The following is a 101,604-nucleotide window of genomic DNA, read 5'->3' on the forward strand; positions in this document are numbered from 1 at the left end:
CCATCAGCTAACGATAAGTACTGCAACTCTCGTTCGGGACTTGCACCCTATAGATATAGAACATGCCTGACACACACAAAAAACCTACCCGTTAACTAACAGGCAGGTTTTCAATATACTCAACAATATTAAGTGTTACCTTTTAAGAATTTTAGAAGAATGTTGACCTTCTGAATTTGTAACATTTACGATGTAGGTTCCTTGTTGAAAACCAGCTACATCCACTTTAATTTCATTTTGTCCGTTAGCAGGCGTTGCGCTGTAAATTTTCTTACCTGCCATACTTATAATTTCCAGTTTTGTTACAGCAGAGTAGCTTTTTACATTGATCTGATCTACTACCGGATTTGGGTAAAAATCAACCGAAAGACGGCTATCGCACTGTCCTGCTTCTACGCTGCGGATAGAGCTGTATTCTACTGATCCATCCAGATCAACCTGCTCCAATCTGTAATAGTAAATTTTTGCAGGAGAGTTCTCGACTGAGAATGGGGATTCTGTATAAATGTAGTCGTTGTTTGCTGCTGTGTAATTAAGCTGTCCTACCGAAGTAAATGTTCTTGCATCTGTTGAGCGCTGCACTACAAAGTGTGAGAAGTTACTTGCTTCAGTCACTTTCCATTTAAGCTGCACGTCGCAGTTCACCTTTGTCGCATTGAAACCAGCTATTTTAACGGGAAGAGACACAGATGGAGAGGTGCGGCATGTTGCAGTAGACTGCGGATACGTAATTCCTACTGTTTCAGAAGTACCTACAGTTACACGAATCGTAGCGCCCGGATCAAGTAAGCTGGAGAAAATATCTGTAATCGGTTCCCATTTACCGGCACTGGCCTGGTGCCATCCCGGATATGCACTCGCTACACCATTTGCATCCACCGCAGCTCCCGGAAAAATAATGGTTCCGTTCAGAGGCTGGCTGTTATTGGTGTGAATAACTTTTCCATTAGAGTTGATCCATTCGATTTGAGCAGATTCTCCCGAGGTATTGAAGTTGGCAGTTACATTGTAAGATACATAAGGAACATCTTTAATACATGTAGGTGTTGCCGCTACTGTAAGTTTCGGAGTAACAGGCTCAGCGATTGAAGGCAGGAATGGGAAGAAGTGAATCTCTCCGCCCTGATGAACCAGGCTTTTAGAAATGACCTGTCCATTGATGTTATTCGAACCGTTCTTAATTAAATCAGCTGTTGGAGCGAAAATAGTACCATTAATTTCGGTATTACCTGCCAGCTTTACTGTTCCTTTTGCATCAGGGAAGTTGTATAGTACTAACCCACCCTTATCTGAAGAAATGCCACCGAATTGAGGGAATTTAAGCTCTTCTCCTTTAGAAGCAAACGTATCGTAGTTAACGATATTTACAATCAGACCAAACGGACCATTGTAAGAGGTTGTGCCTTGCTGATATCCTTGCGGCATTCCTTCCACGTTGGAGTTGGATATAATCTGCCAAACTTCAGCGGATACGGTAAGTACGTTTATTTTGTTCGGATCTACCTTGATCTTAGGATTGCTAAGAATATCACTTTTCTTTAGATAGGGACCCATCGGAGCATTCGGATTCACTTTTCCGTTCTGATCCAGGATTGGCAAGTTATCTGCCAAAGCTGCAAGTTGAGTAGACCTGGAAGCAAACTTAGTGAATGCTCCATCTATATCTATTGGGTTAGCTCCCTGCGTAAATACGTTTTCACAAACGGGGTTGGTAATGTTATCTGCATTCAGGTTAAATGTTCCTACGTTAGCATTGATTTTAATCATCGGGTTAGCACCATATTCTTTGCTGGCACCCGTAATATGAATGGTTGAAGTCGCGTTGTTATTGTCCTTGTACCAGACCTTTACTTTATCAGCACCATTGCCGTCAGGCGTACAGTTTCCGATTTTAACATAATTATTACCGTTCACCATCAGCGCACCGCTTCCCAGCTTCACACCACCTCTTACTGCGAGCCCGATAGATAAATCCTTCACCTTATATACACCCAACTTTGATTCGAAGCTGATCTGATATTGGTTCGTTGTAAGGTTACCACCAATAGCAATCGGTCCTTCTGATTCGTGGCTGCTAAGCGTAGCATCGCCTTTTGTAAAAACATTGAAGTTTAAAGCAGCGCTTGTTGGGCTTTGCGCTTGTGTCTTATAGCTTATAACGGCCAAAGACATAAGGAGAGTTAATTTTAACTTATTCATGATACATTGTTGAATTGACTTGATTTCTTTTCAACAAATGTAGAATGCGACTTTTGAAGGGCTATTTTTTTGGGACAACGCCCCCCGGGCTTGGGGTTAAATCGGAATAATTCGTGGTTAAAATTTAAGCAAAATAGAACATTTAGAATATATACTCTGAGAGAAAAATCAAACACTTACAACGTATATCAACAGACTTCTATGGAGAAAAATACGCATTTGAAGCCATAAAGACCATTTATTCTTATTTGCACTACAAATAATTCGACATACCACTAGGTGTATATTTACAGATTGAAATAAATGTATTTTGCACTAATCTAAGCCAGTGCCATAATAAACTTCACCCGAGATTTACTTTTCCCGTGAGTTCCTTGATCTCATTCTGCATATCCTGCAACATTTTAAGAAGCTGCTGCATGTCCGTCTGCGGTTCGGGTAATTGCTTACTATGGAAACTGTAATATTCCCATAATTCGAGAACATCTGTAATCGGAACGGTATAACCGAAGTATTGCTTATTAAATGATTGTAACAAAACCGTTCCGTTTTGATTTATAGTCACCTGCTTAAAAACAAAATCCTGATCTCCTTTTAATATAACAATGCAGGGTGTCTGGGCTTTAATTCGAGTCCAATCCTGTACATAACGCGTGATGATATCTGCTCCTTCGGGAACCGGCAGCATAGAATCTCCTGTAGTCGGGAACATCCTGAAAGTACCGTTGCGTGGAATATTAGGCAGATTGAATTTCGGAAGCGTTGCTAAAAACTCAGGATCACTGAAACCCGAGCGATACCCTGCCTTTGCTTTAATAGGTACATACTCGACATTCTCATTGTCTTCTTTGTCCACTGTTACAGCAAGTACCCTTAAATGTCCTCCCTGCATGAACAACTCACTGCCTGCTTCAAGGTCTTTTAACTTCTGATCAGAGAGCTTACTCAGGTCTATTTTCAACAAACTATCAATACTCATTCTGAAAAATTCAGAAAAATTGATCAGATCCTCGATCGTCGGGTTAGCCGTTCTCCCGCTTTCATGGGCATTTAACTTCACACGGGTAATACCCAGTTTTTCTGCTAAAACTTCCTGACTAAGCTTCTCACGCAGACGAAGAAACTTGATGTTTACTGACCAATACATTTCATGAGTTCTCATAACAAATTGATATTTTTAAAATCAAACATACGATACTTACAATATCAAATGTATGAATCTATTTGATATAATCACAAATAATCTTTGAATTTAATTTTGTTTAACTATTTTTGATAAACGTTAAACAAAAATGAGTAACTATTCTATCAAAGATCTGGAGCGTATCAGCAATCAGAAAGCGCATACGATCAGGATATGGGAACAACGATACGGGCTTTTGCAACCTGCACGTACGGACACCAACATCCGCTATTATGATGATACTCAGTTGAAGAAGTTACTGAACGTTTGCACGCTTGTAGACAGAGGGATGAAGATTTCCCGCGTCAGTAAACTTTCACAAACAGAGATAGCTTCAGAAATTGATAAAATCATATCTGAGTCGTTTCATTCTGATGTTCATATTGAAGCACTGATTAATCAGTTGCTGATAGCCATGGCGACTTTTGATGCTCAGCTGTTTGATCAACTCTTCAACGACGCGGTGAAAAGGCTGGGGATGAAAAAAACCTATATCAATATTGTATATCCATTGCTCGTTCGGACCGGTCTGATGTGGTCGAAGGACGACTTACTTCCATCACAGGAACACTTTTTATCCAATCTGATCAGGCAAAAACTATTTACAGCAATTGACCAGCTTCCATACCCAAAACAACCTGAGCAGACCTGGATTCTTTTTCTGAATGAAGACGAAGACCACGAGATTGGTTTGCTTTTTGCAAATTATCTTATTCGCCAGTATGGAAAAAAGGTGATTTATCTGGGAGCACGGGTTCCTTATAGGGATTTGAAAACGGTCGTAGAGGCTTGTAAGCCTACACATATATATACTTTTTTGGTGAGAACACTTCCTGATAACCAGCTTGAATCGCTTGTTCATCAACTTCACTCCGATTTTGGACAGTATGAGCTACTCATATCCGGAGGCGATCAGTCACTTAAGGCCATCATGACGCAAAACAGAATGACCAACATATCCCACGTGGATCAACTTATAGATACACTCAACTTAACTAATGAATAACATAGACGTTAAACGGCAGCGGTCAAAGGTAGCTGTAATTGGCTCAGGATTTGCCGGTATGGCAGCGGCTTCAGTCCTGGCGAGCAAGGGTGCAGATGTAACTGTATTCGAAAAAAACAGCATGACTGGTGGCAGGGCAAGAACATTTGAGCATGAAGGGTTCACTTTTGATATGGGTCCAAGCTGGTATTGGATGCCGGATGTTTATGAAAAGTTTTATAACCTCTTTGGAAAAACTACTTCGGATTTTTATGAATTGAAAAAACTGGATCCGGGATTCGCTGTCATTTTTCCGGGAGATGAAGTGTGGGATATTCCGGCTGACTTCGACCAGGTTTGTGACTTGTTTGAGGCCGTTGAGCCCGGTGCAGGTTCAAAACTAAGAAAGTTTATAGCCGACGGAGAACATAAATATGAAGTGGGAATGAACAAAATGGTTTATAAACCAGGACATTCCATCACCGAATTTTTCAGTCTGAGTTTATTTCGAGACGCGCTCAACATTGATCTGTTCACCTCGTTCAGCAAATTTGTAAGACAATATTTTAAAGACCCCAGGCTTCTGGCTTTGATCGAGTTTCCGGTACTGTTTCTGGGTGCTATGCCTAAAGACACACCCGCCCTGTACAGTCTGATGAATTTTTCGGGGTTAAAACAGGGGACATTTTACCCCATGGGTGGATTCGGACAGGTGGCAAAAGCATTTGAAAAAATCGCATCAGAAACAGGAGTTGAAATCAAGACCTCAGAAACCGTAGGATTTCTGGAAGTAAGTGGTTCTGCGATACACACGCTCTATTCCAACGGACAGCCTCATTCTGTTGATGCTGTTATTGGCTCAGCTGATTATGAACATATTGAGCGCAGTATGCTTCATGACCAGTATCGCTCCTATCCCGCTTCTTATTGGGAAAGCAGAACTTTTGCTCCCTCCTGCCTGCTTTTTTATCTGGGAATCAACAAAAAAATTAACAGGCTCAGGCATCATAATTTATTCTTTGATGAAAGTTTTGAACTGCACGCTGAAGAGATATACAAAGATAAAAAATGGCCTACCAAGCCGTTGTTCTATGTTTGCTGTCCTTCGCGGACAGATGACTCAATCGCACCGGCTGGGTGCGAAAACCTGTTCGTGCTCATGCCTATTGCTATCGGGCTTGTTGATACGGAAGAGATTAGAAATGAATACTTTGAGAAATTAATGAATCGCCTGGAGCATTTTGCACAGGAAGACATCCGCTCTCATATTCTTTTTAAGAGGAGTTATGCCAAAGAGGATTTTATTGATGATTACAATGCTTATAAGGGAAATGCATATGGGCTTGCCAATACGCTGATGCAGACGGCGATCTTTAAGCCAAAAATGAAAAGTAAGAAAATTAAAAACCTGTTTTATGCCGGACAACTCACGGTGCCCGGCCCGGGCGTTCCACCCTCCATCATATCAGGAAGAATTGCAGCAACGGAATTATTGAAATCCTTAAACGGCTCACTATGAAACTTCTATTCGACAATTTATCTGCCTCCTGCAGCAAGAAAACTACCAAGCTCTACAGCACTTCGTTTTCCTTGGGTATCAACTTTCTTAAAACTGGTTTTCATGCGCCGATCTATGGTATATATGGCTTTGTGAGACTGGCAGATGAAATTGTGGATAGCTTTCATGATTACGACAAGCAGTTTCTGATGGAGAAAATCCGCAAAGACACAGAAGAGGCAATCCGGGACAAAATCAGCATAAATCCGATTCTGAATAGCTTTCAGCATGTTGTACACACGTATAATATAGAATGGGAGCTGATTGATACTTTTCTGAATAGCATGGAGATGGATCTTAAAAAGATCGTCTACAATTCTGATTCGTATGAGCAATACATACTTGGATCCGCGGAGGTCGTCGGACTGATGTGCCTTCGGGTGTTCGCAGAAGGTGATGAGAAGACCTATAATGATTTAAAACCTTTCGCGATGAAACTAGGTGCTGCTTTTCAAAAAGTCAATTTTCTTCGTGACCTCAGAGCCGATTACGTTTTCCTGGGCAGAACCTACTTTCCCGGTGTCAATTTCGAGCAATTTTCACAAAGAGAAAAAGAGGCTATTCAGATGGAAATTGAGGAGGATTTTCGGCAAGCTCTAGCGGGTATAAAAAGACTTCCCCCGGGAGCCCGGCGCGGTGTGTATCTGGCTTATTATTACTACCATAAACTGTTTCTGATCATCAAGAATACGCCTGCGGAAAAAGTCATGAACACACGTATCCGCATAGCGGACCACAATAAAATCGGACTGATGTTTCGTTCCCTTTTACGACACCAGTTTGATCTTTTATAATGTTTTTGGGGTTACAAATAAAGAATCCCAACTAATGATATATACCAATGCTATTAGCTCCTGAAAACTCTGATTTTGACCTTTTGAACTCTCCTGTTGTACTCGTCGACGCTGATGACAAGCAAATCGGCCTGATGCCGAAGCTCGAAGCACACCAGAAAGGCGTGTTACACAGAGCATTTTCTGTATTCATTTTCAATTCCCGGGGTGAAGTATTATTGCAGAGACGCGCATTTGGCAAGTACCATTCTGAAGGGCTTTGGTCCAATACCTGCTGCAGCCATCCACTGCCTGACGAAACCACCCAAGCTGCTGCCCTGAGACGTTTGAAAGAAGAAATGGGGATACAGGCAGAGGTGCATTTTTTGTACTCATTTCTATACAAATCCGAACTGGACAAAGGGCTCATTGAACATGAACTTGATCACGTGTTCTGGGGCGTGAGTGACGAAAAACCGGTTCTGAATCCTCAGGAAGTCGGGGACTTTAAATACATAACACCCTCAGAACTTGCAGTTGCAATTAAAAGTAATCCTGATGATTTTACAGAATGGCTCAAAATATGCTTCCAGGATGTAATTAACAGAATCCCTCAGACCAAACAAAATGGCTCCTAGTAAAAATTAAGGCTTAACTCAACAACATGAATCAGATACTGATCAATACCGGAATTGTGCTGGCCGCCTTTGTAGGCATGGAATGTATTGCCTGGCTCGCTCACAAATACCTCATGCATGGCTTTCTGTGGTTTCTGCATCACGATCATCACCAGCGCGACGACGGCGATTTTTTTGAGAAAAACGACTACTTCTTCATCATTTTCGCCATACCGGGAATTCTTTGTCTATTATTCGGTCTGAATGCCGGCTTCAACTTTCTGTTCTGGATAGGTGCAGGCATTACGCTCTATGGTTTCACCTATTTCGTAGTACACGATGTGTTCATTCATCAGCGTTTCAAGGTACTCCGCAATACTGACTTTGTTTACCTTAAAGCCATCAGACGAGCACATAAGATGCATCACAAACACCTTGGAAAACATCAGGGCGAATGTTTTGGTATGCTGTGGGTTCCACTTAAATATTTCAGAGAAGCACAAAAAACCGCGAAATGAAATATACCTATCTGCTGATTGACGTTGGAGCTATTGCTGTTCCGTTTCTGTTTTCCTTTCATCCCAAAGTACAGTTATACAAAAAATGGTTATTCGTCTGGGCTGCCATTTTCCTGGCGGCATTTCCGTTCGTTCTTTGGGACAGTTACTTTACTGAAATTGGCGTCTGGGGATTCACGGAAAAGTATCTGATCGGAACCAAGTTGTTCGGGTTACCTATTGAAGAACTTTTGTTTTTTGTTTGTATTCCTTATGCCTGTCTTTTCACCTACTACTGCTTTCGAAGCTTGCTGGGAACAGATTTCCGTCTCTCTCACGAGTCAAAAATAACCAATATTATTCTGGCTGTGATTCTATTGCTGGGTGCGTTTTTTTATGACAAATTGTATACTTCGTGGACGGCTGCCGGACTCACGGTTTTTATTCTCATCATGAAATATGTGCTGAAACCCGGCTGGTTGAGTCTGTTCTATTATTCGCATATGTTTTTGCTTATACCATTCATTATCGTAAATGGCATACTTACCGGAACCGGGCTGGATCAACCCGTTGTTTGGTACAACGATTCCGAAAATATGACAATGCGGATATTGACTATACCACTGGAAGACATTTTTTACGGCATGCTGATGCTCATGCTCAACACATTCCTTTTTGAATTCTTCATGCAAAAGGCAGGTGTAGGTCAGCAAAATGAGGTCATAAAAATCAATAGTTTCTGGGATGTGGTCAGGTTCTGAAACGATCAGAAGCTATCACCATGCGTAAGTGAGATCATCCGTGATGTAAGACAGGGGAGTTTATCCAAAACCTTCAAAGAAAGATCGGTAGTCCTGTTCTTGCCAAACAGATATTGCAGATAATACCCGGTCTTAATTCTGGTAGAAAAATGAAGGTTCCAGAGCCGGTCATAGTTTGCCACAGCCTGATCCAGATCCTTATTTCCTGTCAATAATAAAACAAGCTCACCAGCCAGCAAATAAGATGCACGCATGCCCATACTCATGCCATTACCACATAATGGCGTAATAGATCCGGCAGCATCACCGAGCAGGAACATACCTCCGGAATAGGTACTTTTTTTGCTGAATGAAATATTGCTGATGACCTGAGGCTGATCGTAGACAAATTCTGATTGTGTAAAGTACTTTTTCAAATAGGGATTCTCACACAAAACAGCCTCTTCCATGGCTTTGATATTTTTACCATGTGCAAGCAGATTACTGCTTTCCGTCAAATAACACAAGCAATACTGATCGTTGTCTACCCTGGATATTCCGCAATAGCCTTTATTAAAATTATGTAACTCAATGCGATCAGCGGCCAGATCCGTTTTGATATGATATTTAACACCAATATAGTTCAGTCCTGATTTACCGCCAGCTTCCACAAAGGCAGGATTATACTTTCCAAAACTACCACAAACGACCTTGGCTAAAAAATCACCTTTCGCACTTTGAATTGCCTTTAATCCGTTAGCAGCAGGATGAACGTTGTTAACCCGACAGCCATCCAAAACAGTCACTCCTTTGCCAACAGCAAGCTCGCTCAAACGATGATCCAGCGTAAATCTGCTGATCCCAAACCCACCCATATCCAGTTTCTGATTGAGCATAAACCCCTTCTGCGAACTGATTCCTAGCTGCTTAATTTCAGGTAGATTCATTTCCTGAAGGGGAAGTCCCAATTTGTTGAGAAAGCTCCAGCTCTCCATAGAAATATACTCCCCGCAAACTTTGTGAAAGGGATACTGATTTTTTTCAAAAACCACCACTGCAAATCCGGCATCGGCGAGTTGAATGGCCAGACACAAGCCTGCCAATCCACCACCCACTATTGCGCAGTCGAACTGCCTGCTATTTTCGGACATATCTATTTAAGGATAAACAATAACCTGATGGCGGAATGCCCATTTGTTCTGAACGGTATATTTCTGAGCACCTGCCTTTTGCAAAATTCCTAACCATTCTTTCTTTTTAAAACCTCTCAAAACAGAAAGTGGAGCATCATTTTTCACAAGGTAGGAATTAGAAAACAAGCGTGTGAGCCACTTTATGAAATAATAAGCAATAGGATTGCGCTCCAAATCATTGACAACCAAAATACATCCTTTATCCCGGCAAAACCTGACCAGCTCGACGAGTTGTTCACTAGAAAGATGATGACAGAACAGGCACGCATGTATAATATCCGCATGCTCTATATGGTCAAATACATTTCTGTAATCATCGCAAATCAGAGTTACATCACGACCTTCCAGATTTTCTTCAGCATAATTGATGCATACCGATTTTAGATCCACACCGTACAATTTCAAACCGTACTGTTTCCCTTCATTCCACTTTGCTATACGTTTGAGTGTATCGCCTCCCCCGCAGCCAATATCCACCAGATGCATATTTTTATCCTCTTTTAGAACCTTCTTCAAAGCAGAAAATGAAATAGCATAACCGCCCAGCCAATGATTGATAAAATCAAGTTCTCTCAGATTTTGATACAAATCCTGTGCAGGAATATTTTCCTGATCAAGCAATTCCTTTTCTACAGAACGGTAACTAAACATAGGACAGCTGCATGGTTTCGATACTTAAGCCGGGTCCAAAAGCAGCAGAAAAGATACGGTCACCGGCGCTGGCTACAGTATTTTCCAATACTTGTTTTAAGACAAAAAGGATGGTTGGAGACGACATATTACCGTAGTTTCTTAATACGTCATAAGATGCCTGAAGCGCTGTGGAGTCCAGTTTCAGCGCACTTGCAAAATCGTCCAGAATACGTTTTCCTCCGGGATGTATTGCCCAGTGATCAATTGAGTCCGCATCCAGATCAATTGCTTTAAGCATGGCGGCAATATTCCCGCTGATCAGCCCGGGAACATAGGATGACAAGTTCATGATAAATCCTGTTTCTGATAACTGCCATGCCATATCCTGATATCCGTTATGCAATATCAGAGAGTCAAACTTGTTGATTCTGACATGGGGTAATGATTCGATTTGTGCCTCACTATCCACGAGTACAGCCGCCGCACCATCCCCGAACAGCAAGTTGGAGAGCAGATAATCCTCATTGTACCGCCTTTGAAAATGGATCGTACAAAGCTCTGTACAAACAACCAACACGCGCGCATTAGGTCTGCTCCTGCATATGGCATCCGCATTTTTCAGCGCAATAACTGCTGCGTTGCAGCCCATAAAATTCACGCTGCTTCGCTGGACCGAAGGCGCCAGATCCAAAGCGCGAATCAGCTCAATGTCCAGTCCGGGCGCAAATAAACCTGTACAGGTTACAGTGATCAGGTGCGTTATTTCGGTTTTGATTTGATCGAAATTCTTGATTTTCTTCACAGCCTTCAATGAAAGCTCTGTAGCGTAACGCTTGTACCATTCCATTCTCGCCGACAACGTTGGTTCAGGAAGCAAGGAGCTGTCTTTGGAAAAAAAAACGTAATCCTGATAAGGCTTGTCGAAATCACCGATCACAGAATAACGGTGCTCAATACCTGTCTTCGAAGCCACAATCCGTATCTTCCTCTGATCGGAAATATCTGTGGTAGAAGCTGCATAGAATGACGTAAGTTGCTGCTGTGTATAGCAGTAGTCGGGAACGGCTGTCTCAATAGCGGATATATAACTCAACGAAAATGATTAATAAAAATGAGAACGATGAAACAACTATTCATACACATCGCTGCAATCCAGTTCATACGCATCGTATTGCTGAAATTGGCAGCTTCGGTATTCTTACTCACAGCGAAAAACCAATACAGAAAATAGGCGATTATCGGCAAAAAGAACAACTGTACCAGGTAAAAAATCATTCCATTACCAATATTTACGAAATACAGATAATAACAAAAATTACACAAGGCAAACATCGCCGCCGTGAAAACAAATGTGCCTTTGTATCCCAGTTTATAGCTGAGCGTTACCACTCCGTCTTTCAGATCCTGCTCATGCTGATAGATTTGTGTGAGCGGATAAGCTCCCGCTATCTGCAATGTACATCCGCATAGCAGGAAAATATGAGGTACGGTCAGAGCAAGCGGATGCCCGGCCACAGCCCAATACGACAGATAAAAAGTAAATGCTCCCTGAAAAATGGCTACAGTTAAAAAACCTGCATATGGATATTTTTTTAGTCTGATGATTCTGCTGCTGTAGGCGCGGGATGCTGCTATATAAATGATCAGACACAAGGCAAAAGGAACGTGAACCAGTGTGGCCGCCAGAATAATGGCCGATGCATCCATCACCAGTGTTAGGTGAAACAAAGATTTTGTCGGCATAGGTGGCTTTTCCAGTCCACCGATACTCCCTTCGTCCCGATCCACATAACTATTGTAACCGTTACTGGCAGGATATATCAAAAAATGGATGATCAGAAATGCGATATAAACCTGAGGGGATTGAATGTACTCCGCCTGACTCACCGCGAAGAGAAACAACGGCATCAGAAAAATGAAAAATGGAATACGAAGCAGTTTAATCGTGTTTCTGTCGGGCAACATGAAAATAAAAAATGAATCTGGATGAATATTCCCCAATGTATAAAAAGCTTTGCCAGTAATTGTCAAGGTTCGTCATTTTTAAATAACCTGATCCCCAATCCTATGTTCCTCTCCTATCACAATTAGAATTATATTCACCAATCTAACTCACAAATTGAATATTATTCTAAATTTTCATAAAATTGCAGAATGAATAGCGAATCAGAGATTGTTTTAGATAAAACAGACCTTGCAATACTCAGGCTGATGCAGGAGAATGCCCGGATTTCAAATGCGGATCTGGCTCGTGAGGTAGAAATGGCGCCATCTGCTGTACTGGAGCGTGTCAGAAAACTGGAGCAAAAAAATGTACTGCTTCAATATACAACCCGGCTCAATCCTGCTGCAGTCAATCAGAAGTTGCTGGCATTTATAGCGCTTCGTTCGTCGGATGGTATGGGATGCAATACCACTGCTACAGAACTGGCCAAGATTCCGCAGGTTCAGGAAGTGCATCACATCGCAGGAGACGACTGTTACCTGGTGAAGGTTCGGACGGCTGATTCCGCATCTCTGATGGAACTGATGCGTAATTCGTTCAGTAAAATCCCCAATATCCTGTCTACCAGAACCACCATCGTTTTGGAAACTGTGAAAGAAGCACAACAATTAGTAATTCCGGAAAAATAAACAGACATGAACACCCAGCAGGAAAAAGCGCCGTCTACTTTGATGGTAGCTAGTGCATTCGCCATCGTTTACATCGTGTGGGGATCTACCTATTTTTTTATTCACAAAGCACTTGAAGGTCTGCCTCCGTTTTTTATTGGTGCATTTCGTTTCATTATTGCCGGCCTACTCATGATGGCCTGGGCCCTAATTCAGGGTGAAAATGTTTTTAACTTTAAAAATATAAAACCCGCCATCATTACCGGTCTGCTACTACTTTTTGTCGGAAACGGGGTTGTAATCTGGGTGGAACAGTTTCTGCCCAGTGCCATGGTGGCTATCATGATCTCCTCCTCTCCGATTTGGTTTGTGTTGCTCGACAAACCCAAATGGCAGGAAAACTTAAGCAACAGATCAACCATTGTAGGTTTGATCATTGGTTTTGCAGGGGTAATTTTGCTTTTCAGTGAACGTGTAATGAGCACATTCACTAGTCTCAACAGTGGAAGGGATTTGTTCGCGATGCTGCTTGTTATTATTGGCTCCATGACCTGGGCCGGAGGTTCACTGTACTCAAAGTATAATTCAACACAGAATAGCGCTGTTGTAAACAGTACCTGGCAAATGCTGGCGGCCGGGCTTGCCTTTGCTCCATGCAGTTTACTTTCAGGCGAACTGAACCAGCTGGATCTGTCCTCGGTTCCGACGGGTTCCTGGCTGGCTGTGGTTTATCTGATTATTTTTGGCTCTATTATCGGCTTCAGCGCTTATGTATGGTTGTTGAAAGTGCAGCCCGCAACGAAAGTGAGTACATACGCCTACGTCAATCCTGTGGTTGCGGTGTTGTTGGGCATATTCTTCGCAGGTGAATCCATTACTAAAATGCAGATTCTTGGACTCATCATTATCTTATTCAGTGTATTGATGATTAATCTGAGACAATACAGAGCTGCACGTGCAGCCAGCTGAAATGCAATATTTTATAAAAACAAAATTGAGCGGGATACCAACGTCCCGCTCATTTTGCGTATTAACCTCCTGCTACTTTTTAATGAAGCGTCGTGTGGATACACTACCGTCTGTGGCAGTGATCCGAAGAAGATACAGCCCGCTTGCCAAACTGCTGATATCCACCTTTTGGTTTTTTTCTTTACCTGCCAAAACCAGACTACCTTTCTGATTCAGCACTTTCACATTTGCCACTTTGCTCCAGTCTGAAAAAGTAATGTAGTCAGTCGCAGGATTAGGACGAAGTAATGGTTCATTTGTAAAGCTAAAATCCGTACTCAGAATGGAGCTATAGGCATAGGTCCCGTCCAGATCGGTCATTTTCAATCTGTAAAGATTAATTCCGTTTAACGGGGACCTGTCTGTGAATGTATAGCGTTCTGCTTCATTGCTTGTCCCTTTGGCTGCCACGTCACCGATTGCGCTCCAGCTGGCTTTCGGATTCCTGCGTTCGATAATGAAGCGGTCAGCATTACTTTCAGAGCTGGTTTTCCAGGCAAGATTAGTAAGCTCACCTTCCTTTTTTAACTTAAACTCAGTAAGTTTTACAGGTAGCGGGTAGCTGAAACAGGTATTGTTGAAATTGAGTGTTCCTGTCTGATTAATGTCTCGTCCAATCACCACCGGTCCGTTGATAGCACTAGGGCTACCTGTTGCAGACAAATTAGAGTTCGGAGCCAGAATTCCACCTTCCAGTGTGAAGCCATTCATGAGAATAGCAGTGGCATTGGGAAAGTTCAGTAACGTCTTTTCCTTGTGCGTTGCCACCATACCCGTTCCGCCAGAGGCCAGCGACACACTGCTATTAAGTATATTAATCAAAATTCCTGATCCTGCGGGAATGCTCACGAAATTAATACCCGTGATGGTATTGGTACTTAACGTTACATTAAACACATAATTCCGGACTGTATTATCGCCTGTAAGTGTAAGGGTTGAACCAGAGACAATAGGATCAGGAGCAGAGGAAGCTGGTTGAGATTCGTAACCAGCACTTAATCCATCGTAATGAGACCGCATTCCTGTGAAATTCAATCTGCCCGTGAGGTTGGTGACCGTGCCAGGCGAGGTGACAGTGGGCGCGGGCGTCAGAGCCCCAAGAGCTCCATAGAAGAAATTGCCTTTCAAAGAAGCCTCCTGACCTGAAGTATTGGTATAGGTTCCTTCAACGATAAAATTATCGGATGTAGCCGGAGCGTCCGCCCCCACTCCCACTGTAAAGCCCTGATTGGGACTGTTAAGCGTAAAACTACCGCCTACAGCAAGCCTTCCTTCAGAGATACCGGTAACAGCAGCATAATTTCCAAGGACTATGACATTGAAATTCCCGTTTCCGTTGAAACCAGCCCCAAGCAAATTTGAGGGAATTGACAGGTCGTTGGTACATTGCGCGGACACGGATAAACCATGTAACGAAATCAGACCTGCAGCGATAACAATGACGCAACGTTTTAAGAGGTTGTTGTAATTTTTCATAATGATGTTGAGGTTAAGGATGATGCTAAAAGCTTGGGAACGCTTCCCTGTTTCCTATTTTGCAGTCATCGCCAATATGGCATTTCTGCATTTTTGAGTATTTCGAGCCGGTTTTGCCCATCAGGATCCATTGTGTACAGAGATTTTTCCGAGAAACCGTCATTGCTTGTACTTGTGAAAATAATTTTTGCCCCATTCGGTGAGAAGCGCGCATCCAGATCGTTGTTCCCGCGCGTTTTTCCTATAGATATATCAGAGGATATTCCTGTCGCGATGTCAACTGTAAAAATCCGGGAATCCAGCTGGCGGCCTTCTATGTTTTGAAAGTTGGCAACATCAAGTGTGAACACAGCGGTTTTTCCATCCACCGAAAAATCCGGATTGCCCATTTTACCCGGCCGTCCTGTTACCAATTTGGTAAGTACACCCGTTGCAGGATTCACCATATACAGTTCATTATCATAAACGGTACTACCGGTTACCCTCGCGATGATCCTGTTTCCTTGTGAAGTCCAGTCGCAACCAGCGAAGAATCTGCCGGCAGGTGCCTCCGCTACAACACGTAAGCCACTTCCATCTGTGTGCACCGCGTACAGCTTGTCGTAATAAGGATAAAGAATTTCCAGCCCATTGGGTGACCAACAGAATGAAAGATCCATCAGCGCTACACCCGCAATGGGAACCACTGTAACGCGTTTGAGCTCCTTACCCACTCTGTTTGAGACATATATATGAGGATCCGTATTTACATTGGATATAAACGCAACCTTTTCTCTGTTTGGACTCACAACAGGACGCCAGTTTCCTCCTAACGTCGTCAGCTGAATTGTTTCAGTGCCATTTGATGAAAATATCTGGTAGTTCTGATTGACCTGTCTGCTGAACACATACGGATGATCAGGAACAGGCCGGGTTTTGAATGACCAAACTTCACTGTAAACCGGTTTATTGATGCTGTCAGTCGTAATTACCTGCCAGTAATAGGTTGTAGCATATTCGAGATTATTTACAATCAGCGTATCTACATGTAAGCCCGTCACCATAGGGACAGTAGTAGGCTGCCCTTCTTTAAAAAGTATGACACTGTAACGCAAGGAGTCTTTTTCGGGATCCGAGGTTTTCCATGCCAATACTGTTGAAAGCGGTACTTCCTGAGCATTATCTGCAGGTTTTACGATCACAGGCACCAGTGGCGCTTTGTTCTGGTTATTGTCAAGGCTCAGAAAAACGGATACCGTAGTAGTTTTATTGGCTTCAACTTCTACTGACGACAAATCGCTCTTATACTTGTCTACGGTAGTCTGAACACTGTATTTCCCGACCGGCAAACTGTCCACACGAAAATTACCTTCTGCATCGGGCGTAATATTCTTTCCTGAAGGGCTGATACGAACCAATACGTTTTCCAGCGGCTTTTTTCCATCCAAAGTGAGCACCTGACCAGAGACCGACCCATAAAGTTTAGGTTCAACAAATACCTCTTCTGTACAGGCTGTCAGCATGAGGAACAGAAAAGCGATCAGCGAACTGAAACGCAATAGGATTGAAAGAGAGGATAATATTTTCACGACATTTGAGGGATTTAGTAATTGGAATATCACAAGGATTTGGACTTTGATTTTTTCGAGTAGCCGCCGCCAAGGTAAATGGACAGCCCCATCGTAGCCCGCCAGAAAGAATCGTTGAAAGAGCCACTGATGACCGAGTCAAACTCATCTTTTACGAAGTAGTTATACTGACCTGAAATGTTCAGTCCTACTCCACGCCCAAGTGCATATTCAATACCAACTCCGCCGTTGATCATCCTGTCCTTTTTGCCTTTAAATTCGAAGAAGGCGCTGTTCCGCGTTGCTGTTACACCTGCACCGATTTGCAGAAACGGATTCACTTTTTGCAAAGGCAAAGTTCTGTACTGTAAGTTTACTTCGCTGATCGTAACATCACGTGTGAAGTGTTGCTTTGAGGCGAGGGTCGCGGAGGTGACGTGCAGTTGCAGATTCCAGTTTCTGGTAAGTCCCACATTAAGTGCTCCTCCAAAGCCAAACTTATTCACAGGATTGGCATAATCTCCGGCGTATCTGAGCAAAGAAACTTCGGGCATCACGGAAATGCGGGAGCGTTCTACATTATTACGCGCCCCATATACGTCAGTTTCCTTTGCTTCCTTTTGCTCTACCTCATAATCCTTTAATGCAGTAGTCAATTTGTCGCCACTCTTTGCGTCGGCATTCCAGAGTCCGTCACGCACACCTTCTATAATCATCGATTGAACCGATTTTTCAATTGCCTCGGTTACGGCCATTTGCGATGGTTCATTGGTGGTATATCCGGTTTCAGTTTCCATCAATCGTTTAAATCTCACGAACCTGAAAAGACTTGCATTCACCGACTGAGAAAGAATGGTTTTAGAAGTATAAACGGTTTTAAGGATTTTGCCAGTTTTGGTAGCAACTGCGCGCAGATATACCGTCACACGATCCTGCCGGTATTGGGCCGAACCGCCGGCACCGAAGTACTTAAGTCCTGCTCCACCTGTAATCACGTTGGCATCGTAAGACACGATCCCACCTTCAAGGATGATTCCGGCAAATAAAAGGGGTGGCAGGTTCTCATTCTCAGGCTTAAATTGAGCCATACTGGAACGGATGATTTTTCGCTCATTGAGCAAATTGCTAACGTTCTCACGCTCAATGGCTACAAACCAGCCGCTTTCTTCAAGGGCTTTCAACAGGATATTGGTTGCGCCCTGGGTAACTGCCGTTGAATAGTTGATTCCGTTTTCAGAAGGCTTGTATTGTCCTGTCTGGTCGCGGAACTTGTATACCGCTGCCACCAGTTTCTCGGAGGGAGGTGGCAGTGTGCGTAATGTGGGCGTAAGACCTGTGTCCTCGCCAAGGCGGGCTCTTTTTTCTTTCGTTGGCTGATGAAAGTACGAGCTACATCCGTTAAGAATCACCAAAAAGATTCCGGACAAGACATACAGACATTGCCTCTTCATGAGTAATGGCTTCATTTTGTAGAACAGGAAGAGTGAGGGTTTAAAAAGTTTCTCCGGTTGGAGACTACAGTTTCAGTAGAGAGGTTAATTTTAATAGTACGGCACTGTGATAGAGGTTTCCCCTCCTTTTCCATCGGTGATTCTCACAACCAGACCTTCCGAGCCCGGAGAAACATCCACGACAAAGTCACCATACTGATAGGTTCCTTCCTTGATTCCCTCCTCGCCAAACTGGTTTGAAAAAAGCTGACGGGAAAGTGTGCTGAGAAGTTGCCTGTTGAGGCTGCTTGTGAAATCGGTAAGGGCATCGGTTTCTCTGCCCGTTGCTGATGTTTTGGCAGCCAGAGGATCCTTGGTTTTATCCTGAACCTGTGCTGAAGAAAGCAACCAGTTGTAATTGAATGTGTCTCCGCCAAAAGAAGGATTTTGTGGACGATAGACAAATGACTGAGCGAAAGCAGCATGCTGGAGGAGGAAAGCTATAATAAAGCTTATGTAGTATTTTTTCATAACGTTTGATGATAGGGCTTACTTAAAAGATACCCGTCCCCGACTGATCCCGGGTACCGAGCTGATTCTGAATTTCCTGATAACCGATAAAATATTGCAACACATACTGTACGGCCTCTGCCACCTGTGCCTCCATAGCTTCCAAGCGCGGTTGCACAAACTGCTGCCATACAAGCAAATCACCTACTTTGATCGTTACCATGTTACTTAAACCAGGAGAGGGAATTTCTTCCATTTCAATGATAAGCTCTTCGTTGGCCTTCACACTGGATGCGAACTGTGCCTTACCTGTTGAATCGAGCTGCATACCGCCCCACTGTCTGTAAAATTCTTCGTATAAATCGCGGCCGATTTTGGTTTTGGTATTGTCGAGAATAAACATCGTAGAACCGTTTTCGTCGAACGCAGATTCATCCAGCGGATCCATGGAAAACAGCGCAGCGCTTTCAAGCAGTGACTCTTCAGTTTCAGCCTGAGCAAATGTTTGAAAACCGGCAAATACGAAGAGAACTAACAGAAAAAATCTTCTCATGGCCGGCCAATAAGCGCGTTGCTCTCAATGATAATTCGCATACCGCCACTTTGTTCTATTTTCATAGATTCCAGTGGGGTTATCCCGCCTTCAAAAGTCAGATTGTTCTGGCCGTCCTTCTGATTAATTCTGACATCCACTCCGTTGGAAGTAATGTTATTCATCTGAAGTTGATTACCATTACCTTCCTGATTAAGTAAATATTGACTGTTTTTTCCGACGAAATCCATGTTCAGAACATTTCCATCACCCACCTGGCTGGTCATGATATTATTACCGTTGCCTGTGAGGTTGAGATTCAAAACGTTCTGATTTCCTGTCTGTACGGCGTTAGCATTGGATCCCGGCCTGCCTGTACCGCCATAACCTGTAATCACAGTTATTTTAGCAGGCTCCGGTAAGGCGCTGAGTGATTGAGAAATGGATCCGAATGATGCTTCTCCGGGAATCTGCTGTGCATGTAAAGTGCCGAAACATAGGGCTGTTGGTATCAAAACTATCAGAAAATTTTTCATAACGTTTTGTAGAGGTTAAAATCAATAGTTACTCTTCTTTCTTCTTTTCCGGAGACTGGCTCACTTTTACACTATTACCTCCTCCGCTCTGACGGATCACAACATTGTTCCCCGATCCAGATTGACGAACCTTTACATGACTTGTTGAATCAGCATTGTCAGAATGATACACAATACGATTCCCGTTCTGGTCAATAATCGTTGTCCTGGTATTACCTGCGACAGACGTCCTTCCGGCTGACTGATTGATCTCCACATGGTTTGCGCTGCCTGTCTGGGTTACTTTCAAGCCATCTGCAGTCATTTCAACCGTATCTTTAGATTTTTGCTGGTCTGTCATCGGTTTTTCAACTTTATGCTGAGCATATGCCTGCTGTGAGAGAAAAGCAATAACCATTCCAAAAACACTTTTGATATTCAACACTTTAAATGTTTTCATGATCAATAAAGGTTTGAAACCTGAAATTGGGCGCTCTGGTATGCGTATACTTAGAGCGCCCTGGATTCCATTTGGCAATCAGGTTGCCTGTAGTGCGCTGTTACAGACCGTTTGCCTGGATAACAATGCCACTATTTGCACCACCATTTTGCGTAATGTTTGACATGTGACCGTTACCCGATTGTGTTAGATTAGCAACATTACTATTGCCAGTTTGCCATACGATAGAGTTTTGATCAAAGCCAGATTGGATAACGTCCAAACGGTTGCTATTTCCGTTCTGCCATGATTGGCTTAACAAATCATCACCATTTTGTGAAATGACACCGATGTTGTTATTTCCTGTCTGAGCAGCACCGTAGAAATCGCCCACAGGTCCTGATGGAATACCAGTAACCTTGTTGTCGTCACCGGTTTGCGTCACAGTGAAAGAGTTGCTATTTCCATACTGGTGCAATTTTGCCCAGTTGTCATTTCCGGTTTGTGTCAAAGTTGCTCCATTTAAGTTACCAATTTGAGTAACAAACCCTTCGTTGCGGCCAGTTTGAGTTACGACAGCAGTATTGGTGTTACCTTGTTGCCATACTACAGCATCATTACCAGAAAGAGTATGGCCATCCTGATTAACTTTAGCGTTATTACCATCACCCAACTGATCAACATCTGCTTGGTTCAGATTGTCCACCTGGTCTACATCAGAGATATTGCTGTTACCTACCTGATTGACGTCAGCATCATTAAGACGGCCTCTTTGCAATACATCCGAATTGTTCAAATTACCTGTCTGTACCACGTCAGCTTCATTACCGAAGATAATTGCGCCGCTTTGTTTTACTCTGGAAGTGTTATCATCACCTGTTTGAGTTACCTCCGCGCTATTCAGGTTGTCGTCCTGATCAACCCATGATTTGTTTCTGAATCCATCCTGTTCTACGTCAGCCCCATTTCCTGTACCATTTTGGTCTACATCAGAGGTATTGTAGGCACCGAACTGATCCACTATTGCACTATTTCCTCCAAAACCAGTTCCAACCTGACGTACATCAGAAATATTCTCGGTTCCGTCTTGTTTCACATTAGCTGTGCTTCCGGATAAACCCGTATTTCCACCAGATTGTGTAATTCTTGATTCATTGTCGATGTAATCCTGCTCTACGAACGCACGGTTACCGCGATCGCTTTGGGTCACTTCCGACATGTTGTCATATCCATTTTGATCAATCGTTGAACGGTTGTCGCGTCCCGTTTGGTCAATCTCTGAATCATTTCTTTTACCAATTTGTCCCACAGTAGCTCTGTGATCACGACCTGCCTGGTCAATATCCGACCCGTTTTCATCTCCCAAAGAATTAACGGTTGCCTGCTGACCATATCCACGCTGTTTGATTTGCGAATCATTGGTTCCAATAGTGTAGGGGCTTGGGTTAGACTGAGTAACAGTCGCTCTGTTTTCATTCGCCAATGTAGCCGAAGAATTATTATTACCTTGATCCACATTGGAGTTGTGATTTAAGCCAGTCTGTGTCACAGTAGCTTTGTTTATAGCTCCTCCAATAGCATTGGCTTGCGTAACGTTGGATGTACTGCTTTGTGCGAAAAGGTAGGTTCCTGATAGTAGAAGGGCTACCGATAGTGTAAGTTTTTTCATAATTTTAGTAAAGTGAGAAAGGATTGAAAAAGGTGAAAAATATGGAATAATCTACATTGATAGATTCGCTTTTAATGATCGGCCTGGGTTACGCGTGCCATGTTGGTGGTGCCCGACTGAAATACTGTTGATTCGCTCCCGTTACCCGTTTGTGTAACAATCTGCATATTGTTGTTACCAAACTGATCCGAAATGATTTTCAGATCCGAGCCGTCCTGTGCAAAAACTCCTGTATTGTTATTGCCGAGTTGCAAGGCGCCTGAGACGCTGGTGCCTGTAATCGTATTGTCATTCCCTTCCTGACGTATATGAAAGGCGTTATCGTTACCGATCTGGTTCAGAAGAATATTGTTACCATCGCCGCGCTGGGTTGCATTGGAAGAAGGTGTGCCGGCTAAGCCAACCACACTATTGCGATCCCCTAGCTGTGTAGCATCAAATCTGTTATTATCGCCTTCGGTAACAATCCTGGCATTGTTATCTTTACCGCTCTGGGTAATCATGCTAAAATTATCAGCGCTGTTCCATCCGATTATTTGTTGAAACGCACTATTTCCGTCGGATGTCTGCTGTATCCGGGCTTCGTTATCAGAACCTTCAACGCGTTGCGAAGCATCATTAAAATTACCTGATTGCGTAACAATTCCTTTAGAGTCGACTGCCTGATGTGCTACTTGATCGGATGTGTTGGAAATACCACTCTGGTTCAACGATAAAAAGGATACTGTAGAAACAGACCCTTCAATGCGCTGCAAACCAGCATTTTCTGAGCCATATTGTTTTGAGTAGGTCTCGTTATTCTGGTTAAATGCTCCACTTGATCCAATGTAGGCTTCCAATGTATTTTTTCCATCCTGTATCACCGTGGTGGTGTGAGAATGTCCAAATTGCTCAACTTTGGAATCGCTCTCTTTCAGATTGAAAGCGCTAATGTTTTTCTGGGTAACATCTGTTACATTTTCCTGTGTAGATAGAGTAGCATTGCTCGTCTGGAGAACAGATGAAGAATGTTTACCATTCTGGTTAACAGTACCCTTGTTATAGTCACCTAGCTGTGTTACTACAGAAGAGTTATTTTGGGCAAGCACATGAAATCCGCTCAGTAGCGTTGCCACCGTCAAGGTTAGTTTCTTCATATTTTCTTTCGTTGAGGAGAGTTAACAAGCACCCCATTTTGCCGGTGCTACAGCATTAGTCGTTTGAGAATTACAATTCTCCTGTATTATTCCTTAAAAAAATTTAACATATTTTAGATTAAACTGATAATCAAAGAGTTACAAACAATAAAAATCAAACATTATTCATTTTACGTATAGCTATATATCTATATTTAACATGAATATATTCTACCTAAAGCTTCCATTCATCAGTATTCGAATAGAAATTATTTTGCTACTCTAGAATCAGTTTTAATTATTGTTGATATATTTGCCAACATAAACCCAGTTAATTCTTAAATTATTCCAAATCCTCATTTATGAAAAATTCACTATTAACTAAAATTCGACTGCGAGAAAAGATGTACCCCCAACAAATAATACTAACCCCATCCAGCTGATCATTCCCATGTCTGGCCAGCCAGATCAACATTCCCATTTTACAACACCATCCCAGCCATTCAGGCAACACCAATCACTCAACGTTCCTATCTTGATTTGTCAGAACCTCTTTTCGGGATTCTGATGATGCTATTTGCATTCGGGACGATGATGTAGTTGAGACAATGATCTGTAAATCCATTGTACGTAATAGTCAGGCTTAAGTATAATCCATAGTGTCAGGTGACTTTCCTGATATACATGGAAGTCTTGTGCCCTACCTTTCCGTTGAGTGATTTTCCGCCGGCCGAATAATCCTAAAAAAACAGGAAACCATTCGTAACCAAACATGGGAATGCACTATGAATTATTTTCAGAGTAATTATGATGAAACAGCACTGATTCTGGCACTCAAAAACGGTGGTGTCGAAAGAGAAAAGAACATCAGTAAACTGATCAACGGATACAGAGGTTATATCTTCAAAATCCATTCAGAGACCGGACTCAATGAAAGTACATTGGGCGACTTGTACACCGACACAGTAATGCTCGTACTAAAGCATATTGAAAATGAGACATTCAGAGGAGACAGCCGTCTCTCCACTTACTTCTATAAAATTCTGTATTTTAAAACCGTTGATTTTATCAGACAACATGCTTCGAGTAAAATTGACTATACAGACGAAGTTCCCGAACTCGGGGATGAAGCTCAGAATATTACAGGACAAATAGAGGCACAGGAGGAAATGGGGCAGATTATCCGCCTCCTCGACAGAATGTGCTCACCTTGCCGTGAAATTATTATGGACTGGGCTTATTGGGGTTTTAAACCGGAAGAAATTGGCAAAAAAATCGGGGAGACTGACCCCGTTAAGTATTCAAAGTTGAAGTACAATTGCATTGATAAATTCAAGAAATTATGGCTAAAACGCTTTAGTCATCTGAATTAGAGAAAAGGGGTCAATCTGCTATTTTAGCGAATTGACCCCTATTTTTCATGATGCCAAAGGAACCGGAGACTGAAGCGATAACACATCGTCTGCCTGATCCGACTGGTAAATTCTGATAATCGCCTTCACAATATGATCTATCTCTTCGAGCGTATTGAATTTACTGAACGAAAAACGTACAATTTCTTTATCCGGGTTTTTATAAATAGCACTGATTACGTGCGATCCGCCGCTCCGTAGATTGGAACAGGCGCTCCCTCCGGACACCGCAATTCCTAAATGATCCAGCTGGCTCACCAGGCTGCCCGACAATAATGAAGGAAATGCTACGCTTACGATATTTGAGAGACCTTTGGTGGCCGAACGACTTTCGCCGTTAAACGTGATGCCACCGATAGTCAGGTCATCCAGGCTTTCAATAAAGTGTTTTTTTAATGTAGCAACGTGATTCTGAACTACAGCTCTGCTTTTATAAGCTACTTCAAGTGCTCTGGCAAGTCCAACTATCCCTGCAACATTCTCAGTTCCCCCACGCTGTCCATTTTCCTGTCCTCCTCCTACAATGAGTGGTTTAATCTGATTTCGCTTGTTGATATATATGAAACCTACGCCTTTAGGGCCATGAAACTTATGTGCCGAGCCTACCAGAAAATCGACATTGAATTCAGCCACGTTGATCAATAGCTTACCCATGGTCTGTGTGGTATCAGTATGAAATACCGCATTGTATTTTTCAGCCAGTTCTCCCACAGCCACAATATCTGTAATATTACCAATCTCATTGTTTCCATGCATCAGACTAATCAGTGACTGCGGGTTATTATCCAGTAAATTTTCCAGATGCCTCAGGTCCACGTTTCCGAAGTCGTCAAGTTTTACATAACTGACCTCAATATCACCCGCCTTTTCATGTCTCGCCAAATGCTGCAACACAGCTTTATGTTCAATTTTACTGGTAATAACATGACTAATGTCGTTGGAACGAATGGCACCGGTAAGTGCCAGATTATTTGCTTCCGTGGCTCCCGACATGAAGAATATTTCTTCCGGCGAAGCGCCTATAAGGGCAGCTATTTTTTGCCTCGCAGCAGCGATGGCCTCTCGGGCTGCCCGTCCTGCCCAATGTGAAGACGAAGGATTTCCGTAATGATTTGTCAAATAAGGCAATATAGCCTCTATTACCAGGGGATCAAGCGCAGTTGTTGCTGCGTTATCACAGTATATCTCCATGTGCAATCAAAAAATTAAAATACCAAAAATTAAGACAACCACCTCTGACCGTCTCTTACAACTACTTTTGTGGGATACCGAGATTTATCAATAGAATTAGGTTGGGGCACCTTAAAAAGATAATAGGTTGCCAGAAGATCACAGAGCCTAACCTCTCCCTTCATTCTTTATAAATCTACTAAATCGATAGACAAAGAAAATTTATTGTTTTTAGAAAAGCAAACTGTTTTGAAAATTTTATCGGTATATTTTTTTAATAGCTTGTATCTCAAAACCAAATTCTGATCAAATGGATTTATCGAAACAGCAGAATCAATTGTTGGAGTTTGTCAAACAGTGGCATGGAGATCAGCAGCGAAAGTATGAGCTACTCCCCTATTGGCACCATCTTGTTGCGGTTGCGACATTGGTGAGTGAATATGAAAAAACCGAAGGAGCAATTGAGATAGCACTTTGCCACGATCTTCTGGAAGACACAGCCTGTTCTGTCGAGTCACTGAATCACTTTTTGATATCTGCAGGTTACCCAACCACAATGGCAGCATTCATTACCGCGGGAGTAGTGGGTATGACGGATGTATTTACAAAGGACGCCTACACAGACTTGAACAGAAGTGAAAGAAAAAAACGCGAAGCGGATCGACTGGGCAAAACGCAGGCTATCGTTCACACCATTAAATATGCCGACATGATTGACAACTCGCGATCAATCGTAGCTGGTGATCCGGGATTTGCGAAGGTGTATCTTCATGAAATGGTTGCTATTCTGGATAAGATGCGGCTTGGCAATATTCATTTGTTGATCAATTGTTGCGTATCCCTTGATCGCGCCGGACATGAGCTTCAATCCAAAAAAAGCTAAAGATTGCAAAAAAGAATAATTCGGTTACAACCATTTTCTGCCAATTCTGCTCTTCTCTCTGTAAACACTAAAAAATATAAAATTCTTATCCGCCTTATGAAAATTCCTAAAACCGTTTTACAGGCAGTAGCTGCCGCAGTAGTGATCACAACTGTTACTGCATGCAGTGTAAGTGACGTGAACCCGGAAGGAGAAAAAGTCACTAAGAACAAAATTGTAGATTCATGCCCTGGCTGCGGCATGGGTTGATCACAGCAAATGCGCGAAATTTACTCATCCCTGGCATGTAATCTGGATGCCAATATTCTGTTGGCGTCCATTCCTCTTTTCGAACAGGAAAACATTGAGGCAATTGAATGGTCATTTGATGCCTTATACAAATATGATCAGATACCTCCGTGGTTTGCGGATCTCGTCTCTGAGTATGCACGCAACAACCGCCTTGTAGGTCATGGAATCTATTTCTCCATTTTTTCTGGTAAATGGCTGCCAGAGCAGCAACAATGGCTCAACAAGCTGGCTGTATTCTGCAAGGAATTCAGGTTTGACCACATTTCAGAGCATTTCGGTTTTATGACCGGTGCCGACTTCCACAAAGGTGCGCCCATCAGTATACCTTTTACATCCAAAATTGTTGAATTGGGAGCCGACAGGCTGGCGCGGATTCAGGAGATATGCCAGTGCCCGGTAGGTTTGGAAAATCTGGCCTTCGCCTATTCTTTTAATGAAGTCAAAAAGCAGGGAGAATTTCTGGATTGCCTGATAGAAAAGGTAAATGGTTTTCTGATTCTGGACCTACATAATTTGTATTGTCAGCTTCATAACTTCAGCATATCAGCCAGAGAGCTGCTCAAAGCTTACCCTCTGGAAAGGGTTCGGGAGATCCATATCTCGGGAGGAAGTTGGGAGCAGGGACTTGCGTCAGATCGGAAGATACGGCGTGACACGCACGACGATGCAGTGCCCGAAGAAGTATTCGCACTGCTCAATGACACGATTCCATTGTGTCCTAATCTGAAATTTGTTGTGCTGGAACAATTGGGTACTGGCCTCACAACCGATGAAAGCAGAGCACAGTTTCAGACAGATTTTAACAGAATGGATTCCATTGTCAGGTTACACCGCACAAACAATGCTGACTCGCTGGACAATGATTTTATTCCGAAAGTGCCTCTGCACATTAATACTACTCCTGTGGAAGATGTATTGCTGTACCAGCAGCAGCAGGAACTATCCCATATTCTGGAAACGGCGTCAGATTTGAATCACGCACAGCAACTGCTTTTGGCCTCTTCTTTAAATCGTTCGGCATGGCACATTGATCAGTGGACTCCGGAAATGCTGCATACAGCAATTTCAATTGCTCAAAAGTGGAAAAACGGATTTTAGTCTTTCCTTTCTGACTCTTGGTTTTTCTTTATTTTTTCTAATTTTCTTCTCATATCGTCCTGATTCAGAGACAAGAACCTGCGTCCTGTATCTATCTCTGTGCAATTCCGCAAGTGCCACACTTCTTTTATTCTACGTTTTAGCTTAATTACCGAATATAATGCCACCAATTGACCATTGCACCAAAGCTTGACCTAATTTAAGTTAATATCGGTAAAAAAGCCGCTAAATACCACGAAGTTTATGGCGTAACATAACGGTAATTTTACAAATAGATAATAGCAAGAATTTATATGCTATATACCAGCCCTAATCTTTTGTGATCCGTTACACTTTAACAAACCATGACAGTACCAGCAAGTATCCAGATAGAACCATACAGGTAGCAGAAGACGATAAGAACAGAGCATCTGTGTACCTGATGCAACTATTTACCTAAACTCCGGACGTAATGCAGCTTTTGACGAAAGCCGAATCGCCCGACGCAACATAATCAAACCTGACTTTCACAAGAAAAAAACTTTCTCAAAAAGAAAGGCGGGAAAACTATTGCCTGAACAAAACCAAAATTCTCTTATTCTCAATGACATTTTTTACTCAAATCAGAAGAAATTCAATTGCAGGACTCGGTTCACTCTTCGGCTTGCTGAGCGGTGTTGAGAGCATAGCACAAAAGTCGTTGCCATCATATAAACCGAACCAGACAGAACTACTTGCTTCTTACAAAAGAATGGGACTGTCCGACTCACTTTCGAGAGGGAGTGTTTTGCGTGCAAGCGTGTTACCTGGCTGGCAGGCAGACGGTCAGTCATTCTGGTATAAAAATGTACTAAAGGACAGCCTTACAGAATACATATATATAGATGCAGCCCAGGGCAAAAAGACAAAACTTTTCGATAATGAAAAGGTAGCACAAGCACTTGGCAAAGTTGCTGACAGTACTTTTTCAGCCCCAAAACTGATGCTCCAGGACATCAGACTTGATGCCGCACAAAAAACCATTTTTATTCAGGTAAAGGGAAAGTGGTTTGCCTATAACACAGAAACGAACACGGCTTCCAAAGTGGATAAACCATCTGTTGACAAACCAAAAGAACTGGGTTGGACCCGCCAGAGAAGCCGCTGGCAGCGTTTCAGAGCGGACAGTCTTTCGCCTGATAAAAAACAAAAAGCTTTTGTAAGGAACGGCAATATTTATCTGAGTGCTCCGGACGGCAAAAAATCAAGTCAGTTGACATTTGATGGTAATCCGCTAAAGCCGTTTGGTGAGCTAAGCTGGTCGCCGGATGGCAATTATTTGGTCTGCTACCGTATCACTCCTCAGGAGGAGCGACAAATCAGTATCATACTTTCATCACTTCACAACACCACGCGAGGTGAGGTAAAGACGCGCGGTTACGCACAACCCGGTGATGAGTTTACCAGTTATGAAATGCATGTTATCCATGTCAAAACTGGTAAAACAGTAAAAGTTAAATCTGAAGCGATTGACTTTTTCAACGCTCCGGTCATTCGCTGGAGACACAACGACAACACACATTTTACCTACGAAAAAGTAGACCGCGGCCATCAGCGTTTCCGCGTGATAGATGTCGATGCTGCAACCGGCGATACGCGTAATGTGATAGATGAAAAAACGAATACATTCATTTATCAGAACATGATTTACACGCATTATCAGCCTGAGAAAAACGAAATTATCTGGGTTTCTGAAAAAGACGGATGGCGTCATATCTATCTGGTTGACGAGCTTACTGGCAAAGAGAAAAATCAGATTACCAAAGGAGACTGGGTGGTACGTGATATTGACAGTATCGACACTGCCAGGCGTGAAATATGGTTTCGTGCCAGCGGAATGAATGCCGATGAAGATCCTTACCATATCCATTATTACAGAATCAAATTTGACGGAACGGGACTGGTAAAACTAACCAACCACGCCAAAGCGACCCATCAGCTTTCGTTCTCACCCGACAAAACCTTATATATCGATAATTACTCAACGATGACTTCCCCGCCTGTTACCGAGCTCCGTCGCACTGCTGATGGGTCTCTGGTAACCAAGCTGGAAGAAGCAGATATAGCTCCCTACCTGGCACTTGGCTTTAAGCTTCCTGAAATTTTCAAGGCAAAAGGACGCGACGGTAAAACGGATATCTGGGGTATTGTATACCGGCCAAGCAACTATGACCCGAAAAAGAAATACCCGATCATTGAAAACATTTACGCCGGGCCACAGGATTCTTTCGTGCCTAAGGCTTTCCGCCACTATGGCGAGATGCAAAGTATGGCAGAGCTGGGTTTCATTGTGGTGCAGATGGATGGCATGGGCACTTACAACAGATCAAAGGCTTTTCATGATGTATGCTGGCAAAACCTGGCCGACGGTGGTTTCCCCGATCGTATTGCCTGGATGAAAGCCCTGGCCGCCAAGTACCCGCATGTGGATGCTTCCAAAGTAGGCGTTTACGGTACCTCTGCAGGAGGACAAAACTCCCTGGGTGCGCTGCTCTTTCACCCGGAATTTTATGATGCTGCTGTTTCAGCATGTGGCTGTCACGATAACCGTGTAGATAAGCAATGGTGGAACGAGCAATGGATGGGCTATCCGGTTGGAAAGCATTATGATGAACAATCCAATATTACCAATGCTGCCAAACTACAAGGAGATCTGCTTCTGATTGTAGGTGAAGCAGATACCAACGTACCGCCTGAGTCGACCTACCGTGTTGCCGATGCGCTCATCAAATCAGAAAAAGATTTCGAACTGCTGGTAGTTCCTGGCATGGGTCACAGCGACGGAGGCACTTATGGCCGCCGCAAGAAACGCGACTTCTTTGTCAATAAGCTTTTGGAAGTAACTCCACCGAAGCGCAACAAAGGAATCTGACAATCATAATCAATTCAATTCATAGCCAACAGCCGCAAGCTAAACGCTTATTCTCATGAAAAAAATACTGTTTCTGGTAACCAGTTTACTTCTGATCAACAGCTGTACGCAGAAAACGCAAACCGTACAACAATCGGTACAGGCGGGTGAAAAGGTGGAAGGCCGCCTGGAAGGCCGCCGTATTGAACTCCTCTTTCTGGGGCACGACAGCCGTCACCATTTCTCAGAGAAATTTTTCCCAATGCTTTCTCTGCCATTGTTTCAGAAGGGCATCAACATGACCTATACGTCCGATCCGAACTCCCTGAACAAGGAAACGCTGGATAAGTACGACGGAGTAGTTATTTATGCCAATCATAACCTGATCACACCGGCACAGGAAACAGCCTTAAAAGAATTTGTAGAAGGTGGCAAGGCTATGATTCCTTTACATTCGGCTTCTTTCTGTTTCCAGAATTCTGACTGGTACATCAAAGCAACGGGCGGACAGTTTCACACCCATAAATACGGAACTTTCACTGCACCGATCCTGAAAGCAGATCACCCGGTTATGGCAGGCCTGCAGCCCTTTGAAACATGGGACGAAACGTATGTTCATACCAAAGTGAATCCTGATATTACCATTCTTCAGGAACGCGTTGAAGGCGAGCACCATGAGCCATGGACATGGGTTAGAAATCAGGGAAAAGGACGTGTATTTTATACCGCATACGGTCACGACGAGCGTACCTGGAAGCAGAAAGGTTTTCATGATCTGGTTGCAAATGGTATTCTTTGGGCGGTGAATGATGATGCTAAAAAGGCATTATCCAACTTCAAATTCCCCAACGTAGTATTGAAAGATGCAGATGTACCGAATTACGAAAAACGCGATCCGGCTCCTAAGTTCCAGCTTCCGCTTTCTGCTGCCGAATCTCAAAAACTAATTCAGGTTCCTGTTGACTTCGAGCTTCAGCTTTTTGCTTCTGAGCCGGATGTTGTCAAGCCGATTGCCATGGCATGGGATGAAAGAGGCAGACTTTGGGTGATTGAAACGGAAGATTATCCGAACGAAATCCGTAATGAAGAAGGAACCGGAAAAGACAGAATTAAGATATGTGAGGATACAGACGGAGATGGCAAGGCGGATAAGTTTACCGTTTTTGCAGATGGCTTGAATATCCCGACAAGTTTGACTTTTGCGAATGGCGGCGTCATCGTTGCTCAGGCGCCTCATTTCATATTCCTTAAAGATACAAACGGTGATGATAAAGCGGATGTGCGTGAAAACATCATCAGCGGATGGGGCAAAAGTGATACCCACGCAGGGCCTTCCAACCTGAAATACGGTCTGGATAATAAGGTTTGGGGCGTATTGGGCTATGCAGGTTTCCGTGGAGAAGTGAATGGCAAGCCTTCTAATTTCAGTCAGGGTATTTACCGGTTCGATACCAATGGTAAAAATCTGGAATACATCGGACGTACCTCTAACAATACCTGGGGACTTGGGTTCTCTGAAGATTTCGAAGTTTTCATTTCTACAGCCAATGGAAATTACAGCGGTCACTTCGGCCTGCCATTGGAATATGTAAAGCGTTCTGTCGCGGATGGATCGGGAAATACGGTGTATAAGCTGGATTCGCATTACGACATGAACTACCTGACGCCAAGCCTTCGCCAGGTGGATTTCCATGGCGGGTTCACAGCTGCTGCAGGACATAATCTCTACACAGCCCGCAACTACCCGAAATCCTATTGGAACTCGACCGCCTTTGTATGTGAGCCAACAGGTCGTCTGCTATATCAGGCATTGCTGAAACCACAGGGAGCCGGTTATAAAGAGAAAAACGGTTTCAATTTGCTGGCAAGTTCAGACGAATGGTTCTCTCCCGTACATGCAGAAGTGGGTCCTGATGGTGCCGTTTGGGTGGCTGACTGGTACAGCTTCATCATTCAGCATAACCCTACCCCACGCGGATTTGAAAATGGAAAAGGCAATGCTTACATCAACCCGCTTCGTGATAATAAACATGGGCGTATCTACCGTGTGGTATATAAAAATGCCAAGCCATATACTCCTGTTAAACTTGACAAAAACGATCCTGCTACACTGATAGCCGGACTTAAAAATGATAATATGTTCTGGCGTACGACGGCTCAGCGCCTGATAGTGGAACAAAAACACACTTCGCTTGTTCCTGAACTGATCAAACTGGTCAATGATCAGTCTGTTGATGAAATCGGATTGAATCCTGCTGCTGTACATGCATTGTGGACACTCGACGGACTTGGCGCTTTGGATGGAAACAACGAACCTGCTTACCACACGGTTGTCCGCGCTATGCGCCACGCTTCTGCCGGTGTACGTAAAAATGCAGTGAAACTGCTTCCAAGAAATGACAAAGCCCTTTCCGCTCTGAAATGGACGAACGCATTGAACGACCCTGATCTGAAAGTAAGACTGGCTGCTATTCAGCTCCTGATAGATCTTCCGGCTTCAGAGGAAATTGGCAGAATGCTTTACCTGGCTGGTCAGAATTCTGAAAATGCCTCAGACGAATACATTGCCCAGGCTATTTTCTCAGGAGTTATCAAGCATGAATCAGGTTTTAAACTAGCTGCTGAAAAGCTCAAAGATTCCACGCTGACTGCCCGCATTGAGCGTGGACTGGTACAGGAAACCTACATGCTGAATCTGTGGTCTCCTCCTATTTTCCCTCCGGTGATTACTGAAAAGGAAATCAATATCAAAGCCATCATTACAAAAGCACAGGAAGACCTGTCGGGTGTAGTCGTATCTCAGGGAGATAAAAACAACGGTTACAGCCTCTATATGCAGGATGGAAAACTACACTGGCTTATTAAGCAGGACGGAAAATCGTATCAGGTTACTTCCAATCAAAAACTGCCTAATGACCGCTTTACAGCTGTAGCAACACTTTCTGAAGGTGGTGTAATGACACTCGCAATTGAAGATGAAAAACCAGTAACCGGCAAAGCAGCATCACTATTTTCAAAACCATTTGCGCCCGATGATATCCGTCTGGGTCGCGACAGTCGGGAAAGTCCTGTAGGTGAATACACCAACTCCCGCCTCATGGGATGGCTGGATGTAAAAAGTACGCTGAATCTGAATCAGGTGGTCAAAAACAAACATGAACACAAGATAAGCTCCGCCTCCCCTGCTGTCAAACCAACCGAACTGGGCAAAGGTAAAGGAACGCCCGTAACGATTAACCTGAAGGTGATCGAGCACGAAATGAAGTTCGACAAAAAGAGCTTTACCGTCAAACCAGGTCAGAAGGTGACATTACGATTCACCAATCCAGATTTCATGCAGCATAATTTACTGATTGCCTTACCGGGCAGTTTAGAAAAAGTTGGTAATGCAGCCGATGTACTGGCCCGTGAGCCTAATGCGCTTGAATTAAACTACATACCTAAAATGAGGGAAGTGATGCATGCTACCGAACTGGTAAGTCCGGAAGGAAACGCAACACTGGTATTCATTGCTCCTGAGCAACCCGGAGAATATCCGTATCTGTGCACAGTACCAGGTCACTGGCGGATCATGAACGGAATTATGAAAGTTCAATAACGATAATTAACAAAAAGAGCGCCTACCAATTTAAACCAACATGCCCATGAATAAATAAAGTACAAACTACCAGGCTTTCCCGAAAGCATTCAATCTCAAAAAAGTGAACATCTCTAACCTAATCAAAATGAAAAGAAAATTATCCAGAATTACGCAGCGCATTCCAGCCTTCCTGTTGTACAGCATGGGGCTTATCCTGTTGCTTTCTGCAACGGCCATCGCTGCTGACCGCCAGATTACAGGAATTGTTACTTCTACTGAGGACAACAATCCCCTACCGGGAGTTTCGGTTATAGTGAAGGGAAATAGTACAATAGGTACCGCAACTGACACCGAAGGAAAATTCAAACTGACTGTACCGGAAAACGCAACACTGGTATTAAGTTACATCGGTTACGTAACCCAGGAAGTAGCTATTGGCAGCCAGAGTACTTTCACGATCGCTATGGAGTCAGATCAGAAGTTACTGACAGAAGTGGTTGTCGTTGGTTATGGAACACAGAAAAAGGGAGACGTAACCAGCTCTATTGCCAGTATTAAGAGAGAAGATTTTATTCAGGGAGCTGTCCGTGATGCATCCTCTCTGATTCAGGGCAAAGTAGCTGGTCTTCGTATCACCACACCAAGCGGATCTCCTACTTCCGAAAATCAGATCAACCTGCGTGGTATCAACTCAATCAACGGAACCAGCAACCCTCTTATTCTGATCGACGGAATCCCGGGTGGTTTGAACACCGTCGCTCCGGAAGACATTGAATCTGTTGACGTTTTGAAAGATGGTTCAGCCGCTGCGATCTACGGAACACGTGCTACAGGTGGTGTAATTTTGATCACTACACGTAAGAACCGTTCTGTTACAAATCGTACAACAGTTGAGTACAATAACTATGTGAACTTCCAGACCATCGCACGCCGTCCGGAGCTACTGACTGGTGATGACTACCGTCAGAAAATATCCGAAGGAATTGCTTACACCGATTACGGTGGCAATACAGACTGGTTGAAAGAAATCATGCAGACGCCTGTCAGCCACAACCACAATCTTACTTTCTTCGGGGGCAACAACCAGACCAACTTCACAGGCTCTATCAATTACCGTAACTGGGAAGGGATTTTCCTTCGCTCGGGGCAAAACCGGTTCACTGGCCGTGCGGACCTGAACCACTCGATGTTCAACAACAAGTTGAAAACGAATATCCAGATCATCAACCAGATCACAAGAACTAATGGCGCTGTGAGTCCTGCGGATAACGATGCTGCTTACGGATACATCTACCGTCAGGCTATCATCCGTAACCCTACCGACCACGTAAGAAATGAAAACGGCGGATGGCAGGAAAGAGATGGATACTTCTACGAAAACCCTGTATCGAGAATCATGGAGTCCAATTACGATGCGACTTTCAAAGAGATGCGGATGAGCGGAAGTTTAGATTATGCTCCGATCGACGACCTGAATTTCAAATTGCTTGTATCTAATGTACGTAACGACAATCTGGAAGGTAGTTCTACCACATTTAATCATACCAATACAAGACTAAGTAATCAGAATGCGACTGCATTCAGAGGCACTAGGGCTAATAACGAAAACTTACTGGAGTTTACAGGAAATTATGCAAAAACATTTGGAAAACATCGCTTCACGGTACTAGGTGGTTATAGCTGGCAAGATGCTACCACTGAATGGTTCGACGCAAGCAACTGGGATTTCCCGACCGACGCATACGACTGGAACAAGCTCGAAGCCGGTGGCGCATTACAAAGAGGACAAGCATCTATGAGAAGCAATAAAACCAAATGGCAACTTGCTGGTTTCTTTGGCCGTTTGACTTACAGCATTGATGAAAAATACTTGTTCATGGCAAGTGTACGCCAGGAAGGCTCCTCGCGCTTCGGGGAGAACCATCAATGGGGTACATTCCCTGCTGCTTCTATCGGATGGAGAGTGAGCAAAGAGAAGTTCATGGAAGGCTTCCCGAACGTGTCTGAGATTAAACTGCGTGCAGGTATAGGTGTAACAGGTACTATTGCCGGTGCTCCATATCTGTCTCAGATCAGTTACAACTTTGACCGGGCCCAGGGTGCTTTCATCGGAGGTAAGTGGGTGCCTGGCTTCAACCCGGCACGTAACTTCAACCCTAATTTGAAATGGGAGAAAAAAGAAGAAATCAACGCGGGTATTGACTTCGGTTTCTTCAAAAACCGCATCAATGGATCTATTGATTACTACAGCCGTAACGTAAAGGATCTACTTTACAACTTCCCTGTACCGGTTCCTCCCTACCTGACTTCCAATATGCTCATCAACGCCGGGCAGATGAAAAACAATGGTGTTGAAGTATTACTTAACATGGTTCCGGTTCAAAAGAATGATTTCCAGTGGAACACAGGCTTTACCTACTCTACCAACAGAAACAAGCTGGTAAGTCTTTCTAACGACCAGTTCCAGGCTGCCAATGATTTCTTCGATGCAGGTCATACAGGTGAACCGATTCAAATCATTACGCACAGAGTAAAAGTGGGTGAGCCTATCGGCAGATTCTTTGTGTGGAAGAGTGTAGGAATTGACGACAACGGTGGATGGCTTGTTGAAAACAAAAATGGTGAAGTGATACCTATTGCCAATGCGAAACCTGAGGATCGCCAGTACTATGGAAATGGTATACCGAAGCACACAGCCGGATGGAACAACTCAATTCGCTATAAGAACCTTGATCTTTCTGTTAACATGCGTGGTGCTTTTGGTTTCAATGTATTGAACTACCAGAGCATGTACTACAACAACACCAAGAACAAGGCATACAACATGCTCAAAACTGCCTACGACCCGATTGATGGTAAAATGTTGAACAATGACCTGGTGTATGTATCACACTATATTGAGAGAGGCGACTACTGGAAAATCGACAATGTTACGTTCGGATATTCTTTGCCTGCCAACACAATCAAAGGAATCAAGAATGCACGCATTTTCGTGTCGGGACTTAACCTTGCAACGATCACAGGTTACACAGGTATCGATCCTGAAGGTGTTCGTATCACCGGTTTCGATCCGGGTAATGACCACCGCGACAAGTACCCTACCACACGTACTTTCACAGCCGGACTTAACGTAACATTCTGATCAACAAAAACTTTTTGAAAAGATGAAAAGTAACAACACGAAAATCATTATGCTGGCTTCCATGTTCGGAGCAGCAACGCTATATTCCTGTACAGACCTGAACGAGCAGGTTTATTCTGAGGTACTTGCCAGCAGCTATCAGCCTACAGAAAGAGACTTACCCGCCATTGTGGCCCCCGTGTATTCTTCGCTACGGTCGCTGATGTTGGGATGGCAGGGCTATTTTGATTTACAGGAAGAATCAGCCGATGCCATTGTAACTCCTTCCCGACCTAACGGATGGGACGATGCGGGTACCTACAAACGTATGCATTACCATACATGGACTTCCCTGCAGGATCAGCCAGCAAACACTTGGGCAAGTTCATTCAGAAGCATCACCACCGCCAATCGTGTACTATCGCAGATTGCAGATGGTGAGATTCCCATCACAACCGGTAAAGACGCTACTATTGCAGAATTAAGAGCAGTGCGGGCGCTGGCTTATTACCTCCTGCTGGATAACCACGGGAACGTTCCTATTGTAACGGATTTTAAGGATATCAACCTGCCAAAGCAGAGTACGCGCAAGGAAGTGTACGATTTCATTATCAAGGAACTTACAGAGGTGATGCCCAATCTCAGCGAGAATGCATCTACCACTTACGGGCAAATGAACAAGTGGGCAGCCAAGGCACTTCTGGCCAAGATTTACCTGAATGCGGAAGTATATACGGGCACAGCCGAATGGGCTAAAGCAATAGAGCAGGCCAATGAAGTGATCAACAGTGGCAAGTACATTTTGGATCCTAACTATTCAGATGTATTTACATGGACAAATTTCAACTCTAAGGAGATCATATTCGCTGTTCCTTACGATGAGATTTACGGAACCGGTAACCAGATCCACATGAAAACGCTGGATCCGTTAAGCCAGTCTGTGTATCCGATGAATGCTGGCCCATGGGGAGGAAATTGCGCCGTACCACAATTCATCGATACTTACGATACAGAAGATTCTCGCCTCGCTGATACCTGGATCATGGGTCCGCAAAGAAGTGCTGCCAGTGGAGCTGTCGTAATAACTTACGGCAAAGCGGTGCCAAGTATAGAGGGAACTGCCTCCACTGATGGCTACCGTATCGGTAAATACAAGATTAAACCTAACGCCACCAACTCCCTGGATAACGACTTCCCATTGCTTCGTTATGCCGACGTATTGATGATCAAGGCAGAAGCATTGCTCAGAACCGGGAAAGCGGACGAAGCAGCAATTATCGTTACAGACGTGCGTAAAAGAGCATTCAAAGCAAATCCTGCAAAAGCAACTGTAACCGGTGCAGATCTGGCTAAAGGAAGTAAATACAACTACGGAATTCAGGCTGTGAATGGTACCATCACTGAAGTACAGGGAGGAGACGATGTGAAATTCGGGCGTTTCTTCGATGAGTTAGGTTGGGAGTTTGCTGCTGAAGCACACCGTCGCCAGGACATGATCCGCTTTGGTGTACACCAAACAAAAAAATGGTTCAACCACCGTCCACAGACGCAACAGAGAACCCTGTTCCCAATTCCGCAAAGCGAGCTGGACAAAAACACAAACCTGAAGCAAAACCCGGGCTATTAAGAAGTTCAGTAGAGTTAACCAGTAATCATTTGCTTATTTAATCACTTATAAATCCAATGTTTATGAAAGGTTTAAGAATCATGATTGTAGCAGCCATGCTGCTCGTTACTTCTCAGTTTAATTCTACCACTTCAAAGCCAATGGCGTTGTGGACAAACGGAAACTATTGCGGATACAGCAGCATGCCATTTCACGCAAAAATTAATGTTTATAATGACGTGCCCAATATTGTTGAAATCAGAAATATGTCAGGTGCAATAGTACCGTATACCCTGCATTCGATTAGTATCCAGCCGACTAGTGAAGGTGTTTTTGCTATAAACATCACTATAGGCGGAGTAAATTATGTCGGAGGTGTTTACACATCTCCCTGCTAGTAATAGCAGCAAGACAAGTTAAATTTGGTTAGGTAGTTTATAATCCTGCTTTCAGATCTCCTCAGTCTGAAGCAGGATTTTTCTTTTACATGCAATTTTTGAATTATTATCTATATTTATTCTAAATAATGAAGTACTTTTGTCGCCTGATATGGCGCAAGGGAACGAATATAATGACTGGCACGGACTACTTCAGGGAGATGAAAACTCCTTCATGAGGCTGTACGACAAGCATTATCAGCCTATGTTCAGTTTCGGTCTCACGGTTTGCCATGATAAAGATGTTGTGAAAGATGCCATCCACGAAGTATTCTGTGAACTTTGGGACAACCGTTCCCGCTTTCCGGAAGTGCAAAATGAAAAGGCGTATCTGATGACTTATCTGAAAAGAAAGATCCTCCGCGAAATCGAAAAACAGCAACGCAATTCTCCATTTGACGACTCCCCTACCGCGTTTTTCGAAAAATCTTACGAAGAGCTCCTCATTGAACGTCAGTCGGACGATGCAAATCGTGAACAACTGAAATCTTCGCTGGAACAGCTTACTCCGGGACAGCTTGAAATAATTCAATTGAAGTATTTTGAAATGCTGGACTATGAACAGATTGCAGAAAAATTACAACTGCAACCACGCACTGTTTACAATCAGGTTTCCAAGGCCATGAAAACACTACGTTCTGCATTGAAAGTACTGAGCAGTGTAATTATCGCGATTATATAAATTTTATTACACTCATTTACAGTACATTGAAAAGTTTCTTTTAATGATTCTAAAAAAAGCCTGAAAATACCTGGTAAAAAATAACGTGCCCTTACACTGGTTATCAAATCAGTGTAAAATGCAGTATAAACATTACAAGGCAGAAGACTTTGCAGCAGATGAATCATTCATTGCTTACTACCTCAATCGGGATGCAGAGGCAGTCAGGTTCTGGCAAGAATGGATTAATGACAATCCCGACAGAAAACCAGAAACAGATGCCGCGATACAGCTATTGAATCTTGTCTCAGTAAAATTGCCCGAAAGCGAGTTTTCCGTTGAGCGCAAACGTATGCAGACCTATATAGGTCAGGGTTCAAAAGCGAAAACGATTCCGATTTATGGATACAGAAAATACTGGGTGGCGGCAGCAAGCTTGCTACTTACTATTGGAGTAGCCGCAGCTTATCTGCTCACCAACAAAAGAGTTAACCAAAATGTCCTGACCACCTCCAATTGGGTGGAGCAGGTTAGCCCCAACGGAAAGAAAACACGGGTACGACTGGCAGACGGAACTCTGATCATTCTCAATGGTGGAAGTGTACTCCATTATCCACATTCCTTTGCCAAAGACAAAAGAGAAATCCGGCTGACAGGAGAAGCATTCTTCTCAGTCGCTCACGACACACTTCGCCCCTTTACTGTTCACACCGGCAACTTACAAACCCGCGTATTGGGTACAGAATTCAATGTGTCGGCTTACGTACCTGACGAGTTAGTTACCGTTGCGCTTACCAAAGGTAAAGTGAGGGTAAGTAACGGTACTTCCAATGCCACTCTAGCACCCGGACAAAAGGCAATCTACAAGACCAAGACAGATGGGATAGAAACAGTAAACTTTAATCCTGCTACAGAAACAGGTTGGAAAGATGGCAAGCTGGTATTTGAAAATGCTTCTTTCTCTACCATAGCAAGCGCAATTGAACACGCTTACGGCTACCAAATCGTAGATAAAACCACCCGCGAGAAATGGAATTACACAGGTACGTTTACACAGGAAGATGTGCTGACGGTAGTTGAAAATATCTGCTTCTCCAAACATCTGAATTACACCGTCGACGGGCAAACTATTACCATTACCTCACAGAATGAAAAGTAAAATATATAGCTTGTTGGTTTTGCTGACAACACTATTTACAGCTACACAAGGAAAAGCACAGACAGTCGGCATTAAGCTGAAAGACGCTCCTTTATTAGAAATTTTTTCAGAACTCGAAAAACAAACCGGTGTAAGTTTCAACTACGACGCTTCGGAAGTGAATGTGCGCCGGAGATATGATCTTTCGTACAAAGGTAGTTTGAACGGAGCACTCGCTCAGCTTTCCAACGAAGCAGGATTAATATTTCGCACAGAAGGAAAACGGATTCTGGTACGTCCTGCTGTGAAACGTTTCATGAGCGGAAAAGTCACAGACACTGAAACCGGCGAAGGGATTCCGGGAGTGACCGTCAAAATTGCAAACGGAAAGGTGCTTGCCATCACAGACGTTACGGGTAACTACAGTGGCATACTGGCAGTTGCACAGCCTGCCCGTGCCCAACTTGAGTTCCGTATGCTGGGCATGAAAACAGTGATCTCACCCATTTTGGGTAACCGCATCACCTTCGATATCGCCCTTCAAACGGATTCACATAATATGGATGAAGTGGTGATTACCAATGCCTACACCAATGGAACAGCAAAGGAAGAAGTAATCGGAAGCGTTTCGCAAATTACCGCGAAGGAATTGCAAGTGAACCGCCCCATCGAAAGTATCGACAAAATGCTGGAAGGCCTGGCGGCTGGCGTATATGTAGAGCCTAATACAACACTCGGAACTCCTGTTAAAATCAATATCCGCGGTCAGGGAACGCTGACTGCCATTGGAGGAGGACGCACAACATCGTCTCAGCCACTATTTGTAATTGACGGTATTCCTATTCAGGAACAAAACAGAGGTGACGCCAGCGCAGTATTCAACAACGAGACACTGATTAATCCGATTGCGGGAATCAACCCACAGGATATAGCATCCATTTCGGTGTTGAAGGACGCATCTGCAACAACGATTTATGGTGCTAACGCAGCGAATGGTGTAATCATTATTACTACCAAATCGGGTCAGGAAGGAAAAACAATCGCTAACGTTTCCTACAATACAGGAGTTTCTTCCTTTATCAATAGAATGAAATTGCTGAGCGGTCCGCAATACTATCAGCTCAAAAAAGAAGCATTGATGAACGATGGGTTTACTGAAAGTCAGGCTGCCAACCAATCGGGTAGCCCCACAATCAATACAGACTGGTTGGGACTGACTAACCGGAATGCTACCTATCACAATGTCAATGCTGATCTATCAGGAGGAAAGGCCGGACTCAAATATCGTTTTTCAACAGGATACCCTAACCAGCAGGCAAGCTCAATCGGCAATAGTATTCAGCAGATGAATATGAGTTTGAGAGTGGACAATGTGATTTCCAAAAAATTCAAATTCGGTATTACCCTGTCACCTTCCCTGATGCTGCGCGACGGAATAGACAATTATGCAAATGCCGCCTATTTGCCGCCGAATATTGCTCCTTATGATGTCAATGGAAATTTCAGTGAGTTATTGCTTATTCCGAATCCACTAGCCGTACTGGCTCAAAATACCGACAAGAGTAGTAACCTTACCCTCAATGGAAATGCCAATTTGCACTACAATGTAACCAGCTACCTGACAGTTTCAGGAAGAATTGGTGCCAATTTTCTGCAAGGTAAGCAAATGCTGTATTCATCTGCGAAAAATGCAACAGGCCGGAATGCCGGTGGTAATCTGAGAATATTTGACCGACAATCACTAGGTTGGCTTGGCTACGTACAAGCCAGCTTCGATAAGACATTTGCTACGCGGCACGCAGTCAATGTTCTTGCAGGTTATGAGGTCCAGGACAAAACAACCGTTTTATTGGGCGGAACCGGCATGGGCTTTTCTTATGACCGGATTCGGGAATTGAGTCAGGCTGCCACCCGGAGTTCAGTGTCATCAAAACAAGAAGATGCTACCATTTCCTACTATGCTCAGGCAAATTATAACCTGGATAAAAAGTATCTGTTCACTTCCAGCATTCGGGCTGATCAATCATCCATGTTCGGTAATGACAAACAACTTGCTCTGAACGGCGCAGTAGGTTTAGGATGGATTGTATCGAAGGAACATTTCCTAACAGATCATCACGCGATCACCTTTCTTAAACTCAAAACCAGCTACGGATCTACAGCGAATTCAAGAATAGGCACTTACGCGGCCAGAGGACTTTACAATTTCAGTTATCAGAATTACAACGGAGAGGTAGCCGCCGTTCCTGACGGTTCCTCGGCTGCAAATCCAGACCTGGGTTGGGAAACGAACCTGAAGCTAAATGTTGGTCTTGATCTGACTCTGTTTGACAAGTATTCGATCAATCTGGAATACTACAACAATACCGTTCATGATCTGATTTCTAACATCACAGTGCCTTACGAATCTGGTTACACAGGTATTTCAGCCAATACAGGTAAAATGAGAAATCAGGGCCTGGATCTGACCATCAAAACGAACCCTATTGAGCGAGAGCATTTTATCTGGAATTCCGTATTTCTGATGGGCTTCAATAAGAACAAAATTCTATCATTTAACAACGGATACAGTTCCATTTTCGCAGATCCGGAGGGTACTTCGGGAGATGTGAACGCCGCATCAAAAGAAGGTTACAGCACGTCTGCTATTTGGGGAATCCGATGGGCAGGAATTAACCCGCAAACCGGTCTGGAGCAGTTTTACGATCCGTCAGGAAATATTGTTGACCGTACCACCATCAGAACCTATCCATCTGACAGTTGGGTAGTACTCGGCGATAAACTTCCGAAGTTCCAGGGCAGCTGGATCAATACAATCAATTACAAACAAATGTCTGTTACGATCAATCTCCTTTACTCCTATGGTGCCAACTTCATGGAGCCGGTTACTTACTTTTCCGATGGTCGCAATTTACAGAATAGTAATATGAGCATTAACCTGCTGGATCGATGGCAACAACCCGGAGATGTGGCGGAGGTTTCTAAACTCTCAATCGGTAAAGGACTTGTCAGGAACTCTTCCCGCTATTTACATGATCTGAGTTTCATAAAACTTTCCAATGTCACATTCAATTACAGATTACCAGATTCCGTTACCGGCAAACTGAAAATGAAATCCATGTCGGTGTTTGTGAACGCGACCAATCTTGGTTATTGGTATAGAGAAAAAAGTAGAAAGGATCGTAACGGAATTGCCGAAATACGCTTCAATTATCCTGAAGCACGAACCTTCAATCTTGGACTGAACATAAACTTTTGATCTCAGGCGATACAACGATGAACCGATCATATATCAAATATATTACAGCATTTTCTCTTGCCTTACTCGCAAGTTGCCAGAGGCTACTCGACAAAGAGCCTCAGAACAGGATTTCTCTGGAAGCCACTTTTCAGGATTATGAATCAGCCAAAGTCGCACTTACCGGCGCTTACAGTTCACTATACGCAATGCAATACTACAATGGTTACAGAATGTTATACCCCGATATTACGGGAGGAAATGTAAAGTATTCCAAAATAACAGACGTTATAAAATTGTATGATACCTATAATTTCAGCGCCAGCAGCGATGATACTGAGATGAATGGGACTTACACCTATTTATACAGCATACTGAACAACCTTAACAACATCATTTATTACTCTCCGGGCATCCCGAATGGCACCGAAGTTAACCGTAACCGCCTGATTGCCGATGCTATGGTATTGCGGGCATTGGTACATCTGGATTTACTGCTGATGTTTGCACAGCCTTACAATTTCACTGCTGATGCGTCACATCCAGGTATTGCGATCAACCTGGAACCTATCCTGATCGCGAATTCAATACGTGCCAGAAGCACTGTGGCAGAAAGTTATACAGCTATTGAAAATGATTTGCTTTCAGGTATTGAACTGTTGGCTAAAACACAGGCGATTTTCGCTGCTGGGAATACTAAAAATTATGTGAGTATTAATATGGCCAAAGCGTTACTGGCCAGAGTATATATGCATAAAGGCGATTGGCAAAAAGCATATGACTATGCCGACGAAGTGATCAAAACCAACAGCTACGCATTGTACAACAATGCTGCTTACGTAAATGCATGGACCAAAAAAAATACATCAGAAGCTATCTTTGAAATATCGGTTCCTAACAATACGTCAGGTACAACCTTGGGAAGTTATTTTGATGTAACTACGATAAATGCCTCAGCATCTGCAGCATGGGCTGCATCCACTTCGGATCTACTTACTTTGTATTCAGCTACAGATGTCCGGAATCAGAGCAGCTTCTACAATCCTGCGACAGTCAATTCACTACCCTACTTTTTTTGTAAAAAATATTCCACCGGAGGAGTTCTTGCTACCGGGATTAAAGTATTGAGAATTTCAGAAATGTACCTGATAAGAGCAGAATCTGCTGCAGAACTGGGCAATAACACCACTGCCCTGGCTGACCTGAACACAATCATTCAAAGGGCCGATACGGAGGCAACATCAATAACGATTTCGGGGAAACAGGAGTTGATAGACCGTATCATGCTGGAACGCCGCAAGGAGCTGAATTATGAAGGATTTGCTCTGTTTGATATATCACGACGTAAGCAAAACCTGGTACGCCAGGACTGCGTCGCTATAAAATGCGGACTCACCTACCCGTCCGATTTATTTGTGCTTCCGCTTCCCGCTTCAACAGTTTTGGTCAACCCACTCATGAAACAGAATCCAGGCTATTAATTAGCAAAGAGCTCTTAGTTATTAGCTTGATAAGCATAGAACTTACACAATAGCAACCCACTATAAATCAATCAATTTTCTTTTTAATTCTTATTTATTAACACAATGAAGATTACCAGATTACTTCCATTTGCGTTTGTTACTTTACTGTTCGCCACTTCCTGCTCAGACAGCGAACCTGACACAGTGGTAGTGCCGGAAGTTGAAGTCCAAACTGCCTCCAAAAGTGGTGTAAAGGCGTTCTTTAAGAGTGATGCCTATTACCAGCCCTATGTATATCGATACGATTCCACCACTACAAAATGGACAAGCCGGATCGCTTCACATTTTGCAACAATACCGACAGACACAAGTGCTATCGGTTTCACCAATGCCAATGTAATAGATAGTGGTGTCAACCTGTTTGGAATGGTAACCCTGTATGCTGAGGCGCTGGGGAGCAACAACATAAAGGAAGCAAGGATTAACGCTGAAAAGGTGCTTGAATTTATTCCTTCTGAGAAAGGCTCCAAAACCGGAAAAGTGAAGGTGATCCCACAAGATGTTGTAATTCGCAGAAAAGATGGTGTTGCTAATTCCACTACCAATCCAGCTACTGTGAAGGTAGGTATAAAGGGAGAAGGTACTTATGATGAAGCAACGAAAATGATGGACCTTACCGTCATTTTCAACGAAACGGAAGTTGGTGGAAAGGCTGCCGTTTACAGAAAATACAAAATCAGTGTTGACCCGCAGACGCTCAACTAGATACTTCAGGGCCGGATTATTGTCCGGCCCTAATTTCACCACTCACCATGAAGTTTTTCTTTATTTTTCTTTTTGCCACTTACATTATTGGTTCGGCTTACATCGCTCCGCAGGATTTATCTATTGATGAACTTCGTCAATTGTACAGTAGCGGCGATAGTAAAAATTGGCCCAAACCGGATATTGATTCATCTGTAAAAAATTTCCGGGATATAGGTTTGCTTTCCAAACCGAAGCACCCTGCCTCCAATCCCTATTCTCCGGAGAAAGCAAAGTTGGGTAAAATGCTCTTTTTTGATCCACGGCTATCCAAATCCAAACAAATCGCCTGTGCTTCATGCCACGATCCAGAGCTGGGCTGGGGTGACGGACGGCATTTATCATTCGGTCATGATCGTCAGAATGGAAAACGCAACGCAATGACCATCCTCAATACAGGGCATTACGAACGACTGTTTTGGGATGGTCGCGCAGCGAGTCTGGAAGAGCAGGTTTCATTTCCGGTACAGGATCCAAAAGAAATGGCCCAGAACCTGAAAACCATGGAAAAGAATATTCGTAAGGTGACAGGATACCGGACGTATTTCAAAGAGGCGTTTGGCAGCGAAAACATCACCACAGAAAGAATCCAGAAGGCTATTGCGACATTTGAACGCACTGTAAATAGCAGAACTACGCGATTTGACTCCTTTATTTCCGGGAATGAAAAAGCACTTAGTGATGATGAACTGATGGGATTACATTTGTTCAGAACCAAGGCAAGATGTATCAATTGCCACAACTCTCCCCTGTTTTCCGACAATCAGTTTCATAATGACGGACAGACGCTATATGGTTCAAAAATGGAAGACTTCGGCATGTATAACCACACCGGTGAAAAAACAGACATCGGGAAATTTAGAACACCCTCATTGCGGGAAACAGGCGTAACAGGCCCATGGATGCACCACGGCAATTTCCCGACACTGATGGACGTGATCGAATACTATAATCTGGGTAATCCATCTCCGATTCAAAAACATGTTAAAGTGGATGAACAAATGCGACCAGTAACTTCACCTATCTTACGAAAACTGCAATTGACAAAAACAGAAAAGTTTCAGCTCGAAAGTTTCCTGAAAGCCATCTCGTTCTCTTCTCAAAAAATGAATCCTTTCGATCTTCCGCAGTGATTCCAGGTTGATTCCAGGTTGCCACGGATCACACTAATGCACACAGATTGTCATCAGAATTTACCCTATTCGTGTATCTCTGTGTAATCCGTGGCAAAAAAACATATGACAGATAGGTAATTTCAGCAGATATCTTCTTTTGTGGTTCTAATTATGGCATAGCCGCAAGAACACAATTTATTCTGCAATGATTACCAGTACATTACAAAGAATCTGCCTCGGTTTGCTTATTCCATTCGGAATGATAACTGCAGGCAATGCGCAAAAAATCAACCGCAAACAGGTGGTTGACCGACATAAAGTAGTAGTCAAAACAGCCGATACACTAAGCTCTCTGACAGTTGGTAACGGCTCTTTCGCATTCACCGCCGACGTAACAGGTTTACAAAGCTTTCCAGAATACTATAAGAAAGGTGTACCTCTCGGAACACAATCCGAATGGGGATGGCATAGCTACCCTAACCCGGAAGCTTATAAATTTGAAGAAACATTGCAGGACTACGACCAGTACGGCAGAAAGATCTCCTATTCGGTTCAGGGTAAAAATCAGGAAAGAGGTAAGCAGGCAACAGAATACTATCGTGTCAATCAGCACCGGTTGCAACTGGGAAATGTAGGTCTGGATATCCTGAAAAAAGACGGATCCTTAGCCGGTATTCATGACATCAAAAATATCAACCAGACGCTGGATTTATGGACTGGCAACCTGACGAGCCAGTTTACTGTGGAAGGAACAAAAGTAAGTGTTGTAACGGTAGCCCATCAAAAAGCTGATGCTATTGCCGCCCGGATTCAATCGGATCTTCTGAAACAGGGACGTATCAAAGTTCGCTTGCGCTTCCCCTATCCGAATGGTTTGTTCAAGGATGAAGGTAGCTTTTACGGCAACGGCGACAAACATCTTTCGGATATCCGCAGTCAGACAGAGAACGGTGCTGTGATTCAGCATCAGCTTGACACAACCATCTATTCTGTTTCTACCAAATGGAGAGGCATCGCCAAGGCAGAACAACAGTCAACTCATTATTTTACAATCAGTCCCGCAAAAAATCAGGGCATCTTTGAGATTACTTGCCTTTTCAGCCAGGATCCGCCAGCCTCTGTTCCTTCTTTCGCGCAGACAAAGCTGAGCAGCCAGAAGGATTGGGAGCAATTCTGGTTATCGGGTGCTGCTGTGGATTTCAACGGAAGTACTGATAAACGTGCAAGCGAGTTGGAAAGACGGGTCGTATTGTCTCAATACCTGACCAAGGTACAATGCAGCGGAAACTTTCCTCCGCAGGAAACCGGACTTACTTACAACAGCTGGTATGGAAAACCTCACCTGGAAATGTACTGGTGGCACGCTGCACATTTTGCTCTTTGGGGAAGAACAGAATATCTGGAAAAGAGTCTGGCCTGGTACGATCAAATTGCCGACAAAGGAAAAAAACTAGCGCAACGCCAGGGCTTCGAAGGAATCCGCTGGCAGAAAATGACAGACCACCAGGGTGAAGAATCTCCTTCTTCGGTGGGCTCATTCCTGATCTGGCAGCAACCACATTATATCTATCTGGCAGAGCTTGCTTATCGTGATGGGAAGGATAAAGCAAAACTGGAGCGGTATAAAGACCTGGTATTTGCCACAGCCGATTTCATGGCTTCATTTGCACATTATGATCCTGCTACGAAACGCTATAATCTGGGAAAAGGAATTATTCCGGCTCAGGAATGCTTTGATCCCATGGAAACATTTAACCCTACCTACGAACTCGCTTACTGGAGCTGGGCACTTCAAACGGCTCAGGAATGGCGCACACGTACCGGACTTCCACGTAGCGAAAAGTGGGATGAGATCATTAAAAATCTTGCTCCAATGCCGGTTAAAGACGGAGTATATCTTGCAACGGAAAGTACGCCTGACTGCTACGAACCCGGCAACAGAAGACTGAATGACCATCCTGCGGTACTGGCAGCTTTCAGCACGTTACCTGCCGTGCATGATCTGGATGAGCCAACGATGCTTCGCACTTTTGACCTGGTAGAAAAAGTGTGGAACTGGGATCATACTTGGGGCTGGGATTTTCCACTGGTGGCCATGACGGCAACCCGGTTAAAACAACCTGAGAAGGCCGTAAACGCACTTTTTAAAAACATTACGACCAACAGGTATTTGCCAAACGGACATAATTATCAGGATGGCAGGTTAACAATATATCTTCCTGGTAATGGTGGAATCCTTGCGGCTGTAGCACTGATGTGCGCCGGAAGTGATGGACAATCCGATACTAATCCCGGATTCCCGAAAGACGGTAGCTGGAAGGTGAAGTGGGAAGGTTTAAGTAAGATGCCTTAACTTCTGCAATACAATCAGACTGAGGTTGCGAACGAAATTGGAATTCATTTAATTCAGAATCATCATTGTCTTATTCCGGTGCGCTGCACCTTTAAGCATTGATGATTCTGAATTGTTTGCTACAAGTATTACAGCGCTCTGTGCCTCGTCATTGCATTTGAAATCGGTAGCACTTCCTTATAACATCATCTCAATAAGCGCATTCTCAAAGGTGCAGAGCACCCCAACATTTGTAGAAAAACAAAACCAGGCAAACCGATGCAAGGTGCAGCGCACCGTAATAAAATCTTGGCGCTCAATTTACAACAGTCTCAACACCGATAGTCCTGATCACCTCATCGACGATTTTATCAGATGCCTCCTCGCAGAAGTCCAGTCCTGAATAATCAGGATTATACCCTCCTATATAGGGCACTGCCATGATATAGATTCGTTCGTTAGGCTTTCTATTCTTACCAACCACCTGAAATTCATCATTGATAGTAACTCCGGATACTATCAGGTAATAATGTCCGTCTTCACCTTTTTTGACCTTTTTATTTCCCTCTGACAATTCTTTCTCCCCACTCTCTGCAGATTTAAAGCGTAAGCGAGCCGGGGTGATCGTGTCATTTTCAAACATACTTTTGAATGGAAACGCATCGTACGACAAATGAGGCTGCCCTAAACAATCGATAAAAGTGCGGTAATAAACTTCCTGTTCCTCACCCTGTTCATCTTTGAAACGGTAAGTAATCCCTCCTTTTTCTTCCGGGACTACCTCACTATCATCGCCTACAGAAATAATTTCCAATCTTCCCGCATCATTCAATGCAAGCAACTCTTCACACGAGCTCTGAGGAACAAAAGCGATTACAATCGAAATCAATGGCATCAGCGATTTTTGAAGGCGCTGCATGTCTTCGGCAGAAAAATATTTAGCTGGGTAATTCAGGGCAAAACTCAGCACCGCCAGCATCTCCTTCCAGTGAATTGACTCCCTGTTCCGAATCGATTCCTGCGCCTCTGCATACTCTTCCCTGAACAAATCAAATGCTTCCTTCCTCTCCCGCCTGTCCATCATCTTCTCCACAAACTCTTCAAGTGTGAGGTCTTTTATTTTTGCGTAAAAGTCGGGTTGCTTGTCTTTAAACAGATCCACGAAATCTTTTTCAAAAACATAATCCAATGAAAGAAATCCATCATTTTCCTCGCGGTTCTGGTCGAGTTCCGCTTCAGAAAGTAACGAGTCCATTGACAAAAGTGGTTCTTCCAAATGGAACCTGACCGCAGGTAACAGCCCGTTCCGGGAATGGAGGATTAAACGAAAATCCGGCGATGTCTCAGATGCTACAAAACCGGTTTTACCGTCAGGCAACTTCGTAAACTTACCATTACTTCGTGCGAGCGTCCTTATCGCATCTATAGCTGTTAGTGACGATCCACGTATTGCGATCGTGTGATTGAGTTCGAGCCTTAGTTTGGATGGTGGGTAGGGAGAATCATAATAGCCATCTACTTTTTTCTCATGCTTATCAGGCCATTTGTGTCCGGTGCAAATCACCACTTTGTCAAACTCCTCAATCGCTTTCCCTACAATCCTCACTGCTACCTTTCCTGTTTCTTCATGATCGGAAACATCAATAACCCGTGCTCCGAAATGGACACGTGTTTTGATGCCAACTTTCTCAGCTTTCTCCAGCAGTAATCCGAACTGTGCATTCAGATAATGACCAAAAAATAATCTCGGCAGCACTTTGTATTCGTTGAAGTGATCTTTGTCCATATCGAAGTATCTCAGATAATCGTCGTCCAAAGTCTGCACCCATTCTTCAATCGAAGTAACTATTTCAGGAATCTCATTATCTGAAACATTGGTAATATGTTCCTTGTTTGCTCCCTCGGTGCTATAAGGCATGCCCGATCCCAGCTCTTGTTTTGCTTCAAAAATATCAACTTCGATGTCCTTACGCGCTGATTCCACCAGCTTTTTGTAAAGGAACAAGGCACTGGGGCCTCCTCCAAGAATAGCAATTCTCGTTTTCAATTTCGTATGAATTAACTGTGATCTCGCCACCATAAAGCGGCTCAAAAATTCTGATATAACAATTGTACCAGACTTTTGTGAGGAATGATTTTTATAATCTCCTTCGTAACATGCACAATTCATCGGATTCCATACAACTTTCACAAATCTGGATTTACCCTGTTAAATCATTGGGTGGAGTGCGCTTGAAAAACGCTCAGGTACTGAGGGAAGGACTTAAATATGACCGGCGTTGGATGATCGTGGGTCCGGATGGAAACTTTCTTACGCAAAGAAAATTCCCGGAAATGAGCTTACTGAAAATACAGATGCGGGAAGATGGGTTTAACATCATTTCAGCAAAAGAAAACTGCTCTGCGCTTTTTATTCCTTATAAATCAGAAATAAAAGAATCTTTCGAGGTAAAAGTGTGGAATGACGTTGTATCTGCAGTTCTGGTGAACAAGGAAGCTGATCATTGGCTATCCGAGCGACTACGAATGCCTGTGAGATTTGTTGCGATGAACGAAAATAGCCAGAGAGAAACCTATGTAGAGCCCACAGATAAAAGGTTTCCGATTACTTTCTCTGATGATTTCCCGCTTCATCTGATATCAGAAGCGTCACTGGATGACCTGAATAATCGGCTTTCTCTGCAAGTGGGAGTAGAAAGGTTTCGCCCGAATCTGGTTGTAAAAGGCAACCTTCCCTACAGCGAAGACGAATGGCAAAAATTTCGTATCGGCAATGTCATGTTTGAGAATATTTCAGCTTGTGAACGCTGTATGATGATTAACGTTGATCAGCAAAGTGGTATCAAATCACCGGAGCCACTAAAAACGTTAGCAGGTTATCGCCGGATAGATAAACACATACTTTTCGGGAGAAATATAATTGTTGAACAAACTGGTTCGATACGCGAAGGAGATCTTGTCACTTTTGAAAGGATCCAGTCTCCTGACCTGCCGTTTTCGTAACCATCATCTGTATCGGATAAAAGCTATATACAACATAGTAAATCAATAAATATTTATCGTTTATCAATACATTTAGATTACAATTCAATACATTTGTACTACGATAAACGCTAAACTATGAAATCGGTCAATACGCTTACAATTCCTGCCTTACTGTGCAAGGTGCTGTATTTTTTCATTGCTGCCGCCACGGTTTTTATAACTGTTATTTTCATTCATCTGCAAATTGCCCCATCGTATTATGCCGGATGGAATGCAGAGCTGATGACTCCCAAAAGTATTCTTTCGATTACTACTTTTGAAAGATGGTCTGCTGATCTATACAATGAAAGTACATTGTTATCCTTTGACAAAATCAAAAAAACGTCTCTGTATTTCAACTACTTCCGGGTACTGGCAATACTATATTTCATTTTCCTGACGATAAAGGAATTTTCGAAAATTATCGAGTCTGTAAAGTTGATAGAAACCTTTCACCAAAGAAACATTTTATCATTCCAAAAGATGTTCCGATACCTGCTGGCTACTTCTATTTTGTTCGGTGTAACGATTGTAAACGGTCAGGAGGCAAATCTTTACAGTTATTCAATACAGGTTACGCCCCTCATCCTATCATTCGCCGCTTTAATGATGGCTGAGATATTTAAGCAGGGAAATCAGCTGTTGGAAGAAAACCAATTAACAATCTAAAATGCCAATCATAGTAAATGTAGATGTAATGTTGGCCAGGCGAAAAATGTCTGTTACCGAATTATCGGAACGAATAGGAATAACGATGGCAAACATTTCAATACTGAAAAACGGAAAGGCGAAAGCAATTCGATTTTCAACATTAGAGGCCATCTGTAAGGAACTTGACTGCCAGCCTGGAGATATCCTGGAATATCAGCCTTAATCAGGTTGAGAACTACGACCGGACATCCTCTTTCAGAAGTAATTGTCAATAAATTAAATTTCTTTCTTTTTTGTATAGGCTTTTAGTTTCTTCAGCACCTTCCTGCTAGCCGGAGCAATCGTTCCATGCTTATGATCCTGAGGGATTTTCACCTGTGATGAGATGTTCTCAAACTTGACAAAATCTCTCGTTTTTACGACACCATAGGTTTTGTCCCGGTATTGATCAAAATAAATGAGCCAGTCTTTACCGACTTTCTGAACAGTTGGCCCTTCAGTAAGAAACCCTGTAAATGGCGCTGACACATCCTTGTATGGCCCCAGCGCATGATCCGCATAAGCGACTTTTATATTACGGTTCGGACGGGTATTGTCCTTTAAAACCAACACATACTTCCCTGCCTGCTTTTTTACAATCACAGCATCTATCACACTGAAACCCGGATCCAGAAACAGTGCTGCTTTGCTGAAACTTACAAAATCCTTTGTTTTGGTATAATACATCCGGTGGTTGTTCTTTTCATCCTCCTCTCCTTTTTCAAACTTAAAAGGAATGGTTGACGCCCAGATGATAATGAACTCTCCTGACTGATCGTCATAAAACAGTTCCGGTGCCCATACGTTTACAACTTCCGGTTCATGCTCCATCACAGGGATAAACCGTTGCTGTGACCAGTTGGCAAGATCTTGTGAACTGGCGTAGCCAAAACCTTTGTCCCCTTTCCAGTTCGTAGTCCAAACCAAATGAAATATTCCGTCAGGTCCCTGGACAATAGATGGGTCCCTCATCAGTTTCCCACCGACCTCTGGTTTCAGAAAAGTCCGGTTCAGATCTTCCCAATTGTAGCCGTCGTTGCTGTAAGCTATATGTAACCCATCCGTTGCAGGTTCACGAAAGGATGTGAATACATAACTTTGCTTCTGACATGAACCCAATAGAATTAATGCTGACAGAGCACCTGAAGCGGCAAAACCCCTGAAATTGAAGGTATGCTTAATCATTTTTTGAATTTGACTTATCAATGATAACTGCGAGCAAAATCACCAATCCTTTTACTACCTGCTGCCAGAACGGAGAAACGTTCAGTAATACCAAACCGTTGTTCAATACGCCAATGATAATTGCCCCCTGAACTGTACCGAGAATGCTACCCCGTCCACCCGAAAGCGATGTCCCGCCGATCACTACAGCAGCGATCGAATCCAGCTCATAACTGATACCGGCATTGGGCTGAGCTGAATCGAGTCGGGATGTCACCAGTAAGCCTCCAATTCCCGCCAATGCCCCTGCTATGGTATACACGATGATTTTCACCTTGTTTACATTGATTCCCGACAATTTCGCTGCACTTTCATTTCCTCCGATGGCATAGATATAGCGTCCCAGTCGCGTCTTATTCGTCACAAATAATGCAACAGCCACAATGATTCCTGAGATCCAGACAGGAACAGGAATCCCCAGAAACCAGCCTGTCCCGAAATATAGGAACTTGTCACCCAGGCCACTGATCGGAAAGCCCTGGGTCCATAGCATCGTCAGCCCGCGTGCAACCGTCAGCATAGCCAGCGTCGCTACAAATGGTGGAACTTTAAACCTCGTGATTGTAAATCCACTGAAAGCGCCCAACGCTGAACCAGTAAGCACCCCCGCGAGTACCGCTCCCAATATGGTAAAACCTATATACAGATTATTTGATGGAATTTCGATCCCGTTTTTCAGAAGTCCGGCCGTAATGGCACCGCAAAGTGCAAGCACTGAGCCTACGGAAAGGTCAATACCGGCAGTCAATACGATCAAGGTCATTCCGGTTGAGATACAAATATTGACAGAGATCTGCCGCATCACGTTCCATAGGTTGGATACGGTCAGAAATTTATCTGACAGTATACTCAACCCCAGACAAAGGATAAAAAGCGCGATTAACGATTGGAAGCGAAGTAATCTGGACTTGTATAATGCTATATTCATTTTAGCTGTGCGCTATAGACCGTTCAGTTTTTCCGGTCAATGGATCAGTTTAATTTCTTTTTGTTAAGCTGCGTATACGGATTTGGGAATGGCCGCTTTAAGAATGGAATCTTCTGTGGCATCATTGACGGAAAACTCGGCGGTCAATACACCCTCGGCCATCACCAGCACCCTATCCGAAATGGCGAGAATTTCGGGTAGTTCAGAAGAAACCATAACGATTCCCAATCCATCATCTGCCAGCTGCATAATCAATTTGTATATCTCTGTTTTTGCATTGATGTCAATACCACGCGTAGGTTCATCCAGCAGCAACAGCCGGGGTTTGGTAGCCAGCCACTTGGCCAGTACAATCTTCTGCTGGTTACCTCCACTGAGATTTCCGGCCAATTGCTGTTGTGATGAAGTTTTGATTTTGAGATCGCTGATGTAACGGGTCGTCAGGTCTTCCTGCTTCTTGGTATTCAGCGTTCCAAATTCTTCCATATCCTCCAGGGTGGTAAGGCACAAATTGGTTTGTACGTTCAAGCCCAGTACCAGGCCATCCTTTTTCCTGTCTTCGGGCACCAGCGCCAAACCGGCCTGTATCGCTTTGGCAACTGAATCAATCTGAACGACCTGTCCATCCATAAGCACGGCTCCTTCCACACCTTTGTGTAAACCAAAAATTGTTTCCAGAAGCTCTGTCCTGCCTGCTCCCATTAAACCAAAAAGTCCGACGATTTCGCCTTTCCCAACCTGGAAACTGATATCTTTCAATAGTTTTTCACCCGTTCGTACGGGATGTTTCAGAGAAAGGTTTTTGACTTGTAAAATAGGTTCAGCGCATTGATTTGCACTCTTTTTACGAATCACTTCTATTTTCCTTCCTACCATTTTCTGTATCAGCACATCCTGACATATCCCTTCCATACTGCCCGATTCCACTGATTTGCCATCCCGCAACACGACATAATGATCAGCAATACGGAAAAGCTCATCCAGCTTGTGCGAAACATACACAATAGCCTTTCCTTCATTTTTCAGATCGTCAATGATATCAAAAAGTACTTCCACTTCACTTCCGGTGATTGCAGAAGTTGGCTCATCCATAATAATCACTTCCGCATCAGTGAGCAGTGCCTTTGCAATTTCCACAATCTGCTGCTGCCCCACTTTCAACTTCACAACCAGAGCCTCGGGATTCACATGCAGTTTGAGCCTGTCAAGTAGCTCCTGCGTCCGTTTTCGCATGCGTTTTTTGTCTACTGTCCCATATTGCGTGATCAATTCCCGACCCAGGAAAATATTTTCTGTGACACTCAGATAAGGAATCAGATTAAGCTCCTGATGAATGATAGCAATACCTCTGCGCTGCGCATCGGCAGGGCCGGTAAATCTCACAGGTTCCCCTTTGAACAATATCTCACCTTCAAAGTCGGGATATACCCCGGAAAGGATTTTCATCAGGGTAGATTTGCCTGCTCCATTCTCTCCGATTAAAGCTGTCACTTTCCCTCCTTCCAGTGACATACACACGTCCTGCAAGGCTAGCACTCCGGGAAATCTCTTGGTAATATTTTTGGCAACCAGCATCTTCGATCCGTTTAAAACTCCCGTAACCAGAATAAAGTCTATCGTCGTACACCTGAACTCCCAACCACACAAAGCCCCATTCACTCTTAATTCTCAACTCTTAAATCTTCATTCTTAACTCCTCATTCTTAATTCTTAATTCCACCGGAATCACCTCTACTCGTTTCAGATCCAAATACTCCCTGTTCAGCTCAATGGCCCCATGGAAAGAAACAACGTCCCCTTTTTTCACTTTGGACCTGAATGGTGGAATTACCTTGTCGCGGATAATCTTATTGATTTCGGCAGATACGTTGTTAAAATCCATTGAATTCTCAAATTCGTTGATGTGTAGACTACCAGAAGCATCTCTCACTGCATTGCCGAATACATATTCTGTAGCCAGTCGTAACTCCGGTCTCTGGCCAGCCGAATCAAGCCTGACAATCACTTCGTTTTCATCCACCGATATTACTTCGCCTTCTCCTTTCACCAGAAAATACCTGATATTACCTATTCCTAAGGCATGGGAATACTGCTCAAAAGCTTTGTCTTTTTCAGTTTGCAAAAGGGGTAGAAGTACATTGTAGGAAACCGATTTTTTCAATGCAGGAATTAGCCTCGCTGTCCAAAATTCCCCGGCATATTTGGCAGCATTGAATGAACTCGTTCCTGCCTTCACCTCATCCAGAGCCTTGAAATAGACTGAGTTGTACGCGACAACCGCTACTACTGCCAGAAACACGATATATTTAACTGATTTTTTCATATCCTATTCCTTTTTGCCGTAAGCCGCATAATTTTCAATGTTGTCTTTCCTGACCAGTTCCACAGCTACAGGCATTTTTTTAGGAAAATCTCTTTTACCTTTGAAATAAGCATCTGCAAAATTCGCTGCGGTTTCAGCCATCACTTCGGGGAACTGCATACCGGTTGCCATTATTTTCCCCTGCTGAATAGACAGGACTACGTCCTCTGCTCCGTCAAAACCAAATACTTTTACTTTATCAGCCTTACCCGAAGCCACCAGCGCCTGATACGCGCCCATGGCCATAGCGTCGTTTCCACAGAAAACAGCATCAATATCAGGCTGAGCCTGGAGAATGGATTCCAGCACCTCCATGGCTTTGTTGCGATCAAAATCTGCACTCTGTTGCGCCACCATTTTCAGATCAGGATAGTGATCCACTACGCTATGAAATCCTTTAGAGCGGTTCCATGTATTGTTGTCTCCCACCATTCCCAGAATTTCGACATACTTCCCTTTTTTATTGAGCGTCTCCACAAAGTATTTGGCAATCGAAACACAGCCGGAATAGCTGTCTGAGAGTATCTGTGAAGTGGCAGCGTCGTTGGCATTCACTTCTCTGTCCATACAAAAAACCGGAACACCCGCCGCTGTAGCATTTTTGACATTGATAATGGAGCCGTCTGCGTCAGTAGGATTGAATAAAATGGCGTTGTAGCCAGAAGCAATCGCATTTTCGAAGTGATCTGTTTCCTGTGCGGTGTTATTTTGCGAGTCAAATACTTTCGATTCATAACCCAGCTCTTTTGCTTTTGCCTGCGCTCTTTCCGCCAGGAAAACGAACCACGGATTATTCAGAGTGGAGACCACAATGGCTATTTTTTTAGGTTCGTCTGTAGTTTGTCTTGTTTTACAACGGATTAATGCAACTCCAAAAAGGACACACCCCAGCGCTGTCAGACATGATTTTAACAACTTGTTCATTGAAATTTTTCGGGTTAGGAAAAATACGTTAAGACATCAAACCTGAGATCCTAACTATATTATTCAGGAAAAACTGTGACAATCACACGTTGATAGCGTGTCAAAGAAGGCGTACCGTCGTCTGTTACGGCTAAAATGATATGCAATGTTTCTGGTTTTGAAACCTTTGGCGCTACGAATGTAGTTTGCGCAGCTTCTGTATTTTCGATCTTTATCGGTTCTTTGATCACATAAGTTCCAACCTCCGGATAATAGATCCATTTGAAAGATAACTTATTGCCATCAGGATCACTCGATCCGGAACCATTCAGTGTCACAGCCTGACCGCTTTTAGCTGTCAGCTGATTGGCATGTTTTAACAAGGCTTTGGGTGGGTGATTTGCCTCCTTGAAAGGCTTGATCGTCCAGTCCATTCTGGCCGCAAAATCATGCTGAAATGCTTCTCTCCATCGCCACAAGGTAGCCTTGCTGCTCGTATGGTAATTACCATCCACACCCATTACTTCATCGACAGCATCTGTGTAGATTGGGCGTGTTTCGGCCTCGTAAAACCACTTTTGCATACGTGGCGTATACAATTCGTAACGACCGCCCCATCCGCCATATTCAGGATGTTCCGGCTCGTTCAGACCATTCGGAATGAGTCCTAAAAACGAGGGCGTATCTCCTTCCATCAGGAACTTGGTAAAAGGATATTCGGCACCTAGCGGACCATGGTTACGAACGTTTGCATCCAGCCACGGATTGTCGACGATTTCAAAGTTAGCTCCAGTAAAACGGCCATGGAATTTATCTCCGCTTATACCCGACCACAGCGCGTAGTGATAAGCACCTGCAGCATGGTAACCCGGGCTTCCCACATAAAACAAATCCGGGAACGTTTTGCGAATCCACGGACCCGTGTCGTCCTGATCTGAAATGGTATACATTCTGATTTTGGAAACAAACTTTTGTAAATCCTCCGGGGAACGCGTCATTCTTACTTTCCAGAGCGCCTGCGCCAGACAGTTTGCTCCACCCCAAACCGGGATCCAGACGGGCCGTTTGTCCTCTTTGTCAATTACTTTGATAATCCATTCCGATCCTTCTGAGTCTTTGCCTTTTCCAATCGCATCCATGCCGAACTCGGGCAAAGCAGACTTGGTGATGCTATTCAGATATTGTTCTGTCGGGAATCCCTTTTCATGCAAGAGCAGATTGTTCCGAACCTTTCCATAAGCTGTAATGAGTTGCCTGATTTTTTCCGGAGCGACCCTGCTCTTTTGATGAACGGATGTAGTCGCAACTAGGCCTTCTATATCCCATTGATTGGAATAGGTCAGAAACCGCACCAGCGACTGCGTATCATCGGGTTCATTTTCAATATCAGTGAGAATCAACACTCTTCGTTTCTCCGTATCAGCCTGCCCGTGGCATACAAATGCGGAAAAACTCATGAAAGCAAATAGCAAACTCTTAATCAAATTCATATCGAAAGGAATAAATCAGGAATTTAAAAATCAGTTCTGATCTTTAAGCAGATCCAGCGCTACTTCAGCAATACCTTTTTCTGAAATACCATAATGGTCGAAAATCTCCTGTTGAGAGCCAGTCACGGTATATTCATCGGGCACGCCTATGATGCAGAAACGATTTGTAAACTGGTTTTGCAAAAGGAATGAGGCACACGCTTCTCCCAATCCGCCGTATACACTATGCTCTTCCACAGTGATAATCGGTTTTCCTTCCAGGGCTATGTTTTTAAGTTGTGTATAGTCGAGAGGTTTGATGGTATGCATACTCACTACACGCACCGAAATGTCAGACTCACGTTCCAGTTTCGCAGCCGCTTGTATCGCAGGAAATACGGTTTCCCCTGTTGCAATAATCGTCAGATCACTTCCCGTTTTTACGATGCGTGCTTTTCCAAAATCAAAAGTCTTTTCATCCTCTGAAAGCAATTGCATTGATTTCTTCCCAAAACGGAGGTAAACCGGAACGTCACTTTCAGCTGCTAAACGAATGGCTTGCTCTGTTTCAAAATTATCAGCAGGGGCAACGATAATCAGATTATTGATTGTCCGTAAAACGGCAAAGTCGTGCAGACTATGGTGTGTCGATCCCAACGCTCCATAACTTACTCCGGCACTTATTCCTACCAGTTTTACCGGGTTGTCGGAGTAGGCGACATCGTTCTTGATCTGCTCCAGCGCCCTGGCAGTCAGAAAACAGGCAGGAGATACAGCAAAAACTTTTTTACCGGCAGATGCGAGTCCGGCTGATACCCCCACCAGATTTTGCTCTGCGATGCCCACTTCCACAATCTGGTCCGGGAATTTTTTACCAAACGGAACCAATTTTCCGGACCCTCTTGAATCACTCGTAACCACGACAATATCCCTGTCTGTTTCTGCCAGTTGTTGTAAGGTGGCTGAAAAAACTTCAAGATTGGCCTGATTGCCTATAAGTATATTTTCGATCGTTGCATCCACTTTTTAAACATTTATAGTGATGAGTAAAACCCTTATATCGCCGCTTCCGGATCAGCCAATTCGCTCATTGCCAATTCATATTGAGCCGGATCCGGAACGCCATGATGCCATTTCAGCTGGTTTTCCATATAACTGATTCCCTTGCCTTTTACCGTGTGTGCAATGATAAAACTTGGTTTTCCTTTCTCAAATGGCACAGCATCCAATGCTTCCTTTAGCTGGCCGATATCATGTCCGTCCACATGGCGCACAGACCAACCGAACGCTTCCAGCTTTTTATCCACCGGATCAGTATTACAAACACTTTCCGTAGAGCCTGTTATCTGCAGATTGTTCTTGTCCAGGATCGCGCACAGGTTGTCCAGTTTGTAGTGGGCCGCTGTCAAAGCAGCTTCCCAGTTGGATCCCTCGGGCAGCTCACCGTCACCCAGCAACGTAAACACGCGATAATCTTTTCCGTCCAGTTTCCCAGCAATGGCAGTACCTACACTAATAGGTAAGCCGTGTCCCAATGCTCCTGTGTTTTGCTCCACACCGTGTACTTTCCGGGTAGGATGCCCGATGTAGTGCGATTTATACTTACAGAGCGTTTCCAGGTCCGACTCCGGGAAGAAACCTCTTGATGCCAACACCACATACAAAGCCTCCACCGTATGACCTTTACTCTGTATGTACCGGTCACGGTCGGGCGAGCCAAATTGCTGCGGATCCACATTCAGCGTGTGGTTATAAAGCACATTGAGAATATCAATACATGATAAACTACCGCCGGTATGTCCTGCCTTGGCCTCGTAGATGTATTTGAGTATTTTACGCCGGTACTCCACCGATTTGCGCGTAAGTTCCTGTTCCGACATGATGTTGTTGGAGTTAAAGTCCCGGATATTATAATCCGGGAGTATATAGTAAAGCCTTCGGAATATTTAGTACTGCGTCACCAGTTCTTTGTCTGTATGTTGATATTCAGAGGGTTTAAAAGCTGGCTCCTGAAAAAGCTCAACTTCCCAGCCCATATAATTGCCCAATGCTTCTTGCAAAATAGACGCTGTTTTTGAAGCATTCATTACCACGTGATGCTCAAAACCATTACGGCATATATAATTCATCAGTTTTTCAAGATTCGGGATCTCAGCTACCGCCCTGTTTCCGAATGTTTTTAATGTATCGTCTGTAAGCCGTCCTTCTCCCACATAAGCTTTCATAATACCTTTCGGATCATCCGTACTGATACGTCCGAAAGTCAGGGGCATCGCAGGCGTTCTGCCTGACAGCGCGCCGTATGTATTGTGCTCACCTACAGTTGTCCCTAATATTGGAGCCGTACTGATCTCAATATCAGGCAGAAATGATTTCGCCCAGTTACCGCAGTGGAACAGCACGCATTTGTTCTCATCGTCGGCATAGTTATTATTCCAGTCTACCAGCGCACTTGGGGAACCCGAAGCCAGCTGCATGGCGTACATACTCAGAGTACCCGTCACATCCACTTCGCAACCACTTGGCAAACCATTTTCACTCATGATGCTCATACTTGTGCATACGTTACACCCGTAATTTTTCTGCACCGATGTCCAGCATTGAATAGCGGTTGCATCCAAAGCATTTTCCTGCATAAAATCAGAAAGCACCACATCCAGTTTTGCCATTTGAATCAAAGCTTCGTTCGGCGTGCGACCTGTTGGTGCATAGTCACGTATTCTTTGCAGGCGTTGTTGTACCGATGCATCCTGGGCAGTCAGTTTTTGTGCATTGCCTAATATCTCAGACAAATCCACTGTCACCACCGATATGCCATTTCGTTGTAATATTTTCTCACTGTAGCGAACCGTATTGAAACCACCCGGACGTGCTCCAATCGCTCCTATTCTCATACTTCGCAATCCTTTCGTAACTCTGCACACTCCCATGAAGTCTTTCAGGTCGCGGATAAATGCAGGATCCGACGGACGCATCACGTGTTTGCTAGTGAGTGTATACTTAATTCCAAACTGGTACAAATTGTTACAAGCCGAAATTTTACCACACCAGGAGTCCCGTCTTCTTGCTACATCCAGTTTATCCAGATCGTCCGGATAGCCCTGTACAAGTACGGGCACATTCAGTTCCGATAATTTGAGCGTTTCTGCAATACCCCGCTCATCACCGAAATTAGGAAGTATAACCAGTACACCTATGATCTCATCCCGATGCCTCCGAAACAATGCGGCACATTTCTGTGCGTCCTGGAAAGTTTCTACACCGCCCAGCTTGGTTTCTGCTGCATCCAGCATCACCGCATTGATTTTCAGATTCTTCAAAAGATCAATGATCTCTACTCTCGCTTCGGCAACCAGCCTGTCAGGAAAAAAATCTCGGTTACCGATTATTACGCCAATACTTCCTTTTTCGCTCATGGTGATTTGACTTTCAGTTAGCTGCACTTCAACATATAACTGAGATATTGTGTACTATATACTGATGCTCTTTACATCAGCCTGCTATAATCAGCTCAATTTCATTATCGCGGAATAGTTGCTTGTGCTTATCTTCCACACCTGCATCAGTGATGATATAGTCGATCAGCGACAATGCGCCCAAACTTGCAAAAGCACTTTTACCCACCTTGGTTGAGTCCGCAACCAGATAGGTCGTATCTGCTGCATCAATCATGGCCTTTTTAACTACTAAATCACTGATACTCGGATAAGTAAGCCCAGCTTTCAGCGACAAACCTGCAGTAGCAAGAAACAGTTTCTGCACATTCAGACCTTTGAAAAAGTCTGCCGCTTTCTGTCCTGTCAGCGACAATGTTGGTGGCTTAAACTCACCTCCTGTCATAATCACTTCTATACCTGTTTCTGCACCGAGTACAAGCGCAATATTCAACGCGTTGGTAATCACTGTTAAATGACGGTTGCTCCCTCTTAGTTTTTTGGCAATTTCAGTTGTTGTCGAACCCGAATCTAAAATGATCGTGTCACCGTTCTCAATATATTCCAGGCACTTTGCTGCGATCAGTTCTTTTTTGTCCAGATGTTCCTGATTGGCAAGTGAAAAATTCCTTACCTGATCTTCAACATTTTTCAGGAACGCTCCGCCGTGCTCTTTAATCACGAGACCGTCTCTTTCGAGTTTATCCAAGTCCTGCCTGATCGTAACTTCCGTCACTTTGAAGAGTCTGGCCAGATCTACCACCTTGGCCGAACCATCCTCTTTTAACAATTCAAGAATCTTATCTCTTCTTTGGTTTGCCAGCATTGTTTATTCTTTTGTTTTGTTGACCTTTTGTTTTTTACCTAAAAATAGAAGGAAAACAATTAATTCATAACATCACATCAAAAATAAACCGCTTAACGATACAAATAGAAATATTAAACTTAACAAAAGCAAATTTACGAAAACAAAAGAAAATAAAAAGTAATAAGTGAAAATATTATAGTATTATTGTGATATAATTTCCTTGTATTTGCATACCAGAATATTACATGCAATCATTTTTCCAATTCAAAATCCTGTCCATACTGATTTTACTTGTGATCAGTGCCTGTTCATTTGCTCAACCGTTAGCCAGCGAGCTCGAAAGTGAACTACTACCCTTATCTGACCTGTCTCATTTTCAAAAATTGAGTACAACATCCTGGCAGATTGCCGGCAACGTCTCCGCCAGCAGGCATCATTCAGGCAGATTAACTCCTGTTGAAGGAAAAGGAATTCTGACATACACACCTTCTTCAAACTCTGCTCCTCTTGTCAGTAAATTAGAATTTGGTGACATAGATCTGGAGTTTGATTTCCTGCTAAGCCGACAGGCCGGTTTCTCTGTTACATTACATAATCAGCACCAGATCAACATTTCGGATTTGTGGATGAAGTCCGGTGCTGATGCTTATAAGGCTGCCGGATTGTGGCAACATCTGCGTATTCAATTTGTAGGTTCTGAAGGAAATAAGAAGATAGAAAAGGTATTGCTGAATGGACAAGATGTTATCCAACAAGACGATATCATTCACATGCAACCAGCCAATCCTTCTACAAAGACATTTTCAATCAACGGAAAAACAGGTGGATTTGCCATCAGAAATATCCATTATAAAACCTTCGGGACAGAAAAAATAGTGCTTTCTGATCTTGCTTTCAAAGTATATAACGGTCTCCACAAAAACCCGGACACGCTCAATCTTTTACCTGTCAAAAGACAGGGGAAGACGGATACGCTCTCACATCGTGTAGGTGACCGAAAATCGCAATTGGTTTTTGATGGAATGGTAGATATTCCTGCTACCGGAGAATATCTGTTCAGCCTTACTGCCGGCGGAGGTGCGTGGTTATATATTGATAATAAGCAGGTGATCAGTAACAATGGTTCGCGGGATTTTGAAAGGGCTTTTTACAAAAGAACAAACCTGAAGAAGGGAAAATACCCATTTAAACTCGTGTACTCTAATTCTGATGAATGTCTGGTACTGCATTATCAGGGTCCGCAAATACCATGGCAATCGTTGACAACTGCTTCTTCAATGAGACTCAGTGAACACTTTGAGCCACTTGAATATCAGGTCAAAGATAAACCTGCGCTGCAACGAGGGTTTATGATGCACGGTGAAAAAGTAAACCCGTATACAGCCGCAGTCGGATTTGGTGCCAACAACTATGCTTATGACATGCATACCTATAATCTACTTGCGGTCTGGCACGGTAGGTTTATTGATGTAGCCAATATGTGGCGGGAACGCGGGGAAAAGCAACTTGAAATACCACTTGGTGCCAAACTGGAGTTCTCCGGAAAACCGTTGCTCGCCAGATTGAAAGAAAACACAAGTACCTGGCCGGATTCGGCTCAGACATCAGATGGTGTTTTTACTTTGCGAGGTTACAGTCTGGATGACAAGCAGGTTCCTGTTTTTTCCTATGCACTTCAGGATGTTAAAGTTGAAGACAAGATGACGCAATTACCATCTCATGAAGGTCTTGCAAGACAATTGAAAATTCAAAACGCAAATAAAAGAAAGCATTACTATATATTACTGGCAGAAGGCAGGTTTATAGAAACGCTGGCAGATAGCAGTTACGCAGTAGACGACAAACGCTATTATATTGAAAAACTGACTGTTAACAATGCAGTTGCCACCATCCGAAAAAACAACGGCGTTCAGCAACTCATAGTGCCTGTCTCCGTTTCTACTCCTGTTCAGACCATCCAATATAACATCGTATGGTAAAGTCGACCTCCAAAACCCCTACAGCATCGGTGTTTACCAGATTGCTTACTGTTTCGGCATTGCTATGCTCAGGCGTCGCATTCTCTCAAACCGATTTTTCTACAAAAGAGAATCCATTTTATAAATTGACTGACGTGCCCATCCCTGACAGTGTGATGCTGGAAGTGGGCGGACTTGCTTTTACGGATGATGATCGCCTTGGTGTGGCTACGCGCCGTGGTGAGATCTGGATGATTGACGATCCTTATCAGAAGAAAAGTATAAAACCAAAATACACGTTATTTGCTAACGGGTTGCACGAACCTCTCTGGCTTGCATATCGGAAGGGTTCATTTTATACAACACAGCGATCGGAACTTACCAAAATCACTGACACGGATAAAGACGGGATAGCGGATAAATTCAACACAGTGTATTCCTGGCCTATCTCAGGCAATTACCACGAATATTCCTACGGACCACTTTTCCTGCCCAATGGTGATATGCTCGTCACGTTGAACCTCTCCTGGGTTGGTCGCGGAGAAAGCCTTACCAAATGGCGCGGCTGGATGCTCAAAATTACAGAGGATGGAAAAATGACACCCTTCGCAACAGGCATGCGTTCACCCGCAGCATTCGGACTCAACAGCCAGGGAGACATATTCTTCGCAGAAAACCAGGGAGACTGGATAGGGTCAGGACGTATCACGCATTTGAATGAAGGTGATTTTGCAGGCCATCCGGCAGGACTAAAATGGTCGGGAGAACCGGCTTCAACTGTTCATTTAGAACGTTCCTCTTTTGCTGATTCAGTCGGAACGATGTATGATTATGCCCAAGGCAAACCGCATTTCAAATTACCGTCTGTATGGTTTCCTCATACCGTCATGGGTATTTCTACTTCAGCGATTCTTTCTATGGATTCCGATGCATTTGGGCCGTTCAAAGGACAGCTGCTTGTGGGTGATCAGGGGCACAGCAAGATTATGAGAACATACCTTGAAAAAGTGAACGGGCAATATCAGGGAGCCTGTTTTCCATTTCGCGAAGGATTCAGTTCTGGTATCCTCCGCATGGCATGGGGAAGTGACCAATCTCTTTTTGTGGGTATGACGAGTCGTGGCTGGGCGTCTACCGGCAAAGCGCAGTATGGCCTGCAGCGATTGACATGGACGAAGCAGATTCCCATGGAAATTAAAACCATGAGCATCACGACGACGGGCTTTGAATTGGAATTCACCAAACCTGTAGATCCGAAAAAGGCATCCGATACCGATCACTACAAAATGACAGGCTTTACCTACAGTTATCATAAAAAATATGGTAGTCCCGTAATTAATTCAGCTCCGTGCCTGGTACAAAAAGCCGAAGTTTCAGCGGATGGACTGAAGGTCAGTCTAACCGTTTCAGGACTTCGCGCAGGCTATGTGCATGAGCTCAAAATCAATGATCTGAACAGCAAAAATGGAGAAGCGATCTTACATCCACTGGCCTATTACACAATCAACTCATTTCCTGAAGGTACGCAGCAAACCCATCAACATGCTGATCATCAGAAGCCCAATACAACCCCTACTGCTTGCGGAATTGATCCCGACAAATCTGTTCAAAGCCAACCTGCTACCTGGACAGACGGGCCTGATATAACCATTACAATGTCCACAAAACCTGGACTAAAATTTGATCAGGAGCTCCTTGAAGTCAAAGCCGGAAGTAAAGTAAAACTGAGTTTCAATAACAATGACGACATGTTGCATAATCTGGTTATTACATCACCAGGTTCATCAGAGAAGGTGGGGCAGTTGGCGATGGATATGGGTCTGGACGGTGCTAATGCAGGCTACATACCTAATGACAAATCGGTGCTTTTTCACACATGTCTGATACAGCCTGAAACTACACAAAGCATTTATTTCACTGCGCCCGCTCCGGGAGATTATCCTTTTCTTTGCAGTTTTCCCGGTCATGCATTTGTGATGAAAGGGATTCTGCGTGTACGATGAAATTTTGGATGCGTTTTTCTCAATCAGAGAATTTGAAATATGAATAAGAATATATTATTGACGTTAGCGGGCTGGGTGTTTACCTGCGCCGTGTATGCCCAGGGTCAGCAGATGCTTCCACCTGCCTCCGATACCGAGGACTGGTCAGTCAAACCACCGTTAGTAACACCGGGAGATACCTATGCCAAAGCACCCTCTGATGCTATTGTGCTTTATGGAAGTAAAAAAGATATTGTTAACTGGGAGCATCCTGATGGTGCTCCTGCAAAGTGGGAAGCTCATGACGATGCGCTGACTATTGTAAGAAAAGCGACCGACCTTCAGACCAAACAGAAATTCGGGAATATACAGCTGCATCTGGAATGGAAAACGCCCGATCCCACGGAAGACAAAAGTAATAACCGGGGTAACAGCGGCGTATTTCTGATGGGATTATATGAACTTCAGATCTATGAATCTTATAACTACGATACCCGGATTTATTACAACGGTCAGGCGGGAAGTATATACAAACAGCATGCTCCCCTTGTGAATGCAGCAACGAAACCGCAAACATGGCAGACTTATGACATTGTTTTCACCGCACCAATTTTCAATGAAGATAAAACGCTAAAATCGCCCGCTTACATGACGGTATTCCATAACAACGTATTGATTATCAATCACGCTGAAATAAAAGGCCCGATGGTCTATCAGGGTTATCCGAAGTATGAGTACCATGAACCAAAACTACCATTGCGATTACAGGAACACAATAGTCGGGTGAGTTTCAGGAATATTTGGGTAAGGGAATTGTAGGAAACATTAATTGGTATTTTGTAACTTTCTCAAATACAGTTATAACCTATTATCGTAGAAGGTAATAAAACAGTGATAAAAATACCGTTGCTACAAATATAAGCCTAGCAATTATGTCATTGTGCTTTGAACTAATAACATGATCAGGATACTCAATATTCCATCTTCCAACCCCACTTATTTCTGCAAGTAAAGCTGGGGTGACGGGTATTCGTTTCACCTGGTCATATGGAGGCTTGTAAAATAAACCTCCTATATTAAACCCCTCCTCATCACCATGAAAATACCATAGATAGGCATTCATGTCGCCATGGTACCGATCACTAAACTTTTCTATTAACTCATGAAAATCATCCCCTACACAGCCACTGTCTAATATGTCTGTATGCTCCCTAATTTTATCATTGCCGGTCAAATCTCTTACGAATTCCACCATTTCTAAAACTGTAGCCATTTTGCAATTCGTTTATTGCCGATTTAAAAGAACAGCTACTCCTTAACATCTTTATATTTCATTTTTGCCCCGGACAAACCTACTGATAATTTGACATTCACCTGGGAGCCTCCATAATTCCTGATGTTATTCCCCGGGGTTACGGTCACACTTGCTCTGGCAAAATAGCTCGTTTTTTCAAACATGTTTTCAGTATGTTTAAACTTCCTGCTTACTTCCAGTCCAATTACAGGGCTATATCCCCTTGCAGCTCGTTTGTCATCTTTTTCCGCTTTGGAAGGGGTAAATTCGGATAGTCCGTAACCCACATAGGGAACCAGCGCAAAACTCTTATCAATGACTTTCCAGCCATACATTAAATCTGCCCTTGCGTGTGTAGCACGCGTCCCAGCCGCCCAATAACCCTTTGCATCAATCTCACCTTTTGTCCGGCTTGCACCGATACTTATATCCACCAGAAATCTTGAACGTTTTACATCCAGATAAATACCCATTCCTCCGCCCGTCGCATGCTTAAACACTTCTTTTGTTTTATCTGCAAAAAATTCCTGACTTACACTAAGAAACATTCCCCACTGCGTCTGAGGTGCTATAACCACTTCTTTAATTTCGGGTGTGTTAGTCAATAAATCACGAACATTGGACTCCCATACCGGCAGGGCTGAATTACCAAAGAATTGTGAATCCTCACGAAATTGGGTGTAGAGATTCCCTATCTCATCCTTGGTTTGCAAATAAACACTGTCCATTTGGCGATTTAATTCACGAAGCGATCCCCCTTTTAGACCGACCTCATACGCCCTCAATTTTAATAGTTTGCTATGGTATCCACTCAGATCGAAGATAATTTTGGCACGTCTGAGGGTTTCCCGGGTTGTGTCCGGCAAATAAGAGGAGCGATAAAAAAGTACCGCATCGGAGAGCAGACGAAGCTGGTATTTACTGAGATTATTGCTTTCGAACCAATGCCTGTAACGAACATTCACATCCAGCATCTGGCGTGCGGCAGTGGTGTCAATATTAAACCTTTTTGCTTCGAGTGTCACGTCTTTATGCCATCTTAATACATCAGGCTGAGCTGACGCTGCAATTGACACAAAAAGGACAGAAACCAAAACACCTAAACTTTTAAAAATCACAATAGAGGAGTTAAATTGAATCGCAAATAAAGCAAGAACCTGCCGAAAGACAAATCAATCCTCTTCAAACAACCAATCAATATTTGACGCTGCTTTATCACTTTTTGAAACAAGGTTTTTCAGATCAACATTTGTATCTGTAAAACCCAAAACCAGCACTTTTCCTTTCCCAAAAACCAGCGTATGTTTTCCGGAAGGAAAGGTGAAAACATGAATATTCACAGGTATTTTATTAACCGTAAACGCACCGGCAATCTGTACCTCCGCCTCACCGTAATCGTTCGCCGTGGCATCGGTTTCGAGATTGGGTGTACTAAGAAATCCGGATTGACCTGATTGAAAGTAGCCCACCAGCAATTTCACCGGCACATCAGTTTCAAATTCAATTTTTGAATTTTTGGCATATTGATCTTTCGCATTGAATCGTAACGCTTGAAGTTCCGAAAAGGAATCAGGCAAACCTTTCACTGCAGACGGAGTGTCTTTATAGACCTCCTCACCATTTTTCAACTGAAAAGTTTCAGTCTTACGAGTTAAAGCTACGGAAATTGGTGTAATCACTTCGCTGGTATTCCTGCTGCCTTCACCTGCTTTTAATTTCCTCAAATTAATCTTAAAACGCTCCACCTCTTTTTGATAAAATGGTAGCAATTCTACCCAGGTTTTATTTTTACCGCCATCCCCACCAACTGGTATACGTCTCTGAGCTGTTTGCATGCTATTGGCATACAAATAGGTATCTTTTGTAAGCTCAACCAATCTTTTATAATGATCTACGCTTTGTTCAAGATGTGGCAATGCAGCTTCAAGGTCAGACAGTTTTTTTGTATAGGTGTACGTTAAGACAAGTGCCGCCGCCTTCACTTTTTCAGAGAAAAAATCGGCTAGTGCCTGAGTGCAATACACGTCATTTTTTACTCTTCCGAATTCATCCTTGTTCCTTGTAACATGCGAAGCGGCTCTATCAATGGCATCTGCGGCCAATTTACCATGAAGTACTACCTCAGCGATAATCTGAACCGGTGTTTCTCCGATATGTTTCAGCGATTGAAGTTCCTTATCCACATATTCCGTTAGCGTCTCCCCTTCCGGCCCATCTGAATTATACAGCTCCGGCCAAACACGGTATTTCTTTGGATTTACAAGTTGGCTCATTGTCATTCCCAGCGTAAGCGTTTGTCTGTTTCCATTCGTGATCCCAAAACGACGTAACAACTTCGGAGCGATTTCTCCTGCCTGCTCGTAAGCTTCAAGTATATCTTTTCCAGCCTGCCCGGCTCCGAACTCATCGCCCAATTCTCCGCCCCAGTACGCTATCTCCTGTTTGCGATCCCGCCTGCAATTCCAGGCATAACGCGCCCAAGCTTTGTACCAAACCCAATCACGATCAATCTGTAACAAACGCTGGGACGTATGGTCAGCTGTATAGGGCCAATCCCAATACGATGACTCCGGATAAAGATGCAAACCATTCGCACCGTGTATATCATGCATCGCCTGCACACTTTTTTGTATAAAATCTGCCGATCCGTACCGGAAAGGTTCAAGGTTTGCCAATATGTGAACGTTGTCGATATGGGTCGAACCCAGCGCACTCATTTCCCTGTGCATTTTCGTCCAGGGGCCACGTGGCTGGTAAGTAGTAAGTGCTTCGCCGTTGTATTTGTTCATTGTAAATAACGAATTATACAAAGGCAGAGATGCTTTCATCACCAACTGAGGATTTGTATCGTGCCCCCGCAAAACAATAGGTGGTTGTGTAGAAGAGCCCAACGCCGCAAGACCATCTTTCACGCCGGGAATGATCGTTTTTGTAAACCATTCCACATCATTTTCATCGCCCTCCATGGCTTCACCCAAAGTAATGAGCAAACCTACATTCGGATATTTTTCTACAAATGCAGCGATGGACTTGCGCGTGTAGTCTGATAACAATGGTGTTATTTCCCTCTTCCTTTCCTGAGTTGGCATATTATGCTTTTCAGCAAATGGCTTGGAAACGATAATGTTATAAAACATCTGTATCACCCATATTCCACGTTTATCTGCTTCCGTGGTCAAAAAGCTATACAGTTCCTCATTCTTTTTGAAAGTTTGCTCGTCTACCTCCACTGCATACGGATAATCCTTCAGCTTCACCAACGAGGCAAATGGGTGACCGTTCCATAAATACAAGGAATTCAGCCTGTTCTCAACGAGCATATCCAAATACTTAATCCACAGCTCCTTGTCATACAACCATGGAAAGTTTTCCGGCGTGTAAGGATATTCATAAACAGTGCGACCGGGAAGATACTCTGTTTTTTGTATGCCAATGCAGGTTCCGCGAAGCACCATTTCAGGTTGATCTGTAAGATTCAAATTGACTGGTAACGCTCCTTCTGCTGATATTTTATCTGCCAATTCCAGACAACCATAAAGTATTCCTGATTCATCGAAACCTGCCACAATTATGCTTTTATCATCCGAACGAATCACATAACCTTCCTTGCCGGGGGCTTTATCGTTTGCGTTTTGGTATTTGCGCAACTCCTTTCCGATAACCGGATCGTTATATAAGCCAATCGTCACTTTTCGTCCGTTTCGCTCTGACACCGACTTTCTTTCACCTATTCCTATTCCAGCTTTTTCCAATGCACTCCTTAGCTTTTGAACGCCAAATTCCACACGTGGTGCGGCGTTATCCGGAATACTGATAGTTACAGTTTTCGTGGATAGATTTTGCGAACAGACGGATTCTGTTACTCCAAAAACGATAAGAAATAGCAGACTGAGGCAATAAGTTTTCATTGCTTGAATATTCAAATAGTAAGAAATTTAATCTCTAGATGTGATGCTATTACCTATTCCATCTCAATTTTAATCACATGAGCTATATCTGAAGGAATACGCGTTTTACCGGGAATCGTAATGTTTAATCCTTTGTCTGTCAACACACTGTTACACACAACCAGATTTTTCAATCCCAAGAGATTCACAGCTTTCACCTTTCCATCGATACCGCTTTTAGATAATGTTTTCAAACTGAACTGAATATCGGTCTGATTACCATTAGTAGCAATGTCTTTCTCGGTACCTCTGATTTCCCCGGCAGTTACCGGCCAGTCAAGCAAAATAGCATAGATGGTTTTCCCTTTTTGTGTGTAATAGACCTTCTTGCCCGAAGCCAAAGTTTCGCCAAACACTTTGTAAGGACGTGTTTCATATATCGCCTCACCGAAAGTCCACATCCAGCGACCTACTTTATGCACTACTTGCTTTTGCTCTTCCGGGAAAGTCCCGTCGGCCATGGGAGAAAGGTTGAGTAACATCTGTCCGTTTTTACTGACTACGTCAATCAGTGTGTGAACAATCTCCTTGGCCGTACGAATCTCCATGCCTTCGGTATATCCCCAGGAATAGGACAAGCCTGTCCCTATTGAATAATCGCATAACCATGGCTTTTCAATAATCTTATCAGGATTGGAGTTTTCGTGATCTTCCATGCCCACACCCGCCGGCAGATCCTCGCCTTTGTAAGTGACGATCACATCCTGTTGGCGCTTTTCAGCTTCATTGAAATAATGAGCCAGGTACGATTGTATGTTCTTTTCCGGAACCTGTTCAAGCCAGGCATCGTGGTAAATGACGTCAGGATGGTATTTACTCACCAACTCCTTACACTTATCCATCCACATCTGATCCCATTCTTTTTTGTCCATTGTTGAGCCATATAGCTTCGCATACTTCGGATCGGCTCCTGCCCAGCCTGGCTTCAGTTTAACATTGGTGTAATTCAGTTCATGATGTAACGAAGTGAAAAATTTAAGTCCGCGACCACGGATTGCTTTCTCTAATTCACCAACTACATCTCTTTTCGGACCCATATCTTTCGCGTTGAAGGGTGTGAGCTCACTATCCCACATGGCGAATCCATCGTGATGCTCGGCAACGGGTCCGGCGAATCGGGCACCACCTTTTACAAACAGATCTGCCCATTCGTCTGCATTGAAATTCTCCCCCTTGAACTTTGGAATGAAATCGTGATAGCCCAATTTTTCCAGAGATCCATATAAAGCCTGATGTCGCTTATAAGTTCCTAGCTTCGAATAGTCCTGCTTGTCGTTATGCATGTGCTGGATATAGTGTTCATTGTTATAGGCAGGCACAGCGTACACACCCCAATGGCAGTAAATCCCGAATTTGGCATCGCGCATCCAGTCGGGTACTTCTTTGTGTTTTTCGAGTGATTGCCAATCAGCTGTATACTTTTGAGCAATGGCATTCTCCATAACAATAGGAGTAATTAATAGCAGAAGAATCCTGAAAAAATAATCCATTATATTGTTTCAATTTTTGAAATTATATTTTACTTTTAGAAACTATTATGAAGCTTTATCTACACATCAGCAAACATCAATGTGGTCATTATTTCTAAAAAAACGATTCATGAGTATATCACATTTGAACCGCGTGCAAGAGAAGCATTATTAAACTGGTACAAGCATGTTAAAACTGCCGATTGGTCAAAGTTTTCTGATGTTCGAAACACTTTCAATTCTGTAGATTCTGCGGGCAATGACAGGTATGTCTTTAACATTAAAGGAAATGATTATCGGTTGATCGCCATTATTCATTTTGAAGTCAGGACGGTTTACATAGTCTTCATTGGGACTCATTCTGAATACGATAAAATTGATGCATCAAAAGTTGAATACAAGAAATAGATTATGAAAAACGATAAAATCACTTACGATCACGAAACGGACTATAAAAATGCGATGAAAGAGATACTCACCTTAATGAACAAGGGTGAAGGAAATCTTTCTGAAAATGAGACTAACAAACTTCGTCAGATGGCAATTGCTGCTGAAGAATATGAAGACCTCCATTATCCGCTTCCAATGCCAAAGTCTATCTCCGAAATGGTGGAACTCAAACGCTTTCAACTTAAGCTTACACAAGGTGCTCTGGCTGACATGCTCGGTTTGGGGAAACCCAAATTGTCACAAATTCTTAATGGTAAACGCGAGCCGGATGTTTCCTTTTTAAAAGCAGTTTACCAAAAGCTGGGTATTGATCCCGGTTTTTTGCTGGATAATGTATAGGTTGTTTCCTGGTTCAAATATTTTAATCACACTCACCTCGCCAACGGCAGCCAAACGGACATATCATTATGTCCTCTGTTTCCCCACGCATAATAAGGAACAAGCCTTACCGGTACAGATTGAGGCTTTTCGGTTGAAACTTCACGGTACAGACTTTTATTCCACTGAGTCGGACTGATCAAAACACCATCGCCGGTTAAGCTCACAACAGGACTGTTCTCAATCGTGATCTTAGCCGGTTTCAGATTGTTGTTGACGGCAATAGCCACATCAAAAATCGTTTTTCCTTTTGGCAAGTCGGTGGATTCCAGACAGTATACCACGGGTCCTCGCTTCACTGCGACCTGGTTGCGCGTCTCCTCCACCAATGGATTCGATTCAATCAATTTAACCGGCATCGGCAAATCAAGTTCGATTTTATCTCCTGTTTTCCAGTTGCCATTCACTTCAGCATAAGTTCCGGCAACCAATTTTGCAGTAGATGGCTTTCCGTTCACAAGCAATCTGGCACCACTGCACCATCCGGGAATCCGGAAATACAATGCCATTGCTTCCTTCGGAGCCTGATCTATTTTGATTGAAACTTTTCCATCCCATGGATAATCAGTGGTTTGGGATAATTTCAGCTGGCCGCTTTTGAAGCTTGTATTCAGGGTGTTTCCTCCGTACAAATTAAAGTAAACGCCTTTGTCCGAAATACTATAGGCATACTGATTCACCTCTGCTACGGTGCGAACCGTATTGGGCGGACAGCAATTAGACTTGCCGATGTAAGCCACTCTGTCCTTCGACCAGCGCTGCTCAAATGGCAGAGCATCTGAATAAGCCAAAGGATTGGTATACAAAAACTTGTCTCCCTTCAGGTTAATTCCTGACAATACGCTATTGTATAAAGCAAGTTCCACGACGTCTGCATATTTAGCATCCCCGCTGATTTGCAACATCCGCCAGTTCCAAAGTACGTTACCTATGTTCGCACAAGTTTCGTTGTGTGCCGTAAAGTTGGGAAGCTGATAATCGCGGCCATAGGCCTGGTGAATTTTCTGAACATCGTCAGGCTTGTAAGAAGTACCATCCGGCGAAACACCATCGTACAGCGCTCCGCAACCGCCTGTGACATACATTTTATGCTGCATCAGATCCTCCCACATCGTATTGAGTTGTTTCAGTAGCGCCTGGTCTCCGGTTTCTGCGTAAACATCAGCTACGCCTGCATACAGATAATTAGCCCGTACGGCGTGCCCCAGTACTTTTGTTTGTTCCAAAAACGGAATCCTGTCCTGGTTATCATCCGTACCTTCAGTAGCACCTTTGATACTGATCAGATGTTGGACCAGCGTGAGGTATTTCTGCTCATGAGTTGTTCTGTACAGCTCACTTAATCCCATATAATGTGCCGGGCAAATCGCATTGCGGGACTGCTCCGGTGTAGCGGCTGCATAAAAACCAATCAGGAAATCAGCTGCTTTTTTTGCGACCTCCAGCAGAGTGGTTTTACCTGTAGCTCTGTAATGCACACAGGCGGTGGTCATCAAATGCCCGAAGTTATAGGCTTCAAAACTCAGCCTGCTATCAAACATTTTCGATTCTCCCTTTTTATTCTGATCAATAATCGCTTTGGTATAAATGTAACCATCCTTACGCTGCGCCTTGGCAATTACCTCAATAGCATGATCCATCAGAGCATCCAGTTTGGGATCTTTGGTGACGGCGTACATGCCGGCGACTGCTTCCAGGGTTTTGTAGAAATCACCGTCATGGAACGAAGGACCTTTAAAATTCCCTTCCTTCAGACCGGCCGCAATTTCAAAATTCCTGAATGAATGACTAATCTCAGGATCTGTATAAACCTTCCAGATATTGGGAACCATCGTTTCCTGGCAAACCTTAAAACGATCCGCCCAGAAACCTTGTGTCCATTTCACTGCATCCAGATCAGTTCCGTGTAAATGCGCATGGGCACTTTTTGAAGTATTTACCAGTCCCCTGCCCTGTCCATGGGAATTACCGGACACTACAGCGAATGCAACCGTTGCTAAAAGGACATATTTTAATTTGTTCATACTTACTACTTTATACTTGATAACATGGCTTTATTCACTCTAAAACGACTTGGTAGTCAGGTACTCCAGGCTGTACACTGCCTCAATGTCTTTTCTCCCGGCATCAGGTAAATCGTACATCTGATCCGTGGGAGTATCCGCATCCGGGAAACGGCGTGTATCTCCCGTCCGGAAAGCAATGCGACTGAATGACTCTAAAGGTGCAAACAGGATATTATTACCCAAATCTTTTCCATTTACTGACACAGTGTATATACGGGTAGTCACATCAGCCTTCACCACAACCTTGTAGGTTTTGCCGGCTTCATAGGTAAGCAGTTTCTTGTTTCGATAGCCAGCCTTAGTTCTAAAAGTGGCGGCTGAATCAAAAGAAAGGCGAATGCCCGGAGTGCCTTTTGCATCCAGAAATTCAATATCCAGCAGTCCGTCTTGACTTTGCGAAGGTGTAATACTGAATTCCACCATTAGCTTTTTCGTCGCAGGAATTACTCTTTCGACTTTGGCATAGTCAAAAGGATCTGCGTCTTTAAGAACCAGCGCTTTGCCTGACGTATTTCTTTCAATGTCCACAGGTGCCCATTGGGGACTATATACATTCCAATCCGCCAGCTCTTTGCCATCCGGCAACTTTGAAAAATGATCACTTGCATGTACCTCAGTATGATCTTTAATGGGAACCGGAACCATGGAAACCCACATATCCTCCTTGTTTGTGCTGTAGGTGAGCCACAGGTTTCCATCTTTGGAATTACCATCACCTTCAGAAATCCCCCTCACGTATTGCGGACCATAGGACTTATAATTCCCTCCGTATCGCATAGAGGCAATTTCGCCATTAACAAGCAGCAAATTATTATAATCCAATCCATTATCACTCACAGACAATGCTAGTGGCCAGCGAAATTCTGAAGGATTATAAACCGTTACGTATTTGCCGTCCGATGTTTTTTGCCCCCAAATTTTGGCATTGCTATTTACAAATCCCGGAGCTCGTTTGGGATTATACAACCACGATTTACCATTGTCTTTGCTGATGCTTGTCAATGCATTTTTCCAAAGGCCTACCACCCGCCCATCCGGTAAATGATAAGAACTGAATGCTTTATACTCACCTTTGAGTGGAACCAATTCATCGTCGCGGTCAGCTTCCTCGGCCCATTGCTGGGTGGTGAGTGTATTGGTGAGCAGCTGGTCACACGCCTGCACAAAGCCCTTGTCTTTGCTTTTTTTATAAAGCGGATAATCTGCAGGTTGTTTCCAGGATTTATTAAATCTGATAAAATAGATTGGTCCTAGTGTGCCATCCTTATAAATTTCGCGAACCACACGGCCTATACCATTTCCATCATTGGGATCATCCTTGGCATCCAGTGCAATACCGTAGTAACCAAGTGTAAGCAAACGATCATTTTTAGATACAAAAAATCCCATACGCTGATGCATAACCGCATACAGGTCTTTAGCCACACCGGGATATTCCTTCTTGGTTGTACCATCAGGAATTTTGTACGGTGGAAAAATCACTTCCGCCTTCGACCACGTTCGCCCATCTTCCGAAGTCTGCAAAAGCGTTTGTCCGGGCGGTATATGTTCACCTACAGGATTGCTCAGGTAATTGAGATAAAACTTGTTGTTCCAGTAAGCCAGCATCGGAGCATGGTTGTAGGTCCAGGTAACTGAGGTATCTCCCTGTGAATTAGTCCGGTTTGCGCGAAGTGTCTGGTAAGAATGTACTCCAATGGCCGGACTAAGCTGACCGTGATGGTAATCAACATTGACCAGCGTTTTTCCACTATACCGGATCGTGTCCTGAGCGGCAAGCTCAGAACCTGTTAGCGCAAGGAGTACGAAAGAATAGATCGTGTGTTTTTTTTTCATGCCCGTTGAGCATTATCGAGTGGTTGTATAAAACAATATTTACAGATAGTGTCACCAGTAAATATTGTTGCAAATGGATTTCACAAATCAGTAACCCTGATTCTGCGTGATCTTGTTGTTCTGATCTCTTACGATATTGGGAACAGGCAAGACAAGTTTGTTGTCCGTAATATTCTTACCCTTCGTTTTCAGTACTTCTACTGCCCGACCCGTTCTTTTCAGATCAAACCAACGTTGGAATTCGAATGCCAGCTCTACCCGTCTTTCATGTTCGAGTGCCAAAGCAACGGTATTGTATTTTGCAGGATACGACGTTGCACCATATAGTGGCAGATTTGCTCTTTTTCGTACCTCGTTCAGATAACTTACTTCGCCTGTCGCTTCAGTAAGCAGCAATAACAAATCGGCATAACGCAACACCATAAAATTGTTATTTGCAGCAATATCCTGATTGATCAGCGGTGCAGATTTATCCATCCATTTTTTTGGGAAACGTGCCGGAGTAAACACACCTTTGGCATCTACAAACCCGGTATCAATAGAAGCAAACTTTCTACTGTCTCCTGTTTCAAATTCATTCCAGATATCATCTACAGCCTGGTTCATACCAGAACCGTAGAACCCAAGTGCATTGGAATTCGGGAAAAACTCACGATGATAAACGCTGAACGGATGAATCGCCGACCCTCCCAGAAACTGTATCTCAAAAATCGACTCCTTCGTATTTTTCACTTTGGGATCCCACAGCGATGTGTAAGCCGGCAACAGTTCATATTGTTTGCTATCATACACTTCTTTGAGTTCCTTTGCTGCATTGGTCTTGTCTCCTGTCATTAAGTAGGCCTTCCCCAAAAGTGTCTGTGCTGCACCTTTGGTAGCACGACCAACAAGAGATGGAGCAGCAGCCAGTTTGCCTTTAGCTTCCGTCAGATCTTTGATCACCTGGGCCTTTATCTCAGCAGCGGGCGATCTTAGTACATTATAACTTTCAGCTGCTGTAATCGGCTTGATCACAAGAGGTACATCTCCCCAGATCTGTACCATGTTGTAATAGTAAAGTCCGCGAAGGAACAGCATTTCACCTTGCAGTTTTGTTTTGTAATCAGCATCCAGCGTTGCTCCTTCCAGCTTGTCCAGTACAATATTGATGTTGTAAAGTGAGCGGTAGAAATCCTGCCAAAACTGATAAACAAGTGTATTTGCAGGCGCCAGTGTATAGTCCCTGAACTGCCACTTATCAGCCTGGTTACCTGATATATTGTATATCGTGGCATTATCAGCCATCAATTCACCTGCATAGGAAACGGCACCCTGCGGATGGTAAACCGTGTAAAGTGTATTGTAGGCGGCAGTTGCAGCAAGGTCAAAGTCCGCCTTTGTTTTATAAAAGTTCTCTGCATTCGGATTAGATGCCGGTGCGAGTGTCAGAAACGACTCCTTGCAGCCCCAGGAGCCCACAGTAAGACTGACTATTGACAATAAAAGAATTAGCTTTTTCATTGTATATCTCATTTGAAAATGTGCAGAAAACGCACACTCTGTTTGATAAATCGGTGTTAAATATCAGCTTTGATACCTACAGTGATTACTCTCGGAAGTGGATATGAGCCATAATCCACTCCTGCAAATGCTCCCGGAACCGGCGCATTACCGCTCGTGTAAGAACCGGAAGTTTCCATACTGCTACTGTATGAGGTAGTTCCATAAGTCGTGTTTTCCGGATCGTAACCCAGATATTTACTGAACAGATGGACGTTCTCTGCATTCACATAAATCCGCGCATCTTTCATTTTCAGTTTACCTGCCCAAGCCGATGGAATACTGTAGGAAACTCTTATGTTTTTCAGGCGGACAAATGAGGCGTCTTCCACCCAATAAGAAGAAAATTGCTTTTGCAGACCCAGGTAATTCACGCTCGGCTTGAAGTGTTTACCATCTCCCGGATTGCTCTCTGAGCGCCAGTACTGATACATGCTTTCGTAGAAATTTCGACCATTGTCCCAGGTTCCCAGAAAGCGCACATTGTTGTTGGCAATTTCTCCGCCAAAAGAGCCCTGAAAAAGAAATGACAGCTCAAAACCTTTGTAACCCACTGTATTGGTGATACCAGTAATAAAATCAGGCTGGTTGTTACCAATAATTGTACGGTCGGCATCAGTAATCTGACCGTCGCCATTTACATCACGTACGCGGGGATCACCTGGTGTTGTGCTGGAGTGATGCGGGTAGCCATCTATTTCCGCCTGGTTTTTAAACACACCATCAAAGATGTAGCCGTAGAAATTAGAAACCGGTTGACCTACTTCTGTTCTGACAGTCACCACGTTATCAACGTATTGGATTGGTGCATTACCTGGCCCAAGTTGCAGTACTTTATTGCGGTTACGTGAAATATTGAAATCGGTTGTCCAGGTAACAGCACCGGTGAGGTTTTTGCTTGAAATATTCAGTTCCACACCACGGTTACGCATTTTACCAATGTTTGTCAGCTGAGAAGAAAACCCTGTGATATCCGGAATAGGAACGAACAGAAGCATATCTCTTGTGATCGAATTATAGACTTCCGCGGAAACATTCACACGGTTGTTGTATAATCCCAGATCCAGTCCCAGATTGAACTGATCCGTTTTTTCCCATTTCAAAGTGGGGTTAGATAAACCACTCACTTTTAAGCCATTCGCCAGCGTTCCTCCGTTTACATAAGGTGCAGAACCCAACAGACTGATTGCGCCATAGTTAGGAATCTGATTATTACCCGTCACGCCATAGCTCGCTCTCAATTTAAGGTTACTTACTGCCGGAATGGCTGACATGAAAGTCTCATCCGAAATTAACCATCCTGCTGATACCGAAGGAAAATATCCCCATTTGTTAGCTTCACCGAAGCGTGACATTCCATCACGACGGATCGCACCGGTCACGAAATATTTCCCTTTCAGGTTGTATTGTACACGTGCCAGATACGAGATCAGCGACCATTCACTGGCAGTGGTATTTCCGGCAGTTACCGTTCCGGCGTTCAGAGTATGTACCAGATCATTCGGGAAATTATTGGCCGCTACATACATCGTTTCATCCCGCTGCTTCTGCACCGTGTAACCTAAAAGCCCTGTCAGTGCATGATCTCCAAATTTCTTGTCGTACGTAAATGTGTTTTCGCTCAACCAGTTGAACATGTAATTGCTTCCTGCATTCGCCTGGGCTGCCAATACAGAGGAGTAGCCATATTTCTGCTTATCGTTCCAGTAAAAATTATTTCTTGTATTGTATAAATTACCGCTGATACTTGTACGGAAGCGAAGATCTTTAATCAGCTCATATTCCAAAAATCCGGTCGCCAAAGTATTGAATGACTTCCGTCCTTTATCCACTTCACGTGTAAGCGAGTAAGGATGCCAAAGATTCATATCAGCATAGGAAGTAAAACGAAACCAAGTGGAATTCGGATCACGGAAACCGTAGTTGCCATTTTCATTGTATACCGGGAAGTGAGGATTGCTCTGCAGCCCCAAACTGATTACGTCACTTTTTCCTTGTGTTCCTTCCGTCCGGTCAAAAATGGATGTTAAGCCCAGATTCAAACCTAAAGTAAGTTTATCTGTAACAGACGTTCTCACGTTCGAACGAATCGCCAGACGTTTGTAATAGTTCTGATCCAGAACGGCAGTCTGATCCAGGTACGAGCCCGAGAACATATATTGCGTTTTTTCAGTACCACCCGACACGCTCAGTTGCGCATTCACAGAAGGTGCTGTGCGAAACATCGCCTCCTGCCAGTCGGTGCCCTTACCAAACTGTTCGGGATTATTAACGAAATCCTCAGGGATGCGTAAAGTTGCCGGTCTAACGCTGTTAGGATCACCGGCTTTACCGCCCTGTGCCATCCATGCATTGTTCTTAGCATCTTTGTAGGTTTCGATAAATTGTTGTGCATCCATCATTTTCACACGACGTACTACTTTTTGTGAGCCGTACTCCAGGTTCGCACTCACGCTTACCTTTCCGGCTTTTCCAAGCTTTGTCGTTACCAGCACTACTCCACTCGATCCCCGTGAACCATAAATAGCTGCCGAAGATGCATCTTTTAGCACTTCAATCGACTCAATATCAGATGGGTTGATCAGATTAAGGTTAAAGTTTTCCAAAGGGACGCCATCAACGACGATCAACGGATTGGTGCCGGCAGTGATAGAACTGACGCCACGAATTTTAATAACAGGAGAAGCCCCCGGCGCACCCTGAGACTGAGAAATGTTCACACCCGGAAGTGTTCCGGCCAACGATTGCGTTACGTTACTAAATGACCGGTCTTTGAACTTATCATAGTTAATCGAAATCACAGAACCTGTCACTGCACGTTTGCTTTGCGTACCATACCCCACCACGACCACTTCCTCCAGTGACTTATTCTCAGGAGAAATCTGCACGTTAATGTCTGTTCTGTTACCAACAGTTTCTTCGATTGATTTGTAACCTACAAAACTAAAAACCAGTACAGTGGAAGGTCCCGGCACCTCCAGTTGAAACGAACCGTCGGCGTTGGTGGTGGTACCGCGTTGCGTGCCTTTAATCACCACGCTTACTCCCGGAAGGGCATCAGCATCACTGACGCCTGTTACCCGGCCCTTTACAGCGACTGTCTGGGCATGTAGCGCAGGCACAGTCAGCAAGCAGGCAAGAATTATACGTAAGATTGTTTTCATAAACAGTTAATGGATGGGGAACGAGATGGGACTTTTCTTTATTTTCTATTTTTTTCGAAAATTAAGTATTTATTATTAATCAAAAAACATTTTCACATATTTTATGTGTTTTTTTAATAATTAATTGACTAATCGCCTCCATTCAGGCAAATTAATCACCATATAAGAATAGGAGTGATAAATAATAAATAGTTAAAAAAAGGAAATAAAGAAGATTTTGTATAGAACGAGAAGTCTGGGTACATCGTCGTAAATCCAAAGCATGTAGATTGCGACTCATCCGATCGTTGCGGCAACCAAATAGTTAACCAAAGTGTGATATCTTTGACCTGATGCGGTATACGATACATCAAGTATCCTGAAAGGCATGAGGGAGTTTAAAAATCGACGCGACCATACTGTTACCACTAATCCTATTGCAATAACCCATGATAAATAGAAAAGCATTTCTGGTCATTGATATGCAGAAAGGTTCGTTTACGGAACTTACACCCCGTTACGATACAGCCGGCGTGATTTACCGAATCAATCTGATTGCAAATGCATTCCGTGTCAACTCATTACCTGTATTTCTTATTCAGCACGACGGCACAACTGCAGGCAATTTTGTACCTTATACCGAAGAGTGGGAATTATTGGACGAACTTCATGTAGAAGCTGGCGACAATTTGATTAGCAAATTCGCCAATGATGTGTTTTATTGTTCCAATCTTCAATCACAACTGGAACAGCATTCGATTGATGAATTAGTCATATCCGGATGTGCGACAGATTTCTGCGTAGAAGCAACAATCCAATCAGCATTATCAAAGGATTATAAAATAACAGTACTTGAGGATGGTCATACGACCGGAGAAAGGCCGCATTTGAGAGCAGTTCAGGTGGTTGAGCATTACAACTGGGTTTGGAAAAATATGATCCCTACAAAAGGAGCTGTAGTTGTTAAACCACACCACTTGGTTTTAGAAGAATTAGCATAGAGTTGCGAACTGCTAATCAAATCTATTTTGCTCTATATTCTTTGATTTCTTCAATTGTTGTGGCGCTACTTACTGACCTTCTTCTCTGTTGATCGTAATGGCATGGATAATTTTCTGCAATTGCTGGTCCTTTTCGTGGAGCAGATCTTCTAACTCTGTAATTTTCTCAGTATGAGCCTTCTCCTTCTTCTCCAGCTCTTCCCGCTGGCCTGCATTCATTTCCCGCAAAATATAGAGAGTCAGTACGAACAAACCAGCTGTGATCAGTTGAAAGAATTTGTCGTACGACATTACAGCCACCATATAAGTAAGAACAAATACGATAAAACCGATCATGAATCGTGCAATGGCAAACTGTCTGAACATCATTATTATTTGTTTATATCCTCACCAAAAACACCATCCAGGTAAAACCATTTTCCATTTTCGAAAATAAAAGAAGATTTCTCATGGTGCACCTGCAACTTTCCATCTCTGCTACGATAGTGTGCTTTGAACTCCACCGTGTCACCGGTTGCCTCCAATACTTCTAATTGTTTCCAGCTGTTTGACTTGGCCCATTGCTCAATATCTTCCTTCGATGTACTACCCCTCTGTGAGCTGTGCGTAGTTTCGTAGAGATACTGACTGGCAGCCATCACATAGGCACTATAGCGTGAACGCATTAATTTTTCAGGGGAATCTGCCTTAACAACGCCGTTGATCAAAGGAGCACAGCAACGTGAATAGGGTTGTTTATTTCCGCAAAAACAATTTTTCATGATGAACGATTAAACACAATCACACCTGGCTATCACATTGATGATAAACCACTTGGCAAATACCTGGCATTGCCGCTGGTGTAGTTTTAGTAAAGTACAAATACGAAAATACCTATTTTTAAAACATTCATACTAAATCTCATCGCAATATGGCAGCTGCAATATATATTTCCATGCTCATCCTGCTCTGGTATGGTATCAAGGAGGCAAAGAAAAGTAAGCCGAACTGGCACCGTGCTGTTGTGTCCACAATGATGTGGCCTTTCACAATCTTTTATAAAGACAGATAATACAACTTCCTGAATAATCTTAGTGAAGCCCTATCTGTCTGAGCCGTTCAGACCAGATGGAATGATCTTTGTTGTAGTTATGCTATACTTTAAATCAGCATAAGATATGGACAGCATTAATCAACAACAACCCGAAGAAAACCATCAGGATTTATTTGCCGCCGAAGCAGGAGAAAAGATCAAGGAGTTGGCAAGCGCCGCCAACACATGTTTCTTTTGTACCGGAATCAAAACAGGACATCCTTTGAATGTGCGCCCGATGTCAATCCAGAAAGTGCAGGACGACGGCGTATTCTGGTTCCTGAGCGCAGACGACAGCCACAAAAATCAGGAAATCCATGAAAATCCTTATGTACAGCTCTTGTTTCAGGGATCTAAATATTCCGATTTCCTGAGTATCTACGGCACTGCAAGTATCTCCAAAGAAAAAGCAATTATAGAAGAGCTCTGGAGCCCTGTTTTGAAAGCGTGGTTTACAGAAGGAATCGACGATCCACGTATCACAGTCATCAAAGTAGAAACCAAAGACGGATACTACTGGGACAATAAACACGGAAACGCCATCGCCTTTGTAAAAACCCTTTACGGAGCGGCAGTTGGGAAGACATTAGACGATTCCATCGAAGGTCGTTTGGTAACCGAATAACCTCCACTGTATGCAAAGAAAAAGCCTCCCGACCTTGCACATTGCAACCGGGAGGCTTTGCTGTTTCAATTTATCAATAACCAGGGTTTTGAGCAAATTCTCCCTGATTCAAATCCAAAGCGCGGTTTGGGATAGGTCTGAGGATTTTCAAAGCACCATTTACACCTGCAAAAGGATCGTTTCCGTTATTGTACCATTTCCTGACATCCTTGTTGTATTTACGGCTGCGTTCTACCAAAGTTCCGGTACGTTTCAGATCAAACCAGCGGTGGTATTCACCCACTAACTCACGTCCCCGCTCATCCAGAATATATTCCAGATTCACCTGTGCAGCTGTAATACTCAGATCAACTCCGGTTTTTGCGGCTCTTTTTCTTACAGCATTGATACGCTCAGCAGCCAAGGCATTGTTTCCTGACTTGAAATATGCTTCTGCGGCAATCAGATATGTTTCTCCAAGTCGGGCAATAAAGAAGTCGCGGGTACTGCTGGCTGTACCAAACTGAGAAGTCGGGTCATCGAATTTCTTCACAGATGGTGTGTAATTATCCAAGACAACCGTCCGGCCCGCCTCCCACTCTGCGGAATAAGGATAGATGATCGTATTGGTACGTCTTGCCGGATCAGCAGCGCGCCATGCAGTCAAAGCAGCCGGACTATTTACCCATTTCGGTGCATAATAATACTGCACATTCAAGGTATTGCGCTCTGTACTTTTTGTATAATAATCATAATATCTGCTGTAAAAATTGATCATGAAAGTGGCATCGAACCGCGCATCATCCTGTGTGAACAGATCGAAGGTGTACATCGTAGGGCATAACGCATAGGTTCTGTTCGGATAGCCCAATACCGCACCTTGTCCGCCAAAATAGGGACCAAAGTATGCAGACTGTGTATTCCCGCCAGATGTTTCTGTAGGCAATGAACCAGCAGCAAACTGTATTGAAAAAAGGACTTCATTATTAATGTCCTTACCCGGATAAAACAAATCTTCAAAGCTGATCGTCAGCGCTTGTCCCGCTATCGCCGCGTCTGCCAGCGTAGCTGCTGTTTTGAAATCTTCTGCATTACCGAATGTTTCGTAACCACGCGTCAGATGCACCTTTGCCAGCATGTGACGGATTGCCCTTTTGGTTACCCGCCCGAACTCAGCATTCGGTACAGTTTCCTGTACCAATCCCAGAGCTTCGTTCATTTCTGTAATGACGAAATTATACACCTCGCTGGCTGTGTTTCTTTTGAAAGCATCCACCGGTTCGGTAAAACGTTCAGTCACAATACCTACGCCTCCAAACGTCTGAACCGCCAGGAAGTAATAGTAAGCCCGCAAAAATTTCATCTCTCCTTTTCTGGCTCCCAGGGTTGGCGAAGCCGCCGTAATATCGTTGAAGTGAATGGCGGTATTAATAACCTGTATTCCTTTGTATAGATTGGTATAAAAGGCTAATACTTCCGCATCATCTGCAATCAGATTCTGGTACTCACTAATCCCGACAGGCTGCTGGGTTCTGCCTTCCACGTACATATCAGTACCCGCACAAAAAACCCATGGCGCACTGTATACTGATCTTAATGATGAATACGCTGCATTGACAAGCTTTTCGTAACCTTCATTGGTAGCATAATATTGGTCGGAAACGATATTGGATTTATTATCTTCTTTCAGAAAATCGTTGCACGAGCTCATCATAAACATGCTGAGCAGAAGTGCTGTTATTTTAAATATTTTCATTGATCTCAACGATTAGAATTTAAGATTGATACCAAACTGATAGGTGATGGTAGATGGTCCGGTGTTGTTAATCGCACCGGTAGTGGTGTTGCTTACATCCGTTCTCGAAGAAGCATCTATACCACTGGCAGCTTCAGGATCAAAACCGTCAAATTTGGTCCATACAAATGGGTTCAGCACATTCGCGTACACACGAAGGTCTTTGATACCCACTTTTTTCAAAGCTGTAGACGGAAGGTTATAGCCTAAGGAAATATTCTGCACTTTCACAAATGATACATCCTTGTAATAGCCAACCCCATTTACACCTGCCCAGTAGGGTCCGATGTTATTAGGCATTGGATAGGTATTAGAACTTCTCGTCGGTGTCACTTTATTCACCGCCATATAATAATCATTGTTGATTTTATTGGTTCCGCGGTCATTGTAGGCAGTAAACACGCTGTGGAAGGCGCTGTAGACCTGCATGCCCTGACGTGCAAAAAGGGAAGCCGAAAGGTCAAAGTTTTTGTAAGTCAGCTGTGTAGAAAAACCACCTGTCCATTTCGGATCTTTCTGGCCAATAATCCGGCGGTCATCTGTACTGCTGATCTTTCCATCACCGTTGATATCCTGCACTTTAGCCTGCCCCGGAAGCTGACCATACTTGATCGCCTCGGCACGTTCGCTCTCCTGCCATATTCCGTCAAACACGTAAGTGTAGTTGACATTGATCGGCTGATTGATAAACCACCAGTTCCCAACCAAATCCTCTTTCTTATCAAGAAGGTTGATGATTGCGTTCTGATTTCTTGCAAAATTCAGCGAGGTTGTCCATGTAAAATCCTTGCCTCTCACATTCAAGGTTCTGATCGAAAACTCAATTCCTCTGTTACGCACAGAGCCCACGTTATCTTTGATAGATGCCCAGCCCGTTTCAACAGGAATGTTGCGGTTCATCAATACACCATTTGACAGTTTATTATAAACATCGATTGTACCTGTAACACGGTTTCTGAAAAAGCCGTAGTCCAGACCAAGGTCAAACTCTGTCGTACGTTCCCAGGTCAGGTTCGGATTGGCCAGCCTGCTCGGCGCGTAGCCAAGGGCTGTGTTGCCGCCAAAATCGTAAAAAGTAGGGTCACTCAGCGTCATGTTACTCTCATAAGCACTGATGTTATTGTTGTTCCCCGCAACACCTGCACTGAACCTGAGTTTAAGGTCGGATACCTGATTCACTTGTTTCAGGAAATTCTCTTCAGACAATTGCCATCCGATCGCAGCGGAAGGGAAAGTAGACCATTTCTGGCCTTCAGCAAGTTTGGATGAACCATCCCAGCGTGTAGCGAGCGTCAAATAGTACTTGTCCTTCAACACGTAATTCAGACGAGCCATGTAAGAAAGAATCGAAAACTGGCTGAATGCGCTGGTGGCAGCTTGTCTGTTGGTAGATGAACCCAGGTTATAATACGAAGAATTAAATGGCAAATCATTTACCCGCATTCCGTCACTCTCATACCTGTTCTTTTGCATACTGTAAAGACCGGTAAAGGTGAAATTGTGCATGCCGAATGACTTACGAATAGTGGCAATGTTATCAAATATATAGTTCATCGACTGCTCATTCCCTCTTTCAGCATCAGGTAACAATCCCGCTCCAACACCTGTAAGCGAACCCCAGTAGCGCCCGTGACGCTCGAAGTTCAGACTAGGCGAGAAAGTAGAACGTATGTCGATCCAGCTTACCGGAGAATATTGCAGATAAATATTACCTACACCGAAGCTGCGTCTGGTGTTGTTTTCTGTATTGGGTATTTCCAACAGCGGATTAACCGTACTCGTAAAGCTGGAAATGATCGTAGAGTTGGGAACAGGAATCTGTCCCGGACGAAACATCAGACTACCATCCGGATTATACGGACTGAAAAACGGAGCCATGTTTGTAGCGTTTCTTACTGCGTCATCACTACCTCTTTCTGTATTGGTCAGAGAGAAGTTGAAGCTCATCCCGGCAGACCAGTTTTTGCTGATCTTTCCGTCAACACTTGCTTTGAAATTATAACGATCCAGACTTTCATTGATCAGGTTGCCTTTTTCTCCCTGGTAACCCGCTCCGATCAGGTATTGAATAGAGCCATTGTCACTCATTCCTGAAACAGTCAGCCAGTGGTTCGACTGCCGGCCATCTTTTAGAGTAAGTCCGAGCCAGTCGGTATAATCATTATTGGCAACCCTTTCCAAAACAACAGGATTGTTGAGAGATCCGATTGTATTGTCATAGTTTTCGCGATTGGCAATCAGTTCCGGCGAAATAAAAGTATTCTGGCGGTATTCCCAGAACTCCTGTCCGTTCATAAAATCGGGCATACGGGCTATTTTCTTTACCCCCACATATCCATCATAAGAAATGGTTGCTCCCCCACCTTTGATTGATTTACCATTCTTAGTTGTCACCAAAATTACCCCATTCGAGCCGCGGGAACCATAAATGGCGGTTGAGGCCGCATCTTTGAGTACGTCCATTTTGGCAATATCCTGAGGATTCAGGAAGTTGATATCCGATACAATTACTCCATCCACGACATACAAAGGCTGCCCTCCTGCCAAAGAATTCTGCCCACGTATCTGCACTGCGAATCCGGATCCGGCTCTTCCTGAGCCTGCCGAAATATCTACACCGGCAATTTGCCCCTGAGCTCCCTGCAACGGGCTGACGGTTCCCCTCTCCGCAATAGACGTACCTTCAATACTTCCCACTGCCGTTGCTAATTCGGTTTTACGTTGTGTACCATAACCGACTACCACAATTTCTTCTAAAGATTTGTCCTCCTGGACAAGTGCCACAGAAATGCTGGTCTGGCTTCCAACCGGAACCTCCTTGGGAATATACCCTACAAAACTGAACACGAGCACTGTAGTAGCGTCGGCTCCATCCAGTTGATAATTACCATCAGCATCTGTAATCGTACCTTTTTGTGTTCCTTTGATCACAACACTTACGCCGGGCAACGCCTGTTTGTCATTTTCCCCGGTGACGGTACCTTTGATTGTTCTTGATTGCGCACTGACCAGGCCGAAGCTGCCTAGTATCAGCGCCAGAATGAGGGCATAAAACTGTTTCATTAATTTGAATTTAGATGAGTTCCTGGGAACCGAAAGAAAAAACTTTCGATTTTATTCTATTTAATTCTAAAATTAATGCAAATAGAAAATTTAAACAAGAATAAAATCTATAAAAAATAAATTTTTAACATATTAAAATGCAATTAGCGATGCGTTTTCGAACACACCGCTAATTTTCAAAAGTTTTCGAAACAAATTAATTAACAGACAAAAGACTTAACTCATAATAACATGCATCAGGATAGGACTTACTGATCTGTGGGTGTGATACGAAGTGCCAGATAAGGTTTCATGGGAAGTCGTACGGTTTTTCTGTCTTTGTCAAAAATCCGATACGGTTCGGGCGTATTCATTTCAAAAACATCCGGTATCTTTCGGATAGTCATATCCCAGGTGTCAATTACTTCAACTTTAAACTTTTGTCCGGGTTTCGGACCTGCTTTCTTAGGTAGGTTAAAAACCCATTCAGCATTCATTTGCTTTCCGAAATAAACCAGGTAATAGCCATTTCCGGCAGTGGCAGTGTGATGATCTTTCCATGGATCGGCCAATTCCAGAGGCCCGGGTGCTGCCTCGACGATGTTTCTCAGAAATCCGATTCTTGCAGGGCTGCTACCTACAAGCTTTCCACCTTTTGCCCAGAAAACGGTATTGCTTTCATTTTTATAGGTTTCCCCATGCGTTACATAGGTGCCGGCAATAATACCCTGCCAGAAAGCCTCCACCATTTCTTCTCCCCGCAGGTGTCCCCAGCGCTGCGGCAAATCTCCCTCATAACATACCTCATCGTACACCATTGGTCTGAAAAACACATCACGCAACAAAACAGCCCGTCCAAAATCTTCTAAAGCAGAACCGTTCTGAATACTGACATGCGAATACTCTGGTTTCCAGTTGTCATAATAAACACTCCCATTATGAATCGAGCATAAATGTTTGTAGGGATCATTAGCTACCACCGCTTTGGTGTAAACATCCCATGCATCTCGGGGCTTGGTTTTCACATAATCGAACTCGTTGGCGAGCGACCACCATACATTCCTGAAGGAAGAAAGACGGGCAGTCAGATACCTGATGTACCTGAGATCGTTGTTCATACCCAGGCTATCAAAACCCCAATGACCTTTGTCATAAGGATGGAAAATGATAATGTCTGCTTCAATACCCAGGTCTTTCAGATCGTCTATACGCTCTTCAAGGTGCGCGAAGAATTCAGGATTGAATTTTGCAAAATCCCATTTGAATTTCACCTTTCCGTTGGCGCCTTTTGTTTCTTCTAATTTTTCAAATGGGTAATACAAAGGCTCATTCTCTACATTGGAATAGTATTTAGGAAAAACACCAAGCCTCACTTTGTTGAACGGATTTTCTTTGAGCGTCTGTAATGTGGTTTCTTCCAATTCCTTTGGCTGATGCGTCATTGCATATATAGTCGTCCCGAAAGGATAATAACGTTTTCCGTCAGCATATTTAAAATGGAAGGTATCAGCCACCTGTACCGGCCCGTGGTTGTTGCCAGTTGCTGCAACACAATCAAAGCTACCAGACTTTGCATTCAACGCTTTGGTTTTGCTGATCGTTCTGTAGGTCCATTTCCCGGTTCTGTCCGGCATAAAACGCACCTTGTACTTGCCTTTACCGTCATAAAATCCATTGACAGTCTTTTTGACAGCTCCATTCGTAAATTCAGCAGAAATCGTAACGTCGTCAAAAGGATTTCCTGCTTCCGGACCCACAAGAGAGACCTCAAACCTATCCCAAACTTCGACTGAGGATTGCGAAAATCCCAAAGAGCTAAAAAGTAAAATAAATGCAATCAGATGGGTAATAGACTTCATTTTTAAATTTTTATGATAAGTTCCGAATAATCAATTTCTTAAAAAGTAATTCCCCGCGCAATAGCGTGCTGCCATCCTTGGTAATTCACAGCCACACTGGTAACAGCTGCATTCGGATGTGTTTCTGTTCGCGTTGCAGCCAGTTCTTTCAGATGTTCGATATCCCGGAATAAACCGGATTTAAGCCCTGACAGGTAAGCCGCACCCAGCGCAGATAATTCAGCAAGCCCCAGGTTCACAACAGGTTTTTCCAGCAAGTTGGCAAGGAACTGCACCACAAAACCATTCGAAGTAATGCCGCCGTCAATCATCAACTCTTTGAGAACAATGCCTGTATCCGTTTCCATAGCGCTGATCACATCCCTAATCTGATATGGAATAGATTCGAGTCCGGCTCTCACCACATGCGCTTTCTCGGTATCGAAACTGATCCCGACTATCGAAGCTTTGCGCTTCATGTCCCAATGCGGAGCACCCAGCCCGCTGAAAGCCGGAACAAGGTACACACCTCCATTGTCCTCAACACTCTCCGCAAGCTGCTGTGTTTGAGATACGTCGTCAAATACACCTATTTTTTTTAACCATTCGATGGTGGCACCACATGTCACAATAACTCCTTCCAGGGCATATTCAACATGTGATTCAGTACTGTAGCCAATGGTAGTAACCATGCCGTTGCCCGACTTCTGTGGAGCGCTTCCGATATTCATCAAAATAGAAGAACCTGTACCCATTGTGGCCTTGGCAATGCCTGCATAGAAACATCCTTCACCAAAAGCTGCTGCATGCGAATCGCCGATCATGGCGGTGATAGGTATATTTCTGGGAAAGAGATCTCCGAAATTACTTTCTCCAAAATAGCTTGATGAGGCTTGTATTTCAGGCAGATTGAGACCGGACAAACCAAAGTCTTTCAGCAATTGATCATCCCAGGTAAGCGTATTGATATTAAAAAACAGCGTTCTGGAGGCATTGGTGTGGTCAGTCAGGTAGTTGCCGGTAAGCTTGTATAGCAGCCATGTATCGACCGTTCCGAAAAACGCTTTGCCTGAATCAACAGCAGCCTGAACCTTTTCATTGTTTTCATATAGCCATATTACCTTCGTTCCGGAAAAATACGGATCAATCAGCAAACCGGTTTTGTCTTTGATTGTTTCATCAAAACCTTCATTTCGTAAGCGGTCGCATACCGATAAAGAGCGCTTGCATTGCCATACTACTGCATGATGCAATGCTTCTCCCTTTTCATTCCAGACTACAAAAGTCTCGCGCTGATTAGAAATACCACAGCTAACGATCTCTTCGGGCTTACCTCCTTTAGCTACAAAATCTGCCAGACACTTTGTAACGGAGCGAAGTACATTTTGGTAAATTTCCTCCGCATCCTGTTCCACAAACCCGTCGGCCAGATACATGGTTTGCAGCAATTCCGTACCACGGGCAAAAGGCCTGCCGTCCTGATCAAAAATGACGGTTTTGGTACTACTGGTACCCTGATCTATGGCAAGGATGTAAGATGATGGTTCCATAATCAGGAATGAGAAAAAGTTGTCTGACTGAAAATAAAAGCAAATCAAAGAAAAATATTCGAAAGTAAATGAAAATATTTTCATCTTTTATGCAAAAATATTTATTCACCAACCTGCTATAATGATATATTTGTGTCTGAGCAACACCAAAGTGCTGATCTGCTGCAAAGCATGTAACTCCTGAGTCCTTACTGATGAAAACGCAATACTTTTTTAAACTTGCCATTATACTCTTAGTCGGAGCAATCTTCAGACAATTATCGGCGCAGCCATCCCGGTTATCCGCCTACGATGTGGTTTGGAATAGTCAGAGCAAAAATTCCTCTGAATCCATGCCCTGCGGCGGCGGCGATGTGGGATTGAATGTGTGGGTGGAAAACGGAGATGTACTCTTTTATTTGTCCAGGAGCGGGACCTTTGACGAAAACAACCAGATGCTGAAACTCGGACGGGTGCGCCTTTCCGTTTCTTCAGATCCCTTCCGCTCGCCGGCTTTTACACAACGACTACAGCTCTCAACAGGTCATGTCATCATTAAAGGCGAAGACACCACCCTTGATCTCTGGGTTGATGTTTTCAATCCTGTTGTCCATATAGATTTGAAAAGTAAAAGAAATACAAAAATCAATGTCGCCTATGAATCGTGGCGGTTTGAAGATCACTTAATAAAAGGAGCAGAATTCAGAGCGAATTCATACAAAATCCCTCAGAAAAAAGACATTTATACGCATCGTGATAGCATAGCATTCAGCAATAATACCATTCAGTTTTTTCACCGTAATAATCCTGATATCACAAATATTTTTGATTATACGGTCGATGCGCAAGGCATGAAGGCTGTTAAGTCACAAATGTATAATCCACTGATAAACAATACATTTGGAGGAGTAATCTCGGGAAACAATTTAAAAGAGGGTCAGCTTCAAAAAGGAATCTATTCGGAAACACCTTACCAATCCTGGTCGCTAGAAAGCAGTAAGGCTACCGGGAATCATCAGGTCTCCATCGCCATGCACGTTGCTCAAACGCCGACGCTGAGCGACTGGCAAAGCCAGCTTGGAAGCATTGTAAAAACAGCTCAGAAGAATCCTAATGCAGACCGGCAAAAAACCAGAGCATGGTGGGCGCAATTCTGGGAACGAAGTTATATTTTCATTGATGGACAGGATAGTACAGTTTCCCGTAACTATCAGCTTTTCCGTTACCAGCTTGCGTGTAATGCTTATGGTAAATGGCCAACCAAGTTTAATGGGGGACTTTTCACTTTTGATCCTGTTTTTGTTGAAAAAAATTACGCTTCCACTCCTGATTTCAGACTTTGGGGAGGTGGTACTTTTACAGCTCAGAATCAACGGTTGGTATACTTCCCTATGTTTAAAACCGGCGATTTTGATATGCTCAAACCTCAGTTTGACTTCTATCTGAATGCTCAGCGTAATGCAGAGCTTCGTAGTGAGACCTATTGGAAGCACAAGGGCGCCAGTTTTACAGAACAGATTGAAAATTTCGGTCTGCCCAATATTTTCGAATATGGCACGAAACGGCCTGCCGGTTATGATCCGGGTATGGAACACAATGCGTGGCTTGAATACCAGTGGGAAACCGTTTTTGAGTTTTGTCTGATGATGCTGGAAACGCAGCGTTACGAAAACCGGGATATCTCTTCGTACATTCCTTTTATACAAAGTTGTCTTACTTTTTACGATGAACATTATAAAATGCTGGCTTTGCAAAGAGGAAGCAAGGCACTGGATCGCGACGGGCATCTGGTGCTTTATCCCACCTCATCTGCAGAAACTTATAAAATGACCCTCAATTCAACAACAGTGATCAGCGCGATGAAGGTCATTATCCAGCGACTTCTCGAACTGCCTGCCAACTACCTGTCTGATGACCAAAGGCTGGCATTAGGAAATATGGCCAAAAGAATTCCACCTGTTCCTTTGCAAACAATTGATGGTCGTACAACCCTTGCTCCTGCCAAAACCTGGGAGCGGATTCAGAATACGGAAACGCCACAATTGTATCCGGTATTTCCGTGGGGTATCTACGGAATTGGAAAGCCGGGTTTGCAAACTGCCATTGATACCTATAGGTATGATCCCGATGCGGTTAAGAACAAAAGTCATGTAGGTTGGCGACAATACAGCATTTTCGCAGCCAGACTGGGCCTGGCCGGAGAAGCACAGGAGCTGACACGAGAAAAATTCAAAGACGGTCCACATCGTTTTCCAACTTTCTGGGGACCAGCATTTGACTGGACACCGGATCATAACTGGGGAGGCTCGGCGATGATCGGGCTACAGGAAATGCTGATGCAGGTTGATGATAAAAAAATACTCCTACTACCTGCCTGGCCCTCTGATTGGAACACTTCCTTTAAACTCCACGCACCTTACCAGACTGTAGTAGAAGGGCGCGTTGAGAATGGCAAAATAGTAAAATTGAAAGTCACACCGGAATCACGAGCTGCCGACGTTATTATTCATCAACCTGAAAAATAGGTTTTTTAAGATCAGAAAACACGGTAATAAGGGCGGCTCACCAGTGGAGAAAACTGCCAGGGAATATTAAGAAGAATAATCACAAGACCGATTGTAAACCAGATCGCCATGGTTTTGAATTTTACTCTGTCATCCTGTTTTCGTTTGGATAAGGAAGAGCCTATACTGACTAATACGACTGCAACCAGCATCATCAGGCTGTGTTCCATTCCAAAAAAACGAAGCTCTCTGTTATGAATGGCTTCGGCAAAATTACTTCTGAAATAGGCTGTTAGCGGACTTTGAAAATAGAGAACCAGACCAATCGTCATCTGAATATGTGCGAAGGTTGCCGTCCAATGCCGCAATGCGTCATCTTTTTTGGTGTAAACCTTTCCCGACTTCCAACTTTTGTATGTATAAACAGACGCTATTACTAAACTGATCAGAACCAGCCAGCGAATTAGGGAATGTAGGGTCAGTAGTATAGCGTACATGTATGTTCAGGAAGTCCTTCTTACGAATTAGGTTTCGGAAGATGATAAAAAATAACTTTAACGAAGCGAATCGAGATAACTCCTTAATTCCTTCAAATACGGTCTATACACTGATTTGCTATTGGCCAGTTTTCCGAAATTCCGGATGCCCCAGTAGCCCGACATCACAAACAAAGTCACCTGCTCAGCTACAACTTCCTTTCTGACACAGCCATTTTGCTTGCCTTTTTCCAATGAATCGCTCATTTGCTTTTGCCACTGCAATGTCAGCTCATCCAACGCTTTACTGAAGTCCGGATTCCAGGGTGTCATTTCCTGGGTAAAATTAGCTGCCGGACACCCGTATTCTACTTTCAAAAACTCGTTTTCCATCAGCAGGTTATACATCAGGTTATAAATGGCCTCCAAAGGGTCCTGGTCGGTGGTGAGCGGATCAATAAAACCGGCAGAGAGGGCTGGCTTCAATATTTCATTGATAATGGCCAAACCCATTTCATCTTTATTCCTGAAATGGTAATAAAATGCTCCTTTGGTCACCTTGGTAGTTGCCAGAATATCATCTATGCTTGTGGTCTGATACCCGTTTTTATACATCAGCTCAAATGCTTTCTGAAGGATATTTAATCGCGTAGCTTCTGCTTTTTTCATAAATACAATGCCGTTTGCCGCTGCAAAGGAACGAGAAAATAAGTAATAATGAATGCCCGCATCGGAATCCGGGAGCCGGAAAAAAAATGCCCCGCAATCCATTTGAGAACTGCGGGAGCATACACTAATCCACCAGGTTTATCAAAGTATTTTTATTAGATCGGACTATTTGAATTCCTCTTAATCCGCAATTATTTGGCAATGAATTCATTCAGTAGCTGTGTCAGCGCTTCAGCTGAAGCCTTGCCCTTCTTTTGGATAAATGACTCATCAGTACTGTCTCCTATTTCAAACACCACCGACTCTGCACCATAGGTTTCAAACAAATAACTGAAAGATGTGTACGTGGGCGGTTCGAAATAAAGTGGTTTGATATGCGGTGAATAACCCGGAATTTTTTCGGTGAGCTGCGTCAGCCAATTTGTTATTAATCCTGGCACATTCCCTTTCTTTTCGGGTGTGACTGTGTAATAGATATCGTCATGGGTAGAGTGGAAATCGATGGCAGCAAGCAACTTTTCACCTTCAGTAATCTCCTTTTTCAAGTAATCTCTTACTGCTCTGGTTTCGGGCTGGTTGAATGATGACCAGTCACGGTTCAAATCAACCCCTCCTGCATTGTGTCTCCAGAATCCTTCGTCCACACCATCAGGATTCAAAAGTGGCAAGACGATGATCTGAAAATCTTTCCGAAAGCTGCTCACATCTTTGCCTTCGGACAGCAGGGATTCTACAAAAGCAGTCAGTGCTTTATGCCCCGTAACTTCCGGCGGATGCTGACGGCCCAATACCAACAGATAATTTTTGCTTTGCGAATTACCAAACGAAAAAGCCTGAATAGGTTTACCCAAAGTACTTTTACCAATGCTGAAGCTTTTCACTTGTTTCTTTTTTTCCAGCTGAGAAACCCAATTTGCCACATCGGAAGAAGTAGTCAGCTCCTGTGCCGCAATCCAAAGTGTGTCCGAACCGGGCTTCACTTCGTAAAGCTTTATTCCATTGACAGTTTGAGCCTCTAATTGCTGCCAGTGTTTCCGATCTTTACTCACTTTCGGTTCGTAACGGTGACGCACATTTCCCGCGTAGGAAAATGAGAAACGGACAGGCTTGTCATTTCCTGACCAAACTTTAAATGCATACCAAGGGCTGGCATTCACGGGTGTATTCTCCGGCTTGATATGAATGTCGTATACTCCATCATCCTTTTTGGAGACGGCATTTAATCTCGCTGCTGTAAATTGATTAGACAAAAATACCTTTTCACTTTCGAAAGGGAAAACAGCTTTAATTTGCTTCTCTACTGGCTTGCTTTCGGTGGGTACACCTTTAATGGGTTCTTGTCCCTGAAACTTACGGGCAGGCGGTGTAGCAGGGGTTTGCGCTGAGCCAACAAAAGGCAGGAAAGGAAGCAAAGCTGCTGATAAAACTTTGGTTGCTAATTTCATAAATGAATTAATAAATTCGTGTCTGACTATTGGCCTTTCGGCGGCTGTAGCAGATTATTTTCAAAAGATATTTTTTAATATCTGACTCAGGTTACCTGACTAGTACATGGTTTAACAAATATACTGCATCGAAATTAAATATTTAATCTATAGCTTTTATAGATTTATAATTATCTACAATCAGTGTAATTTATGAATATCGAGTAGGAGGAAAATGAAAGTTTTCCTCCTTTCATTTTCCGTCCTCTCACACCACCGTGCGTACGGGCCTCGTA

Annotated in this window: 80 protein-coding genes and 1 riboswitch; of the genes, 36 read left to right on the top strand and 44 right to left on the bottom strand. The window is 43.6% G+C overall.

Features of this window, described 5'->3' with window-relative positions:
* Positions 1–135 precede the first annotated feature (135 nt).
* Both DSL64_RS22640 and DSL64_RS22645 read right to left on the bottom strand, forming a co-directional pair.
* Entirely contained in the window at positions 136–2,172 is a 2,037-nt protein-coding gene (locus DSL64_RS22640) for a choice-of-anchor A family protein (RefSeq protein ID WP_229217190.1), read from the bottom strand.
* Between the two features lie 370 nt (positions 2,173–2,542).
* Positions 2,543–3,361 carry an XRE family transcriptional regulator gene (locus tag DSL64_RS22645; RefSeq protein WP_115833230.1) on the bottom strand — a complete coding sequence of 273 codons (819 nt, stop codon included), beginning with the start codon at positions 3,359–3,361 and terminating at the stop codon, positions 2,543–2,545.
* A 130-nt stretch (positions 3,362–3,491) separates the two neighbouring features.
* Here DSL64_RS22645 and DSL64_RS22650 point away from each other — a divergent pair, with 130 nt between their 5' ends.
* From DSL64_RS22650 to DSL64_RS22675, 6 genes are read left to right on the top strand one after another with little or no spacing between them, the layout of a single operon-like run.
* Positions 3,492–4,388 (top strand): MerR family transcriptional regulator, encoded by an 897-nt coding sequence (locus DSL64_RS22650; RefSeq protein WP_115833231.1) that lies wholly within the window; start codon positions 3,492–3,494, stop codon positions 4,386–4,388.
* Positions 4,381–5,886, top strand: coding sequence for a bifunctional phytoene desaturase/3,4-desaturase (gene crtID / locus DSL64_RS22655; RefSeq protein WP_115833232.1), 1,506 nt, complete (start codon positions 4,381–4,383; stop codon positions 5,884–5,886). The genes DSL64_RS22650 and crtID overlap by 8 nt, the downstream gene beginning before the upstream one ends.
* Positions 5,883–6,719 carry a phytoene/squalene synthase family protein gene (locus DSL64_RS22660; RefSeq protein ID WP_115833233.1) on the top strand — a complete coding sequence of 279 codons (837 nt, stop codon included), beginning with the start codon at positions 5,883–5,885 and terminating at the stop codon, positions 6,717–6,719. The genes crtID and DSL64_RS22660 overlap by 4 nt, the downstream gene beginning before the upstream one ends.
* A gap of 47 nt (positions 6,720–6,766) precedes the next feature.
* Positions 6,767–7,336 carry an isopentenyl-diphosphate Delta-isomerase gene (gene idi, locus DSL64_RS22665; protein ID WP_199539475.1) on the top strand — a complete coding sequence of 190 codons (570 nt, stop codon included), beginning with the start codon at positions 6,767–6,769 and terminating at the stop codon, positions 7,334–7,336.
* Positions 7,337–7,362: 26 nt separating this feature from the next.
* Complete coding sequence (locus tag DSL64_RS22670) at positions 7,363–7,833, top strand: sterol desaturase family protein (RefSeq protein WP_199539477.1); 471 nt, start codon at positions 7,363–7,365, stop codon at positions 7,831–7,833.
* A complete protein-coding gene (locus DSL64_RS22675) occupies positions 7,830–8,573 on the top strand; it encodes a lycopene cyclase domain-containing protein (RefSeq protein ID WP_115833234.1) in 744 nt (247 codons plus the stop codon). Before DSL64_RS22670 ends, DSL64_RS22675 begins: the two co-directional genes overlap by 4 nt.
* Before the next feature lie 5 nt (positions 8,574–8,578).
* Here the strand turns inward: DSL64_RS22675 and DSL64_RS22680 are convergent, their stop codons facing one another.
* The 4 genes from DSL64_RS22680 to DSL64_RS29345 are packed head-to-tail and all read right to left on the bottom strand — an operon-like array spanning position 8,579 to position 12,409.
* The gene (locus DSL64_RS22680) at positions 8,579–9,703 is read right to left on the bottom strand and encodes an NAD(P)/FAD-dependent oxidoreductase (protein ID WP_115833235.1); all 1,125 of its coding nucleotides are present in this window, start codon (positions 9,701–9,703) and stop codon (positions 8,579–8,581) included.
* Positions 9,704–9,709: 6 nt separating this feature from the next.
* The gene (locus tag DSL64_RS22685; RefSeq protein ID WP_115833236.1) at positions 9,710–10,396 is read right to left on the bottom strand and encodes a methyltransferase domain-containing protein; all 687 of its coding nucleotides are present in this window, start codon (positions 10,394–10,396) and stop codon (positions 9,710–9,712) included.
* Positions 10,389–11,471, bottom strand: a complete 1,083-nt coding sequence (locus DSL64_RS29340) for a type III polyketide synthase (RefSeq protein ID WP_229217191.1) — start codon at positions 11,469–11,471, stop codon at positions 10,389–10,391. The genes DSL64_RS22685 and DSL64_RS29340 overlap by 8 nt, the downstream gene beginning before the upstream one ends.
* Positions 11,468–12,409, bottom strand: a complete 942-nt coding sequence (locus tag DSL64_RS29345; protein ID WP_229217192.1) for a UbiA family prenyltransferase — start codon at positions 12,407–12,409, stop codon at positions 11,468–11,470. The genes DSL64_RS29340 and DSL64_RS29345 overlap by 4 nt, the downstream gene beginning before the upstream one ends.
* Before the next feature lie 123 nt (positions 12,410–12,532).
* Here DSL64_RS29345 and DSL64_RS22695 point away from each other — a divergent pair, with 123 nt between their 5' ends.
* Complete coding sequence (locus tag DSL64_RS22695) at positions 12,533–13,012, top strand: Lrp/AsnC family transcriptional regulator (protein WP_115833237.1); 480 nt, start codon at positions 12,533–12,535, stop codon at positions 13,010–13,012.
* Positions 13,013–13,018: 6 nt separating this feature from the next.
* Complete coding sequence (locus DSL64_RS22700; RefSeq protein WP_229217193.1) at positions 13,019–13,960, top strand: EamA family transporter; 942 nt, start codon at positions 13,019–13,021, stop codon at positions 13,958–13,960.
* Positions 13,961–14,032: 72 nt separating this feature from the next.
* On the opposite strand, the gene DSL64_RS22705 is transcribed toward DSL64_RS22700, so the two are convergent.
* The 9 genes from DSL64_RS22705 to DSL64_RS22745 all read right to left on the bottom strand — a co-directional run bounded on the left by DSL64_RS22705 (position 14,033) and on the right by DSL64_RS22745 (position 23,253).
* Complete coding sequence (locus tag DSL64_RS22705; RefSeq protein WP_115833238.1) at positions 14,033–15,475, bottom strand: choice-of-anchor A family protein; 1,443 nt, start codon at positions 15,473–15,475, stop codon at positions 14,033–14,035.
* 65 nt (positions 15,476–15,540) lie between these two features.
* Positions 15,541–17,043, bottom strand: coding sequence for a carboxypeptidase regulatory-like domain-containing protein (locus tag DSL64_RS22710; RefSeq protein ID WP_147300409.1), 1,503 nt, complete (start codon positions 17,041–17,043; stop codon positions 15,541–15,543).
* Between the two features lie 29 nt (positions 17,044–17,072).
* The gene (locus DSL64_RS22715) at positions 17,073–18,488 is read right to left on the bottom strand and encodes a CsgG/HfaB family protein (RefSeq protein WP_115833240.1); all 1,416 of its coding nucleotides are present in this window, start codon (positions 18,486–18,488) and stop codon (positions 17,073–17,075) included.
* A 75-nt stretch (positions 18,489–18,563) separates the two neighbouring features.
* The gene (locus DSL64_RS22720; RefSeq protein WP_115833241.1) at positions 18,564–18,983 is read right to left on the bottom strand and encodes a curli production assembly/transport component CsgF; all 420 of its coding nucleotides are present in this window, start codon (positions 18,981–18,983) and stop codon (positions 18,564–18,566) included.
* Positions 18,984–19,005: 22 nt separating this feature from the next.
* A complete protein-coding gene (locus DSL64_RS22725) occupies positions 19,006–19,515 on the bottom strand; it encodes a CsgE family curli-type amyloid fiber assembly protein (RefSeq protein WP_115833242.1) in 510 nt (169 codons plus the stop codon).
* Positions 19,512–20,030, bottom strand: coding sequence for a hypothetical protein (locus DSL64_RS22730; protein WP_115833243.1), 519 nt, complete (start codon positions 20,028–20,030; stop codon positions 19,512–19,514). The genes DSL64_RS22725 and DSL64_RS22730 overlap by 4 nt, the downstream gene beginning before the upstream one ends.
* Before the next feature lie 28 nt (positions 20,031–20,058).
* Positions 20,059–20,469, bottom strand: a complete 411-nt coding sequence (locus tag DSL64_RS22735) for a curlin repeat-containing protein (protein WP_115833244.1) — start codon at positions 20,467–20,469, stop codon at positions 20,059–20,061.
* Between the two features lie 100 nt (positions 20,470–20,569).
* Positions 20,570–22,117: a hypothetical protein gene (locus tag DSL64_RS22740; RefSeq protein WP_115833245.1), complete on the bottom strand. Its 1,548-nt coding sequence runs from the start codon at positions 22,115–22,117 to the stop codon at positions 20,570–20,572.
* A 71-nt stretch (positions 22,118–22,188) separates the two neighbouring features.
* Positions 22,189–23,253: a hypothetical protein gene (locus DSL64_RS22745; RefSeq protein ID WP_115833246.1), complete on the bottom strand. Its 1,065-nt coding sequence runs from the start codon at positions 23,251–23,253 to the stop codon at positions 22,189–22,191.
* 764 nt (positions 23,254–24,017) lie between these two features.
* On the opposite strand from DSL64_RS22745, the gene DSL64_RS22750 reads away from it, so the two are divergent.
* Positions 24,018–24,605, top strand: coding sequence for an RNA polymerase sigma factor (locus DSL64_RS22750; RefSeq protein WP_115833247.1), 588 nt, complete (start codon positions 24,018–24,020; stop codon positions 24,603–24,605).
* A gap of 45 nt (positions 24,606–24,650) precedes the next feature.
* On the opposite strand, the gene DSL64_RS22755 is transcribed toward DSL64_RS22750, so the two are convergent.
* Positions 24,651–25,835 carry a cysteine desulfurase family protein gene (locus tag DSL64_RS22755; RefSeq protein WP_115833248.1) on the bottom strand — a complete coding sequence of 395 codons (1,185 nt, stop codon included), beginning with the start codon at positions 25,833–25,835 and terminating at the stop codon, positions 24,651–24,653.
* Positions 25,836–25,916: 81 nt separating this feature from the next.
* Positions 25,917–26,011: riboswitch (SAM riboswitch) on the bottom strand.
* A gap of 113 nt (positions 26,012–26,124) precedes the next feature.
* Here DSL64_RS22755 and DSL64_RS22760 point away from each other — a divergent pair.
* The 15 genes from DSL64_RS22760 (at position 26,125) to DSL64_RS22825 (ending at position 50,471) form a co-directional block, all read left to right on the top strand.
* The gene (locus DSL64_RS22760; protein ID WP_115833249.1) at positions 26,125–26,697 is read left to right on the top strand and encodes an HD domain-containing protein; all 573 of its coding nucleotides are present in this window, start codon (positions 26,125–26,127) and stop codon (positions 26,695–26,697) included.
* Between the two features lie 96 nt (positions 26,698–26,793).
* Positions 26,794–26,946 (top strand): chryseobasin-related MNIO class RiPP peptide, encoded by a 153-nt coding sequence (locus DSL64_RS29030; RefSeq protein ID WP_158547973.1) that lies wholly within the window; start codon positions 26,794–26,796, stop codon positions 26,944–26,946.
* A 9-nt stretch (positions 26,947–26,955) separates the two neighbouring features.
* Positions 26,956–28,086, top strand: a complete 1,131-nt coding sequence (locus DSL64_RS22765; protein ID WP_115833250.1) for a multinuclear nonheme iron-dependent oxidase — start codon at positions 26,956–26,958, stop codon at positions 28,084–28,086.
* Positions 28,087–28,669: 583 nt separating this feature from the next.
* Positions 28,670–30,976 carry a S9 family peptidase gene (locus tag DSL64_RS22770; protein WP_115833251.1) on the top strand — a complete coding sequence of 769 codons (2,307 nt, stop codon included), beginning with the start codon at positions 28,670–28,672 and terminating at the stop codon, positions 30,974–30,976.
* 55 nt (positions 30,977–31,031) lie between these two features.
* On the top strand, positions 31,032–34,553 hold the full coding sequence (locus DSL64_RS22775) for a PVC-type heme-binding CxxCH protein (protein ID WP_115833252.1): 3,522 nt from the start codon (positions 31,032–31,034) through the stop codon (positions 34,551–34,553).
* A gap of 127 nt (positions 34,554–34,680) precedes the next feature.
* Positions 34,681–37,677 (top strand): SusC/RagA family TonB-linked outer membrane protein, encoded by a 2,997-nt coding sequence (locus DSL64_RS22780; protein ID WP_115833253.1) that lies wholly within the window; start codon positions 34,681–34,683, stop codon positions 37,675–37,677.
* A gap of 22 nt (positions 37,678–37,699) precedes the next feature.
* The gene (locus DSL64_RS22785) at positions 37,700–39,283 is read left to right on the top strand and encodes a RagB/SusD family nutrient uptake outer membrane protein (RefSeq protein WP_115833254.1); all 1,584 of its coding nucleotides are present in this window, start codon (positions 37,700–37,702) and stop codon (positions 39,281–39,283) included.
* 62 nt (positions 39,284–39,345) lie between these two features.
* Positions 39,346–39,660: a hypothetical protein gene (locus tag DSL64_RS22790; RefSeq protein ID WP_147300410.1), complete on the top strand. Its 315-nt coding sequence runs from the start codon at positions 39,346–39,348 to the stop codon at positions 39,658–39,660.
* Positions 39,661–39,811: 151 nt separating this feature from the next.
* Positions 39,812–40,381 (top strand): RNA polymerase sigma factor, encoded by a 570-nt coding sequence (locus DSL64_RS22795; RefSeq protein WP_115833256.1) that lies wholly within the window; start codon positions 39,812–39,814, stop codon positions 40,379–40,381.
* Between the two features lie 118 nt (positions 40,382–40,499).
* On the top strand, positions 40,500–41,519 hold the full coding sequence (locus tag DSL64_RS22800; RefSeq protein ID WP_115833257.1) for a FecR family protein: 1,020 nt from the start codon (positions 40,500–40,502) through the stop codon (positions 41,517–41,519).
* Complete coding sequence (locus DSL64_RS22805) at positions 41,509–44,757, top strand: SusC/RagA family TonB-linked outer membrane protein (RefSeq protein ID WP_115833258.1); 3,249 nt, start codon at positions 41,509–41,511, stop codon at positions 44,755–44,757. Before DSL64_RS22800 ends, DSL64_RS22805 begins: the two co-directional genes overlap by 11 nt.
* A gap of 17 nt (positions 44,758–44,774) precedes the next feature.
* Complete coding sequence (locus DSL64_RS22810; protein ID WP_115833259.1) at positions 44,775–46,217, top strand: RagB/SusD family nutrient uptake outer membrane protein; 1,443 nt, start codon at positions 44,775–44,777, stop codon at positions 46,215–46,217.
* A 105-nt stretch (positions 46,218–46,322) separates the two neighbouring features.
* On the top strand, positions 46,323–46,964 hold the full coding sequence (locus DSL64_RS22815; RefSeq protein WP_115833260.1) for a hypothetical protein: 642 nt from the start codon (positions 46,323–46,325) through the stop codon (positions 46,962–46,964).
* 47 nt (positions 46,965–47,011) lie between these two features.
* Positions 47,012–48,136 carry a cytochrome-c peroxidase gene (locus DSL64_RS22820; RefSeq protein WP_115833261.1) on the top strand — a complete coding sequence of 375 codons (1,125 nt, stop codon included), beginning with the start codon at positions 47,012–47,014 and terminating at the stop codon, positions 48,134–48,136.
* A 187-nt stretch (positions 48,137–48,323) separates the two neighbouring features.
* Positions 48,324–50,471 carry a hypothetical protein gene (locus tag DSL64_RS22825; protein WP_115833262.1) on the top strand — a complete coding sequence of 716 codons (2,148 nt, stop codon included), beginning with the start codon at positions 48,324–48,326 and terminating at the stop codon, positions 50,469–50,471.
* A gap of 295 nt (positions 50,472–50,766) precedes the next feature.
* Here the strand turns inward: DSL64_RS22825 and DSL64_RS22830 are convergent, their stop codons facing one another.
* A complete protein-coding gene (locus tag DSL64_RS22830) occupies positions 50,767–52,497 on the bottom strand; it encodes an FAD/NAD(P)-binding protein (protein ID WP_229217194.1) in 1,731 nt (576 codons plus the stop codon).
* 110 nt (positions 52,498–52,607) lie between these two features.
* Here DSL64_RS22830 and DSL64_RS22835 point away from each other — a divergent pair, with 110 nt between their 5' ends.
* The 3 genes from DSL64_RS22835 (at position 52,608) to DSL64_RS22845 (ending at position 54,348) form a co-directional block, all read left to right on the top strand.
* A complete protein-coding gene (locus DSL64_RS22835; protein ID WP_115833264.1) occupies positions 52,608–53,453 on the top strand; it encodes an MOSC domain-containing protein in 846 nt (281 codons plus the stop codon).
* 117 nt (positions 53,454–53,570) lie between these two features.
* Complete coding sequence (locus DSL64_RS22840) at positions 53,571–54,143, top strand: DUF2975 domain-containing protein (protein ID WP_115833265.1); 573 nt, start codon at positions 53,571–53,573, stop codon at positions 54,141–54,143.
* 1 nt (position 54,144) lies between these two features.
* Positions 54,145–54,348 carry a helix-turn-helix domain-containing protein gene (locus DSL64_RS22845; protein WP_115833266.1) on the top strand — a complete coding sequence of 68 codons (204 nt, stop codon included), beginning with the start codon at positions 54,145–54,147 and terminating at the stop codon, positions 54,346–54,348.
* 53 nt (positions 54,349–54,401) lie between these two features.
* Here the strand turns inward: DSL64_RS22845 and DSL64_RS22850 are convergent, their stop codons facing one another.
* The 10 genes from DSL64_RS22850 to DSL64_RS22895 all read right to left on the bottom strand — a co-directional run bounded on the left by DSL64_RS22850 (position 54,402) and on the right by DSL64_RS22895 (position 65,310).
* Positions 54,402–55,349, bottom strand: a complete 948-nt coding sequence (locus DSL64_RS22850) for a glycoside hydrolase family 43 protein (protein WP_115833267.1) — start codon at positions 55,347–55,349, stop codon at positions 54,402–54,404.
* A complete protein-coding gene (locus DSL64_RS22855) occupies positions 55,342–56,316 on the bottom strand; it encodes an ABC transporter permease (protein WP_115833268.1) in 975 nt (324 codons plus the stop codon). Before DSL64_RS22855 ends, DSL64_RS22850 begins: the two co-directional genes overlap by 8 nt.
* A gap of 63 nt (positions 56,317–56,379) precedes the next feature.
* Positions 56,380–57,891: a sugar ABC transporter ATP-binding protein gene (locus tag DSL64_RS22860; protein WP_115833269.1), complete on the bottom strand. Its 1,512-nt coding sequence runs from the start codon at positions 57,889–57,891 to the stop codon at positions 56,380–56,382.
* Between the two features lie 100 nt (positions 57,892–57,991).
* The gene (locus tag DSL64_RS22865; protein WP_115833270.1) at positions 57,992–58,639 is read right to left on the bottom strand and encodes a DUF2291 domain-containing protein; all 648 of its coding nucleotides are present in this window, start codon (positions 58,637–58,639) and stop codon (positions 57,992–57,994) included.
* Positions 58,640–58,642: 3 nt separating this feature from the next.
* Entirely contained in the window at positions 58,643–59,602 is a 960-nt protein-coding gene (locus DSL64_RS22870) for a D-ribose ABC transporter substrate-binding protein (RefSeq protein ID WP_115833271.1), read from the bottom strand.
* A gap of 59 nt (positions 59,603–59,661) precedes the next feature.
* Positions 59,662–61,071: a DUF1593 domain-containing protein gene (locus DSL64_RS22875; RefSeq protein ID WP_115833272.1), complete on the bottom strand. Its 1,410-nt coding sequence runs from the start codon at positions 61,069–61,071 to the stop codon at positions 59,662–59,664.
* 30 nt (positions 61,072–61,101) lie between these two features.
* The gene (locus tag DSL64_RS22880) at positions 61,102–62,073 is read right to left on the bottom strand and encodes a transketolase family protein (protein WP_115833273.1); all 972 of its coding nucleotides are present in this window, start codon (positions 62,071–62,073) and stop codon (positions 61,102–61,104) included.
* Between the two features lie 32 nt (positions 62,074–62,105).
* The gene (locus DSL64_RS22885) at positions 62,106–62,930 is read right to left on the bottom strand and encodes a transketolase (protein ID WP_115833274.1); all 825 of its coding nucleotides are present in this window, start codon (positions 62,928–62,930) and stop codon (positions 62,106–62,108) included.
* Positions 62,931–62,996: 66 nt separating this feature from the next.
* Positions 62,997–64,466 carry an L-fucose/L-arabinose isomerase family protein gene (locus DSL64_RS22890; RefSeq protein WP_115833275.1) on the bottom strand — a complete coding sequence of 490 codons (1,470 nt, stop codon included), beginning with the start codon at positions 64,464–64,466 and terminating at the stop codon, positions 62,997–62,999.
* A gap of 76 nt (positions 64,467–64,542) precedes the next feature.
* Positions 64,543–65,310, bottom strand: coding sequence for a DeoR/GlpR family DNA-binding transcription regulator (locus tag DSL64_RS22895; protein ID WP_115833276.1), 768 nt, complete (start codon positions 65,308–65,310; stop codon positions 64,543–64,545).
* A 227-nt stretch (positions 65,311–65,537) separates the two neighbouring features.
* On the opposite strand from DSL64_RS22895, the gene DSL64_RS22900 reads away from it, so the two are divergent.
* Genes DSL64_RS22900 through DSL64_RS22910 form a run of 3 tightly spaced genes read left to right on the top strand, consistent with a single transcriptional unit; the run spans position 65,538 to position 70,051 of the window.
* On the top strand, positions 65,538–67,271 hold the full coding sequence (locus DSL64_RS22900) for a PA14 domain-containing protein (RefSeq protein ID WP_115833277.1): 1,734 nt from the start codon (positions 65,538–65,540) through the stop codon (positions 67,269–67,271).
* Positions 67,265–69,253, top strand: a complete 1,989-nt coding sequence (locus DSL64_RS22905; protein WP_115833278.1) for a plastocyanin/azurin family copper-binding protein — start codon at positions 67,265–67,267, stop codon at positions 69,251–69,253. Before DSL64_RS22900 ends, DSL64_RS22905 begins: the two co-directional genes overlap by 7 nt.
* A gap of 39 nt (positions 69,254–69,292) precedes the next feature.
* On the top strand, positions 69,293–70,051 hold the full coding sequence (locus DSL64_RS22910) for a 3-keto-disaccharide hydrolase (RefSeq protein ID WP_115833279.1): 759 nt from the start codon (positions 69,293–69,295) through the stop codon (positions 70,049–70,051).
* A gap of 49 nt (positions 70,052–70,100) precedes the next feature.
* On the opposite strand, the gene DSL64_RS22915 is transcribed toward DSL64_RS22910, so the two are convergent.
* Genes DSL64_RS22915 through DSL64_RS22930 form a run of 4 tightly spaced genes read right to left on the bottom strand, consistent with a single transcriptional unit; the run spans position 70,101 to position 75,963 of the window.
* On the bottom strand, positions 70,101–70,505 hold the full coding sequence (locus DSL64_RS22915; protein ID WP_115833280.1) for a DUF1493 family protein: 405 nt from the start codon (positions 70,503–70,505) through the stop codon (positions 70,101–70,103).
* Between the two features lie 35 nt (positions 70,506–70,540).
* Positions 70,541–71,644, bottom strand: coding sequence for a hypothetical protein (locus DSL64_RS22920; RefSeq protein WP_115833281.1), 1,104 nt, complete (start codon positions 71,642–71,644; stop codon positions 70,541–70,543).
* Positions 71,645–71,698: 54 nt separating this feature from the next.
* Positions 71,699–74,434, bottom strand: a complete 2,736-nt coding sequence (locus DSL64_RS22925; RefSeq protein WP_115833282.1) for an alpha-d-galacturonidase — start codon at positions 74,432–74,434, stop codon at positions 71,699–71,701.
* A gap of 53 nt (positions 74,435–74,487) precedes the next feature.
* Entirely contained in the window at positions 74,488–75,963 is a 1,476-nt protein-coding gene (locus DSL64_RS22930) for an alpha-L-fucosidase (RefSeq protein WP_115833283.1), read from the bottom strand.
* An 81-nt stretch (positions 75,964–76,044) separates the two neighbouring features.
* Here DSL64_RS22930 and DSL64_RS22935 point away from each other — a divergent pair, with 81 nt between their 5' ends.
* Together DSL64_RS22935 and DSL64_RS22940 are read left to right on the top strand one after the other, a co-directional pair.
* A complete protein-coding gene (locus DSL64_RS22935; RefSeq protein ID WP_115833284.1) occupies positions 76,045–76,350 on the top strand; it encodes a type II toxin-antitoxin system HigB family toxin in 306 nt (101 codons plus the stop codon).
* A gap of 3 nt (positions 76,351–76,353) precedes the next feature.
* Positions 76,354–76,731 carry a helix-turn-helix domain-containing protein gene (locus DSL64_RS22940; protein WP_115833285.1) on the top strand — a complete coding sequence of 126 codons (378 nt, stop codon included), beginning with the start codon at positions 76,354–76,356 and terminating at the stop codon, positions 76,729–76,731.
* Positions 76,732–76,763: 32 nt separating this feature from the next.
* Here DSL64_RS22940 and DSL64_RS22945 read toward each other — a convergent pair whose 3' ends face one another.
* The 4 genes from DSL64_RS22945 to DSL64_RS22960 all read right to left on the bottom strand — a co-directional run bounded on the left by DSL64_RS22945 (position 76,764) and on the right by DSL64_RS22960 (position 85,375).
* Complete coding sequence (locus tag DSL64_RS22945; RefSeq protein ID WP_115833286.1) at positions 76,764–78,794, bottom strand: aceric acid hydrolase; 2,031 nt, start codon at positions 78,792–78,794, stop codon at positions 76,764–76,766.
* A 39-nt stretch (positions 78,795–78,833) separates the two neighbouring features.
* Positions 78,834–80,672, bottom strand: a complete 1,839-nt coding sequence (locus tag DSL64_RS22950; RefSeq protein ID WP_229217195.1) for a sialidase/neuraminidase family protein — start codon at positions 80,670–80,672, stop codon at positions 78,834–78,836.
* Between the two features lie 87 nt (positions 80,673–80,759).
* On the bottom strand, positions 80,760–82,172 hold the full coding sequence (locus DSL64_RS22955; RefSeq protein ID WP_115833287.1) for a RagB/SusD family nutrient uptake outer membrane protein: 1,413 nt from the start codon (positions 82,170–82,172) through the stop codon (positions 80,760–80,762).
* 56 nt (positions 82,173–82,228) lie between these two features.
* On the bottom strand, positions 82,229–85,375 hold the full coding sequence (locus DSL64_RS22960) for a SusC/RagA family TonB-linked outer membrane protein (protein ID WP_229217196.1): 3,147 nt from the start codon (positions 85,373–85,375) through the stop codon (positions 82,229–82,231).
* Positions 85,376–85,803: 428 nt separating this feature from the next.
* Between DSL64_RS22960 and DSL64_RS22965 the strand changes: the two genes are divergently transcribed.
* Positions 85,804–86,355 (top strand): isochorismatase family protein, encoded by a 552-nt coding sequence (locus DSL64_RS22965; protein ID WP_115833289.1) that lies wholly within the window; start codon positions 85,804–85,806, stop codon positions 86,353–86,355.
* A gap of 69 nt (positions 86,356–86,424) precedes the next feature.
* On the opposite strand, the gene DSL64_RS22970 is transcribed toward DSL64_RS22965, so the two are convergent.
* Positions 86,425–86,724: a hypothetical protein gene (locus tag DSL64_RS22970; RefSeq protein WP_115833290.1), complete on the bottom strand. Its 300-nt coding sequence runs from the start codon at positions 86,722–86,724 to the stop codon at positions 86,425–86,427.
* A gap of 2 nt (positions 86,725–86,726) precedes the next feature.
* Positions 86,727–87,116, bottom strand: a complete 390-nt coding sequence (locus DSL64_RS22975) for a YchJ family protein (protein WP_115833291.1) — start codon at positions 87,114–87,116, stop codon at positions 86,727–86,729.
* 149 nt (positions 87,117–87,265) lie between these two features.
* Here DSL64_RS22975 and DSL64_RS29035 point away from each other — a divergent pair, with 149 nt between their 5' ends.
* Complete coding sequence (locus tag DSL64_RS29035) at positions 87,266–87,406, top strand: hypothetical protein (RefSeq protein ID WP_158547974.1); 141 nt, start codon at positions 87,266–87,268, stop codon at positions 87,404–87,406.
* Positions 87,407–87,512: 106 nt separating this feature from the next.
* On the top strand, positions 87,513–88,052 hold the full coding sequence (locus tag DSL64_RS22980; RefSeq protein WP_115833292.1) for a pyridoxamine 5'-phosphate oxidase family protein: 540 nt from the start codon (positions 87,513–87,515) through the stop codon (positions 88,050–88,052).
* 73 nt (positions 88,053–88,125) lie between these two features.
* Here the strand turns inward: DSL64_RS22980 and DSL64_RS22985 are convergent, their stop codons facing one another.
* The 4 genes from DSL64_RS22985 to DSL64_RS23000 all read right to left on the bottom strand — a co-directional run bounded on the left by DSL64_RS22985 (position 88,126) and on the right by DSL64_RS23000 (position 96,256).
* Positions 88,126–89,787: a RagB/SusD family nutrient uptake outer membrane protein gene (locus DSL64_RS22985; protein WP_115833293.1), complete on the bottom strand. Its 1,662-nt coding sequence runs from the start codon at positions 89,785–89,787 to the stop codon at positions 88,126–88,128.
* 12 nt (positions 89,788–89,799) lie between these two features.
* Complete coding sequence (locus DSL64_RS22990) at positions 89,800–92,889, bottom strand: SusC/RagA family TonB-linked outer membrane protein (RefSeq protein ID WP_115833294.1); 3,090 nt, start codon at positions 92,887–92,889, stop codon at positions 89,800–89,802.
* Between the two features lie 248 nt (positions 92,890–93,137).
* A complete protein-coding gene (locus DSL64_RS22995) occupies positions 93,138–94,727 on the bottom strand; it encodes a DUF5060 domain-containing protein (RefSeq protein WP_115833295.1) in 1,590 nt (529 codons plus the stop codon).
* 38 nt (positions 94,728–94,765) lie between these two features.
* A complete protein-coding gene (locus DSL64_RS23000; protein WP_115833303.1) occupies positions 94,766–96,256 on the bottom strand; it encodes an FGGY family carbohydrate kinase in 1,491 nt (496 codons plus the stop codon).
* 194 nt (positions 96,257–96,450) lie between these two features.
* Between DSL64_RS23000 and DSL64_RS23005 the strand changes: the two genes are divergently transcribed.
* Complete coding sequence (locus DSL64_RS23005) at positions 96,451–98,760, top strand: DUF5703 domain-containing protein (RefSeq protein WP_115833296.1); 2,310 nt, start codon at positions 96,451–96,453, stop codon at positions 98,758–98,760.
* A gap of 11 nt (positions 98,761–98,771) precedes the next feature.
* Here DSL64_RS23005 and DSL64_RS23010 read toward each other — a convergent pair whose 3' ends face one another.
* From DSL64_RS23010 to DSL64_RS23020, 3 genes are all read right to left on the bottom strand, one after another.
* Positions 98,772–99,236, bottom strand: coding sequence for a hypothetical protein (locus tag DSL64_RS23010; protein ID WP_115833297.1), 465 nt, complete (start codon positions 99,234–99,236; stop codon positions 98,772–98,774).
* Between the two features lie 57 nt (positions 99,237–99,293).
* Positions 99,294–99,884, bottom strand: coding sequence for a TetR/AcrR family transcriptional regulator (locus DSL64_RS23015; protein ID WP_115833304.1), 591 nt, complete (start codon positions 99,882–99,884; stop codon positions 99,294–99,296).
* A 191-nt stretch (positions 99,885–100,075) separates the two neighbouring features.
* On the bottom strand, positions 100,076–101,329 hold the full coding sequence (locus DSL64_RS23020) for a M14 family metallopeptidase (RefSeq protein WP_115833298.1): 1,254 nt from the start codon (positions 101,327–101,329) through the stop codon (positions 100,076–100,078).
* Positions 101,330–101,604: the final 275 nt, after the last annotated feature.

Origin of the sequence: Dyadobacter luteus, from assembly GCF_003383615.1 — a bacterium.
GTDB classification, from domain to species: domain Bacteria; phylum Bacteroidota; class Bacteroidia; order Cytophagales; family Spirosomataceae; genus Dyadobacter; species Dyadobacter luteus.

Coding starts and splice junctions, on each gene's coding strand:
- DSL64_RS22735 (WP_115833244.1), bottom strand. CDS start 20,469: ATGAAAACATTTAAAGTGTTGAATATCAAAAGTGTTTTTGGAATGGTT.
- DSL64_RS22695 (WP_115833237.1), top strand. CDS start 12,533: ATGAATAGCGAATCAGAGATTGTTTTAGATAAAACAGACCTTGCAATA.
- DSL64_RS29035 (WP_158547974.1), top strand. CDS start 87,266: ATGGCAGCTGCAATATATATTTCCATGCTCATCCTGCTCTGGTATGGT.
- DSL64_RS22860 (WP_115833269.1), bottom strand. CDS start 57,891: ATGCTGGTTGCCAAAAATATTACCAAGAGATTTCCCGGAGTGCTAGCC.
- DSL64_RS22810 (WP_115833259.1), top strand. CDS start 44,775: ATGAACCGATCATATATCAAATATATTACAGCATTTTCTCTTGCCTTA.
- DSL64_RS22785 (WP_115833254.1), top strand. CDS start 37,700: ATGAAAAGTAACAACACGAAAATCATTATGCTGGCTTCCATGTTCGGA.
- DSL64_RS22965 (WP_115833289.1), top strand. CDS start 85,804: ATGATAAATAGAAAAGCATTTCTGGTCATTGATATGCAGAAAGGTTCG.
- DSL64_RS22745 (WP_115833246.1), bottom strand. CDS start 23,253: ATGAAGAAACTAACCTTGACGGTGGCAACGCTACTGAGCGGATTTCAT.
- DSL64_RS22950 (WP_229217195.1), bottom strand. CDS start 80,672: ATGAAAAAAAAACACACGATCTATTCTTTCGTACTCCTTGCGCTAACA.
- DSL64_RS22910 (WP_115833279.1), top strand. CDS start 69,293: ATGAATAAGAATATATTATTGACGTTAGCGGGCTGGGTGTTTACCTGC.
- DSL64_RS22840 (WP_115833265.1), top strand. CDS start 53,571: ATGAAATCGGTCAATACGCTTACAATTCCTGCCTTACTGTGCAAGGTG.
- DSL64_RS22850 (WP_115833267.1), bottom strand. CDS start 55,349: ATGATTAAGCATACCTTCAATTTCAGGGGTTTTGCCGCTTCAGGTGCT.
- DSL64_RS22890 (WP_115833275.1), bottom strand. CDS start 64,466: ATGAGCGAAAAAGGAAGTATTGGCGTAATAATCGGTAACCGAGATTTT.
- DSL64_RS22790 (WP_147300410.1), top strand. CDS start 39,346: ATGAAAGGTTTAAGAATCATGATTGTAGCAGCCATGCTGCTCGTTACT.
- DSL64_RS22775 (WP_115833252.1), top strand. CDS start 31,032: ATGAAAAAAATACTGTTTCTGGTAACCAGTTTACTTCTGATCAACAGC.
- DSL64_RS22720 (WP_115833241.1), bottom strand. CDS start 18,983: ATGAAAAAATACTACATAAGCTTTATTATAGCTTTCCTCCTCCAGCAT.
- DSL64_RS22905 (WP_115833278.1), top strand. CDS start 67,265: ATGGTAAAGTCGACCTCCAAAACCCCTACAGCATCGGTGTTTACCAGA.
- DSL64_RS22660 (WP_115833233.1), top strand. CDS start 5,883: ATGAAACTTCTATTCGACAATTTATCTGCCTCCTGCAGCAAGAAAACT.
- DSL64_RS22995 (WP_115833295.1), bottom strand. CDS start 94,727: ATGAAGTCTATTACCCATCTGATTGCATTTATTTTACTTTTTAGCTCT.
- DSL64_RS22795 (WP_115833256.1), top strand. CDS start 39,812: ATGGCGCAAGGGAACGAATATAATGACTGGCACGGACTACTTCAGGGA.
- DSL64_RS22650 (WP_115833231.1), top strand. CDS start 3,492: ATGAGTAACTATTCTATCAAAGATCTGGAGCGTATCAGCAATCAGAAA.
- DSL64_RS22895 (WP_115833276.1), bottom strand. CDS start 65,310: ATGCTGGCAAACCAAAGAAGAGATAAGATTCTTGAATTGTTAAAAGAG.
- DSL64_RS22640 (WP_229217190.1), bottom strand. CDS start 2,172: ATGTCTTTGGCCGTTATAAGCTATAAGACACAAGCGCAAAGCCCAACA.
- DSL64_RS22815 (WP_115833260.1), top strand. CDS start 46,323: ATGAAGATTACCAGATTACTTCCATTTGCGTTTGTTACTTTACTGTTC.
- DSL64_RS22945 (WP_115833286.1), bottom strand. CDS start 78,794: ATGAACAAATTAAAATATGTCCTTTTAGCAACGGTTGCATTCGCTGTA.
- DSL64_RS22870 (WP_115833271.1), bottom strand. CDS start 59,602: ATGAACAAGTTGTTAAAATCATGTCTGACAGCGCTGGGGTGTGTCCTT.
- DSL64_RS22670 (WP_199539477.1), top strand. CDS start 7,363: ATGAATCAGATACTGATCAATACCGGAATTGTGCTGGCCGCCTTTGTA.
- DSL64_RS22900 (WP_115833277.1), top strand. CDS start 65,538: ATGCAATCATTTTTCCAATTCAAAATCCTGTCCATACTGATTTTACTT.
- DSL64_RS23005 (WP_115833296.1), top strand. CDS start 96,451: ATGAAAACGCAATACTTTTTTAAACTTGCCATTATACTCTTAGTCGGA.
- crtID (WP_115833232.1), top strand. CDS start 4,381: ATGAATAACATAGACGTTAAACGGCAGCGGTCAAAGGTAGCTGTAATT.
- DSL64_RS29030 (WP_158547973.1), top strand. CDS start 26,794: ATGAAAATTCCTAAAACCGTTTTACAGGCAGTAGCTGCCGCAGTAGTG.
- DSL64_RS22645 (WP_115833230.1), bottom strand. CDS start 3,361: ATGAGAACTCATGAAATGTATTGGTCAGTAAACATCAAGTTTCTTCGT.
- DSL64_RS22865 (WP_115833270.1), bottom strand. CDS start 58,639: ATGAAAAAATCAGTTAAATATATCGTGTTTCTGGCAGTAGTAGCGGTT.
- DSL64_RS22930 (WP_115833283.1), bottom strand. CDS start 75,963: ATGGATTATTTTTTCAGGATTCTTCTGCTATTAATTACTCCTATTGTT.
- DSL64_RS22885 (WP_115833274.1), bottom strand. CDS start 62,930: ATGTCGGAACAGGAACTTACGCGCAAATCGGTGGAGTACCGGCGTAAA.
- DSL64_RS22800 (WP_115833257.1), top strand. CDS start 40,500: ATGCAGTATAAACATTACAAGGCAGAAGACTTTGCAGCAGATGAATCA.
- DSL64_RS23000 (WP_115833303.1), bottom strand. CDS start 96,256: ATGGAACCATCATCTTACATCCTTGCCATAGATCAGGGTACCAGTAGT.
- DSL64_RS22985 (WP_115833293.1), bottom strand. CDS start 89,787: ATGAAAATATTTAAAATAACAGCACTTCTGCTCAGCATGTTTATGATG.
- DSL64_RS22855 (WP_115833268.1), bottom strand. CDS start 56,316: ATGAATATAGCATTATACAAGTCCAGATTACTTCGCTTCCAATCGTTA.
- DSL64_RS22835 (WP_115833264.1), top strand. CDS start 52,608: ATGCACAATTCATCGGATTCCATACAACTTTCACAAATCTGGATTTAC.
- DSL64_RS22875 (WP_115833272.1), bottom strand. CDS start 61,071: ATGAATTTGATTAAGAGTTTGCTATTTGCTTTCATGAGTTTTTCCGCA.
- DSL64_RS22750 (WP_115833247.1), top strand. CDS start 24,018: ATGAATTATTTTCAGAGTAATTATGATGAAACAGCACTGATTCTGGCA.
- DSL64_RS22990 (WP_115833294.1), bottom strand. CDS start 92,889: ATGAAACAGTTTTATGCCCTCATTCTGGCGCTGATACTAGGCAGCTTC.
- DSL64_RS22685 (WP_115833236.1), bottom strand. CDS start 10,396: ATGTTTAGTTACCGTTCTGTAGAAAAGGAATTGCTTGATCAGGAAAAT.
- DSL64_RS22845 (WP_115833266.1), top strand. CDS start 54,145: ATGCCAATCATAGTAAATGTAGATGTAATGTTGGCCAGGCGAAAAATG.
- DSL64_RS22755 (WP_115833248.1), bottom strand. CDS start 25,835: ATGGAGATATACTGTGATAACGCAGCAACAACTGCGCTTGATCCCCTG.
- DSL64_RS22770 (WP_115833251.1), top strand. CDS start 28,670: ATGACATTTTTTACTCAAATCAGAAGAAATTCAATTGCAGGACTCGGT.
- DSL64_RS22955 (WP_115833287.1), bottom strand. CDS start 82,172: ATGAAAAAGCTAATTCTTTTATTGTCAATAGTCAGTCTTACTGTGGGC.
- DSL64_RS22960 (WP_229217196.1), bottom strand. CDS start 85,375: ATGAAAACAATCTTACGTATAATTCTTGCCTGCTTGCTGACTGTGCCT.
- DSL64_RS22970 (WP_115833290.1), bottom strand. CDS start 86,724: ATGATGTTCAGACAGTTTGCCATTGCACGATTCATGATCGGTTTTATC.
- DSL64_RS22730 (WP_115833243.1), bottom strand. CDS start 20,030: ATGAAAAATTTTCTGATAGTTTTGATACCAACAGCCCTATGTTTCGGC.
- DSL64_RS22705 (WP_115833238.1), bottom strand. CDS start 15,475: ATGAAAAATTACAACAACCTCTTAAAACGTTGCGTCATTGTTATCGCT.
- DSL64_RS22725 (WP_115833242.1), bottom strand. CDS start 19,515: ATGAGAAGATTTTTTCTGTTAGTTCTCTTCGTATTTGCCGGTTTTCAA.
- DSL64_RS23010 (WP_115833297.1), bottom strand. CDS start 99,236: ATGTACGCTATACTACTGACCCTACATTCCCTAATTCGCTGGCTGGTT.
- idi (WP_199539475.1), top strand. CDS start 6,767: ATGCTATTAGCTCCTGAAAACTCTGATTTTGACCTTTTGAACTCTCCT.
- DSL64_RS22975 (WP_115833291.1), bottom strand. CDS start 87,116: ATGAAAAATTGTTTTTGCGGAAATAAACAACCCTATTCACGTTGCTGT.
- DSL64_RS22940 (WP_115833285.1), top strand. CDS start 76,354: ATGAAAAACGATAAAATCACTTACGATCACGAAACGGACTATAAAAAT.
- DSL64_RS22825 (WP_115833262.1), top strand. CDS start 48,324: ATGATTACCAGTACATTACAAAGAATCTGCCTCGGTTTGCTTATTCCA.
- DSL64_RS22675 (WP_115833234.1), top strand. CDS start 7,830: ATGAAATATACCTATCTGCTGATTGACGTTGGAGCTATTGCTGTTCCG.
- DSL64_RS22925 (WP_115833282.1), bottom strand. CDS start 74,434: ATGAAAACTTATTGCCTCAGTCTGCTATTTCTTATCGTTTTTGGAGTA.
- DSL64_RS22915 (WP_115833280.1), bottom strand. CDS start 70,505: ATGGCTACAGTTTTAGAAATGGTGGAATTCGTAAGAGATTTGACCGGC.
- DSL64_RS22680 (WP_115833235.1), bottom strand. CDS start 9,703: ATGTCCGAAAATAGCAGGCAGTTCGACTGCGCAATAGTGGGTGGTGGA.
- DSL64_RS22765 (WP_115833250.1), top strand. CDS start 26,956: ATGCGCGAAATTTACTCATCCCTGGCATGTAATCTGGATGCCAATATT.
- DSL64_RS22780 (WP_115833253.1), top strand. CDS start 34,681: ATGAAAAGAAAATTATCCAGAATTACGCAGCGCATTCCAGCCTTCCTG.
- DSL64_RS23020 (WP_115833298.1), bottom strand. CDS start 101,329: ATGAAATTAGCAACCAAAGTTTTATCAGCAGCTTTGCTTCCTTTCCTG.
- DSL64_RS23015 (WP_115833304.1), bottom strand. CDS start 99,884: ATGAAAAAAGCAGAAGCTACGCGATTAAATATCCTTCAGAAAGCATTT.
- DSL64_RS22980 (WP_115833292.1), top strand. CDS start 87,513: ATGGACAGCATTAATCAACAACAACCCGAAGAAAACCATCAGGATTTA.
- DSL64_RS22700 (WP_229217193.1), top strand. CDS start 13,019: ATGAACACCCAGCAGGAAAAAGCGCCGTCTACTTTGATGGTAGCTAGT.
- DSL64_RS22760 (WP_115833249.1), top strand. CDS start 26,125: ATGGATTTATCGAAACAGCAGAATCAATTGTTGGAGTTTGTCAAACAG.
- DSL64_RS22805 (WP_115833258.1), top strand. CDS start 41,509: ATGAAAAGTAAAATATATAGCTTGTTGGTTTTGCTGACAACACTATTT.
- DSL64_RS22820 (WP_115833261.1), top strand. CDS start 47,012: ATGAAGTTTTTCTTTATTTTTCTTTTTGCCACTTACATTATTGGTTCG.
- DSL64_RS22740 (WP_115833245.1), bottom strand. CDS start 22,117: ATGAAAAAACTTACACTATCGGTAGCCCTTCTACTATCAGGAACCTAC.
- DSL64_RS22715 (WP_115833240.1), bottom strand. CDS start 18,488: ATGAAGCCATTACTCATGAAGAGGCAATGTCTGTATGTCTTGTCCGGA.